The sequence below is a fragment of the Streptomyces sp. NPDC088197 genome (assembly GCF_044741185.1).
In the GTDB taxonomy this organism is placed as follows: domain Bacteria; phylum Actinomycetota; class Actinomycetes; order Streptomycetales; family Streptomycetaceae; genus Actinacidiphila.
On the sequence record NZ_JBIUSD010000001.1, the window covers coordinates 1 to 113,059 of the forward strand.

At 70.4% G+C, this 113,059-nt stretch carries 112 protein-coding genes, 6 tRNA genes, 2 pseudogenes and 1 riboswitch; of the genes and pseudogenes, 87 read left to right on the plus strand and 33 right to left on the minus strand.

All coding sequences use genetic code 11. The features are described 5' to 3' along the window. The 5 genes and pseudogenes from ACIOC1_RS00005 to ACIOC1_RS00025 all read left to right on the plus strand — a co-directional run. Window positions 1–86, plus strand: a pseudogene (locus ACIOC1_RS00005) (IS5/IS1182 family transposase); the annotation flags it as partial. 476 nt (window positions 87–562) lie between these two features. Continuing rightward, on the plus strand, window positions 563–2,647 hold the full coding sequence (locus tag ACIOC1_RS00010; protein ID WP_401850595.1) for a helix-turn-helix transcriptional regulator: 2,085 nt from the start codon (window positions 563–565) through the stop codon (window positions 2,645–2,647). Next, window positions 2,644–3,621, plus strand: a complete 978-nt coding sequence (locus ACIOC1_RS00015) for a hypothetical protein (protein WP_401716832.1) — start codon at window positions 2,644–2,646, stop codon at window positions 3,619–3,621. The genes ACIOC1_RS00010 and ACIOC1_RS00015 overlap by 4 nt, the downstream gene beginning before the upstream one ends. Continuing rightward, a complete protein-coding gene (locus ACIOC1_RS00020; protein ID WP_401850598.1) occupies window positions 3,618–4,478 on the plus strand; it encodes a DUF6339 family protein in 861 nt (286 codons plus the stop codon). Before ACIOC1_RS00015 ends, ACIOC1_RS00020 begins: the two co-directional genes overlap by 4 nt. Before the next feature lie 87 nt (window positions 4,479–4,565). Continuing rightward, on the plus strand, window positions 4,566–5,330 hold the full coding sequence (locus ACIOC1_RS00025) for a hypothetical protein (RefSeq protein ID WP_401850600.1): 765 nt from the start codon (window positions 4,566–4,568) through the stop codon (window positions 5,328–5,330). A 53-nt stretch (window positions 5,331–5,383) separates the two neighbouring features. On the opposite strand, the gene ACIOC1_RS00030 is transcribed toward ACIOC1_RS00025, so the two are convergent. Continuing rightward, the gene (locus ACIOC1_RS00030; RefSeq protein ID WP_401850603.1) at window positions 5,384–6,610 is read right to left on the minus strand and encodes a DNA cytosine methyltransferase; all 1,227 of its coding nucleotides are present in this window, start codon (window positions 6,608–6,610) and stop codon (window positions 5,384–5,386) included. A gap of 1,320 nt (window positions 6,611–7,930) precedes the next feature. On the opposite strand from ACIOC1_RS00030, the gene ACIOC1_RS00035 reads away from it, so the two are divergent. Beyond that, window positions 7,931–8,233 (plus strand): hypothetical protein, encoded by a 303-nt coding sequence (locus ACIOC1_RS00035; protein WP_401850606.1) that lies wholly within the window; start codon window positions 7,931–7,933, stop codon window positions 8,231–8,233. A gap of 808 nt (window positions 8,234–9,041) precedes the next feature. Here ACIOC1_RS00035 and ACIOC1_RS00040 read toward each other — a convergent pair. Then, on the minus strand, window positions 9,042–10,394 hold the full coding sequence (locus tag ACIOC1_RS00040) for a peptidoglycan DD-metalloendopeptidase family protein (RefSeq protein WP_401850609.1): 1,353 nt from the start codon (window positions 10,392–10,394) through the stop codon (window positions 9,042–9,044). Window positions 10,395–10,405: 11 nt separating this feature from the next. Next, window positions 10,406–10,578: riboswitch (cyclic di-AMP (ydaO/yuaA leader) on the minus strand. 662 nt (window positions 10,579–11,240) lie between these two features. On the opposite strand from ACIOC1_RS00040, the gene ACIOC1_RS00045 reads away from it, so the two are divergent. After that, on the plus strand, window positions 11,241–11,876 hold the full coding sequence (locus ACIOC1_RS00045) for an N-acetylmuramoyl-L-alanine amidase (protein ID WP_355336434.1): 636 nt from the start codon (window positions 11,241–11,243) through the stop codon (window positions 11,874–11,876). 59 nt (window positions 11,877–11,935) lie between these two features. Here ACIOC1_RS00045 and ACIOC1_RS00050 read toward each other — a convergent pair whose 3' ends face one another. From ACIOC1_RS00050 to ACIOC1_RS00075, 6 genes are all read right to left on the minus strand, one after another. Further along, a complete protein-coding gene (locus ACIOC1_RS00050) occupies window positions 11,936–12,871 on the minus strand; it encodes a hypothetical protein (protein WP_401850612.1) in 936 nt (311 codons plus the stop codon). 359 nt (window positions 12,872–13,230) lie between these two features. Further along, entirely contained in the window at window positions 13,231–14,511 is a 1,281-nt protein-coding gene (locus ACIOC1_RS00055; RefSeq protein ID WP_401850614.1) for a hypothetical protein, read from the minus strand. A gap of 131 nt (window positions 14,512–14,642) precedes the next feature. Further along, window positions 14,643–14,954, minus strand: coding sequence for a hypothetical protein (locus ACIOC1_RS00060; protein WP_355336251.1), 312 nt, complete (start codon window positions 14,952–14,954; stop codon window positions 14,643–14,645). A 231-nt stretch (window positions 14,955–15,185) separates the two neighbouring features. Further along, a complete protein-coding gene (locus tag ACIOC1_RS00065) occupies window positions 15,186–15,590 on the minus strand; it encodes a nitroreductase/quinone reductase family protein (RefSeq protein ID WP_391042774.1) in 405 nt (134 codons plus the stop codon). 113 nt (window positions 15,591–15,703) lie between these two features. Further along, complete coding sequence (locus ACIOC1_RS00070) at window positions 15,704–15,904, minus strand: hypothetical protein (RefSeq protein WP_355336247.1); 201 nt, start codon at window positions 15,902–15,904, stop codon at window positions 15,704–15,706. Window positions 15,905–15,945: 41 nt separating this feature from the next. Continuing rightward, window positions 15,946–16,749 (minus strand): hypothetical protein, encoded by an 804-nt coding sequence (locus ACIOC1_RS00075; RefSeq protein WP_401850619.1) that lies wholly within the window; start codon window positions 16,747–16,749, stop codon window positions 15,946–15,948. A 364-nt stretch (window positions 16,750–17,113) separates the two neighbouring features. On the opposite strand from ACIOC1_RS00075, the gene ACIOC1_RS00080 reads away from it, so the two are divergent. The 11 genes from ACIOC1_RS00080 (at window position 17,114) to ACIOC1_RS00130 (ending at window position 29,815) form a co-directional block, all read left to right on the plus strand. After that, window positions 17,114–17,248, plus strand: a complete 135-nt coding sequence (locus ACIOC1_RS00080) for a hypothetical protein (protein WP_355336243.1) — start codon at window positions 17,114–17,116, stop codon at window positions 17,246–17,248. Next, window positions 17,245–17,334, plus strand: a complete 90-nt coding sequence (gene kdpF / locus ACIOC1_RS00085) for a K(+)-transporting ATPase subunit F (protein WP_188283652.1) — start codon at window positions 17,245–17,247, stop codon at window positions 17,332–17,334. The genes ACIOC1_RS00080 and kdpF overlap by 4 nt, the downstream gene beginning before the upstream one ends. Beyond that, window positions 17,334–18,998, plus strand: a complete 1,665-nt coding sequence (gene kdpA / locus ACIOC1_RS00090) for a potassium-transporting ATPase subunit KdpA (protein WP_355336241.1) — start codon at window positions 17,334–17,336, stop codon at window positions 18,996–18,998. The genes kdpF and kdpA overlap by 1 nt, the downstream gene beginning before the upstream one ends. Next, a complete protein-coding gene (kdpB, locus tag ACIOC1_RS00095; protein WP_401850623.1) occupies window positions 18,998–21,166 on the plus strand; it encodes a potassium-transporting ATPase subunit KdpB in 2,169 nt (722 codons plus the stop codon). Before kdpA ends, kdpB begins: the two co-directional genes overlap by 1 nt. 51 nt (window positions 21,167–21,217) lie before the next feature. Next, complete coding sequence (gene kdpC, locus ACIOC1_RS00100; protein ID WP_401850625.1) at window positions 21,218–21,847, plus strand: potassium-transporting ATPase subunit KdpC; 630 nt, start codon at window positions 21,218–21,220, stop codon at window positions 21,845–21,847. A gap of 169 nt (window positions 21,848–22,016) precedes the next feature. Further along, window positions 22,017–22,376, plus strand: coding sequence for a CATRA system-associated protein (locus ACIOC1_RS00105; protein ID WP_391159444.1), 360 nt, complete (start codon window positions 22,017–22,019; stop codon window positions 22,374–22,376). Beyond that, on the plus strand, window positions 22,376–23,998 hold the full coding sequence (locus ACIOC1_RS00110; RefSeq protein WP_401850629.1) for a CATRA conflict system CASPASE/TPR repeat-associated protein: 1,623 nt from the start codon (window positions 22,376–22,378) through the stop codon (window positions 23,996–23,998). The genes ACIOC1_RS00105 and ACIOC1_RS00110 overlap by 1 nt, the downstream gene beginning before the upstream one ends. 8 nt (window positions 23,999–24,006) lie before the next feature. Continuing rightward, window positions 24,007–26,736: a CHAT domain-containing protein gene (locus tag ACIOC1_RS00115; protein ID WP_401850632.1), complete on the plus strand. Its 2,730-nt coding sequence runs from the start codon at window positions 24,007–24,009 to the stop codon at window positions 26,734–26,736. 66 nt (window positions 26,737–26,802) lie between these two features. Then, entirely contained in the window at window positions 26,803–27,657 is an 855-nt protein-coding gene (locus tag ACIOC1_RS00120; protein WP_401850635.1) for an NUDIX hydrolase, read from the plus strand. 208 nt (window positions 27,658–27,865) lie between these two features. Further along, window positions 27,866–28,768: a glycoside hydrolase family 25 protein gene (locus ACIOC1_RS00125; protein ID WP_401850637.1), complete on the plus strand. Its 903-nt coding sequence runs from the start codon at window positions 27,866–27,868 to the stop codon at window positions 28,766–28,768. Between the two features lie 144 nt (window positions 28,769–28,912). Further along, complete coding sequence (locus ACIOC1_RS00130) at window positions 28,913–29,815, plus strand: YhjD/YihY/BrkB family envelope integrity protein (protein ID WP_355336225.1); 903 nt, start codon at window positions 28,913–28,915, stop codon at window positions 29,813–29,815. A 109-nt stretch (window positions 29,816–29,924) separates the two neighbouring features. On the opposite strand, the gene ACIOC1_RS00135 is transcribed toward ACIOC1_RS00130, so the two are convergent. Both ACIOC1_RS00135 and ACIOC1_RS00140 read right to left on the minus strand, forming a co-directional pair. After that, a complete protein-coding gene (locus tag ACIOC1_RS00135) occupies window positions 29,925–31,145 on the minus strand; it encodes an ATP-grasp domain-containing protein (RefSeq protein WP_401850640.1) in 1,221 nt (406 codons plus the stop codon). 241 nt (window positions 31,146–31,386) lie between these two features. Further along, window positions 31,387–31,749 (minus strand): DoxX family protein, encoded by a 363-nt coding sequence (locus ACIOC1_RS00140; protein ID WP_391159589.1) that lies wholly within the window; start codon window positions 31,747–31,749, stop codon window positions 31,387–31,389. Between the two features lie 219 nt (window positions 31,750–31,968). Here ACIOC1_RS00140 and ACIOC1_RS00145 point away from each other — a divergent pair, with 219 nt between their 5' ends. The 9 genes from ACIOC1_RS00145 to ACIOC1_RS00185 all read left to right on the plus strand — a co-directional run bounded on the left by ACIOC1_RS00145 (window position 31,969) and on the right by ACIOC1_RS00185 (window position 38,970). Further along, on the plus strand, window positions 31,969–32,352 hold the full coding sequence (locus ACIOC1_RS00145) for a helix-turn-helix domain-containing protein (RefSeq protein WP_355336221.1): 384 nt from the start codon (window positions 31,969–31,971) through the stop codon (window positions 32,350–32,352). Between the two features lie 12 nt (window positions 32,353–32,364). Then, a complete protein-coding gene (locus ACIOC1_RS00150; RefSeq protein WP_401850643.1) occupies window positions 32,365–33,129 on the plus strand; it encodes a class I SAM-dependent methyltransferase in 765 nt (254 codons plus the stop codon). A gap of 53 nt (window positions 33,130–33,182) precedes the next feature. Beyond that, window positions 33,183–33,689, plus strand: coding sequence for an NUDIX hydrolase (locus ACIOC1_RS00155; RefSeq protein ID WP_401850646.1), 507 nt, complete (start codon window positions 33,183–33,185; stop codon window positions 33,687–33,689). A 653-nt stretch (window positions 33,690–34,342) separates the two neighbouring features. Then, window positions 34,343–34,570: a hypothetical protein gene (locus tag ACIOC1_RS00160; RefSeq protein ID WP_391042746.1), complete on the plus strand. Its 228-nt coding sequence runs from the start codon at window positions 34,343–34,345 to the stop codon at window positions 34,568–34,570. 2 nt (window positions 34,571–34,572) lie between these two features. Further along, the gene (locus ACIOC1_RS00165) at window positions 34,573–35,334 is read left to right on the plus strand and encodes a hypothetical protein (RefSeq protein ID WP_401850649.1); all 762 of its coding nucleotides are present in this window, start codon (window positions 34,573–34,575) and stop codon (window positions 35,332–35,334) included. Between the two features lie 161 nt (window positions 35,335–35,495). Continuing rightward, the gene (locus ACIOC1_RS00170; RefSeq protein ID WP_401851933.1) at window positions 35,496–36,311 is read left to right on the plus strand and encodes an SAM-dependent methyltransferase; all 816 of its coding nucleotides are present in this window, start codon (window positions 35,496–35,498) and stop codon (window positions 36,309–36,311) included. A gap of 68 nt (window positions 36,312–36,379) precedes the next feature. Continuing rightward, window positions 36,380–36,598, plus strand: coding sequence for a hypothetical protein (locus ACIOC1_RS00175; protein ID WP_401850652.1), 219 nt, complete (start codon window positions 36,380–36,382; stop codon window positions 36,596–36,598). A 339-nt stretch (window positions 36,599–36,937) separates the two neighbouring features. After that, entirely contained in the window at window positions 36,938–37,546 is a 609-nt protein-coding gene (locus tag ACIOC1_RS00180; protein WP_401850655.1) for a hypothetical protein, read from the plus strand. Next, the gene (locus ACIOC1_RS00185; RefSeq protein WP_401850657.1) at window positions 37,540–38,970 is read left to right on the plus strand and encodes a hypothetical protein; all 1,431 of its coding nucleotides are present in this window, start codon (window positions 37,540–37,542) and stop codon (window positions 38,968–38,970) included. The genes ACIOC1_RS00180 and ACIOC1_RS00185 overlap by 7 nt, the downstream gene beginning before the upstream one ends. 191 nt (window positions 38,971–39,161) lie before the next feature. On the opposite strand, the gene ACIOC1_RS00190 is transcribed toward ACIOC1_RS00185, so the two are convergent. Together ACIOC1_RS00190 and ACIOC1_RS00195 are read right to left on the minus strand one after the other, a co-directional pair. After that, window positions 39,162–39,674 carry an NUDIX domain-containing protein gene (locus ACIOC1_RS00190; RefSeq protein ID WP_401850660.1) on the minus strand — a complete coding sequence of 171 codons (513 nt, stop codon included), beginning with the start codon at window positions 39,672–39,674 and terminating at the stop codon, window positions 39,162–39,164. Further along, the gene (locus ACIOC1_RS00195; RefSeq protein WP_401850662.1) at window positions 39,671–40,402 is read right to left on the minus strand and encodes a helix-turn-helix domain-containing protein; all 732 of its coding nucleotides are present in this window, start codon (window positions 40,400–40,402) and stop codon (window positions 39,671–39,673) included. The genes ACIOC1_RS00190 and ACIOC1_RS00195 overlap by 4 nt, the downstream gene beginning before the upstream one ends. Window positions 40,403–40,646: 244 nt before the next feature. Between ACIOC1_RS00195 and ACIOC1_RS00200 the strand changes: the two genes are divergently transcribed. The 4 genes from ACIOC1_RS00200 to ACIOC1_RS00215 all read left to right on the plus strand — a co-directional run bounded on the left by ACIOC1_RS00200 (window position 40,647) and on the right by ACIOC1_RS00215 (window position 43,520). Continuing rightward, on the plus strand, window positions 40,647–41,570 hold the full coding sequence (locus tag ACIOC1_RS00200; protein ID WP_401850665.1) for an ATP-binding protein: 924 nt from the start codon (window positions 40,647–40,649) through the stop codon (window positions 41,568–41,570). 206 nt (window positions 41,571–41,776) lie between these two features. After that, the gene (locus ACIOC1_RS00205) at window positions 41,777–42,283 is read left to right on the plus strand and encodes a hypothetical protein (RefSeq protein ID WP_401850667.1); all 507 of its coding nucleotides are present in this window, start codon (window positions 41,777–41,779) and stop codon (window positions 42,281–42,283) included. An 81-nt stretch (window positions 42,284–42,364) separates the two neighbouring features. Then, window positions 42,365–43,018 carry a methyltransferase domain-containing protein gene (locus ACIOC1_RS00210; protein ID WP_391159421.1) on the plus strand — a complete coding sequence of 218 codons (654 nt, stop codon included), beginning with the start codon at window positions 42,365–42,367 and terminating at the stop codon, window positions 43,016–43,018. A 163-nt stretch (window positions 43,019–43,181) separates the two neighbouring features. Then, window positions 43,182–43,520: a hypothetical protein gene (locus ACIOC1_RS00215; protein ID WP_401850670.1), complete on the plus strand. Its 339-nt coding sequence runs from the start codon at window positions 43,182–43,184 to the stop codon at window positions 43,518–43,520. A 192-nt stretch (window positions 43,521–43,712) separates the two neighbouring features. Here ACIOC1_RS00215 and ACIOC1_RS00220 read toward each other — a convergent pair. The 3 genes from ACIOC1_RS00220 to ACIOC1_RS00230 all read right to left on the minus strand — a co-directional run bounded on the left by ACIOC1_RS00220 (window position 43,713) and on the right by ACIOC1_RS00230 (window position 46,194). Beyond that, a tRNA-Lys gene (locus tag ACIOC1_RS00220) sits at window positions 43,713–43,785 on the minus strand. 237 nt (window positions 43,786–44,022) lie between these two features. Continuing rightward, on the minus strand, window positions 44,023–45,642 hold the full coding sequence (gene xerC / locus ACIOC1_RS00225; protein WP_401850672.1) for a tyrosine recombinase XerC: 1,620 nt from the start codon (window positions 45,640–45,642) through the stop codon (window positions 44,023–44,025). A gap of 96 nt (window positions 45,643–45,738) precedes the next feature. Next, complete coding sequence (locus tag ACIOC1_RS00230) at window positions 45,739–46,194, minus strand: helix-turn-helix domain-containing protein (protein WP_401850675.1); 456 nt, start codon at window positions 46,192–46,194, stop codon at window positions 45,739–45,741. A gap of 177 nt (window positions 46,195–46,371) precedes the next feature. Here ACIOC1_RS00230 and ACIOC1_RS00235 point away from each other — a divergent pair, with 177 nt between their 5' ends. From ACIOC1_RS00235 to ACIOC1_RS00465, 47 genes are all read left to right on the plus strand, one after another. Further along, window positions 46,372–46,590, plus strand: coding sequence for a helix-turn-helix domain-containing protein (locus ACIOC1_RS00235; RefSeq protein ID WP_401850678.1), 219 nt, complete (start codon window positions 46,372–46,374; stop codon window positions 46,588–46,590). Further along, window positions 46,587–46,883, plus strand: a complete 297-nt coding sequence (locus ACIOC1_RS00240; RefSeq protein WP_401850679.1) for a hypothetical protein — start codon at window positions 46,587–46,589, stop codon at window positions 46,881–46,883. The genes ACIOC1_RS00235 and ACIOC1_RS00240 overlap by 4 nt, the downstream gene beginning before the upstream one ends. A 15-nt stretch (window positions 46,884–46,898) precedes the next feature. Further along, window positions 46,899–47,477, plus strand: a complete 579-nt coding sequence (locus ACIOC1_RS00245) for a hypothetical protein (protein ID WP_401850682.1) — start codon at window positions 46,899–46,901, stop codon at window positions 47,475–47,477. Then, on the plus strand, window positions 47,477–47,683 hold the full coding sequence (locus ACIOC1_RS00250) for a hypothetical protein (RefSeq protein ID WP_401850685.1): 207 nt from the start codon (window positions 47,477–47,479) through the stop codon (window positions 47,681–47,683). The genes ACIOC1_RS00245 and ACIOC1_RS00250 overlap by 1 nt, the downstream gene beginning before the upstream one ends. Beyond that, window positions 47,680–47,997: a hypothetical protein gene (locus tag ACIOC1_RS00255; RefSeq protein ID WP_401850687.1), complete on the plus strand. Its 318-nt coding sequence runs from the start codon at window positions 47,680–47,682 to the stop codon at window positions 47,995–47,997. The genes ACIOC1_RS00250 and ACIOC1_RS00255 overlap by 4 nt, the downstream gene beginning before the upstream one ends. Before the next feature lie 83 nt (window positions 47,998–48,080). Then, window positions 48,081–50,939: a DUF927 domain-containing protein gene (locus ACIOC1_RS00260; protein WP_401850689.1), complete on the plus strand. Its 2,859-nt coding sequence runs from the start codon at window positions 48,081–48,083 to the stop codon at window positions 50,937–50,939. A 339-nt stretch (window positions 50,940–51,278) separates the two neighbouring features. Further along, window positions 51,279–52,892, plus strand: a complete 1,614-nt coding sequence (locus tag ACIOC1_RS00265) for a DEAD/DEAH box helicase (protein ID WP_401850692.1) — start codon at window positions 51,279–51,281, stop codon at window positions 52,890–52,892. Next, window positions 52,889–53,125: a hypothetical protein gene (locus tag ACIOC1_RS00270; RefSeq protein WP_401850695.1), complete on the plus strand. Its 237-nt coding sequence runs from the start codon at window positions 52,889–52,891 to the stop codon at window positions 53,123–53,125. Before ACIOC1_RS00265 ends, ACIOC1_RS00270 begins: the two co-directional genes overlap by 4 nt. After that, entirely contained in the window at window positions 53,122–53,385 is a 264-nt protein-coding gene (locus tag ACIOC1_RS00275; protein WP_401850698.1) for a hypothetical protein, read from the plus strand. Before ACIOC1_RS00270 ends, ACIOC1_RS00275 begins: the two co-directional genes overlap by 4 nt. A 14-nt stretch (window positions 53,386–53,399) precedes the next feature. Then, complete coding sequence (locus ACIOC1_RS00280; protein WP_401850700.1) at window positions 53,400–54,041, plus strand: hypothetical protein; 642 nt, start codon at window positions 53,400–53,402, stop codon at window positions 54,039–54,041. 53 nt (window positions 54,042–54,094) lie between these two features. After that, window positions 54,095–54,307, plus strand: coding sequence for a LysR family transcriptional regulator (locus tag ACIOC1_RS00285; protein WP_401850703.1), 213 nt, complete (start codon window positions 54,095–54,097; stop codon window positions 54,305–54,307). A gap of 92 nt (window positions 54,308–54,399) precedes the next feature. Beyond that, on the plus strand, window positions 54,400–54,927 hold the full coding sequence (locus ACIOC1_RS00290) for an RNA polymerase sigma factor (RefSeq protein ID WP_401850705.1): 528 nt from the start codon (window positions 54,400–54,402) through the stop codon (window positions 54,925–54,927). Next, window positions 54,924–55,289, plus strand: a complete 366-nt coding sequence (locus tag ACIOC1_RS00295) for a hypothetical protein (protein WP_401850707.1) — start codon at window positions 54,924–54,926, stop codon at window positions 55,287–55,289. Before ACIOC1_RS00290 ends, ACIOC1_RS00295 begins: the two co-directional genes overlap by 4 nt. Further along, window positions 55,286–56,269 carry a hypothetical protein gene (locus ACIOC1_RS00300; RefSeq protein WP_401850710.1) on the plus strand — a complete coding sequence of 328 codons (984 nt, stop codon included), beginning with the start codon at window positions 55,286–55,288 and terminating at the stop codon, window positions 56,267–56,269. Before ACIOC1_RS00295 ends, ACIOC1_RS00300 begins: the two co-directional genes overlap by 4 nt. Continuing rightward, window positions 56,266–56,622 carry a DUF6251 family protein gene (locus tag ACIOC1_RS00305; RefSeq protein ID WP_401850712.1) on the plus strand — a complete coding sequence of 119 codons (357 nt, stop codon included), beginning with the start codon at window positions 56,266–56,268 and terminating at the stop codon, window positions 56,620–56,622. Before ACIOC1_RS00300 ends, ACIOC1_RS00305 begins: the two co-directional genes overlap by 4 nt. Before the next feature lie 77 nt (window positions 56,623–56,699). Then, entirely contained in the window at window positions 56,700–56,873 is a 174-nt protein-coding gene (locus tag ACIOC1_RS00310; protein ID WP_401715336.1) for a hypothetical protein, read from the plus strand. Next, a complete protein-coding gene (locus ACIOC1_RS00315; RefSeq protein ID WP_401715334.1) occupies window positions 56,870–57,064 on the plus strand; it encodes a hypothetical protein in 195 nt (64 codons plus the stop codon). Before ACIOC1_RS00310 ends, ACIOC1_RS00315 begins: the two co-directional genes overlap by 4 nt. Window positions 57,065–57,148: 84 nt before the next feature. Further along, window positions 57,149–59,308 (plus strand): cell division protein FtsK, encoded by a 2,160-nt coding sequence (locus ACIOC1_RS00320; RefSeq protein ID WP_401850715.1) that lies wholly within the window; start codon window positions 57,149–57,151, stop codon window positions 59,306–59,308. 138 nt (window positions 59,309–59,446) lie between these two features. After that, window positions 59,447–59,638 (plus strand): hypothetical protein, encoded by a 192-nt coding sequence (locus ACIOC1_RS00325; RefSeq protein WP_401850718.1) that lies wholly within the window; start codon window positions 59,447–59,449, stop codon window positions 59,636–59,638. 123 nt (window positions 59,639–59,761) lie between these two features. Then, a complete protein-coding gene (locus ACIOC1_RS00330; protein WP_401850721.1) occupies window positions 59,762–59,950 on the plus strand; it encodes a hypothetical protein in 189 nt (62 codons plus the stop codon). Between the two features lie 63 nt (window positions 59,951–60,013). Further along, window positions 60,014–60,439, plus strand: a complete 426-nt coding sequence (locus ACIOC1_RS00335; protein ID WP_401850723.1) for a DUF732 domain-containing protein — start codon at window positions 60,014–60,016, stop codon at window positions 60,437–60,439. 82 nt (window positions 60,440–60,521) lie between these two features. Further along, complete coding sequence (locus tag ACIOC1_RS00340) at window positions 60,522–60,926, plus strand: HNH endonuclease (protein WP_401850724.1); 405 nt, start codon at window positions 60,522–60,524, stop codon at window positions 60,924–60,926. 257 nt (window positions 60,927–61,183) lie between these two features. Further along, the gene (locus ACIOC1_RS00345; RefSeq protein ID WP_401850727.1) at window positions 61,184–61,642 is read left to right on the plus strand and encodes a phage terminase small subunit P27 family; all 459 of its coding nucleotides are present in this window, start codon (window positions 61,184–61,186) and stop codon (window positions 61,640–61,642) included. Beyond that, the gene (locus tag ACIOC1_RS00350; protein ID WP_401850729.1) at window positions 61,608–63,395 is read left to right on the plus strand and encodes a terminase large subunit; all 1,788 of its coding nucleotides are present in this window, start codon (window positions 61,608–61,610) and stop codon (window positions 63,393–63,395) included. The genes ACIOC1_RS00345 and ACIOC1_RS00350 overlap by 35 nt, the downstream gene beginning before the upstream one ends. 51 nt (window positions 63,396–63,446) lie before the next feature. Further along, complete coding sequence (locus ACIOC1_RS00355) at window positions 63,447–64,856, plus strand: phage portal protein (protein ID WP_401850732.1); 1,410 nt, start codon at window positions 63,447–63,449, stop codon at window positions 64,854–64,856. A gap of 47 nt (window positions 64,857–64,903) precedes the next feature. Further along, window positions 64,904–65,488 carry a hypothetical protein gene (locus tag ACIOC1_RS00360; RefSeq protein WP_401850733.1) on the plus strand — a complete coding sequence of 195 codons (585 nt, stop codon included), beginning with the start codon at window positions 64,904–64,906 and terminating at the stop codon, window positions 65,486–65,488. A 2-nt stretch (window positions 65,489–65,490) separates the two neighbouring features. Then, the gene (locus ACIOC1_RS00365; protein WP_401850736.1) at window positions 65,491–66,285 is read left to right on the plus strand and encodes an HK97 family phage prohead protease; all 795 of its coding nucleotides are present in this window, start codon (window positions 65,491–65,493) and stop codon (window positions 66,283–66,285) included. Then, the gene (locus ACIOC1_RS00370; RefSeq protein WP_401850739.1) at window positions 66,269–67,564 is read left to right on the plus strand and encodes a phage major capsid protein; all 1,296 of its coding nucleotides are present in this window, start codon (window positions 66,269–66,271) and stop codon (window positions 67,562–67,564) included. Before ACIOC1_RS00365 ends, ACIOC1_RS00370 begins: the two co-directional genes overlap by 17 nt. 12 nt (window positions 67,565–67,576) lie before the next feature. Beyond that, window positions 67,577–67,894 carry a hypothetical protein gene (locus ACIOC1_RS00375; protein WP_401850741.1) on the plus strand — a complete coding sequence of 106 codons (318 nt, stop codon included), beginning with the start codon at window positions 67,577–67,579 and terminating at the stop codon, window positions 67,892–67,894. Continuing rightward, window positions 67,881–68,435, plus strand: a complete 555-nt coding sequence (locus tag ACIOC1_RS00380) for a mobile element protein (protein WP_401850742.1) — start codon at window positions 67,881–67,883, stop codon at window positions 68,433–68,435. Before ACIOC1_RS00375 ends, ACIOC1_RS00380 begins: the two co-directional genes overlap by 14 nt. A gap of 16 nt (window positions 68,436–68,451) precedes the next feature. Then, the gene (locus ACIOC1_RS00385) at window positions 68,452–68,673 is read left to right on the plus strand and encodes a hypothetical protein (protein ID WP_401850744.1); all 222 of its coding nucleotides are present in this window, start codon (window positions 68,452–68,454) and stop codon (window positions 68,671–68,673) included. 16 nt (window positions 68,674–68,689) lie between these two features. Next, window positions 68,690–69,019, plus strand: a complete 330-nt coding sequence (locus tag ACIOC1_RS00390; RefSeq protein WP_401850746.1) for a hypothetical protein — start codon at window positions 68,690–68,692, stop codon at window positions 69,017–69,019. An 11-nt stretch (window positions 69,020–69,030) separates the two neighbouring features. Further along, complete coding sequence (locus tag ACIOC1_RS00395) at window positions 69,031–69,312, plus strand: hypothetical protein (RefSeq protein WP_401850749.1); 282 nt, start codon at window positions 69,031–69,033, stop codon at window positions 69,310–69,312. After that, complete coding sequence (locus tag ACIOC1_RS00400) at window positions 69,303–69,731, plus strand: hypothetical protein (RefSeq protein ID WP_401850751.1); 429 nt, start codon at window positions 69,303–69,305, stop codon at window positions 69,729–69,731. The genes ACIOC1_RS00395 and ACIOC1_RS00400 overlap by 10 nt, the downstream gene beginning before the upstream one ends. A gap of 43 nt (window positions 69,732–69,774) precedes the next feature. Beyond that, complete coding sequence (locus ACIOC1_RS00405; RefSeq protein WP_401850754.1) at window positions 69,775–70,545, plus strand: Ig-like domain-containing protein; 771 nt, start codon at window positions 69,775–69,777, stop codon at window positions 70,543–70,545. A gap of 74 nt (window positions 70,546–70,619) precedes the next feature. Continuing rightward, the gene (locus tag ACIOC1_RS00410; protein ID WP_401850757.1) at window positions 70,620–70,955 is read left to right on the plus strand and encodes a hypothetical protein; all 336 of its coding nucleotides are present in this window, start codon (window positions 70,620–70,622) and stop codon (window positions 70,953–70,955) included. A gap of 23 nt (window positions 70,956–70,978) precedes the next feature. Beyond that, entirely contained in the window at window positions 70,979–71,380 is a 402-nt protein-coding gene (locus ACIOC1_RS00415) for a hypothetical protein (protein ID WP_401850759.1), read from the plus strand. 56 nt (window positions 71,381–71,436) lie between these two features. Then, a complete protein-coding gene (locus ACIOC1_RS00420) occupies window positions 71,437–71,742 on the plus strand; it encodes a hypothetical protein (protein ID WP_401850762.1) in 306 nt (101 codons plus the stop codon). A 36-nt stretch (window positions 71,743–71,778) separates the two neighbouring features. Then, entirely contained in the window at window positions 71,779–75,207 is a 3,429-nt protein-coding gene (locus ACIOC1_RS00425) for a phage tail tape measure protein (RefSeq protein ID WP_401850765.1), read from the plus strand. Between the two features lie 15 nt (window positions 75,208–75,222). Continuing rightward, window positions 75,223–76,080 (plus strand): hypothetical protein, encoded by an 858-nt coding sequence (locus ACIOC1_RS00430; RefSeq protein ID WP_401850766.1) that lies wholly within the window; start codon window positions 75,223–75,225, stop codon window positions 76,078–76,080. A gap of 15 nt (window positions 76,081–76,095) precedes the next feature. Then, window positions 76,096–77,106 (plus strand): hypothetical protein, encoded by a 1,011-nt coding sequence (locus ACIOC1_RS00435; protein WP_401850769.1) that lies wholly within the window; start codon window positions 76,096–76,098, stop codon window positions 77,104–77,106. Beyond that, window positions 77,096–78,229, plus strand: coding sequence for a hypothetical protein (locus ACIOC1_RS00440; protein WP_401850772.1), 1,134 nt, complete (start codon window positions 77,096–77,098; stop codon window positions 78,227–78,229). Before ACIOC1_RS00435 ends, ACIOC1_RS00440 begins: the two co-directional genes overlap by 11 nt. Continuing rightward, the gene (locus ACIOC1_RS00445; RefSeq protein ID WP_401850774.1) at window positions 78,229–79,008 is read left to right on the plus strand and encodes a hypothetical protein; all 780 of its coding nucleotides are present in this window, start codon (window positions 78,229–78,231) and stop codon (window positions 79,006–79,008) included. Before ACIOC1_RS00440 ends, ACIOC1_RS00445 begins: the two co-directional genes overlap by 1 nt. Before the next feature lie 203 nt (window positions 79,009–79,211). Further along, a complete protein-coding gene (locus tag ACIOC1_RS00450) occupies window positions 79,212–80,144 on the plus strand; it encodes an N-acetylmuramoyl-L-alanine amidase (RefSeq protein WP_401850777.1) in 933 nt (310 codons plus the stop codon). Then, complete coding sequence (locus ACIOC1_RS00455) at window positions 80,144–80,401, plus strand: hypothetical protein (RefSeq protein WP_401715281.1); 258 nt, start codon at window positions 80,144–80,146, stop codon at window positions 80,399–80,401. The genes ACIOC1_RS00450 and ACIOC1_RS00455 overlap by 1 nt, the downstream gene beginning before the upstream one ends. After that, the gene (locus ACIOC1_RS00460) at window positions 80,401–80,853 is read left to right on the plus strand and encodes a hypothetical protein (protein ID WP_401850779.1); all 453 of its coding nucleotides are present in this window, start codon (window positions 80,401–80,403) and stop codon (window positions 80,851–80,853) included. Before ACIOC1_RS00455 ends, ACIOC1_RS00460 begins: the two co-directional genes overlap by 1 nt. After that, entirely contained in the window at window positions 80,843–81,106 is a 264-nt protein-coding gene (locus ACIOC1_RS00465; RefSeq protein ID WP_401850782.1) for a hypothetical protein, read from the plus strand. Before ACIOC1_RS00460 ends, ACIOC1_RS00465 begins: the two co-directional genes overlap by 11 nt. 210 nt (window positions 81,107–81,316) lie before the next feature. Here ACIOC1_RS00465 and ACIOC1_RS00470 read toward each other — a convergent pair whose 3' ends face one another. Continuing rightward, entirely contained in the window at window positions 81,317–82,078 is a 762-nt protein-coding gene (locus tag ACIOC1_RS00470) for a GntR family transcriptional regulator (RefSeq protein WP_401850784.1), read from the minus strand. Between the two features lie 142 nt (window positions 82,079–82,220). Here ACIOC1_RS00470 and ACIOC1_RS00475 point away from each other — a divergent pair, with 142 nt between their 5' ends. The 3 genes from ACIOC1_RS00475 to ACIOC1_RS00485 all read left to right on the plus strand — a co-directional run bounded on the left by ACIOC1_RS00475 (window position 82,221) and on the right by ACIOC1_RS00485 (window position 83,259). Then, on the plus strand, window positions 82,221–82,562 hold the full coding sequence (locus tag ACIOC1_RS00475; RefSeq protein ID WP_401850787.1) for a hypothetical protein: 342 nt from the start codon (window positions 82,221–82,223) through the stop codon (window positions 82,560–82,562). Next, window positions 82,559–82,741 carry a hypothetical protein gene (locus tag ACIOC1_RS00480; RefSeq protein WP_401850790.1) on the plus strand — a complete coding sequence of 61 codons (183 nt, stop codon included), beginning with the start codon at window positions 82,559–82,561 and terminating at the stop codon, window positions 82,739–82,741. The genes ACIOC1_RS00475 and ACIOC1_RS00480 overlap by 4 nt, the downstream gene beginning before the upstream one ends. A gap of 377 nt (window positions 82,742–83,118) precedes the next feature. Then, complete coding sequence (locus tag ACIOC1_RS00485; RefSeq protein WP_401850792.1) at window positions 83,119–83,259, plus strand: hypothetical protein; 141 nt, start codon at window positions 83,119–83,121, stop codon at window positions 83,257–83,259. A 69-nt stretch (window positions 83,260–83,328) separates the two neighbouring features. Here ACIOC1_RS00485 and ACIOC1_RS00490 read toward each other — a convergent pair whose 3' ends face one another. The 8 genes from ACIOC1_RS00490 to ACIOC1_RS00525 form a co-directional block, all read right to left on the minus strand. Then, window positions 83,329–83,577, minus strand: coding sequence for a hypothetical protein (locus tag ACIOC1_RS00490; protein WP_401850794.1), 249 nt, complete (start codon window positions 83,575–83,577; stop codon window positions 83,329–83,331). A 612-nt stretch (window positions 83,578–84,189) separates the two neighbouring features. Then, window positions 84,190–84,262, minus strand: a tRNA-Lys gene (locus ACIOC1_RS00495). Window positions 84,263–84,364: 102 nt separating this feature from the next. Continuing rightward, window positions 84,365–85,765, minus strand: a complete 1,401-nt coding sequence (locus tag ACIOC1_RS00500) for an amino acid permease (protein WP_401851936.1) — start codon at window positions 85,763–85,765, stop codon at window positions 84,365–84,367. Between the two features lie 216 nt (window positions 85,766–85,981). Beyond that, window positions 85,982–89,110 carry an FG-GAP-like repeat-containing protein gene (locus tag ACIOC1_RS00505; protein WP_401850796.1) on the minus strand — a complete coding sequence of 1,043 codons (3,129 nt, stop codon included), beginning with the start codon at window positions 89,108–89,110 and terminating at the stop codon, window positions 85,982–85,984. Between the two features lie 122 nt (window positions 89,111–89,232). Next, window positions 89,233–92,325: an FG-GAP repeat domain-containing protein gene (locus ACIOC1_RS00510; protein WP_401850799.1), complete on the minus strand. Its 3,093-nt coding sequence runs from the start codon at window positions 92,323–92,325 to the stop codon at window positions 89,233–89,235. A gap of 136 nt (window positions 92,326–92,461) precedes the next feature. Beyond that, on the minus strand, window positions 92,462–94,771 hold the full coding sequence (locus ACIOC1_RS00515; protein ID WP_401850802.1) for a DEAD/DEAH box helicase: 2,310 nt from the start codon (window positions 94,769–94,771) through the stop codon (window positions 92,462–92,464). Between the two features lie 230 nt (window positions 94,772–95,001). Next, the gene (locus ACIOC1_RS00520; protein WP_355336197.1) at window positions 95,002–95,556 is read right to left on the minus strand and encodes a hypothetical protein; all 555 of its coding nucleotides are present in this window, start codon (window positions 95,554–95,556) and stop codon (window positions 95,002–95,004) included. A 209-nt stretch (window positions 95,557–95,765) separates the two neighbouring features. Further along, window positions 95,766–96,116, minus strand: a complete 351-nt coding sequence (locus ACIOC1_RS00525; protein ID WP_355336196.1) for a metallopeptidase family protein — start codon at window positions 96,114–96,116, stop codon at window positions 95,766–95,768. A 113-nt stretch (window positions 96,117–96,229) separates the two neighbouring features. Between ACIOC1_RS00525 and ACIOC1_RS00530 the strand changes: the two genes are divergently transcribed. Next, window positions 96,230–96,305, plus strand: a tRNA-Glu gene (locus ACIOC1_RS00530). An 87-nt stretch (window positions 96,306–96,392) separates the two neighbouring features. On the opposite strand, the gene ACIOC1_RS00535 is transcribed toward ACIOC1_RS00530, so the two are convergent. The 9 genes and pseudogenes from ACIOC1_RS00535 to ACIOC1_RS00575 form a co-directional block, all read right to left on the minus strand. Then, the gene (locus ACIOC1_RS00535; RefSeq protein WP_401850805.1) at window positions 96,393–97,427 is read right to left on the minus strand and encodes a hypothetical protein; all 1,035 of its coding nucleotides are present in this window, start codon (window positions 97,425–97,427) and stop codon (window positions 96,393–96,395) included. Between the two features lie 118 nt (window positions 97,428–97,545). After that, window positions 97,546–98,838: a transporter gene (locus tag ACIOC1_RS00540; RefSeq protein ID WP_355336186.1), complete on the minus strand. Its 1,293-nt coding sequence runs from the start codon at window positions 98,836–98,838 to the stop codon at window positions 97,546–97,548. A 133-nt stretch (window positions 98,839–98,971) separates the two neighbouring features. Then, window positions 98,972–99,586 (minus strand): annotated as a pseudogene (locus tag ACIOC1_RS00545) (hypothetical protein); the annotation flags it as partial. Next, window positions 99,583–101,820: a hydantoinase/oxoprolinase family protein gene (locus ACIOC1_RS00550; protein ID WP_401850808.1), complete on the minus strand. Its 2,238-nt coding sequence runs from the start codon at window positions 101,818–101,820 to the stop codon at window positions 99,583–99,585. The pseudogene ACIOC1_RS00545 and the gene ACIOC1_RS00550, both read right to left, overlap by 4 nt. 111 nt (window positions 101,821–101,931) lie before the next feature. Then, a complete protein-coding gene (locus ACIOC1_RS00555; protein WP_355336180.1) occupies window positions 101,932–103,542 on the minus strand; it encodes an FAD-dependent oxidoreductase in 1,611 nt (536 codons plus the stop codon). 333 nt (window positions 103,543–103,875) lie between these two features. Next, entirely contained in the window at window positions 103,876–105,000 is a 1,125-nt protein-coding gene (locus ACIOC1_RS00560) for a substrate-binding domain-containing protein (RefSeq protein ID WP_391159396.1), read from the minus strand. A gap of 369 nt (window positions 105,001–105,369) precedes the next feature. Further along, window positions 105,370–106,206, minus strand: a complete 837-nt coding sequence (locus ACIOC1_RS00565; RefSeq protein ID WP_355336177.1) for an SAM-dependent methyltransferase — start codon at window positions 106,204–106,206, stop codon at window positions 105,370–105,372. A 45-nt stretch (window positions 106,207–106,251) separates the two neighbouring features. After that, window positions 106,252–106,482 (minus strand): DUF397 domain-containing protein, encoded by a 231-nt coding sequence (locus ACIOC1_RS00570; RefSeq protein WP_355336175.1) that lies wholly within the window; start codon window positions 106,480–106,482, stop codon window positions 106,252–106,254. A 4-nt stretch (window positions 106,483–106,486) separates the two neighbouring features. Then, window positions 106,487–107,359, minus strand: coding sequence for a helix-turn-helix transcriptional regulator (locus ACIOC1_RS00575; protein ID WP_355336173.1), 873 nt, complete (start codon window positions 107,357–107,359; stop codon window positions 106,487–106,489). A gap of 24 nt (window positions 107,360–107,383) precedes the next feature. On the opposite strand from ACIOC1_RS00575, the gene ACIOC1_RS00580 reads away from it, so the two are divergent. The 5 genes from ACIOC1_RS00580 (at window position 107,384) to ACIOC1_RS00600 (ending at window position 112,637) form a co-directional block, all read left to right on the plus strand. Continuing rightward, window positions 107,384–108,016, plus strand: a complete 633-nt coding sequence (locus ACIOC1_RS00580; protein ID WP_355336171.1) for an ATP-binding protein — start codon at window positions 107,384–107,386, stop codon at window positions 108,014–108,016. Window positions 108,017–108,216: 200 nt separating this feature from the next. After that, window positions 108,217–108,291: transfer RNA gene (locus ACIOC1_RS00585), tRNA-Asp, on the plus strand. Between the two features lie 4 nt (window positions 108,292–108,295). Beyond that, window positions 108,296–108,369, plus strand: a tRNA-Phe gene (locus tag ACIOC1_RS00590). 136 nt (window positions 108,370–108,505) lie between these two features. Next, window positions 108,506–112,459, plus strand: coding sequence for an ATP-dependent RNA helicase HrpA (gene hrpA / locus ACIOC1_RS00595; RefSeq protein ID WP_401850813.1), 3,954 nt, complete (start codon window positions 108,506–108,508; stop codon window positions 112,457–112,459). Between the two features lie 103 nt (window positions 112,460–112,562). Then, a tRNA-Asp gene (locus ACIOC1_RS00600) sits at window positions 112,563–112,637 on the plus strand. Window positions 112,638–113,059: the final 422 nt, after the last annotated feature.

Genomic DNA, 113,059 nt, shown 5'->3' on the forward strand with positions numbered 1-113,059 from the left:
GGCGGATCTTCCGCAGATCTCGGTGCAGCCCCAACCGCATGACGTCAATCGCCAAGGCCGTCCTCACCCTGGAGCGGCAACGCTGAAGAAGCTCAGTGATGATCCTGTCCGCCTCGTACTCGATCCCGCTCACACGGTTCCTCTCTCCAGCCTCGGGGGATGCTCTTGTCAAATGCCCACGTCGCGGTGGGGATCGCTCACGTCGATCCCCACCGCTCCTCGCCAACCATGCATCGGTCATGACCCGCCCGTCGGCTGATGCGCGCAGCGCAAATAGCCCCTGAACAGGGAAAACAAGCCTCGTGGAGCTGACTCGCCATCAGTGCGCGCTTAGTCTCGCAGGTCAACTGCCCGACCACAAGGGGCAGTTCAACGCGAGCGAGACCGGGGGCACACGGTACCCATCTGTCCGATTCTGTAGAGAATTACTACCTTGACCGCTGGCGCCAACGAAGAACATCGATGTCTACCGTCAATTGACACGCACCAGGTTGTCAAACACGATTATGCTGGGACGCCCGCGTGCTCGCGGTCAACACGTGATCAGGACGGGAGCAAACGCATGGAGAGCGGCGAGGAATTTGGGCCTTGGCTGGCCAGACAGCTACGACGCCTGGGAACCAGCCAGACCGACTTCGCCAAGCGCATCGGGGTGACTCGGGCTGCCGTATCAGCCTGGGTCACCGGCCGCGCCAAGCCCCGAGTGGAGCTTTTCCCCAAGATCGCCGATGAACTCGGTGTCGACGTGGCGATACTCCATCACAGGGATACCGATGCTGTCAGCGCTTTCCCGATCCAGTGGCACCACTCCGTCGCCCGAAGCGACGGGGTCCGGGAGTACGGCGACTCCGCGGCCTTCGCTTCCGATGCGGGACTGGCGATACTTGCCCGTCAAGCCGTGCAGAACAGCTTGGACGAGGGACTGGACAACGGGCGGCCCGTCCGCATGCGTTTCACACTGCAAGAGTTGACGGGCGAGCGGCTCAGATCCTTCTTCGCAGCGCTCAAGTGGGATCAGCTCGAACCGCATTACGAGGAAGCGGCGCGGTCCCGGCGCTGGTCGGGACACGATCCGGCGAGAGCTCTGCGAGAGCTTCGGGACGGGTCTCCCCTGGTGTTGCTGCGCGTGGACGATTACAACACCTCGGGCCTCACCGGGCCGGAGTACGAGGACGGGAGGTATTCCGCCTTCGTACGCCGCCGACTCGCCAGTTATAAGACCACCGACCATGCCGGAGGCTCCTACGGGCTGGGGAAGGCCACACTCTGGGCCGCAAGCCGATTCGGCCTCGTGCTGATCAACAGCACGCTCTCCGTGAGTCATGAGGGTCGCACCGCGCGCCGGGCCGTCGGTCGACTCGATCTACCCTGGCGCACTGTCGACGGCATCGCCTACGCCGGGCCGGCTTGGCTCGGGGAACCGGACACCGAGAAGGAACACGAGGGGACCTCCCGCTCGTGGTGGGCCGACGAGAAGACCGTGGCGGACTTGCACCTGGATCGAAAGGGCGACGAGCCGGGCACGTCCTTGCTGATCGTGGGAGCGTACGACCCCTCGGACGGCAGCGCCGGCTTGAGGGAGATGCACGAGAGTCTCGTCTCGGCGCTGGCCGACGATCACTGGGCGGCGATGACCGGTAGCGGCTCGACTCAGGCACTCCTCGAAGCGTCCGTGTGCTCCCCGCTGAACGGCGAGCTCTACGAGGAGCGGGTCAATCCGTCCGATCGACACCCCGCCCTCGTAGCTGCACTGCGGGCACACCTCGACGGCGAGACCGTGGCCGTGCCGACAACCGGCGATCAGGTCGTCGCCGCAGAGGTGACGCTCCACGTTCCCCCCCCTTCATCCGCAACCGCCGTCGGAAGAGCCGGGTGCCTTTCACACAACGCTCTCCTCCTGGTCGCCCCGGCTGCCGCCTCGGATGAGGGCCACAGCCGCATCGTCCATATGCGTGGTACTCGAACGACCGTCATGACTCGACAGCCCCGCGACTTCCGTGTGGGGTCGGAGCCCTTCCATGCCGTACTGCTCGCAGGCTTCGCCACGGGACAGGTGGACGAGGCGGCACACGCCGCGGAAGTGTTCCTCCGTACCGCCGAGCCCCCCGCACACAACCGATGGGGTCCGACCGAACAACTCGCCGCCGCATACTTCGGCGGCCCTCAAAGGCTTGCGGACTTCACAGCGGGTGTGGACGAGGTGCTGCGTGGAATCATGAGCCGCCGCGCCGCTCACCAGGACGTGACGGGCCAGGAATTGCTTCGGAACCTCCTCCGACTCGACCCTCCCGCGTCCCGTATCCAAGAGACCGCGAGGTATCCGGTCATTGAGCGGACACATGCACGGGTCGAACCTTCAGGTGCTTGGGACCTTGAGATAACCCTCGGCGTCCCGCAACGGGAGAACGCGTGGTCGGTCGTGCCTGTCGCCAAACTCGATGTTCGGTCCGGAGGACGCCCGGCACTCGCATGGGCGGAGCTCCTCGCAGGAGAGAATTGCACCGTCGTTGACGACATGATCCTTGTAGCTCCCGATAGCAGGTCCGCGACGTTCCGGGGAAGGACGGCGGTCACCAACGGTTCGGCCGCAAAGGTTCTGGGCCGTGTGTCCGTTGAGGTTCGTCAGGTTTGGGAGGTTTCGGCGTGAGCACCGATCCCCCATATCCAACCCTCCTCGGGCATGTCGAGGTCAGAGTGCTGAGAGCGACTGTCGATCGTAAGCCGCTCCCCCTCTCCCTGATCTCACAGCACGAGCAAGTCCTCTCTTTCCATCAGGCCGGACGGGACAACTGGCGCGAGGGCGTCATCGAACTCGAGGTCACTCTTCCTCAGGACGAGCTCACTGAGAGTCCATGGACCTCGGTCGGATGCGTCGCCATCCTGACGGAGAGGGCGACGCACACCCGTGTCGTCAGCCGACTCGAACGAGGCACCGGCGAGGGTCCCTGGCGCGGCGAAGTGCGAGTCCTTCGCTTCATGCACCTACGACGGGCCACTCTTGAAGTGAACGTCGTGGGTGGTTACGGAGGAGTCGACGGCCGGATCATCGGCGTGGGCGAGATGCCGTGGTTCGTCGACCTCCTTGAGCCGGCCCCGATCCGTCAACCCGAGATCGATGTCGTCAAGGTGGACTTCCGCGCCGAAGGCCAGGAACGGTTGCGACCGTTCAAAGACGCGCCCTGGCTCATCGATACGGACCCCTATATGCCCCGAGTCCTGCTCAACACCTCCTTCGAGGGCGTCGCTGACCTTCTGGGGGCACCTCGCGGACCTTTGGAGAAGGCCCTTGCCGGCGTTGTGGCATCGCAGATCGCAGGAGAGGCGTGGACGGTGATGTTTCACTGTGCACTCGCGGAGCTGGAATTCGACGAGGACGGCACCCCCCGGCTCCCCGGCGGTTGGAAGGAACCTGTACTTCGGACAATGCTGCCCGACATCCTCTCGGGGCGACCACTCGAGGACGCGCTGTTCGAAGTACACAGCCGTAGGACCGAGGGCCGGGGCTGGGCAGAGCTCCAGCCACGAATCCAGTTCGCTGCCGCGCAGCGTGCCGCGAATTCCAGGAACCTCACGAACGCCATTCGCGCTGTCGCCCGTGCCCAGGAAGGTCGGGCCCGTTGAGCAATCCTCATATCGATACAGTCGACAGGCTCGGTCTGCTCTCTGCCGACGCTGCGGCCAATTTTCTGACGGACGGCATCAGGGCCGGGCGGCAACGCCCTCCGACGATGGCGATCCAGCGTGCGAGCCTGCCGTTGGAGGACCGATCCGCCCGGTGGGAAGCCGCCCCCATACGCGAGATTGTGGATGAGGCGGTGCGGAGATTCAACGCGTCACAAACGGCAGCAGACGCGTGGCTGGCGCCCCGACTCCACGCGACATTGCGCATGACGCGGGCCGAAGCCGCACGCCCGGAGATCTGGAACTTCCTCGCCTTGGCTGTAGCTCCGGACTACGTGGTGTGGCGGCATCTCGACGCAGGTAACACCGCGGGCGGCTCCTCGGGAAAAGTCGACTCCACCCGGTTCATCGGCCCCGACCACCGCCAGGCGTTCTCCCGTCTGTGGTGGGCTGCGGAGATGTTCCGTGACGGGCCGGACTATCGACTGGCGGAGGTCGCTTGCGCGGACGAGAAATTGCTCGAGTTGCTGCTTGGTCTGGATGTCGTCGGACACAAACCGACCGCACTTGCGATCGCCCGGATCGTGCACCGGCTGATCGAGTCGAGCGTCTCACGGACCGATGAGCTGGGCCTAGCGCTTACGTCTGCTGTGAATATAGCCGGAAGCACCTTGATGTACGAGGCGCTTGCCCCCGACGACCTCCCGCTCCAGGACGCGCTGATCGAGTGGATCGACCAGGCGCACGCCGCACCGGCCGTTCCCTGGGACCGTCTTCCCGACGGACCTGACGATGGTGCCGCACGTCGAACCTCGATCGACACCTTGACGACGATGTTTGAAAGGTTCATCGCCTGACTACCCGGCCGGGTAACGATATGATCGCCTGATCGAATTAGGGTAGCCACACAAGAGTCACCATGCCGAGGAAGGACGAGGTGCCGAATGACGGTTGAGCGTCTGATGGAACATGCCCAAAACCTGGACGAAGCACAGATTCAGCTCATGTGCGAAATGTCCGATGCCCTGTTGAAGCCTCACGGCGCCTGGGTGAACCATATGTCGGATTTTGTTTCCGATGAATTCAGCAGCTCAATGTCGAATCGCCTCAAACTGCACCACGCAACGTCGGAGGAAAAATTCAAGAAGGCGCCATTTGAGTACGCATTTGTAGCTGCAGCAAGGTACTCCGGGAAAAAAGCCCACAAGACTCGTTCACAAGTTCACCAGGGGGCGGACGTCGTTGTCGATGACACGAAGTGGTCATTGAAAACGGAAGCGGCAGCAAAAATGAACCCGGAAAACATCGTTATCTCAAAATTTTCCGAGGCTCGTTGGATCCGAGATTGCCGCACTCCCGAGGATTTTGCAAGTGAGTTCGTCCCACGCTTCATGAGGCATTTGAGCGAATACGATCGAGTGATAACCCTGAGAGCCTTCAGTGTACCGAACGAGGATAAAGTCCGCTATCACCTGGTAGAAATCCCTAAAGATTTCTTGTCCCTGGCTGCCACCCTTAAAGCAGAAAATTTCTCTGAAAGAACAAAAGGCGGCGGGAGCTCAGCGTTGGTTCAGGACCATTCGGGTATAGCGTTTCGAGTTGTACTCGACGGCAGCGTCGAGAAGGTAACTCTGACGCGAATCAGGCTCGATCGATGCATACAACATGCAATTTGGACGGTACCCACCATCCCGGATTCATCTCAATAGTTACACCTACGCGACACAAATGAGGTGGGCGCCGGAACCCGCACGCCCACTGCTCAGGCCACGGCGAGATCCAACTGGGTGAGCCTGCCGGAGGAAACGATGTCTCCGGGCCGGAGCGTAGTCCCTGGCAGGATCACTGAGTCGATTTCAGGACGTTCGCCCGTGAGAACCCACTCCGCAACTTTCGCCAGTTGATAGGAGACCATCGGGGGTACGGCGTCACCGATGTGTCGGTACATATTGGAAACCGCTCGCGCCTTGAATTGATAGTTCGCCGGAAAACCTGAGAGCAGTGCCAGCTCGCGCACAGTGCACAGCCGATCCTGCTCCGGATGAGAATAGCGGCCGTTTCCGAAATGTGAGCACTCACGCTTGATGGTTGGCGAAGGGCGGTCCCACCACAGGCGTCCATAGATGTCAGGGTAAGAGCCGAATTTACCAGCAGCGATCGTTTTCTTCATCGCAGGTGTAAGAACTACGTCTGCATCGGGGTGCTTGAGCATGTCCACCCACGAACCGCCATCGTGGGGCATTGCCTCCAAACGACGCCTCGTCACTTCGCTCCCAATGGATGGAGAAACGTGCATTGGGTCATCGGGATGACCCTCTCCTGCCGCAACTCTGGGGAGATGAGAAATAGCACGACGAACCGTCAAAGCCTCCGGCCGGACAGAATCCCCATCCCATAGCTCTTCGAGAGTGTGCAACTCGTGGTCTTGGCGTACTGCAATAACCAAAGCGCGTTCACGTTGCTGCGGGAGGCCGAACCTGGAGAGCATGTGAACGCCATGATGTACCTTGTACCCCATCTCGCTGAGATCAGCGTGAAGGGCGTTGAAGTGATGTCGAAAGTTGCCCTGCACCATTTCTCTGGCGTTCTCCATCACCAGAACCGAAGGAGTCAGCGCGGCCACGAATTCGGCTGTCTTTGCGATCAGCGAATTCCGGGCATCGTCTTCCATGTGGTTCTTCGGATTGGCTCTCGAAAGGCCGGTGCAGGGCGGACATGCGCTCAGCACGTCGAGGCGACGACCTTTGAGACGTTCGTCCAGCAGTCCACGCAATTCGATGCCGGAAAGTGTGGCGATGTCTCGGCCGAAGGGCTCAATACCCATGTTTGCCGCATAAGTGGAGTTGCACTCGAGCGTCCCGCGGCCGCTGCTCGGCTTCCCGACCTGCGCGTCCACGGCGCCCACCATTTCGTAGTCGCCATGGGCATGAAATCCGTAGCTCATACCTCCGGCACCACTGAATAGGTCAGCAAAAGTCCATCGTTGCATGTCTGCGCCTCTCTCTGCCCAGCCGGCACGCCCAGAAAGATCCTAGCGCGCATGTCCTACACATCACGTCAGGCCAGGGGTTTCACCGTGTGATGGCTGGCAGTTGCAGGTGGAGTTGACGGTTTCGCCGGGGCTGGCCCCATGGCATCCGAAGGCCGGGCGCAAGCCACGCCCAGTGACGCGGAGCGCGCGCGACTGCCTCCTGAGCAGTATGTGTCACACCACGACCACCACCGTGTAGACGGGCTCAGCGCAACCTGAAAACTTCGGATCGCCAGGACGAGCTTGGGCCGAGTCGTTCCACACCTGCCCAACGGCGTCCGCTCCCTGTTCGTCGCGATCAGGGCGGATGCCGTGCAAGATCACTGGCATCTCGTGCTCAAAGACCGGTGGAAACCTCTACGGACACCAAAAAAATCCCGGTCGTCGAGGGTCTGGTAAAGCCATACGTCACAGACAACGCCGTTTTCGCGGGCTGTGGATATCAGAGGTTCCAAGCAGAAAGAACCGCTCCACCTACCGCTGAACTCTGCGGCCTCCTCGGAAACAGCTGCAACTTGTTCATCCGACATGATCACACGTCACTCACATTTCTCTGACGCTACGCAAGCGGTCGGGGTGGCTCCGATGGTGAACCACTCGCGGCGGGGGCTGTTGAGTTGGCGCCACTGTTTGTCGGCGGCCTCGGTTGGCGCCGACGGCCGCGCGGGACGACCTGGATTCGGATTGTGGCGCCGTTGGCCGAGTCATTCAGGGTATACGTGGAGGCCAGCTTCCGTTTGCGCATGGGTGCGTATGAGTCCGGGGGCATGTGCAGTTGAGCAAAGAAGGAGAAGGTCCAGTCGTCCAGCGCGCAACCGTAGAGTTCGGTACGCGTTCAGATGCTCGGGGAAGTACGGCAGCACGGGTGCAGGCTTTTTCCGTGCTGTTCCCTGAACGGAATGAACGGCGTGGATGAGTGCAGGATCCTTCGTTCACGTCGAGAGCGTGAAGCATGTCCGCCATGAGACTGGGCGCCGTCGAAGAGGCCGAGGTGGTCTTGGTGCCTCTGATCGCGCAGTGGCGAGAGCGCTGGGTCGCGGATTCGGCGCCGTCGCAGGGTATACGCACCAGTGAAGTTGCTGGCGTCGCGGTTGACGCGGAAATTGCTGCCACGGCCGGTGGTTGCCTCCGGACGGGCAGCAAAAGCCTGAGAGGAGTGCGCGGAGTGTGACCGGCGGCGGGCGAAGCGGCCCGAGTGGCCCCATGCCCGTCGCGTGGGCCGGGGCGGTTAGCCTCGGAGGCAAGGCTTCGGGGTTGGTGCGTGAGGAGGAGGACGGGATGGCTGGGGTTCCGGCGAGTGTGGTGGCGGCGGGCGGGCTGATCGGCGGCTACGGGGTGGCCCGGTGGACGCGGAAGCGGGCCCTTGGGGGCGTCGCCCTCGCGGCGGCGGGCACGCTCGCGGCCCGCGAGTGGCACGCGCGCTCGGGACCGGCGGTCGCCACGACGCTGACCACCGTCTACGTGGCCGCTTTCGCGGGTTCGCACCCTCTCGCCCGCAAGCTCGGCGCCTGGGCCGCCGTCTTCACCGTCGCGGGTGGCGTGGCCGCCGCGTCCTGGGCCGTGACAGGCCGACGCGGCTGAGGCGGCGTGCTTGAACGCGGACGCCGACGCGGGCGCCGCGCCCACGCCGTTGAGGCCCCGCGCTTGAACGGCGACGTGGCCGCCACCCCTGAGACCACGCCCCCGCCGTGACGGGCCCGCGCGGCTGAGAGCCGCGTGTTTGAATGCCGCGCATGGACGACGACGATGTCACGACCGGCGGCGGGGCCGCCGGTTCCGGGTCGGCGCGGATATGGATCGGCGCGATCCCGTCGGTGGATCCGGACGGCGTGGAAGTGATTCTGGACCTCGATCTGGACTCGCCCGACCCGGCGGAGCGGATGATCCGTCTGCTGCTGAACCGGGGACACGAGGGCGAGGAGGGTGTCTTCTATCTGCTGCCGGACGACCTCTCGGCGCGTTATGAGCGGATCGGCGAGCGGTTGGCCGTGACCGTGCTGTCGCACCACGCGGTGCTGGACGCCGATCTGGGCGAGACGGACGAGTTGCGGACGCGCCTCGCCGGGCTGGCCCGCGATCCGCTCGACGCCGACCGTCTGGTGCTGCTGCGGGGCGAGATCGTCACCGACTTCGTGCCGGCGGTCCAGGACGACGGCGCGCAGCCGTTGCTCGTCATCGAGCACACCGATGCCGCCGCCACGCTGGCGGATGTCCTGCGCCAGTTCGACGAGGGCGAGACGGGTATCGCCGTGCTGTCGGCGACGCTGGACCGGAAGGGCCGACCGAGCGAGCCGCATGCCAACGGCCCTGGCGTCGGGGGGGGAGCGCCAGGGCCGTCGGGGTTAACCGGAGGAGCGGTCCCGGGTGGAGCGGGACCGTCCCAGATGGTTCAGACGGCGATGTCGTGGGCGCGGAGCCAGACGGCCGGGTCGATGGGGGCGGCCCCGGCGGCGGGGCGGACCTCCAGGTGGAGGTGGGGGCTGGTGACGTTGCCGGTGGCGCCGACGCGCCCGATGGTGTCGCCGGTGATGACCTCGCCGGAGGTGACGACCATGGTGGAGAGGTGGCAGTACCACAGCTCGGTGCCGTCATCGAGGGTGAGGATCACGCGGTAGCCGTACGAGCCCGCCCACCCGGCCGAGGTGACCGTACCGGTGTGGATGGCGTGCACCGGGGTGCCGGTGGGAGCGGCGAAGTCCTGGCCGGAGTGGGTGTTGGCCCACAGGGAACTGGCCTCGCCGAAGCTGTCGGTGAGCGTGTACGAGGCGAGCGGCTTGAGGTACGAGACCGCGAGGTGGGCCAGGCGCTCGGACTCGGCCTTGGCGGCGGCCTCGGCATCGGCCTTGGCCTGTGCTTCCGCCGCGGCCTTCGCGGCGGCGGCCTGCTCGCGTACCTTCTGCGCGGCGGCCTCGCGGGCGGCCTGCTGGGCCGCCGCCTTCTCGGCCGCCTCGCGCTCGGCCCGCGCGGCGGCGTCCCGCTGCCGCGTGGCCTCGTCGATGATGCGGGCGCGCAGGGCCTCACCGGGGTCGGTGGGCACGGGGGCGGCGGACGGCGCGACGTCGACGGAGGAGGCGGCCACGACGGCGGTCGGAGCCGTGATCGAAACCGGCGCCAAGTCCGTGGCCGGAACCAAGTCCGTGGCCGGAGCCAAGTCGGGGTCCGGAGCCAAGTCTGTTGCCGGAGCCAAGTCCGTGGCCGTATCGGCGGCCGTGCTCACGGAGGTGTCGGGGCCCGACACGTCCCGTACCGCCGCGCCGAAGAAGTCACCGGCCGTGGACAGCGCCGAGACGCCGGGGGAACCGGCGGGCGAGACCCCGGTCGAACTCGGGGGCAGGTCAAGGGAGTCGGGAATTTCCGGCAGGTCCGGGACCGCTATGGGCGCGGGTACGGCGTCGGCCGCGACGGCCACGCCCCCGGCCCCTACGGCGGCCATCGCGGCGACGCCGAGGACGGTCGAGCCACGGGCCACGGAGCCGACGGAGCGCTGGCGCGGAAGCCGGTGACGGTTCGCGCCCTGAACGCCGTACGCCCCGTATCCGCCCTGCGCGCCCACGGCACCGGGGTCGCCCTGGGCCGCGACGTACGCGGCGGCTTCGGCAGTGGCAGAGGCAACAGAAGCAGAAGCAGTGGCTTCGGCAGAGGCGGCGGAATCCCCTGGAGAATTCCAGTCGTCCCACTCGCCGGGGGGATCGGCCGCTGGGGCCGCCGGGGCGGGAGCGTAGGCAGGCTGGTTGGACGCCACGCGGGCGCACTCCTTTCCTTCCTTGTCGCCTACCGGGTTAGCTGACGGGTTCGGAGCAGGAAGGTCTCCTACGGGCCTGGATGCTGCCCGATTCACCCCATTGGACCCCTCCCGTACGCCAGGGTGTGGCGAGCAGGAGGGCGGGTCCCCGGTTCCCGCGGACGGGATTCGGCAAGCGCGCGGTGCCGCCTCTGTGGCGGTGGTGACAACCGCGCTGCGTTATCGAACGTTAATAGAGCCGGGGTCGTTTTCCAAGCCGAATCAAAGAGTTGACGTCGGGAACCAAACGGTCACGGAGTGCGTGATACGGGTAAACCCGGCACCGGATGTGGCCGGGTAGTGATGTGAGTGTGTGTCAGTTGTTATGCACAGGGGGACGGTTCGATTACGTACGGTCAGGGCGCGGCGCCGAATCCGTGTGCACGGCCGTGTACGGCGTCGGCCGACGGCCGGGGTCCGGCAGCCAAGCAACGGGCGGCGACGGGGGCCGCTGCGGTCTCGCCACCGGTGTGGACCTCTGCCAATTCGCGAATCGCTTGGCAGGTCACGCACCCGGACCCCACCATGAGCAGGCCCCGTACATCTGTCATGCACTCGTCCTCTCCATGACGCCCAAGGGAGCTTTTCATGGCACGCCCCAGCGACCCCCAAGTACCCGCGCCGTCAAGCCCGTTGAGCCCGGCCGGTGAATCCGGCCAGGTTGGGCGCGAAGTCGACGCCGCGGGCACGCCCGGAGTTACGTCCACGGGTACGTCCGGGGTCGTGTCCGGGGTCCCGGTCCCGTCCGGGGTCCCGGTCCCGTCCGGGGTCGTCTCCGGCGCCGAACCCACCGGCTCACCCGGGCGCATACCCGGCACCCCCGCCGGGGTCCCGCTCGCGGCGGAGACGCCCACCCGGCGCTCGCTGCTGCGCGGCACCCTCGCCTTCGGGGCCGCCGTCACCGTCGGCGTCACGGCGGACCTGACGTCCGGGATCGGCCGCGCGTCGGCCGCCACCGTGGACTACCCGTCGGCCTCCTGGACCCCGGCCAGTTCCGGCAACTACACGGCGTCCAACCGCACTTCGACCTACCCGATCAACCTCGTGGTGATCCACGTCACCCAGGAGTCCTTCACCGACACCATCAGCCTCTTCCAGGACCCCTCCCACGCGGCGGCGGCCCACTACGTCGTCCGCTCGGGCGACGGCGCCATCGCCCAGTGCGTCCGCGAGCGCGATGTCGCCTGGCACGCGGGCAACTGGGACTACAACACCCGCAGCATCGGCATCGAGCACGAGGGCTGGGTCGACCAGCCCGCCTACTTCACCACCGCGATGTACCACTCCTCGGCCGCCCTCACCGCCGAGATCTGCGACAAGTACGGCATCCCCAAGGACCGCGACCACATCATCGGCCACGTCCAGGTCCCCGGCACCGACCACACCGACCCCGGACCCAACTGGGACTGGGTCCGCTACATCCGCCTGGTCAACGGCACCTGACGCCTCCGGCGCGGAATCGGCGCGGATTCGGGGGACGGTGCCCGAGCGCACGGCGGCCTTCACCTCGTGGACGTGGCCGCGTCCAGGGGAGGCAGGAGGTCGCCGTGGTGGAGGCGGAGGAGCCGGTCGTGGGCGGGGGTGAAGAGCGCGCGGCCGGTGTCCGGCGGTACGTCGCCGGGGGCGGCCAGCGGTGGGAGTGCGGTGGCCGGGAGGGACGTGTGGCCCGTCGCGCGCAGGAGGCGGGCGAGTGCCTCTTCGCGCGCGGGGCCCGCGAGTTCCTCGTCGGTGATCACGCAGACCGCCGGGTGGCGGAGGAGCCACTGGCTCCGGCGGGCCTCGTGCATGCCGGGGAAGCCGGGGTCGGTCAGCGCGAGGGTGATGCGGGCGTCCAGGGTCGGCAGGGCGGTGAGGATGCCGCGGTAGACGAGGTGTTCCGGCAGGGAGCCCACCTGGCCCTCGGGCCGGGTGAGGGCGCGGATCTGGCTGATGATCCGGTCGCGGATGTCCCGGTGGTGGAAGACGATCGGCGGCCGTCCGCCGGAGTGCCAGACGCGCAGAAGGTCGGCGTCGGCCCGGCGCAGGTCCAGGCCGGTGACGTACCAACAGCCCCTGCCCGGCAGCAGATCGAGCAGTTCGGCGGCGGGCAGCCGGGCCAGCCGGGCTTCGGCGCCGGGGTCCACGGGTGAGCCGTGCGTGACCGGCTGGCCCAGGCGCGTCCACCACACCCGCCACAGGGCGCTGACCGCCTCGTGAAAAGCGGGCTCCGCATTCGGGTTCGGACTCGGATTCGGGTTCAGCAGGCGGGCGGCCCTCTCGGGACCGTAGGCGGCCGTGAGCAGCGAATACACCTCGCCAGGACCGGGCTGCCGCGGCCCGGCCGACTGATCTCCGCTCATCGTGCCGAGCGAGGCATACCCGAGCGCGCCGGTGATCCCGGCCACCACCGGCGTCCCACTGCCCGGCAAAGACACGACGATCAAGTGGGCAGCGGACATGTAACTCTCCGAAGAAGTCGGGGCGGGCCGGGCTTGATGCCCGGCGATGAGCGCGGCACGGTGGGGGTACGTGGGCGCGTGGCGCTCACGGCCACGGGGCCCGGTCGCGGGTCCGTGACCACGCGTGCGGGGTCCACCGGTACGTCGGGCGCACCGACGTACGTGGCGCGTGGTGCACGCGGGTGCGCGGCCAAACGGTGGGTCGCCACCCTGGGCGTGGCGCACACGCACGCGTAAGGCCACCGGGACACGGCCAGGCGTGCGGGGCACGGGGACGCGCAGGGCGAGGGGCGGTCGGCCGCGGGGGCGGACGGGACGGCCACGGACGGCGCGGGGGTACGCGGTCGGCGGTGTGGCGGTCACGCCGGAGTATGTGGCGGTCGGCGGTCGGCCGCCGGGTCAACGGAGTCGACCGGGCCGCCCGGCGTAAGGAGAAGGTCTTCGTATACGTGGTGGCGGCGGGCCGTGACGCGGTCGTGGAGCAGGGCGGCGGCGCGGGCGGGTTCTCCGGCGTCCGCGAGGGCGCGGGCGAGGGTGTCGTGGATGATCTCGCGCTCCACGCGCACCCCGCCGATCCGGTCCGCCGCCTCGCCCAGGTCGGTGAGGAGGTCGGCCGCTGCCCGGGGGCGGCCCGCGGTGATCTCCGCCAACGCCCGTACCACCGGGGCCAGTACGTCGCGGAACTCTGTGCGCGGGTCGGCGGCGGCGCGGCGGGCCAGGGCGTGCAGGTCGTCGGTCGCGGCCTCCACGGCCAGGGCGAGGGCGAGGTTGAAGGTGTGGAAGACCTCCGCCATGCCGCCCGGTCCGGCCAGCAACTCCCGTACGTGCGCGGGGTCGTTGCGCCCGGCCGGTTCCTGTCCGGCCAGCAGCAGGCGCCAGTTGGTCGCGGCCCGCATGCCGACGTCGGACCTGGACAGGGCCGCGTCCGCGCGGCGACGGGCGTCGGCGAAGTCGCCGCAGGCGATGGAGTGGAGCGCGGCGTGCCAGGTGAGATGGCGCGACTGCACCGCGCGCGGGTCCGCCGCGAGCCACGCGTCGAGGAATTCCGTGCCCGCCCGCCCGGTGCCCAACTCGTGCTCGGCGTGGGCGAGGGCGTGGGCGGCGACGCCCGAGCGCGGGCAGATTTCCAGGGCGCGTACCGCGAGCCGGTGGGCGTCGCGTACCCGCCCCTGCTCGGCGCGGGCGGCGGCCAGCCAGCTCGTCCAGGGCCAGTTGGCGGGGCCCGCGAGGGCGGCCTGTTCCTCGACGAGGGCTTCGCCCCGCGCGCGACCGGCCGGGTCCGCGTCCGCGGCGAAGGCGCCGAGCATGAGCCCGGCGACCTCGTCGGCCGGCCACCGGGCGAAGTGCGCCACCAGGTGGTCCGCGGTGAGCGCGTACTGCCGGTGCGTGAAGAGGAACACGCCGTACACCACGCTCGCCTGGCGCTCGCCGGCCGCCTGCGCGTCGCGGTACGCGACGGCCAACTCCGCCTTCAGCTCCGCGTCGCCGAGACCGTCGCCGGTCGCCAGGGTGAGCAGCGCACGGGCCAGGCCGCAGTCCGGTTCCGAGGCCGCCCACCGGCGGAGCGACGGCAGCGCCTGCCCGCTGAGGGCGAGCAGTTCGGCCACCGCCCGGTCGCCGGGCGCGGCACTCGCGGCCACACCCGTACCGACACCCGGCGCAGCGCACGTACCCGCGCCCGTACCAACGCCCGCCACCGTAACCACCGTTGTGCCCGCCGTTGCCGTCATCCGACCGGCCGCCGCTCGCCGCTCCGCCGCTCCCGCCCGGGTCAGACGGACGACATGAAGACGGCGGTGCAGACGATCCCGCTGCCGCCGCAGTGGTTGCGCGGCAGGCTGAGCGGCAGACCGGTCTGGTTGCCGCCGCCCACCCCGCTGCCCGCGACCGTCGCGCCCGCCGACCGTACGCCGTGGTCCTGGTTGACGCAGGCGTTGCCGAACACCGCGTCGCCGACCCCGAGGACGCTCGCGTGCGCGACACCGGCCGGGAGCAGCGCCGCTCCCGCGACCGCGCCCAGCACGGCGGCCCGCGCGCCCAGCTTGCCCACGCCGCCGACCATGTCCCGCACCTCTGCGCCCATCACGTTCCTCCTTGGTCTGGGACCGAGTCCCGCCGCTGACACCGACCATGCCCACCGCATATTCGCGGGGCCACGCCCTGGTCAACGAGCCACCGCCGGAACTGACACGCAGCGGCGGCGATCACGGAACACCCCGAAGGACGCTCGTCGGGCCCCGGCGGCGCGGGCCCGAAATCCAGCGGGCCAACGGCTCAGCGGCTCAACGGCTCAGCGCCCTAGCGGCTCAGCGGCTCAGCGGCTCAACGTGATGACCGGAATCGTGCGCCCCGCACGCTGCTGGAAGTCCGCGAAGAACGGCGCCGCGCGCAACTGCTGCGCCCAGAGCCGGTCGCGCTCCGCGCCCTCGGTGATGGTGGCCGTGACGTCGAAGGACTCGGTGCCGACCTCGACGTGGGCGGCGGGGTCGGCGCGGAGGTTGTAGAACCAGTTGGGGTGAGTGGGGCGGCCCCCGTTGGCGGCGAAGACGACGAGGTCCGGGCCGTCCGTGGCGTAGGCCATCGGGGAGGTGAGGCGGCGGCCGGTACGGGCGCCGGTGGTGGTGAGGAGCAGCAGAGGGAGACCTCCGCCGCCCAACTGCCCTCCATTGGCGCGGAATTGGTCAATGATTAACTGATTGCGCTCGACTCGCTCTGACACCGGCCCGGTCCTCCAGGATGTCGCCGACGCCCCCGTTGGGCGTTACGCCGGGTCCGAACCTACCCGCACGGACACGTCCGCCGTGGGCCGTACGGCCGACGGCCTCGTATCGGCTACGACCAGGTGTCCGCGTCGCCGCCGACCCACTGGATCAGGTCGGTCTCCTCGACCTCTATGTCGTCCAGACCGGCGCGGCGGAGGAATTCGACGAGGTCGGCTATGCGGTGGGCGCGGCCCACGTCGGTGCCGCGGATGGTGACCCGCCGCCCGCCGCCGGGGCCCGGCGGGTGCACGGTGATCGGCGGAGTGTCCATGACACCAGCCTGCCCCGCCTGCCCCGGGTCCGCACCCCGGATCAGCCGCGACCCGACCGGCCGGACCCGCCGCCCGACCCCGGACCCGGCTCCCGCCCCGATTCCAAGCCCGATTCCAGACCCGATTCCGCGCCCGGTTCCGCGCCCGATTCCGGTCCCGGCTCCCGCCCCGCGCCCCCTGCGGCCTCGGCCGCCAGTCCGTCCAGCACCGGCAGCCCCGCGACCAGCAGCCCCCTGCCGTACGACCGCCGCCCGCCCGCCTCCAGCAGGCGCCACAGGCCGGGGTTGGCCGCGAGCACGCGCGGGTCGAAGGCGGCGCGCCCGCCCCCGGCGTCGATGAGGACGAGCCGGGGGGTGCGGCCGGGGAAGAGGTGGATACGGACCAGGCGGTCGGTACGGACGCGGTGGCCGCGCAGCACGCCCCGCACCCGGAGCCAGCCGTCACCCGCCGTGACCAGGGGCGGACACAGCGCCCCGAAGACGGCGGCGGCCAGCGCGGTCCAGAACGCGGCCCGTACGGGGTCGAGGGTGCCCAGCGCCCAGTCCGCCGCGGTCAGCGCGGCGAGCAGGCCGCCCGCCACCCCGAGGGCGACCCGGAATCCGGCACGCCACCCGTGGTCGTACGCCGTCGCGGGCCGATGGACGCGCACCTGACCGGGCAGCCGCCCGTACGCGGATACGTGCGCTGATACGTGCGCGGCGCCGCGCGGGCGCGGGCGTCCGTACGCCGAACCGGGCCCGTACCCGGCCGCGGGCCCGTACCCGTGCCCGGCCGCGGGCGCGTGCCCGGCCGACACCGGGGAAGCCCCCGACCGTGCCGTCTCGACCGTCTCGCCGTATCCCATGTCTCCGACGCTACGGGCGCCCGGCGGCCCCGTACCGACCGCTGACGTGGCCCTGACGCCCCCGCCCGTGGTCTTGACGCGACCCTGACGCCACGCCGCCGCGCCCCCCGCGGCCCCGACGCCAGCCCGCCGCGCCCACACGACCGCGACCCCGCGACCCCGCGACCCCGACGCCAGCCCGCCGCCGCCGCTCACCCGGCTGCCGTAATCGTCCGCGCGCCGCCCCGCTGACCTGCGGCGCGGCCGTACGCCCCGGCAGAGCCCGGCAGGACACGGCCTGCGCCGTCAAGACGGTGTCAACGTGGCCGTCCGCCGCGCCAGGGAAGCGTTAACAGCGCCGGACGGGGCCCGGTCAGGCCGTCTCATGAGCGATGTCCTTCCGTTCACCTCTCCACACGATCCGGGGTTCTCGCCCATGTCCGATGTTGTCTTCGTCCTCGTGACGGTCGCGGTGTTCGCCGTGCTCGCCCTGGTGGTCAAGGGGGTCGAGAAGCTGTGAGCGCCGAGAACGTCGTCGGCCTCGTCGTGGCTGCCTGCCTGCTCGTCTACCTCGTGCTGGCCCTGATCTTCCCGGAGAAGTTCTAGTGAACGACACTCTCGCGGGCTGGCTCCAGATCACCGTCCTGATCGCGGCACTGGCGCTGTCCTACCGCCCGCTGGGCGACTACATCGCCCGCATCCTCACCACCGCCAAGCACCTGCGCGTCGAGCGCGGCATCTACCGGCTCGGCGGCGTCGACGGCGACGCGGACCAGAAGTGGTCGGCGTATCTGCGGGGCGTGCTGGCGTTCTCCGTGGTGTCCGTGCTCTTCCTCTACGCCTTCCAGCGGCTTCAGAACCACCTGTTGCTGTCGCTGGGCTTCGCGCCGGTCAAGGCCGACCAGGCGTTCAACACGGCCGCCTCGTTCGTGACGAACACCAACTGGCAGTCGTACTCGGGCGAGGTGACGATGGGTCACCTGGTCCAGATGACGGGTCTGGCGGTGCAGAACTTCGTGTCGGCCGCCGTCGGCATCGCCGTGGTCGCCGCCCTCATCCGCGGCTTCACGCGCCGCAGGACTGACCGGGTCGGCAACTTCTGGGTGGACCTGACGCGGATCGTCGTACGGCTGCTGGTGCCGATGGCGTTCGTCTTCGCGATCGTGCTGGTCGCGGCGGGCGCGGTGCAGAATCTGCACGGCGTCCACGAGATCACCACACTGATCGGCGACAAGCAGTCGATCACCGGCGGTCCTGTGGCCTCGCAGGAGGTCATCAAGGAACTGGGCACCAACGGCGGCGGGTTCTACAACGCCAACTCCGCCCACCCCTTCGAGAACCCCAACGGGATCTCCAACATCCTGGAGATCTACCTGCTGTTGGTGATCTCCTTCTCGCTGCCGCGCACCTTCGGCAAGATGGTCGGCGACCACCGCCAGGGGTACGCGATCCTCGCCGTGATGGGTCTGATCTGGGCCGCGTCGGTGGCGCTCATCACCGTCAACGAGCTGCACAGCGTGAGCAGTTCGGCCGGTCACGCGGCGGGCGGGATGATGGAGGGCAAGGAACAGCGGTTCGGGATCTGGGCGTCGACGCTCTTCGCGGCCTCGACCACGCTGACCTCGACCGGCGCCGTCAACTCCTTCCACGACTCGTTCTCGCCGGGCGGCGGCGGCATGACGATCTTCAACATGATGCTCGGCGAGATCGCGCCCGGCGGTACCGGCTCCGGTCTCTACGGCATCCTGATCCTCGCGGTCATCGCGGTGTTCGTGGCCGGGCTGATGGTCGGCCGCACACCGGAGTACCTGGGCAAGAAGCTCGGCGCGCGCGAGATGAAATTCGCGTCGCTGTACATCCTGGCCACGCCCGCGGTCGTCCTGATCGGCACCGGTACGGCGATGGCGCTGCCCGGCGAGCGCGCCGCGATGCTCAACTCCGGTCCGCACGGCTTCTCCGAGGTGCTGTACGCCTTCACCTCGGCCGCCAACAACAACGGCTCGGCGTTCGCGGGCCTCAGCGTCAACACCGAGTGGTACAACACCGCGCTCGGTCTGGCGATGCTCTTCGGCCGCTTCCTGCCGATGATCTTCGTGCTGGCGCTGGCCGGTTCGCTCGCCGGACAGCAACCGGTGCCCGTCACCGCGGGCACGCTGCCCACCCATCGGCCGCAGTTCGTCGGCCTGCTCACGGCCGTGATCATCGTGGTCGTCGGCCTCACCTACTTCCCCGCACTCTCGCTGGGCCCGCTCGCGGAAGGTCTGCACTGATGTCCGTCACCACTGACAGGCCGCCGTCCCCCTCGGGGGGCCACGGCGCCGCGGCGGCGCAGCCGTCGCACCGGATCTCCGGCGGGCTGCTCGATCCCAAGCAGTTGCTGATCTCGCTGCCCGACGCGTGCCGCAAGCTCGACCCGCGCGTCATGGCCAGGAACCCGGTCATGTTCGTGGTCGAGGCGGGCGCGGTGCTGACCACGCTCTCCGCGATCAAGGACCCGAGCATCTTCGCCTGGGTGATCACCGCGTGGCTCTGGCTGACCGCCGTCTTCGCCAATCTGGCGGAGGCCGTCGCCGAGGGCCGCGGCAAGGCGCAGGCGGAGACGCTGCGGCGTACGAAGACCGAGACGGTGGCGCGTCGGCTGGCCAACTGGAGTCACGGGCAGTCCACTTCCGCCGCGGGGTCCGCGGGGGCGGTCGCCGAGGAGCCCGTGCCCGCCGCCGAACTCCGGCTCGGCGACCACGTGGTGGTCGAGGCCGGGCAGATCATCCCCGGCGACGGTGACGTCGTCGAGGGCATCGCGTCGGTGGACGAGTCCGCGATCACCGGTGAATCGGCGCCCGTCATCCGGGAGTCGGGCGGTGACCGGTCGGCGGTGACGGGCGGCACCCGCGTGCTGTCCGACCGTATCGTCGTCAAGATCACCTCCAAGCCGGGCGAGACGTTCATCGACCGGATGATCGCCCTGGTCGAGGGCGCGTCACGGCAGAAGACGCCGAACGAGATCGCGCTGAACATCCTGCTGGCCTCACTGACCGTCGTGTTCCTGCTGGCCGTCGTCACGCTCCAGCCGATGGCGATCTACGCGGGCGCCGAGCAGTCCATCGTGATCCTCGTCGCGCTGGTCGTGGCGCTCATCCCGACCACCATCGGGGCGCTGCTGTCGGCGATCGGCATCGCGGGCATGGACCGGCTGGTGCAGCGCAATGTGCTGGCCATGTCGGGCAGGGCCGTCGAGGCGGCGGGCGACGTCAACACCCTGCTGCTCGACAAGACCGGCACCATCACCCTCGGCAACCGGCAGGCCGCCGAGTTCCTGCCGCTGGGCGGCGCCGACATCGGCCGGCTGGCCGACGCGGCGCAGCTCTCGTCGCTGTCGGACGAGACGCCCGAGGGACGGTCCGTCGTGGTGCTCGCCAAGGAGCGGTACGCGCTGCGCGCGCGGGCCGAAGGGGAGCTGCCGCACGCGGAGTTCGTGCCGTTCACGGCGCAGACCCGGATGAGCGGCGTCGACCTCGTCGAGGACGGCGGCCAGCGGTCGCTGCGCAAGGGCGCGGCCTCCGCCGTCATCCGGTGGATCCGCGACGCGGGCGGACAGCCGAGCCCCGAGGTCGGCGAGATCGTGGACGGCATCTCGGCGAGCGGCGGCACACCGCTGGTCGTCGGCGAGATCGTGCGCCGCGACGGCGGGACGACCGCGACCGTGCTCGGCGTGATCCACCTCAAGGACGTCGTCAAGGCCGGGATGCGCGAACGCTTCGCGGAGCTGCGGACGATGGGCATCCGCACGGTGATGATCACCGGCGACAACCCGATGACGGCCAAGGCCATCGCGGAGGAGGCGGGCGTGGACGACTTCCTCGCCGAGGCCACCCCCGAGGACAAGATGGCGCTCATCAAGCGGGAGCAGGCGGGCGGCAAGCTCGTCGCGATGACCGGCGACGGTACGAACGACGCGCCCGCGCTCGCGCAGGCCGACGTCGGCGTGGCCATGAACACCGGCACCTCGGCCGCCAAGGAGGCCGGGAACATGGTGGACCTGGACTCCAACCCGACCAAGCTGATCGAGATCGTCGAGATCGGCAAGCAACTGCTCATCACCCGTGGCGCGTTGACGACCTTCTCGATCGCCAACGACGTGGCGAAGTACTTCGCGATCATCCCCGCGATGTTCACCGTCGCCTATCCGGGCCTGGACAAGCTCAACGTCATGGGCCTGCACAGCCCGCAGTCGGCCATCGCCTCCGCGATCATCTTCAACGCGCTGATCATCGTCGCGCTGATCCCGCTCGCGCTGCGCGGTGTCCGCTACCGGCCGTCGTCCGCCGCCGCCCTGCTCAACCGCAACATCTGGGTCTACGGACTCGGCGGCCTCGCCCTGCCGTTCATCGGCATCAAACTCATCGACCTGATCATCCAGTTCATCCCCGGACTGCGCTGACCGCCGCCTCCGGGCGAGCGACACCTCTTCACGAAAGGAAGGTGCGACACGATGTTCACGTTCCACTCCAGCGCGGTCCGCAGGCACCTCTCGGCGCTCCGCGTCCTGCTGCTGATGACCGTGATCGCGGGGATCGTCTACCCGCTGGCCGTCACGGGCGTCGCCCAAGTCGCCTTCAGCGACCGGGCGAACGGCTCCGAGGTCACGCAGAACGGCCAGGTCGTCGGGGCCCGGCAGATCGGGCAGAGCTTCGACCTGCCGAAGAAGAACCCCGACGACGCCGACGAGGCGGCCCGTCCGGACCCCAAGTGGTTCCAGCCGCGCCCGTCGGCCGGCGGCTACGACCCGCTGGCCTCGGGCGCGTCGAACCTCGGCCCCAACGACCCGGGCCTGGTCAAGACGATCGAGCAGCGCCGCAAGGACGTCGCCGCCTTCGACGGTGTCGACCCGGCCTCGGTGCCGGTCGACGCGGTGACCGCCTCCGGCTCCGGCCTGGACCCGGACATCTCGCCCGCGTACGCGTACGAGCAGGTGAACCGGGTCGCCAAGGCCCGCGGGCTCTCCGCGGACGCGGTACGCGAGCTGGTGGCCGACCATGTGTCGGGGCGCGAGCTGGGCTTTCTCGGCCAGAAGCACGTCAATGTCCTCGACCTCAATCGCGCGTTGGCGTCGCGGCACTGAACCCGTGGCGATCGGCGTACAGAGATCCGTACCGAGATCCGTACCGAGATCCGCGGAGAGATCCTTCCGGGTATTTCCCGGGTGCGCCGTCAGCCCTCCGGTATACGCTTCCGCCGAAACGGATGCGCGTGCCGGGGGGCTTTCGCATTCTCGGGGCAGGGGGAGGGCCATGACGGACCGGCTCAGTGTGCGGAGCGTTCTCGGGCGGGTCGAGGCCATTGAGGACTGGCTGCTGACCTCGGAGGAATGGGGTGCGGTGGGGGCCGCGCTGGACGCGTTGAGTACGGCGCTGGCGGACGGGAGCGAGGAGGGCGTGCGCGACGCGCTCGGCGCGCTCCAGAGGCTGGAGGAGTCGCGGCGCGCGCTGGCGCGTCCCGGCCCGGTGAAGTCCTTCATCCCGCAGCGGCAGCGCGAGCAGCGCAACATCCTCGTGCGGCGGCTCACGTTGGACCTGAGCAGCGAGGACCGGGGCCCGGCGGCCGGGCCTTCGACGGGCGGCGGCCCCTCGTCGACCGGCCCCGCCGCCTGATGCGCGGCATCGTCAAACCGGCCCTGCTCATCGCCTGCTTCGCCCCGACCGCCTCCGCCGACGACGAATCCGCACATGCCTATCTCAACGATCTCTGGCAGGCGTGCCGGGCGCTCGGCATGACATCGCCGATTACCGGACTTCCGTTTCACGCGGCCCGCTTACCGGCCATTCCCGGCCATACGAAGGACCTGGAAATCCTCGCGGCGGCCGAACGCGGCGGCGCGACCTCCGTTCACTCCGCCTTCGTCTTCGCGGAACACGACACCGTTGGCCTGATCGCGCTGCTCGCCCCGAATGACACCCATTCCGGCCTCGAACAGTGGAATGACCTGCTGACCGAATGGAACACGGCGGTCGCGAGCACCGGACGGCCGGGCGCCGGGCCCCCGCCGGACGGAATCCTCGGCGAATTCCGCGTCTTCGAGGCATTGCGCCGGCGCACTGTCGGCGTGAACGACCACACGGTGTGCGAGGAGATACGCCGGTACGGCCCGCCGGTGCCGGGACCGGGTTCCGTCAGCGGTACGGGGTCGGTCAGCGGTACGGGCTCCGGCGGTACGGGTTCGGGCAGCACGGCCCCGGGCTCGGGCCGCGACGGCGCCTGGTGGCGCGGCTTCGACCGTACCGACCACGGCTTCGACGTGTGGCGGCCCGAGGAGGACCCGGCGCACGACGCCGTCTCCCACCTCTACGTGCTCGCCCCGGCCGCGCTGGAGGCCGAGTTGGACGCCTGGGCGTGGGCCGTGGACGGCGAGAGCGGACTGCGGCCGCTGACCCGCTATCTGCTGCACACCTCGAAACTGCGGTACGAGGCACGGCAGTACGCGGCCGACGAGCCGGTGCACGTACGGGTGGAAGTGAGTGAGCGTCATACGCGCGAGCTGTTGCGGGAGTTGGAGCCCGCGGCTTCCGGGCAGCCGATCGCGCTCGGCCGGGTGCTGCGCGCGGCGGCGCTGCTGGACGGGACGCAGCTCGGCGCGCAGGGCATGACGTGGACGATCACCGGGCTGCGGCAGTTGAGCCGTACGGTCGCCATCGCCGCCGCCAACATGCGCATCCACGCGCCCGTCGTCCACCGCCGGGGCCCGGGCGCGTCCTGGCCCGAGGCCGACCTCGCGGCGGCCGAGGCGCTGATCGCGCAGGCCGAGAGCGACCAGGTGTATCTGGAGACGACGCGCGAACGCGCCGAGGCGGCACGGGCGTTGGCGACCACCATCGTGGACCGCGCCTTCGACGACCGGCGCGGGAAGCTGACGCTCATCCAGGGCTCGGTGCTGGGCGCGGCGGCCACCGCGCTCGCCGCCGTCCAGTCGTTCTCGTACCACGTACCGCTCTCCCGCTTCCTCCAGTCCCCCACCATCGCCGTGCTCACCGCGCTCGCCCTGGCGCTGCCGCTGACCGTGCTGCGCTGGGCGGGGGTCAGGGCGACCACCTCCTACGCGTGGCTGGTCAGTTGGGCGGCCGGGCTGGTCGGCGCGTCCCTGTGCTGGCTGGTGACCGTCCTGGTCCGCCGCCACCTCGATCTCGGACCGCTCCCCGTCGCCGTGACACTGCCCTGCGCCGTGGTGTCGGGGCTGATCGCGTACGGCGCATCCCGCTGGCTCACCCGACGGCACTGAGGTTTCCCATGACATCCGCGTCACCCTCCCCAGAAGGCGCCTTAGGCCCGGCGTCCCGCCCCGCCCCCGCCCCCGGCGGCCGATCCGCCTCCTCCGCCATCCGCGCCTTCGTCGAGACGCTGGACGTCGAGGACCTGATCACCCGCTTCGACGTCGACTTCGACATCCCCATGCGCCAGTCCGACGCCGTCGGCATGCTGCGGCTCGCGGACGCGCACAGCCCGGCCCCCGGCGGCGGCACACGGACGACCGCGCGGCGCGTCGGCGCGTACTGGTGCGAGATCGTCCGGGCGGACATGGCGTACGAGCCGCTGACCGGCCTCCAGCTCATCGACGCGTCCAGGGCCGACGCGGAGGGCCTCCTGGCGCGCCTGGCGCAGGCGCCCGACGAGTTCGCCTCCTACGCGGTGGCCCGCTGGTACGACGGCGTCGGCCGTATCCGGTACCGGCTGGGCGACTTCACCCCGGCCAGGATCGCCTTCGGTACGGCCGTGCGCACGGCTGTGACCGCCGGGCTGTGGTGGGTGCTGCCCGACCTGCGGAGCAATCAGGCGCGCGCCGCCTTCGAGGAGCGCAGCCAGACCGCGCGCGACCGCCCGGAAGGCACCGACGCGCACGGTCTCGTACCGGAGCTGGAGGCGCTGTGCGCCGATGTCCGCGCCGGTCTGGCGGAGTTCGGGATCGCGCTGCCCACCTCGCCCGACGCGCCGCCCCGGCACCGGGAGTTCCTGCGCGGCTACGCGAACGCCCTGCACAATCTGGCGACGGCGGTACGGCAGGACGGCGACGCGGGCCGGGCGCTGGAGGTCATCGGCGAGTCGCTGGTCGTCAGTCGGGCCCTCGGCGACTCCTACCGGGTCGCCCAGTCGGCGAATCTGAGCGCGCAGTGCGACCCCGCGAACGCCGTCGCGTACTACGAGGACCTGCTCGACCAGCCCTGGGCGCGCGGTGCCCGGATCGCCCGGCAGAATCTCGCGATCAGGAGGGGCGGCCCCGAGGGGCTGGCCGAACTGGCGGCGCTGCTGGACGAGTTGGAGCAGGACGACAGCGGTATCGGCCGGCAGACCGGGATGGACGTCGACTTCTACGCGTACACGGTGCGCGGCTACGCGCGGGTGGCGGGGCAGCTCCCCGAGGACAGCCGTCCCGCCGACGTCCTTGACCGCCGTCTGACGATGGCCAGGACCGTACGCGGCGCGGTCGCGCTGCCGGTCTACAAGCGGGCCTACGCGCGGCACATGCGGCCCGCGTACCTCCAGGCCATCGCGGCGCGGGTCGAGACGGGCGACGGGTCGCGGGAGAATCTGGAGCAGATCCTGTCGCTGGTCGAGGAGTCCTCGGGGCGTGAACTGCTCGACCTGCTCGGCTCCTCGCGGCCGCCGCTGCTCGCGCCGCCGACGGCCCGTCAGGCGGGCGCCGAGGCAGGCGGGTCCGGGGCGGAGCCGCCGCCTGGCACGGGGCGGCGCGCCGCTCCCGGCACCCTGGCGGACGAGGAGGCGGAGCGGCTGCGGACGCTGATCGTGCGGCGCGAGCAGGAGTACGAGGAGTGGTTCCTCCAGCACCCGCTCACCTCGGTCACGCACGACGAGGACATCGCCCACCAGCTCGTGCAGTACACCCTCAACCACCAAGGGTCCTGTGTGGTGCGGTACTTCAGCTACGTGGCGCCGGACGGGGTGCGCCGCGACGGCGGGGCGGGTGCCGCCGTCGCGGACCGGCTCGGGGTCATGGTGTGCCGCGACGGCCTGCTGACGCTGCTGCCCGCCGTCCCGTACGACGACGTGACCGCGCTGGCGCGGGAGGTGACCGCCGACCTGGAGGCGGGCGCGCCCGGCACCGAGACCTGCCACCGGATCTGGGACCTGCTGATCGCGCCGGTCTGGGAACACGCCACGCGCGGCGGCCCGTTGACGCATCTCACGATCGTCCCGACCGACGACCTCTTCGCGATGCCGCTGCATGTCGCGACCGAGCGCGGCGACGCCCGGCCGCTGGCGGCGCGCGTACCGCTGTCGCACTCGGTGAGCGTCGCGGCCTTCGTGACCCGTGGACGGCATCTGCTCAAGCGGCAGTTGGCGGAGCGGGACGACGACCTGGCGGCGCTGCTGGTGACCGACGCGCACGCGACGGGCCGCGAGGTCGTCGGCACCGGCTGGCCGCCGGACCACATCGTGCTGGCCGGTGACGTCTTCGGCGGCTTCCCCGACCCCACGACGGCCCCCGGTGCCGCGCAGCGGCACCCGGCCGACTGGTCGGGGGTGGCGGCGCTCGTGGAGTGCAAGCCCGAGTTCTTCGTCTACGCCGGGCACGGCACGTACGTGGACACCGCCGAGGGCGCGGGGCCGCTGCTCAACCTCGGCCAGGAGGACGTCCTCACGCAGTTCGACCTCGCCCTGCACCTGAGCCTGCCGCGCAACAAGCTGACCGTGCTCGGCGCGTGCCTCGCGGGCCAGGGCATGCGCTCGGACGGCGGCGACGTCCTGGGCTTCATGCGGTCGCTGATGGTCAGCGGCGCGGGCGCGATCGGCGTCCCGCTGTGGAAGGTCCTCGACACCACGATGGTCGCCACCGTGCGCGCCCTGCTGCGCGAGAGCCGCCGCGTGCTGGGCCCCGGTCCGGCCGGCACCGGCGTCTTCGACGTGGTCGAGGCCCTGCACCGGCACTACCGGCAGGACATCGAGACGTACGACGGGCTCGCCGCGCGCGTCGAACGCCTGCCGCTGGCGCTGTACTTGTGAATCTATGATCGGGCCAGGCGACGGCCGGCAGGCCGCCGATCACCGACGACGGGGCAGGAGACGGGGATGGGCATCGCCGAGGACGAGACGTCGGAGAGCGGTTCCAGCGGCGCGGAGGGGTCCGCCTCCGCCGCCGACAGGGCCGACGCCGCTCGGGAGGCCGACTGGGGCCCTGAGGCCGACCGGGTCCGTGAGCGGCGCCGCGCCCGGCTGGCGGCGTACGACGAACTGCGTTCCCTGCGGCCCGAGTTGTTCGAGAATCCGCCCGGTGCGGCCGTCGAGATCCTGCTCGACAGCGCGGACCAGGACGAAGTGATGCGGCAGACGGCCGAGTCGGCGGTCGCCTGCGGCCTGTCGGAGGACGTCGGGGACATCGGCGTGGTCTACCGGGACCCGTATCTGCGGCTGGTGCGCGACGCGGTCCGGTTCAGGAGCGGGCGGCTCGGTACGTACATCCGCGCGGTGGGCGACACCGCGATCGGCGGGGCCGCCGCGCTGCCGGTGCTCAGCGACGGGCGGATCGTCCTGCTGCGCCACTTCCGGCACGCCACCCGCGCCTGGCACTGGGAGATCCCGCGCGGCTTCGGCGACGCGGGCGAGGGCGGCGAGGCGACCGCGCGGCGCGAGGCCCGCGAGGAGCTGGGCTGCGAGGTGCGCGAGGTCGTGCACCTCGGCGCCTTCGTCTCCGACTCCGGACTCAGCTCGATCGCCGACCAGTTGTACCTCGCGCGCGTCGACGCGGACGACTTCAGCGAGGAGCCGGACGAGGGCGCGCTGGAGGAGGGCATCGCCCGGAGGCTGGCGCTGACCCCCGAGGCGTTCCACACCATGCTGGTGGACGGCGCGATCTCGGACGGTTACACGCTGTCGGCGTACGGACTCGCCACGGCGCGAGGGCTGTTGGAGCGGCCGGGCGGCTGACGCGTGCGTCCCCGTGACGCATGAGGCCGGGAGTGACCTGAGGCATCCGGTGTGACGGGCGGTGAGCGATGTCACCGGCGGAGTGCGCCCGGCGCGAGCCCTTGCGCGTACGCCCTCTGGTGGAGCGGCATTTCCCGTTCCGCTTGCGCGGACACCGCGAGTGACGGTGGACTGTACGCCTGCCCCGCCACGACCACCCGGAGGGCTCATGCCGACGTCTCGCGGTCTCGACGTCTCGTCGTACCAGGGCAATCAGGACTGGAAGTCCCTGGCCAGGAGCGGCATCACCTTCGCCTTCGCCAAAGCGAGCGAGGGCGAGCACACCAAGGACAGCGCTTTCGCCACGCACATCGCGGGCATCATCGGCGCCGGACTCGTGCCGGGCGCCTACCACTTCGGCTGGCCGAACCAGAACGCGGCCACGGAGGCCGCCAATTACGTCGCCGCCGTGAAGTCCCATGCCAGAAAAGGCTTCCTGCACGTCCTGGACCTGGAGCGCCGTTCGGACGGCGCCAACTACTCGGGCCGTACCGCCGCCCAGATCCGCGCCTACGCGCAGACCTGGATCACCGCCGTACAGAAGGCGTTCCCCGGACAGCGCGTCGGCGTCTACACCTCCGCCGACGACATCGCGGCCAAGCACCTGCCCGCCAATTCGGCCTTCCTCTGGTACCCGGCGTATCCGGCCGGGGCCATGTCGTACGCCGACGCGGAGAAGCGCGCGCAGCCGTCGCCGTCCGGACTGCGCCCGCTGTTCTGGCAGTTCACCAGCACTCCCACCGACCGTAATCTCGCCTATCTCTCCCCCGCCGCCCTGCGCGCGTGGGCGAGCGGCACCCCGGAGGACGACATGCCCGATCCCAAGGACCTGTGGGCCTACAAGGGCCAGATCAACGGCAAGGCCGACCCGCACGACGCGTACAGCTATCTGCGCGGCACCAACGCCGACGTGAAGACGCTGATCACGCGCGTGACCGCGCTGACCGCCACCGTCAACACCCTCGCGCAGGCGCTGGCCACCGCGAATCCGGCGCTGGACACGGACACCCTGGTGTCGAAGGTGCACCAGGCCATCGACGACGCGGTGGCGGCGGACGCGGTCCCGGAGTAGCCCCCGGCGGCCCCGCCCCTCGGGCCGCCGCTGCCACTTGTCCCGATTCGGTGTCCCGTAACGGCGCTTTGTGGGGCCCGAGTTGCGCGCGGGGTCCTCCGCCAGGTATCCACAAGCGGTGATGCTGCGGGGGAAGGTGACACCATGGCCATGGCTGGACTGACGGCTGCCTGGAAGCGGTCCGCGCCGGGACGGCTGTGGAAGCAGGCCACCCACATAGAGTTGATGCACCGTTCGATGGGCTTCGCCGCGCTCGGCTTCGTCACGCTGATGCCGCTGCTGGTCGTGGTCGCCGCCGCGACGCCGTGGGAGAACCGGCCCGGCTTCGCGCAGTGGGTCGTCGACGGCATGGGTCTGAACGCGGACGGTTCGCACAGCGTCCGCAGCCTGTTCGCGGCGCCGCGCAACATCCTGAGCGCCACCAGCGCGTGGAGCCTGGCCTCGCTCGCCTACTTCGGCCTCACCTTCGTGGCGAGCGTCGAGACCGGCTACCGCAAGATCTGGGACCTGCCGTCCGGGCCCTGGCACCGCGACGTGCGGCGCGCGGTGTGGCTCGCGGTGCTCACCGCCTATCTGTTCTGCGAGTCGCAGAGCGCCGCGCTCATGGGCAGCGGGCTGCTGCGCGGCGGCGTACGCATCGTCCTCACCTTCGTCCTCGGCGTCGTCTTCTTCGCCTGGGGCCAGCGCTTCCTGCTCGGCGGCGGCGTGGACGTCCGCACCGCCCTGCCCGGCGCCGTGTTCACCATGCTCGGCCTCGCGGGCCTCCGGCTCTTCTCGCACCTCTTCTTCGCCCCGATGATCGTCTCCAACGCCGTCACGTACGGCCCCGTCGGGACCGTGCTCACCGTCGTCACCTGGCTGGTCGGCGTCGGCTTCGTCGTCTTCGGCGGCGCCCTGCTCGGGCGCCATGTGCGGGACGGGCGGATGCTGCGGCAGGGCGGCGAGATTCCCCGGCCGCAGCGGCCGGAAGGGTGGTACGAGGAGCCGAAGGAGACGGCGCCCGGTGTGCTGTGGCGGTCGGACGGGTCGGGCGGGACGATCGACTGACGCGGGGTCGGGGGCCGGGGGGCCTTGGGGGGTCTTGGGCGGGCCCCTTTCACGGGGCCTTGGGGCGGGACCTTTTACGCGGGGCCTCGCGCGCGCCCCTGGAGGGGGCTCAGCTCGCCGCTGTGGCCGTCTCTCCGAGGAGCGGTGCCGGCGGGACGGCGTCCCGTGCGGCGGTGCGCAGGGCGGCGCTGCGGGCGCCGTCGATGCCGGTGAGGACGCGTACGGGCTCGGGGAGCGGCGCCGCGGGTTCCAGAAGCGCCGCCGGTTCCAAAAGCGCCGCGGGCTCCAGAAGCACCGCGGGCTCCAGAGGCGGTGCGGGCTCCGGGAGTTGGATGGCCGCCGCCATCTCCGTCGCGCTCTCCGTGATCGCGATCCGCCCGCCGAGCCGTGGCGCCGGAAGCGCGCCCGCGTCACCGCGCAGCAGCAGCCGTACCGCCGACCACGGCAGGTTCACCCCGGTGAAGGCGGTCTGGAAGATGCCCGCGGAGGCACGGGGGTTGGCCTCAAGGAGCACCGGTCGCCCCATGTGGTACCGGAGTTGGACGTTGGACAGATACGCGAGCCGGAAGTGCCCGACCAGCCGCCGCGCGATGGCGACCAGCGCGGGATCGTCCAGCAGCAGCCGGTAACGCCCCTGCTTGGAGCGGGCGATGCCGGTGAGCATGGCGCCGCCCGGAGCCGACAGGCAGTCCACGCTGACCTCGGGCCCGTCCAGATACGGCATCACCAGGAATTCCGGTACGGCCTCGCCCTCGTCCGCCGCCCGCTTCAGCGCGCCCGCCACCGAGGCCACCGACGCCAGCGGTACGGGCGCGGCCAGCAGGTCCTTGAGCCGCAGCGGCCGGTCCTCCAGGATGCGGAAGCCGAACGCCGAGAACTCACCGGCGGGTTTGACGCAAATCCGTTCCCCGGTCTCCCCCAACTCCCCGACCGCCGCCCGGAACCCCTCGGCGTCCGACACCACGCGCCACGGCGGCACCGGCACCCCGGCCGCCCGCGCGGCCTCGTACGTACGGCCCTTGCTCGTCAGCACGTCGACCGCCTCGGGCGGTGAACACATCAGGCGCGTGCCGACCGCCGCGAATTCCTCCGCCCGCCCGGCGAGCGCCGCCAGCCGTCTGGGCGGGATGAGCACGTCGATCGCGTGCCGCCGGCAGAATTCGACCGCGAAGGCGGCGTATTCGTCGTCGCCCACGTACCGCGGCTCCGACTCCCCCACATCGCACGCCGCGAGCGCCGGCGCGTCCCGCAGCACATTGGTCCCGTAGATCCGTACGTCCACCGCGTCCGGGTTGTCGCGCAGCATCCCCATCACCTGGGTCGTGGCCACCCCCGCGCTGCTGAGCCATATCCGAAGTGCTATCGCGATACTCCTTCGCCCTCCGTGCGAACCCCCCAGAGCCCGCCGTCCGACCATGCGGGCGCGAGCCGCCGACGGCCCTGGAACCCCGAGGCCGCGCGCCTTTCCCCGATCATGTGTGAGCGCACCTTAACCCCGGACTGTGACGCCCACATTTCCCACCCGCTTCAACTCGCCAACATCACCGGCCGGGACGGCGGCGCGCCGTCGCTCACCAGGCCGTGGCGAGCCAGGCGGTGACGGCCGCGAGGGCGATGAGGGCGATGTTGAGGCCGGTGACCCTGGCCTCGCCGCGGGAGAGGTGGAGGGCGGTGGCCAGCACCTGGAGGACGAGGAAGCCGAGCGCGGCGACCAGCGCGAGGACGGGGGCGACGCCGGTGAGCGGCGGGAGCAGCAGCCCTGCGGCGCCCAGGATCTCGACGGCGCCGACGGCGCGGACCGCGGGCATCGGGACGGTGTCGACCCAGCCCATCATGGGCGCGAGCCGCTCCTTGCTCTGCGCGGTCTTCTTGCCGCCCGCGTAGAGGTAGAAGACCGCGAGCAGCCCGGCCAGGATCCAGTAGGCGGTCTCCATGGGTGCGTCCTCCGTCATGGTTACGACTTGTAAGTAAGCACATGATCGGTGACTATGGAGGCGCTTACAAAAGGCACATGGGTGTGCCTTACGCACACGGACCGGCCGCGCTGCCGGCTGTTGTACGACGGTCTGTGTGCTCCGGGCTTGTGCTGTGGGCTTGTGCTGTGGGCTTGTGCTGTGGGCTTGTGCTGTGTGACCACGCGACGGGGGGCGCCGATGTCGAAGTACCGCCACTCCTGCCTCATCCGCGGCGACGGCGGCCGTGCGATCCGGGGCATCCTCGACCGTGTCGGCGACAAGTGGACGCTGCTGGTCGTCGCCACCCTCGACGGCGAGCGCCTGCGCTTCACCGAGCTCCAGCAGCGCGTCCCCGGCATCTCCCAGCGCATGCTCACCCGCACCCTGCGCCACCTCGAACGCGACGGGCTGGTCTCCCGCACCGTCTACGCCGAGGTCCCGCCCCGCGTCGAGTACGAGCTGACCCCGCGGGGCCGCACGCTCATCGCCCCCGCCGTGGCCCTGGCCGAGTGGGCGGTCGACAACAATCCGGCGATCGAACAGAGCCAGGCCACGTACGACGCCGCTGCCCGCCAACCCTGAGGACGGTTCCGCATGAAGCGTGCTTACGACGACGAACGGCTCGCCCGCTCCTACGAGTCGGGCAACGAGATGCCCGACGACGCCCTGCGCGCGTGGGTCGGCCTGATCGGCTCCTACGTCGACCGCCCGGCGCCCGACGTGCTCGAAGTCGGTTCGGGGACCGGGATGTTCGCGGCGGCGATGGCCCGGTGGATCGACGGCGCGAGCGTCCTGGGCGTGGACGCCTCCGAGGCCATGCTGTCCGAGGCCCGGCGGCACCACCCGCACCCGTCGGTGCGGTACGCGCACGGCACCGCCGAAGCGCTGCCCGCCGCCGACGACGCCTTCGACCTCGCCCTGCTCTCCCGGGTGATCCACCACTTCCCCGACCGCACCGCCGCCGCCCGCGAACTCGCCCGCGTCCTGCGCCCCGGCGGCTCGGTCGTCGTCCGCACCACGTTCAAGGAGCGCCTGGACGCCGTCGTCTACGACTACTGGCCTCCCCTGCGCGCCACCGACGCCCTCCGCTTTCCGGCCGAGGACGACGTCACGGCCGAATTCACCGCCGCCGGCTTCGACTTGCGCGAGATCCGCTCCTTCGTCCAGCCCGTGACCCGCAGCCTGCGCGACTACCACGCCCGTATGACGACCCAACCCCAGTCGAAATTCGCCCACTTGACGCCGACTCAGTTCTCCTCCGGCCTCGACCGGCTCGCAGCGGCGGCGGACCGCGAGCCGTACGACGCGCCGGCCCCGGTCGACGAGCGCTACGACGTGGCCGTCTTCACGCTCCGGTGAGCGCGGGCCGGGTGGGGGACGTCGCATGCGTGACCGCGTAGGCGTGACGTCGCATGAGTGAACTGGTCGACCGGGTCGACGAGCAGGACCGCGTCCTGGCGGTCGTCGACCGGGCGGAGGCGATCCGTGAGGGCTGGCTGCACCGCGTCGCCACCATCGTGTGCCGCGACCCGGCCGGGCGCTTCCTCGTGCACCGCCGCCCGCGGGACTCCTCGCGCTTCCCCGGCCAGTACAACTGGCTCCTCGGCGGCGCCGCCGACGTCGGCGAGTCGTACGAACAGGCCGCGGCCCGCGAGCTGTTGGAGGAGCTGGGCGTGCGGGCCGCGCCCCGCTTCGTCCTCAAGTTCCTCTGTGCCGGGGCCATCAGCCCCTACTGGCTCGGCATCCACGAGACCGTCGTCACCACGGCGATCCGGCCCGACCCGTACGAAGTCCCCTGGCACACCTGGCTGACCGCTTCCGAGCTCGAATCCCTCGCCGAGGGCCCGGAGTTCGTGCCCGACGGACGCGAGGCGTTCATCCGCTACCGCGCCGTGGGCGGCGGAACGCCTGGCATGTGACGCCTCCCGTACGACGACGGTTTCCCCCCAATTCCCGCCAACGCCCCCTGCCCCCGCCCCGTCCCGAAGCGGGCCCGGGGCACCCTTCCCCCGTCGACTCCACGGTCCTGTTCGACGCGATACGCGCCTCCGGCCGCCAGGTGACCCCGGCCCCGACGTGGCCCCTGGACGCCTCCCTCCTCGACCCGGACCGCTGCTGCGTCCGCCTCATGCGCATCACCCCGGGCGCCTCCACCGCCGACCCGGGCGACGAGGACGACTACCTCCCCATGACCACCGCCGCCCTGCGCGCCGTCTCCCAGGTCACCGACCGCGCCCTGTCCCGCCTCCGCACCCTCCCCCCACCGCCCCCTCCCGCCCCCTCCCGCCCCTGGGGCGACGTCCCCCACACCCCCCACACCGCGGCCCCATCCCCTTCTCCCTCTTCCGCCCCTAATCCCCTGCGGCCCGGCCCTGTGGCGGCGTCCGAGGTCGTCCTGGGGGCGATCGGCGGATGCCGGCATGTCCGCTCTCGCATCGTCGCGCGAGGCGCCTGCCCGATCGCAGGTATAGGAGTACCATCTGGTACCTAAGGAGGCTGACACGTGGGGATCAAAGAGGAAACACGAGGTCGGGCGGCTCGTACCACAGCGCCTTTGAAGGTGGATCCGGCGGTGGACGAGCTGATCGCGGACGGCGCCCACTTTCTCGGCATGACCAAGAAGGACCTGGTCGCTGCGGCAGTGCGGACCTATCTGGAGATCCGCCGTGAGGAAGTTCGGGCCAGCATGGTGGAGAAGATGCGCAAGCTCGACGGATCGGTCGAGTCGAGCGTTTCACTCGTGACCGGACTGTCGCCCGAGCGGATCAGGGAACTCGGCGGCGTGGGCGAGGACGACTGACCATGCAACCGGCACGCCCCACGCTTCGTGCGCTCCGCGACGATCTGAGGTTACCCCTGCCCTCGGCGCGACAGCCTCTCGACGAACTGGATCACCCCCTTCTCGTGAAGGCCCGGGAGCTCTTCGCCGAGGACAAGACCGGACACGAGCGCATCCGCGCCATTGACGACGAGATCCTTTTCAAGGTCAAGATCCAGCGGTGGCGCGGAGCGGTCTGGGCCGACAAAGACCTGAACCTGCCCTGGCTCGTCGCCGCCGGGCAGCGCGAAGACGGCTCGATGGACGACTTCTACTCGGCGTTGGAGGCCAACGCCAAAGCGGCCCGCGCTCGTTACAACACCGACCACCGCCAGCCTCTCCCGGGCGGTACCTACGTAGGCCATCTTCTGCCAGGCAGGGACGATCACGACCGCTATCAGCTCGAAGCGGGCACACGTCTCGTACGACAACTCTCCTCAGCGATCCGCGAACTCACCCGCGGGTCCCTGCACGACGGACATGAACACGCCGCTGACTTCGCCACGTTCCGCCTCGGCATCCTGGTACGCGCCGAGGACGGCCACGAGACCTACGTGGCGGTACGCATCACCGGCTCCGTCCCCGAGGATCTCACCGCCGTGGTCCTCCGCCACGTCCCTGGGTGCGAACCCGCTGACTGGTACCCCGAATACGCTCTTCCCAGCCGTTCCCTGCTCCCGGCGGAACAAGCCTGGTCGACGCTGATGGATCCCAAGGCGGCAGCGGAACTCCTGAACGAGGGATGACCTGATGGGCTGCCTCTGCGGCAGTCCCTGGCCCCGGAACATCCCGTTCGGCAAGAAGTCGGGGCATCTGACCGAGAACAGCCCCGAGTCCCGCACCGCCCAGGTGTCGACCCCTTGAGAGATCGCATTCGTGAGGGTCGCCCACCGTTTGAAGAGGCGCCATCGTGCCCGAGATCGATACAACCGTCCCGCACAGCGCGAGGATCTGGAACTACTGGCTGGGCGGGAAGGACAACTATCCGGCCGACCAGCAGGCTGGCGACGCGTACGAGAACGTGTTCCCGGACATCAAGCCGTTCGCCCGCGCCTCGAGGGAGTTCCTGATCCGCAGCGTCCGCTACCTCGCCGCCGAGGTGGGCATCCGGCAGTTTTTGGACGTCGGCGCCGGGTTACCGACAGCGCACAACACACACGAGGCAGCGCAGCGAATCGCGCCCGACACGCGAGTGGTGTACGTCGACCACGACCCGCTGGCTGTGCGCTATTACGCGTCGATGATCAGCAGCTCGCCGGAAGGGGCCTGCGCCTACGTCGAGGCTGACATGCGCGACACGGACACCGTGATCGAGCGCGCTGCCCGGACCATCGACCTGGGCAGGAGGCGGACCGTGTCGTCAGCGCGGGCGACGGGGCAGCCCACGGGCCTGATCATCTCAGATGCCATGGGCCACATCGCCGACTACGGCGAAGCCCTCGCCGTGGTCCGGCGCCTCGTAGACGCGATGCCGTCCGGAAGCTACCTCATGCTCTCCCACGGCTCCGACAACGACCCCGTACAAGTCACCGCCCAGAACGCGTACAACAGCAGCGGGGCCGTACCGTACATTCTGCGGACCCCGAAACAGATCGCCGCCTTCTTCGACGGCCTCGACCTGGTCGAACCTGGCCTGGTCAAGTGGCCGGACTGGCATCCCGACGCGGCCACGACGCCCGGACCGCTCTCCGCCGGATACGGCGCCGTCGCCCGGCTCCCGTAGCTCACCGACAGGGGCCCGCTCCCCGCCCCAGCCCTACCTGACCGGGGCGGTATCGCCATTCCCCCCCAGTGACCGAGAAACCGCACATCGTGTCCATGTCCCTCATCCCCTTCCACCGGCTTCCCGTCGAGTCCGAGCAGGACGCCAGGCCGTGGAAAAGGGCGATGGCGCAGCACGCGACGACACTGGCAGGCAGGCTCGCACGCGACGGTGCCCCGGCCGCTTCGAGCGGCCGGGGCACCGTGAATTCGCAGGTCAGCGCCTCGTCACGAGACCTGACCCCGTAGGCCGTGTGGGACGTGAACCCACAACCAATGCATTAAAAGTCCTCGCCAGGAGGTGCCGGACGGTGGTGGACGGTGAGCCGCCATCCGAAACCCGCAGGTCAGACGGGCCGAGGTCGTCGCCCTGTCCGCACCGCACCGCCCGGTGCCAGCACATCCGCTCACGCATCGCTCACGCAGCCCCAACCGATCAGCGACCACGCTCGGCATAGCGGGGGACAGTCGGTTCCAGCTGGTCCGGGCGCGGCCATGGCAAGTACGAGGCGACAAGATCATGTACCGGCACTTGCACAAAATCGCATTTTTGGCCCCCAAATCATCGATCGGGGCTACGATTTGGGTGTGCCAGGCGAAGAGGCGCACCTAGTCGGTGCCGAGGCTGTCCAAAGAGTCAAGCGGTGGCTTGAAGGGACGATGCGGGTGTCGCAGTCCTACACCAACACCGACGGGGCGTGGGCCAAGAAACTTACGCGCCATTGGCCCCACGGCAACAAGAAACAGTTCTCGTTCGACCTGGGCGGCGTTATGCGCGGCGGAGAATGGGATGGTCAAATGTTCTGCGCTGAGGTCAAGTGGCGCAAGAACGCAAGCGACCAGGGGACCGAGTACAGGAGCTTCCTAGCTAAGTGCTACGTGGCACTCAGCGAGGAGTACATGCTTGGTGATCACTATATGTGGATCACCTGGGCACCCTTCCGCGCCAACGACTGGGACAAACTTACTACGCCGGAGTCCATCAAAGAGGCCGTCCTCCTGGAGGCGCCGAGAGTTCTGGGTGTCGACGACCCGCTCCAGGCTGCCGATATGATATCGGACGACCTGTTGCGGGAATTGGCGCGCCGCCTGTGGTTGGTGGTCATGTCCGAGAAGCAAGAGAAACTAGTCCCACTTGATGACTGGCGCGGCGTGGTCGCCAACTTCTACAGCAGCCAGCGGGGGGCATCGTGGTAACGCCGGTCGCGCCGGAAATCGATAGTGCCCTCGACCATCCAGATCCACGTCAGGCGGTTGAGCGCGTTAAGGATGTAGTGCAGCGTCGACTCACAAGCGTCTACCCGCAAGCACGGATCGTTCGTACTGAGTTTTTCAACCACACCTACGTCCCTGATCTACTCATGACCTGGGGCTCGGGTACACGGAAGTTCGAGCGTCGGGTATATCTGCGCACCACGTCAGATGCGGCATTGCTCGCGTCAGATGTATCTCTTTTTCAGCGCGAGGAGCAGCCTCTTCTGGTGCCCCTCGGCGAGGTTTCCGCCGGCCCTTCACTTAACCGATTGGAGAGTGTGGCAGATGAGCACCACACTCTGATCCTCGGACCATCCGGCCTTGGGGCTTTACCTCCTCACAGCGTCACCAGATCTGCTAAGGCTCTGGCCTCTGACGCGATTGTCGAAGGAGGCCGCGGAATCATGCGAGATGAGCAGATCGAAAACTTCCTCACCCGCATCAGCTCGGGAGTCGAAGCCGCGCGAGAAGGCCTGGCCAACCCAACTCGCCTAGCGCTGGGAGAAGTCGAGCGCTGGACAGTCCCTACCGTTTCTCGGCGTATGTCTACGTTTATGGCCGCCATGTGGCAGGGCAGTGGGCGCTCGATGACGGAGTTTCCTGGAGACGCTCCAGTTCTGTCGACCCTGGATGAGACGTCACTCGGGTTGCTGCTCGAATCGGAGGAGATCGTCAGCACAGGGTTCTGGAACAGAATTTGCCCTCTAATTGACGCCAAGACACTAGTACGAACCGGCGTTCGAGATACTCAGAACCTACAACGCTTGATGCGCAGTGCAGCCAGGCAGTGGAAGGGCCACGTGTGCATGATCGTGGATGAAACAAGCACCCCAACTACTACTAGCGAGACCTGGCGCTGGATCGTAGACCAGGGTCGAATTGGCCTAAGGGGACCTGGGTATGTCGCTTACGTAGCCGCAAGTCGCAAAGATCTTGAATTTCCGGATGAATATCCCGCACCATTGCTGGCAACGGTGCGCGAGCGCGCATCTCGATTTTCGATCCCAGTTACCTCCATCCGCATATTGATGACGAACCGCAGTATCGGTTACGACTCTTCCGGCGAAGATGTGACCCATGATCCGCAACTTGACGGCATCAGCGCGGCTCTGGGCCAAGAAGAAGGTGTAGTCGAAGCTCAAGCACTCACTCCAACCGGCGTATCTCTTCGTTGCGGTTTTACATCCCGAACCGCAAGTCCGCCAGGGGCAAGATCCCTAATTCCTTACTCCGAGTTGCTGAGCACTTCGCTGCGCCTTCTACTCGAACTAGACGATCACGACGCAGCAGCTATCGAAGACATTATTTCCACAACTGAACTCCCTAGGTCGGACCATTGGGAACAGCATGGCCTATTCACCGAGTGATCCCTTGGGCCCACGTACATAAATGACATCTCACCCTAGAAGTACGAAGTCACCCGGCCCATCGTCGGCGCCACGTCTCAAAAGTCTTCCAGAACGACTTCCATCGGGTGGGCCCGATCACCGATTCTGTCATTCGTGGTGCGGACGCGAAGTAGCAGACGAGGTCTATGTTGACGGTGATACCTGTCTACTCAACTCTTAAGTTCCCCATTGTGCAGAAATACGGGGGTATTGCGACCCCATGACTGCATCGCAGCGTGGAATCGGCGGCGGAGACGATCTCGGAGGGCCTGTGCGGCGAGATCGGGTGAGAGGAAGGTGACTTCAGACAGCTCCTGGTCACGGGGCTGGAGGGAGCTGACTTTCTCGCGGCTGAGCAACCCGCCGTTGAAGATGAAGGCGAGTTGGTCGTCCCAGGGGCCGTGGGGTGGGACCCAGTCGATGACGAGGAGGCCGCGGAGGGTGACGTCGAGGCCGAGTTCTTCCTTGAGTTCGCGGCGGGCTGCGTCGTCGGGGGATTCGTTGGCCTCGGCCATGCCGCCAGGGAGGTCCCAGCCGGGTTTGTAGGTGGGCTTCACCAGGAGGACGCGGCCCTGCTCGTCGCGGAGGAGGACGTCCGCGGAAACGCGTTTGCGGGCCTGGGTGGCGTTGCCTTCGGCGAGGTAGGCGTTCCAGGCTTCGGGGTCGGCGGGGGTGGGCCTCATGGGGTGGCGCCTTTGCTGGGCGGGGGAACAATGTCGGCGAGTAAGAGCATTCTCGCCCGACGCGTTTCGTCAAAACGCTGCAGCAGAGCGCGGACTGGCGGATGACTGCGGTGGACGGCGAGCGCCGTGTGGAGACCGTCGAGTTGGCAGAGCACGCGGATCGAGCCGAGGTTGGGGTCCGCTGTGAGGACGTCGTGGCTGACCGCCACGGCAGCTTCGACGTCGTCGCACCGTAGATGCAGCTCCGTCAGAGTGATACGGCTCAGGGCCAGCGACCGCGCGCGGTTCGACTCCCGTAGGTGAATGGCGTGTTCGGCACGCGTGCGGGCCTCATCGTGGCGTCGGAGGTCGCTCAGTACGAGGGCGGATTCGAGCGCCAGCGCTGCGGCATCGAAGGGGCTGAGCCAGGGTCGCTCCGCTTCCGAAGCACTGTCGAGAACTTCCTCGGCGCGCTTCGCCAGGCCGAGCAGGTGACCGGGAATCTGGAAGGCGTCGGCGATCTGCTCGAAGATGGCCAGCTTTTCAACCCTGCTCTTGCCGTTCATGTAGTCGTAGAGTCGGCCTTGGGTGATGTCGACGGCCGCGGCGATGCGTCGAGTGCTGATGCCACGGTGGTTGAGCAGTCGGAACAGCGTGCCCATGTCCCGCTCCGCGCAGGCGGCGAGCAGCCGCCGGTCGGCGAGAAGTCCCGCGACGATCTCGCGCGGTTCGCGCTCCGCAACGGTCACGAGCACCTTCTTCCGTACCGGTCTGGTCCGAGGCTACGGCCCGTATCCGCCCCCTGACTCCAACTTGGGGTCACGCGCTGGAGTCTCTTGCGTGCGGCACGCAGTCGTGTACTGAGGGTGCTCCGTTGCTCCAGGTGACGCAACGGCGCCTCCGCTCCGACCGCACTCCCGAGAGGTCAAGCGCCATGCCCAGCACCGTACTTCCGCGTCATCGCGGCCGACTTCACGTGCAGGGCCGCACATGATGGCCGGCCATCGCGCGAGCCCATTCGGATTCCGGGTCGAAGCCGAGTCCGAGGCGGTGCCCGAAGCCCGGCGGAAAATCGTCGCGTTGGTGCGGAGCTGGGACATACCTCTGGCGGACGGGGCGTACGAGGACCTGGAACTGCTGTCGACGGAACTGATCACGAACGCCATTCACTACAGCCGAGCCCCGTGTGCGGTGGTCGTGCGCTGGACCGGCGTGCGGGTCCGGGTCGAGGTCACGGACTCGGATCCGGTCCGCCCGCGACCACGCCACGGTTCGGTGGACGCCGAGGATGGGCGGGGCCTGCTCCTGGTGGAGGCTCTGTCCGCTGTGTGGGGCAGCAGTCCTGATCCGGCGGGCAAGGTCGTCTGGTTCGAGGTCGGGCCGGATGACCACCACAGCCTCGCGGCGGCGTCACGGGATCAGGCGCCACCGTGGAGCACGCCGGGGCTGTGGAGGATCACCACCACCGACGGCTCTGCGACCTCCGGTTACCTGCCCGCGTGGGCCGAGGACGACCCGTCGGAGGTTGGGGTGCCTTCCGATCAACTCCCGTCCCGCCTCGCACACATCAACCACCGGAATTTCTTCGAGGGCCTGATGATGCCGATCGTCGCGCCGGACCACTGGGACGGAGCCGAGGAGGACGCCGTCCTGGAGGGAAGCATCGACTGCGACCCGTACGACGAGGACCCGCACCTCCGAGTGCCAGTCGTCAACCTCCAGGTCTGCGTGGGGCGCTGGATCCTCGGCCTGGACCCGCCGGGAGTCGCCGAGGCCGCCGCGAAGCTCCGCGCCCACGCCAACTTCCTCGACGAGAAGGTACGCCCCGCGCTCATCGCCGCCCGCGAGGACTGGGCCGCCCACCAACCGTCAGCCCAGCATCGCTCGCCAGCCTCAGGCCCGGCGGGCCGCACATAACCCGCACACTCGGCGCCCCGGCCCTTCCCCCTCCCTGTTGGCGCGGCTGTGCGAGCGCCCATGGAGAGCCCCGGCGCCCAGTGGACGTCATCGGTTACCGGACCCCGGACTGCACGACGTCACGCCTTCAGGGTGCCGAGGAGGTCCCCAGCAGTCACGGGCGAACCAGAAGCCTTATCGATTCCCCAGATCAGGAGGACAGCATCATGACCACAGCCACGCAGATCGACAGTGGTGTCGAGTCACGCACTCGGGACCCGAAGGAACTCCTCAACGCCGTCCAGCCGCACATCGCGCACCTGACCGTCAATATCCGCGACAGCGGCATGACGCTCTGGGACCGCGAGATCGCCCTCCTGCTGCGTGACCACACCATGGTCCGCGACATGGCCGAACGGATCCTCGGCAACGCCGTCATGTACACCCTCGCCTGCATCGAGCACCCCGAGGTGCACCTCGGGGTCGGCAAACTCGTCGACATCGGCGTCCACCAACTCATCCTCGACACGCCTGTCTGGTTCGCCCTCTGCGATCTCTACAACGGCGGGCGGTACAAGCACCACGCTCCGTTCATCGAGCGCCGCAGCGACGGACTGTGCCTGCGCACCGCCGACTTCCTCACCTCGATCGGCTTCAAGATCGACACCGAGCTGTGGGCGATCGACGGCACGGACTGCTCGCCGTGCGACAACAAGGTCCCCGACAGCCACTGAACCGAACGGTGCCTCGCCCGTCCGGTGCCTACGGGCATCATGGGGCGGGGCGCCGCCTTCTTCCGCAAGCAGAGGACAGATATGCCTGCGCAACACGACATCGTCGCCGAGACCGAACTGTGGGACACCTACGCCCGCACCGCCTTCAAGGACGAAGCCGAGCCGGTCTTCCGCTGGACGCAGTACGCCGGTCACGGACCCGGCCCTGAGCTCCTGGGGGACCCGGGCAGCGTCCTGGAGATCGGCTGCGGCACCGGACGCGCGCTCGCGCACCTGGCGCAGAGCGGCGTGAAGGCCACAGGCGTGGACCTGTCTCCGGTGATGGTCGAGAAGATCTCTGAGCGCTGGGCCCCGTCGGGAGCGCAGTTCCACTGCGCCGAAGTGCTGGATTACCTCGGCTCCACCGCGGAGACCTACGACGCGGTGTACTCGATCTTCGGCGCGGCCTGGTTCGCCGACCCGTCGAAGCTCTTCCCGCTCGTCCGCCGCCGGCTCAATCCCGGCGGGACCTTCGTCTTCTCCCAGCCACCCGCGATCCCGGGCGCCTACGGCCCACAGGGCATGTACAAGGGTGGCTTCGCGGGGAAGGCCATGTTCACCTACCGCTACAGCTACCGCCCGCCCGTATGGGAACGCCTGCTGGCCCGGGCCGGTTTCACCGATGCCCAAGCCCGCATCCTCGACGCCCCCGAACCCGACCACATCGGTACGCTCCTGGTCCGCGCCCAGGCGTGACGCCGGGCCCAGCCCACGTCGCCCCCGCCGAACGGCCGGAGCCTTTCGCTGTGCGCGGCCGGATTGCCCTTTGTGGACGTCCCCGATCTCATCGTCGGCTCCAGGGACAGCGCAGACGGGGCATTCGTCGCGCGCATCCGGACAGAGCAAGTTCAACGCCCCGTTGATCGAGCATGGAGGAGGTTTGCGAAGGAAAGGGGAGGCTCCGGAACGGTACCCCTGGACGCAGGTCGGTATCAGCGAACGTCGCTACTACAAGCTATTGCCGCTGTTCGCTCAGAAGGTCAACGGCCGCTACGAGTACGAACTCGACGACGTGGTGACACGCATCAAGGCCCGCCTTAACCGGGCAGACGACGCGCGGGCCGTGCGAGCAGCCGCCCTCGATGTCCTCCGGTCCCAGGGATTCAACGAAGAGGCCGCGCGCAAATGGCTGCAGCGACACCGACCTGAGCAGGCTGTAGACGCCTGGCCGCGCAGTCGGCGGCCAAAGGAGCTGTAGGTACCCGTCGCGGTGCGGTACACCCGTCACCTGTCCTCACCGCGGCAGTGCCCCGCGTGGCTGCGGCCACGACAACCTCGCAGTCGCGCTCCCGCTCACGCACGGCCCTCGGCACGGCTGTGCCCCGGCCGTCTTCCGACGGCCGGGGCACCATAACCGCAGGTCAGCGCCTCGTCACGAGACCTGACCCTGTAGGCCCTGTGGGACTTGAACCCACAACCAATGGATTAAAAGTCCACTGCTCTGCCAATTGAGCTAACGGCCCGCACTATCTTGCGAACTTGCACATTCTATCAGTTGCTCTCGACGGCCCTCATTTCCCCAGGTCAGAACGGCCGTTGAGGTGAGCATGAGGGCTTCACGCCCTCATGGAATCTCAGTCACTCTCAGTTACTCTCACTAGCTCGTGCGAGCGCCGTGCGAGCACAAGGGCCCCCGACCCGCAGGTCGGAGGCCCTTTTGCAGCGTCCCTCAAGCCCGTCCAGCGTACCGCTGACCGCCATCACGTGGCCGGTTCTTTCGGCTCCCTGCCGTCGGTCTGAGCGTCGGCAGCAACCGTCGTTTTCCTCGCCCGAGGTACGGCTGCCGCCGACCGCTCGGCCAGCTCCGCGGACCACTCGGTGAACAGTGGCATGTACGTGTCGGCGGTCAGCGTGATGGTGCTGTGCCGCAGTTTGCGCTTCGCGTCCTCCAGGTCGCCGCCGCCCGCCTTTACGAGACCGGCGGCGCCGTGCCGGGTGTCCCGCAAGTTGACGGGCGGCAGTCCGGCGGCGTCACGGATGCGTACGAACTCGCGACTCACTTCGTCGGGGTGGAGCAGTGACCCGTCGAGCGCGGTCCAGATCTTTCCGGTGTCGATCCAGTCGTGACATGGTCGCCCCGCTGACCGTTCGGCACTGGCGTAGGCGTTCCAAGCGTCGCGCTCGGCGAGCTGCTGCACGCGGCGTGCACGGAGGACGGCCACGGTCTCGCGGTCGATCTTGACGATGTCCTGCGATCCGGCGGTCTTCGGCTTCGTCTCGGTCGGCACCCCGTCTTCGACGACGATTTCCTTCTCCACCGAGATCGTCTCGCCCCCCCAGTCCACGCCGGTCCACTCCTGACCTACGCCCTCACCTCGGCGCAGGCCGTGGTGAGTCGCGACGTGGTAGATGCTGTAGAGCCTGTGCGGCTCGGCCGCGTCCAGGAAATGGCCGAGCTGCGTGGGGGTCCAGACCATGACGGGGCTGGGAATCTCGCCCGTGGCCCGCCAGCGCTCGACGCGGGCCGCCGTCCAGAGCAGGCCCTGCGGCCTCCTGTGCGGCGTCAACTCGACGAATTTCGCGGGGTTGAAGGTGATCAGCTTCTGCCCGATGGCGGCGTTCAGCGCGGTCCGGAGCGTCCGGCGGATCGCGTGGAGCGACCCAAGTCCGGTCACCTTCCGGTACGGCTTCATCTCGTCGAGCTTGGCGCGTTCCTTCGCCAGCCGCTCGCGGGCAGCGGCGGGCGGCCGGCCCGGCTTGTCCCAGCGGCAGCGTGCTTCCTGCTCGCGGCGGGCGGCGTTCTCTGCGGCGACGACCTCGGCGGCCTCGGCGATGTCGGCGAAGAGCGCTTCGAGGTGCGCGACGCCGAGCCGGTCCAGGCGGATATGGCCGATGCGTGGGATCAGGTGGTAGGTGACGTGGCTGCGGTAGGACGCGGTGGTGGTGCCGCGGGTCTTCTTGTTGGCGAGCCACTTCGTCAGCCACTGGGCGACGGTCATCTTGCCGTCGAGCGGGACGCCGACGCCGAGCTTCTGGGCTACGTCGGCGGGCGGCGGGATGTCGGCGCGCTCGCGGGCGATGGTGGCGAGGTAGTCGCCGATGCGCCGGAGGTCTTCTTCGTCTTCCTCGCCGAGTTCGAGGACGGACTGCACGCGGGCCAAGTCGTTGTTAGCGTCCTTGACCTTCGCGTAGCCGGTGCGGCGGAACTGCCTCCGGTGTCCCTCTTCGTTCGGCGGCAGCTCAATGGCGATCTGGTACGTCCCGTGTGACGGCTTCGCGAGCTGGGGGCAGTTGTCGCCGAGTCGCTTGCCGCTGCGCCCGCCGCCCTCGCGGCACTCGCAGCGCTTCGTCACACCGCCTGCGCGCCGAGATCCGGGCATCCGGTCCCTCCTTCAGCTCGCTTCTTCGTCTGAGCTTTCACCAATATTCGCTCGCTTATCTCAGTTGGGGCGTTCCGGTTTGCAGTCTCCCATCAGTCATGCGACACCCCTATCTTCGCCAGAATCTCTGGGCGGCTCCTGTTCGATGATGCTTTGCGTCATCGCCGTAAACATCTTGAGGCCCCGTTCGCTGTGAATGCCCAGCTCCTTGGCCGCTCGCCTGATCGTGAGTTTCGGCCTCAGCGGAGCCTTGGGCACCGCACCACCGAGCGCCTTCTTGGAAGCGAGCCCGCTCTCAACCAGGAGAGTCGCCAGCTTGATCCCGAGGGCGTTTGCCAGAGATTCGAAAACCTTCGGGTCGGGGATCGTCTTGCCCGCAAGCATGCGGCTGACGCTCGGCTCGGACATGCCGGCGGCAGCGGCAAGGTCGCGCTTCCCTCCACCTCGGGGCGAGTCGATGTCGTAGCCCGCTGATCGGGCGGCCTCGGAAGTGACCCGGCCGAACCTCTCGGCCCGGTCTGCCCGAGTGGGGCCGGGGTCGTCGTCAGTCATCCTTCCACGGTAGCAAGCATGCAAGTACGTGCGCGAGAGCATGCACGCTACGCAGGGCGGTTTTCAGTCGTGCGCCGGGCGCACTCGCGAGTCTTAGCTTCCTTGCAAGCACGTTGCGTCGATGTTAGTTTCTTGCTCGCAGGCACGATCAAGATGCTTGCAAGCAAGGAGACACCCATGACCATGTACAGACTCCGCAGCTCACGGCTGCGCGAGGCGGCGAGCGCCCACGGCGACGCCACCAGCTACGCCATCGCCAAGCGGACCGGCCTGGCTCAGTCGACGCTGTCGCGGCTCCACAACGGGAAATCCAAGCCTTCGGTGAAATCGCTGCTGACGCTCGCGGACACCTACGGGGTGCCCTTCGCCGAGCTGATCGAGCAGGAGTCGGCATGACGGCCACGACCGAGGAACGGCAGACCCTCACCCTCGACGAGATCCGGGCACTGCCCGCCGTCTGCCCCGCCCAGGACACCGTCTGCGCCGTCTGGGGCATCTCGACCGCGACTTTTTTTCGGCTCCTCGGCGAGGACGGTCTGCCCGTACCGACCTTCACGATCGGCCGCTCCCGCCGGGTCTACCGCGCGGACATCCTGCGCGCTATCGGCGAGGACACCAACGACGGCGCCGGGGCTGCCACCCCGACGCCGCCTGCCGAGACGCACACCACCACCAGCTCTGACCAGTAGAAGGAAGCACGTCCCATGAGCAATTCCACCACGACCCTGCCCGCGCCTAGCGCAGACCGGCAGCCGGTGTTCACCGACGACGGCCAGATTCGCCTCGGCCCGTTCGTCGACCGCTACCTCTGCGACGCCGACGCCCGTGCTGAGAGCACCGACCTCACCAAGATGGCCGGACTCGCCAACGCCACAAGCTTGACCGCCCAGGCCCGCGCCGCCTTCCCCCGCGTCGTGGTCCAGGAGGTCGAGCTGCCGGGCGGCACCGTGGTTCTGTACCGCGAGGCGTCGAAGGGGAAGCCGCACTACATCGCGTGGGACCCGGCGCAGACGACCCGCGCCAAAGTCGAAATCCTGATCACCATCTACGTCGCGGGTTCCGGCGCGTACGTCGAGTACACCCCCGAGGTCTACCGGGCACTCCGCAGTCTCGCGACCTTCCGCAAGGCCGACCACGACCCGAAGGTCATCGCCTTCTGGGACGAGGTCGAGCAGCAGGTCATCGCCTCCACCGACCCGGCCGCCGCGATCGAGTGCATCAGCCGGACCATCACCCGCGAACACGCCGCGATCCTCGCCGAGCAGGCTGGCGGTGCGGCGTGATGGCCGCGCTGTGGGTGGCAGGCGCCGTCGTGCTGCTGTTCTTCGCCATGGGTCTCGACGACCGACGCCAGCGACGCGAGCAGGCCCGCGCCGAGCTGGAGCGCGCGCGCCGTAGGCACCCGTCCGTGGCGGCCGGTGCTGTCGACGAGGCCCATCGGCACCTGCTCAGCAGCATCCCGCGCCCGCGGTCCGGGGAGAACCGGTGACCGGCGCGAGCCCGGCCCAAGTGGCCGCATACGACCAGGCCCTTGCCACCGCCCGAGACCTCGCGGCCAGAGGCAAAACTGTCATCCTCGCCGACGCGCCCACCGGCGCCCAGTGCTCCTGGTGCGACTGCCCGGACAGCGAGCACGTCGACGAGACGTACCGGTGCGGCGGCTGCCCGGCCATGGCCGACGCGATCCTCCGCGTCCTGCCCGAGCGCCCCGAGCGCAAGGCGTTGCCGGTCTGTGCCCCGCACTTCACCGACGCCATGCGGCTGCTCACCACCGTCCTCCTGGGCTCCCTGCCGCCCGAATAACAGGCCCGCGCGGGCCCGGCGTGACTCGACTCCGCCGGGCCCGCGCGTCACGGACCACCGCCAGCACGACCCCAAGGACATCCGTGAACCCCACTGACGCGTCGCCCAACCTGCGGGCCGCCGCCGCCGAGCTTGATGCGGCCGGTCTCTGCGTCCTTCCCATCAAGGCGGACGGCAGCAAAGCCCCTGCCGTGTCCTGGATGCAGTACAAGGTCACCCGCACCACTCCTGAACAGCACGACTCGTGGTTCAACGACGACCGTCCACGCGGTATCGCGGTCGTCTACGGCGCCGTCTCGGGCGCCGTAGAGCTGATCGAGTTCGAGGGCCTCGCCATCCGCGAAGGGCTCCTCGACGAGGTCACCGAGATCATGACCGCCTCCGGCCTCGCCGAGCCGTGGACCGCCATCCAGAACGGCTGGGTGACCGAATCGCCCAGCGGTGGCCGGCACTACCGGGTGCGGCTCGACGGCGCCGCCGTGCCGCCGAACCGCAAGCTGGCGTCACGGCTGGCGGCCGAGGACGAGTACAGCGACGAGGAGCGCCAGCGCGTCGCAGAGAAGCCCGGCTCCAAGATCGTGCGCGTCCTCATCGAGACGCGCGGTGAGGGCGGCTACGGACTCGTCGAGCCGTCCGGCGGCAGCGTCCACGCCTCCGGCCGCCCGTACGTCCGGCTCGCCGGATCTCCGGCCACCATCCCCGTCCTCGACGGCGACGTCATGGACGCCATCCGGAGCGTGTGCCGGATGGTCTGCAAGCTGCCCGCAGTGGAGACGGCACGGACCGCGCCGCGGCAAGCTTCCCCGAGGCCCGACGGCGCACTGCGTCCCGGCGACGACTTCGATACCCGCGCCAGTTGGGCGGAGATTCTCCGCGGCACCTTCCGACCAGTTGGCACACGTGGCGGCGAAACGTACTGGGGCTGGGCGGACGGCGTTGGAGGCGTCAAGGCCACCACCGGCCGCGACGAACACGACCGCTTGTTCGTGTTCGCAACCGGGTCCGACTTCACTCCCGAGGTGCCGTACACCAAGTTTGGCGCCTACTCCCTGCTCGAACACGGCGGGGACCACAGGGCAGCAGCGCGGGCACTGGCCCACCTCGGGTACGGAAGTCGACGGCTGTCCTCCGTAAGTACAGGCCCGCGGGCGGAACCGGCCACGCGGCAGCCGGACGCTGAGCCGGAGATCGACGCGTCTGCGGAAGTAACGCCGTCACCCGACGACGAGGACGACGAGCAGGGGTTCAGCTACTCCCGCGCGTTCGACCTGCCCCGCTCGGTCTGCACTCCGTACGGGTACCGCGTCACCGGCATGGGCGTCGAGGTGCTCAGCCAGAGCGGCGAGAGCTGGAACCGGGTGACGTTCGCTCCTCTCGCTGTGACCGCGACGTTCGAGGACCCCGAGGGCGACCAGTACGTCGAGCTGTCGTGGATCGACAGGAGTCTCGGCCACCCCCGCCGCATCTCGCGGATCGTCAGCCGCGAGACTGCCAAGCGCGGCCGAAAGTTGATCGAGACTCTCGGCTCTGCCGGGCTGCCCGCCGTCGAGGGCGACGCAAGGGCTGTCGAGAAGTGGCTCGCCGAGTTCGAGGCGGCGAACGTCCACCGCATCCCGTCCGAGCAACTGGCCCGCTGGCTGGGCTGGCAGGACGACGGCACGTTCGTCTCGTCCCCCGAGGATGGCATCAAGGTCGACGTGGCGTTCGAGGAGCAGCGCGGCCCGGCCCGCGCGCACGCCCCGAAGGGCAGCCTCGACGCCTGGAAAGAGACCATCGCCCAGCTCGCCGAGTTCCCGGTCCCGCGCGTCGCGGTGGCCGCCGCTCTTGCCGCCCCGCTGCTGCGGCCTCTGGGCCTCAACTCGTTCACGCTGGATATCTCCAGCCGGTCTACCAAGGGCAAGACGACTGCCCTTCAGTGCGCGCTCAGCGTGTGGGCAGACCCGTCCGAGCACGCGAGCGCGCTGTCCAACTGGCGCACCACGCTGTACGCCATCGAGAAGCGGCTCAATCTGGTTCGAGGCATCGTCACGATCTTCGACGAGACCATGGCCGTCCAGGACGACAGCCTCATTGATGAGGTGCTGTACCAGCTGCCGATGAACCACGGGAAGGGGCGCAGCGGGGGCGCGTTCGGCAACATGCTGCCCTGGGAGACGATCCTGCTCTCCTCCGGCGAGCGGCCTGCCCTCTCCTTCACCACCAGCCAGGGCGCGGCGGCCCGCATCCTCGGCACCACGATCGCCCCCTTCGGAGAAAACGGCGGCAGCGCGGCAGCAGCAGCCCGCGAAGGCGTCCTCGCGAACCACGGGCACGCCGGGCCCGAGTTCATCCGCTACATCCTCAGCGGTCTCGCCCAGCCCAACGGGCAGGACGCCCTCCGCCAGCGACACCGCCAGCTCGTCGAAGAGGTCCGCGGCGGCGGCGACATGACCAACCGCCGAGCGCCGATGGTCGCCGCCCTGGTCCTCGCGGAGACCCTCGCGTGCGGCATCGGCCTGCTGCCCTACGAACCGCTCGCCTTCGATGTATGGCGCGGCCTGTTCACCGCCCACAACCCCACTGACAACCGGCCGGAGATGGCCCTCGACGTCCTGCGCGAGTACGTGGCGGGCCACGCGCACGAGCTGTACTCGACCTCGCGGACGTACATGGCTCCCGAGCAGCGTCCGCCGTACGCCGGGTGGCTCGGCGTGATGGCCAGCGACGGCGGCGTCATCAAGGTGTCGCTACTGCCTGAGCGCGTCCGCAAGATCCTCGCCGAGGCCGGCTACTCCCTGGACGCGGTAGTCGGCAGCTGGGTCGACGCGGGCTATCTGGAGACGCTCAAGAGCCAGCGGCCCGCCCATCTGGTTCCCCGCCGATTCGACGGCGCTCGCGCCAAGTGCCTCGCCTTCACCCCGGCGGGCATCAACTTCGGCGGCGACCAGGACGAGGCGGCATGAGCGCCGCCAGCACGGTGGTACGCAGCGATTGCGTACCACCCAAGACGGCCAGTAACCCCAGCTCAGAGGGGTTCTTCCGGTCTCAGCGGGGCCGGTACGCACCTGCCTGGAATTGGCACCGATCGGGTGTGGGTGCGCGTGCGTGCGCACCCGAGCGCGAGCGCGCCTGTGCGCGCACATGCACACCCCTGTCTTTCTGCGTACCTGCGTACCACTCCCTTCTTAGAGAGAGATAACCGCAGGTCATCTGCCCTTTCACCCCGGTACGCAGCCGGTACGCAGCCGGTACGCACTGCGTACCTCCCTCTCTCCTCCTTCGTCCTCAAGCGAGGTGACCTCTTGTCCGATATCGAGACCTTCGCGCCCCGGCCGTACCAGGCCGAGGCCATCCAATCCGTACTCACGGGCTGGGCCGAGCAGAAGAACCGGCTCGCCGTCGTACTGCCGACCGGCGCCGGGAAGACTGTCGTCTTCGCCAACCTGATCGCCGCCCGCGACGCCGCCGGGGAGCTGCCCGGCCGCGTCCTGGTCATCGCCCACCGCGAGGAACTGATCCAGCAGGCTGCCGACAAGATCCGGGCCGTCGTGCCCGGCCGTACGGTCGGCATCGTCAAGGCCGGCCGCGACGAGACGTACGCCGACGTCATCGTGGCCAGCGTGCAGACCCTCGCGGTCGAGCGACGGCGCCGCCGCATCGACAGCGTCGGCATGATCATCGTGGACGAGTGCCACCACGCTGCCGCACAGACCTACCGCGACGTGCTGCGGCACTTCGGTGCCTGGGACGGCGTACCCACCGTGGGCTTCACTGCGACCCTCACCCGCACAGACGGCGGCCTGGCCGACATCTGGACCGAGGTCGTCTACCGCATGGACACCCTCGACCTGATCGAGGCCGGGCACCTGGTCGACGTCGTCGGGAAGCGGGTCGTGGTCGACGGCCTCGACCTCGACCGCGTCAAGACGGCCGCGGGCGACCTCGTCGGCGGGCAGCTCGGCCAGGCCCTGGAGGACTCCAACGCGGCCGCCGTCGTCGCCGAGGCGTACCGCACGCTCGCCGCCGACCGCCCCGGCGTCGTCTTCACCCCGACCGTCAACTCCGCCCGCGTCATGGCAGAGGTGATGACGCAGGCCGGGATCGCCACCGGGGTCGTGTACGGCGACATGCCCGTCGAGGACCGCCGCGCCGCCCTCGCCCGGTACAAGGCGGGCGACCTCCAGGTGCTCGCCAACTGCATGCTGCTGACCGAGGGGTTCGACGCGCCGCACACGTCGTGCGCCGTGATCGCCCGGCCGACCAAGTCGCCGGGCCTGTACGTCCAGATGGCCGGCCGCGCGCTGCGCCTGCACCCCGGTAAGACCGACGCGCTGATCCTCGACGTCGTCGGTGCGAGCACGCGCCACAAGCTCGCCTCGCTCGTCGACCTGTCCGAGCGGTCCATCCCGGCCCCGCGCGACGGCCAGTCGCTGACAGCTGCGGCGCGCGGGCCCGTCGAGGTGGTCGCGCCCACCGTTCAGCCGGTGCTCCGCGTGGAGGACATCGAGATGTTCACCGCGTCGAGGGTGCGCTGGCTGCGCACCCGCAGGGGCACGTGGTTCATTCCTGCGGGCGACGTGCTGCTGTACCTGGTCGCCGACCACGTTGCGGGCGGCTACCGGCTCCGGAAGTGGGAGGGCGGTGCCGAGCAGGCGCCGCCCCGCGACGAGGCGTTCCACCTCGAAGAGGCGATGCACTGGATGGAGATGCACGCCCGGCGCGTTGCCCGCGGCACGCTGCTGCTCACCCGCACCGCCGGTTGGCGGAACGCCCAGCCGAGCAGTCGGCAGCTCGGCTACTGCCGTCGCTATCGCATCCCGATCCTGCCTGGCGCAACGGCGGGCGACGTCTCCGACGCAATGGACGTCCACCGCGCCTCGGCGACCCTCGATCGCGTCCTGGTCGGTGCCGCGTGACCGCCCGGAACGCGCGCCCGCGCGCCCTGGCGGCCGTGCTGCACGTCGACTTCGGGCAGTGCACCCGCGACGGCCGGTGGCTCTCCCAGCCGTCCGCGAGGTACGAGTGCTACCGGTGCGGCGGCACCGAGGGACCAGTCACCGGCCCCCACCCGGTCGCGTCGTTCGTCGAGCACGTCAAACGCGTGCACGCCACCCGCTGCGCCACCCCGCCCGCCGCGGACGCGGCGTGATCACCACCCTGGCCGCCGTCCTCGTCACCTGGACGGCCGCCTCGATCCCCGCAGGCGTGCTCATCGGCCGCCGACTCCGACACCTCACCCAGGAGACGACCATGTTCGTGATCCCCGCCGACCTCGACCGCTGGCACCCGAACGACATCAACCGCTGGCTCCGCGACATCGAGGACGACGAGAACATCAGCGACGCCGAGTTCGAGAGCGCGATGGCCGCGGTCGACGCCGCACTGCTCGGCACCACCGGCCAGGCGTGAGGAAGGAGCTGGTCATGTCGGAATCGGATTGCGAGCTGTGCGAGCGCCCCGCCGGATACGCCTACCTGTGCGAGGCGTGCGCGCAGGCCCTCGGGCAGGAACTCGCCGCGATGCCCCACCTGTACCGCGACCTCGCGGAGGAACTGGTGCCGCTCGGGTCGAACTGGCCCCGCAGCAACGGCGGGCACGGCACGCAGACAGACGCGCCGATGCCGCTCGTCGAGCGCCCCCTCGTCCTGCGCGGCCCCGGCGGGATCGTCGGTGTCCTGGAGGACTGGCGGGCGGCACTGCACTCGGACCGCGGCTGGGTGCCGCCGCGACTCGCGCCCGGCGTCGAGCCGCGCGTACACGCCGCAGTGAAGGCGCTGATCGTCGAACTGCCGTGGATCGTCGCGTGCTGGCCGCAGGCCGGTGAGTTCGCCGCCGAGATCCGCAGCCTGTACCGCGACGCCAGCTCTGTGACGGCGCCGGCCGAACGGCCGGGGGTACGCATGGGGTACTGCCCGGCGATCCGTGACGGGGCGCTGTGCGGTGCGGTGCTGCGCCTGCCGCCGGGCGTCGATGCCATCACGTGCGCCTGGTGCCAAGCGGAGTACCCGCAACGGCTGTGGCCGTGGCTCCGGACGGTGCAGGACGAGCTTGGCAGGGCGTCGTGACCATACTCAACGGGGTGTTGTGTATTAACCCCACGTTGGGTACTGTAGTGGGGATGACGAATCCGACTTGGCGCGAGCGAGTCGAGACCGAAGAGCAGCTGCTCCAGCAGCTGAACACCCAAGTCTCCGAAGCCGCGAAACGACGAGCCGCCGCCCTCGCTGAGGGCGTCGCGGAACTCGGCAGCGTCTACGCCGTCGCCAAGGAGCTGGGCCGAAGCCAGACCGCCATCGCCAACGCCATCAAGCGACACGCCCCCGAGGCGTAGCTACACCCCACAACTGAAGACGGCCCGAGGCCGGGATTGCCGTCCCAGCCAAGGGCCTGACCGAACTCCCTGACCAAACCAAGGAGACGGCTATGGCTAACTCTGCCATGCCCACGCGCAGCCCTGCGCAGCAGCTCAACGACCGCTTCACCACGATCTACGCCAAGCACAGCGAGCGCATCACCGCGCTGGTGCGCCGCGAGGTCCGGGTGGCCGACCGAGACATCGCCGAGGACCTGGCCGCCGACGCGTTCTTCCGCGCCTGGCTTGACCTCCACAAGTGCAACGCCACCACCGACGCCCAGATGTTCGCCTGGCTCGCGGTCGTTGCTCGCCGTACCGTCGGCCAGCACTACCGGATCAAGAAGAACACCATGGAACGCCCCGTCGACACCGGTCACTGGTCGTTCGCGAACCGCGACCTGGCCCCGGCCGGCGGCTGCTACACCCCATCGCGGAACGGGTTCCGCACCGCGACGGGGGACGACGGTCCGGCCATCCCGAAACTGCCGATCCCCGGCCCCCGCGGCCCCGTCGACCACGACGGCGACTCCGACCCCGACGTCGACGAGCTGCTGCGCCGCGTCCGCGAGCACCGCGCCCTGGTCGGTGCGCGATGACCGACGAGCCGATCGTGCTGCCTGCCGACCCCGACCAGCCCGTGCCCTACACGGTCGACGACACCGCCGCGAAGGACAGCCACCCGGCCGAGTCCACGTTGTCCAGCGATGTCGTCGACCTGCTCGCCGCGATCCGTGACGCCCTCGACGTGCCCCTGCCCGGTGTCGACGCCCGCGACGAACGCCGCTTCTGCTGCCTCATGGACGACCGGCGCAGCGCCGTATACGCCACGCTCAAGGCTCTCCTCGACGAGCGCGACCCGCGGATCATCGCCCGCGACGCCGAGTACATCCGCCGCCGCACCGCTGACACGCCCATCACGTACACCGTGTGGCAGCCTGCCGGGGGTGAGCAGGCGTGAAGCACCTCCGCGCGCTTCCGCGCCACCTGGCCCGCGCCGTGATCTACCTGGCCGCCGCCTCGATGGCGTCCTGGTCGCTGTACGTGGTAGCCCACGACATGTACGGCGTCCCCCGACCGCTGGCCGTCATCGTCGCCGCAGTCTTCGACGGCGCCGCCCTGGCCTGCCTGAACCTCGCCTCCGACGCCGTCGACGAGTCCCGCTCCGCCGCCGGGCCCCGCACCGCGACGCTCGCCCTCGCGACGGTCTCGATCTACCTCAACGTGAGCCACGCCCGGTACATCGGCGGCGGCTTCGGCGCCGCCCTGCTCTTCGCCTCCCCCACCGTGGCGCTGCTGCTCATCTCCGACCTGTCGTGGGCAGCGACCCGCGCCCGAGTGCGGGCTGCCCGCGGCGAGCGTCCGATGACGCTGCCCGTGTTCGGCACCTGGGGGTGGCTCCTGGCCCACCGTCAGGCGTGGCAGGCCACCGTCGACAAGGCCGCCGCCCACGTCACCGGACAGACCTCCACGCCGAAGGAGCCCGGCCCCGGCCGTACGGCGACCGCCGCACTCCGCGAGCACTTCGCCGCCCTCGACCCCGCTGATGCGGTCCGCATCGCCCATGATGCGCAACCCGCGCTGCCGCCCGCCGAACTGGCCTCGCTGCTCGTCACCTACGGCGTCACGGTCGACGCCGTCCAGGTCGCCCTCGTCCTCCACCAGCGCCGCCCCGTGGTCGAGATCGACCGTGACACGGATGATGCGGACCCTGATGCGCCGCAGGTCGGCGGCCGTCCGGAGCTGACGAAGGCCGAGGCGATTCTCGACGCCGCCTCCGCGCTCGGCCCCGGCGCGAAGGCCGCCGACGTCGTCGCCCGCGTCGCCCGCATCCACCGCATCACCACCGACGACGCCTACGTCCGCACCGTCCTGTCACGGGCCAAGAAAAACACCCGCCCGCATGACGGCATCGGCCAGGGCGGAGGCGGATACGCGTGAGCGAGATCGAGAAGGCCACCGCCGACGCGGTGCTCGCGGCCCGGCAGTCCGAGGACTACGCCGCGCTGCTCGCCACCATCCGCGCCGAGATGGAGCAGCGGCAGCAGGGCCCGCAGATCGTCCACGTCCACCAGGCGCAGCCCGACCGCACGATCCAGCGCCTCGCCCTGGGCGCAGGTCTCGGCGCCGGAGCGGTAGCGGGCGCGGTGTACTTCGGGCCGCTGCTCATCGCCTCCCTGACCACCATGGCGGTCATCGTGCTCGCCGGAGCGCTCGCCATCGCCGTGCTCGCCTGGGCGATCGTCCACGTCGTGACCGGCGTCCGCCCCGAGCCCAAGGGCAAACGGCGCTGACCTGCCCTTCCGTCCGGCCGCGCACTGTCGCGGCCGGAGCGGTGGGACCGGACAGCCCGGACCCAGGAGAGGACACCGTGCCCGTAGACCGACTCAGCGGCCTCAGCCCGCTCGACCTCGCCCGCGTCCTGCGCATCGCCGGAATGGCCGCGATCCGCAAAGACGTCCTCACCACCCGCCAGGAGAAGGCCATCGACCGCATCGCCGAGCGGGCCCGCCAGCGCCGCGAGCAGAAGGAGAACACCAAATGAGCAGCTACGTCTTCTCGCAGTTCGCGACCCTCGGCGGCGCCGTCGTGCGGGTCACGACGGCCGCCGAGGGCGACCAGGAGTGGAAGTGCCTCGGGTGCCGTGACCGCTCGCTCTTCCCCAAGCCCGAGCACCTGATCCGCGCCGAGGCCAACGACCACGCCGCGATCTGCCGGGCACTGCCGACGGACTGACCAACCCCGCGGCGGCCGTGCATCCGCCAAGACAACCGGCCGCCGCGGGCCCCCGCACCTCCGCAGAGAGCAGGAACCACCAGCATGACCGACACCGTCCTCCGCCTCGTCAAAGACCCCGACAGTCCCGACCAGGTGCCGCCCGCCGTGGAGGCCGCAGTCGTCGAGGCCGTGACCGAGACCTTCGCCGAGCCCGCCCCGGCCGCCGTCGTCGACACCCCCGCGGTGAACGCCGACACCACCACCTGGATCAGCCAGCGCCGCGCCTACCTCGCCGCCGCCCCGCCCGTCATCCCCGCCTGGCTCCGCAGCACCAAAAGCGCCGCCGACCACACCCGCTGGACCCTCAACTACGCCGCCCACCTCACCTCGTTCCACACCATCCGCACCCCCTACTACCTGGTCAAGCTCCTCGGCCGGTCCCCCCGCGGCGCCTGGCGCTTCGCCGTCCGCTGGGCCCGCTGGGTCACTGACGCCGAAGCCCGCCCCGTCGAGACCAAGGCCGCCGTCGGAGGCGACATCGAGGCGTGGCTGTCCCTGTCGCGCGAGCACTCCCGCCGGATCAGGCCGCGCCGCATCACCACCATCGCCGTCGCCACGCCCACCGCGCTCGCCGCGACGGTCGCCGGATTCGTCCTGCCGCTGTGGGAAACCGGCGGCGCCCTCGCCCTGGTCATGGCCGCCCTCGGCCTTGCCGGAGCGCCCCACGACAAGCCGCTGCTCACCCGCTACGTCTCGGTCCATCTCCAACGCCCCCTGAACAGCAGCGAGATCGCCGACGCCCTGGAGGCCATCGGCGTCCGGGGCGAACCGTCCTTCGTCAACCCCATCCAGGTCGACGGGCCCGGCTGGCTCGCCGAGCTTGACCTTCCGCGCGGCGTCCTCGCCGAGAAGCTGCTCGACAAGCGGAAAGAGCTGGCCGGGGCCATGCGGCGCCCGCTCCAGTGCGTGTGGCCCTCGGTCGGCACCGAGCACCCCAGCCGGGCGAACCTGTGGGTCGCCAAGACCGACCCGCGCACCATCAAACGGGCCTGGCCGCTGGCCGCCGACGGGCAGGCCGACATGTACGGCGAATTCCCCTTCGGCGTCACCCCCCGCGGCGAGACCGTCCCCCTCGCCCTGATCGGCACCAACGTCCTGATGGGCGGCGTCATGGGCTCCGGGAAAACCTCCGCCGTGCTGGTCATCGCCCTGGCCGGGGCCCTCGACCCCACCTGCGAGATGTGGGTATACGAACTGAAGGGCTCCGGCGACTGCGACAGCGTCGAGCCGGTCTGCCACCGGTACGTCAGCGGTGACGACGACGAGCACTGCAAAGCCGCCCTCGACGGCCTCAAGGGCCTGGAGAAGGAGATGAAGCGCCGGAAGAAGGCCGTCGCTGACCTGCCCGTCGAGGACGTCCCCAACGGCCGCAAGGTCACCCGCAAGCTCGCCGACAAGTACCCCGAGCTGCGGCTCCACCCGCTGCTCGCCATCTTCGACGAGGTCCACACCCTCTTCGAGCACCCCGAGTACGGCAAAGAAGCCGCCGAGATCGCCGGGCGCCTGATCCGCAAGGCCCGCGCCTACGGCATCATCCTGGTCTTCACCACCCAGAAGCCCGACGCCGACAGCATCCCGAAGATGGTCTCCGACAACGCGATCGTGCGGTTCTGCCTGGCCATCACCGGCCACATCCCCAACGACCTGATCCTCGGCACCGGCATGTACAAGCGCGGCATCCGCGCGAACATCTTCGAGCCCGCCGAAGGCAACGACCCCAAGGACAGCGGTACCGGGTGGCTGGCCCGCTCCGCGATGAACGCCCGCATCGTCCGCGCCTACTACATCGCCCAGGAACTGGCCCGCGAGATCGGCAAGCGCGGCCTCGCGCTCCGCATCGCCGCAGGTACCCTCACGGGCGAAGCCGCGGGCGAGACCGTCGAGCCCACCGACACCGAAACGCTCGTCGACCACCTGCGCGCCATCTGGCCCGACGGCGCCCCGGCCGTCCACTCCCACCGCCTGGTCGACGCCCTCGCCGCCTACCGGCCCGACCTGTACGCCCCATGGATCAGCACCGACCCCGCCCTGACCCCGCGCGAGATCCAGGCCGCCAGCTCCGCGACCCTGTCCGCCGCCCTCAAGCCGTACAAGGTGACCACCACCCAGATCACCATCCGCGACTGCTGCGGCGGCGCCAAGGGCGTCCGCTTCACCGACCTCCCCGAGACCCCGGACGGCCCGGAGGACGACACCGAATAGGCCCCGCCCGGTTTCCCCCGACCCGAAACCGGTTTCGGGGGTGACATCGGCCCCACGGGGCTGTGAGCTGCGGTGATTTCAGGTTTCGGGGTCCAGCAGCGGACCCCGAAAACCACCTCGGAGCGGCATCATGGACCCATGGAACCGCTGTCCGTGCCCCCAGGCCATATGTCCGCCCACCAGGCCGCCACCACCCTCGGCATCACCCTCGGCGGCGTCCGCCAGCTCGTCGCCCGCGGCCGACTCGTCCGCGCAGGCGGCTCGCCACGGCAACCCTGGTACGACACCGACGACGTCCTCGCCATCCTCGCCACCCGCGTTGCCGCTTGACACCAGGTCAGAGCGGTGTGACGATCTTTCCGCAGACGTATGTCCGCACGACGGACAACCCGAAGGCCCCGAGACCATCACCGGTCCGGGGCCTTCGTCGTACCCCGAACCATGGGAGCCGCCATGCAGCCCAGTGTCGGCCGCATCGTCCACTACAACCACGACGGCACGTGCCGCGCCGCGATCATCACGCAGGCCGACGGCGCCACCACGCTCCTCACTGTGTTCCAGCCATTCGGCCCCCAGGCGATGCTCGACGCCAAGCAGGAAGGCAACGCGCCCGGCACCTGGCACTGGCCCGAGCGGACCTAGACGGTCTGTCACAGACCAGTCACAACGGGCACACAGCAGACGGTCCTCCGGCACGCTGGCCCGATGCGTACCCGACTCACCGCCGCGGCCCTCGCCGCCGCCGCGCTCCTGGCCCTGACCGCCTGCTCGTCGAGCGACAGCAACGACGACAAGGGCCAGGCGTCGCCGACCACACCCGTTCCTACCACTACGGTCGGCGCCGCACCCACCACGACCACCAAGCACATCCCCGGCTTCCCCGATGCGCCGACCGGCGCCAAGCGGACCGCGTACCTCGCAGCTCTGAGGGTCGTCGATCCCGCCATCGTCGCCGACCCCGACAAGGCCATCACCGCAGGCCGCAACCAGTGCACGAGTCTCGACGGCGGCGCGAGGAACCCGGACCACAGTGCAGCCGAGCGGTTCGGCAACGACGCGCGCCCCCTCAGCGACGCCCAGGGCAAGCTGATCAACGCCGCCCTACGGCAGACGATCTGCCCCAAGAAGTGACCCCCGGCAGCGCCCCCGAGCCCACTCCGGCCGGGGGTGCTGCCATGCCCCCTGGACTGCCCCCCGGAGGTGATCCCCCCCGGTGCCGACACGTCCCCCCACCCGGTGCGGTGAACCGGGGTGCCACACGCTCACCACCACGGGCAGATGCCCCGGCCACCAGCGCGTGCCGTGGGCAGGCCGGGACGACAAGGCGGCCCGCTACGACGGCATCAGCTCGGGCGAGTGGCGCAAGCTCAAGCGCAGGGTCAGCCTGCGCGATCACGGCTGCTGCTACGCGTGCGGCGCCGACTCGGACGACGTCGACCCCGACGACGAGGCCGCCAAGCCGTTCGTCCTCGACCACAAGGTCCCCGTCAGCGAGGGCGGCTCGCCGCGCGACCTCGACAACCTGGGGCTGCTCTGCCCGTCCTGCGACTGGATCAAGAGCCGCGCCGAGGCACTGCGGGCGAACCTGCGGCGCCGCAACAAGCTTCCAAGGCTCTGACCTGCGGTTTTGTTACTCTCGCCTGGTCGGCGATCGAGCGGCAAGCCTCTGACCTGCGGGTTTGTGGCCTCAAGGCTCGAAATCCCAGAAGTCTTCCGGCTTTTCCGGGGGTAAGGGAGTCCAGATTTCCAGGATTTTTTTCTGGGGACCCGGCGCGGTCAACTCGGAAGACGTGTGCACAGAATCCCATAGGGGGGTCTAGCGACCCGCAAGCCCCTGACCTGCGGTTTTGTGATGGTGACTGGGGGTGACCGGCAATGGGTCGTACCGCCCAGCCCGCGGCGCTGAAGCTGATCAAGGGCCGTGCGCCCGGCAAGGACAGCGCGGGGCGGCCGGTGAACAGCGGGCCCGCCTTCAAGCGGCTGCCCCCTGACGCGCCGGAGTGGCTGACGCCCGAGGCCCGCGCGGAGTGGGACCGCGTCCTTCCCGGCCTGGCCCGCCTCGATCTGCTCAAGCCGGAGGACGCCGCGGCGCTGGCCGCGTACTGCGAGGCGTGGGCGACCTTCCGCGAGGCGACCGAGACCGTGCAGCGCGACGGCCTGACGATCGAGGCGAAGCAGGGGACGCTCCCGCACCCGGCGGTCGGCATCGCCCGCGCGGCCGGGCGCGAGCTGCGCGCGTGGGCGGCGCACTTCGGCCTGACCCCGAGCACGGAGCAGGCCCTTTCTCGGGGGGCGGACGATGGCGACGACGAGGAAGAGAACCCCTTCGCGTAAGGCGGGGGCGGGCCCGGCGCGGCCGACAACGTTCCTCGACGAGGCGGAGCTTGAGCGGCTGAAGTTGTCGCCCGAGGTGGCCTGGTACCTGGCGGAGCGGGGCATCCCGCTGCCGGACTGCGTGCCGCTGGTCAAGACACCGGAGCCCCGTGACGTGCCGGGGGCGGTGTTCGATCCTGAGCGCGTCGACCGCGTGCTGAAGGCGTTCGGGCTGCTGCGGCACACCCAGGGCCAGTGGGCGGGTCAGCCGCTGCGGCCGGACCCGTGGCAGGTGGCGTACATCCTCGCGCCGGTCTTCGGGTGGGTGCGGTGGGATCAGGACGCTGACGCCTACGTGCGGATCGTCCGCGAGCTGTACGTGGACGTGCCCCGCAAGAACGGCAAGAGCACCCTCGCGGGCGGCATCGCGATCTACCTCACGTGCGGGGACGGTGAGCCGTCCGCGCAGGTCATCACGGCGGCGACCACGAAGGAGCAGGCGGGGTTCGTTTTCGAGCCGGTCAAGCGGCTGGCCGAGCGGGCGCCCGCGCTGAAGCGGCACGTCAAGCCGATGGCCGCGGTCATCCTGCACCCGAAGTCCGGCTCGTACTTCAAGCCGATCTCGTCGGTGGCCGGTGCGCAGCACGGTGCAAATTTGCACGGCGCGATCATCGACGAGCTGCACGAGCACAAGACGCCCGAGCTGGTCGAGACGATCGAGACCGGCACAGGGTCGCGCCGTCAGCCGCTGGTGGTCATCATCACCACCGCCGACGACGGGAAGCCGGAGACGATCTACGCCCGCAAGCGCGACCGGATCGAGCAGCTCGCCCGCGGCGTTTTCACCGCACCGAGCGTGTACGGGGTGGTGTTCGCCGCCCCGAAGGACGCCGACCCGTTCGCCGAGGCCACGCAGCGGGCCGCGAATCCCGGTTTCGGGATCTCCCCGACGCGCGCGTACCTGGCCGCGAGGGTCGACGAGGCCCGGCAGTCGCCCGCGGAGCTGGCGAAGTACCTGCGCCTGCACCTCGGGATCAGGACGAAGCAGAAGACGAAGTTCCTGACGCTGGAGTCGTGGCGGGCCAACGGGGCGCTGGTCGTGGAGGAACAGCTCGCCGGGCGCGAGGCGTACGGCGGCCTGGACCTGGCCAACGTCTCGGACATCAACGCGCTGTGCTGGCTGTTCCCCGACGACGAGGACAACAGCCTTGATGTGCTGCTGCGGTTCTGGACGCCGGAGGACAACCTGCGGGCGCTGGACAAGCGGACCGCGGGCGCGGCCTCGCGGTGGGTGCGTGAGGGCTGGCTGAAGACCACGCCCGGCAACGTCACCGACTACAACGCGATCGGCGCGGTCATCCGGGCCGACCTCGACACCTTCGACGTCAAGAGCCTCGGCTTCGACCGGTGGAACTCCACGTCGCTGACGAACGATCTGGCCGGGGAGCGGGCGCCGCTGGTCGGCGTCGGCCAGGGCTACAAGACCATGAGCCCGGCTCTGAAGGCGGTGAAGCGGTACCTGCTCGCGGGCGAGCGGGCGGTCGCCGCCGGGGGCCGGCCGATGATCCGGCACGACGGCAACCCGGTGATGGTGTGGATGGTCGACAACCTCGCCGTGGAGCTGGACTCGGCCGGGAACGTCAAGCCGGACAAGGCCCACAGCGGCGACAAGATCGACGGGGTCAGCGCGCTGTGTGACGCGATGTCCGAGGTTCTGACCCGGCCGCCCAAGCGCCGGTCCGCCTACGAGGACGGCGAGTTCGAGGTCATCTGAGAGGGGGCTGCTGTGGCGTGGTGGCGTAGGAAGGGCAGTCTGCCGCGAGGCATGGTGATCACCCCCGAGGGTCTGCCGGTGACCGCGAAGTCCGCGCCGGTCCCGAGCGGCGTGCTGGCCACGTTCGAGGGCCTGGACAAGCCGTGGACGTACAACGGCCGACTGATCGTGCCCGACCCCGGAGTGCCGCTCGCGGCCTACTCCGGGGTGACGGCGTACGACGTGTGGCGCACCCAGCCGAGCGTGCGCAAGGTCGTCGACTACATCGCCAGGGCGCTGTGCACGATCCCGTGGCACGTCTACGAGCGCGTCTCGGACACCGACCGGCGGCGGGTGACGGATCATCCGCTGGCGCAACTGCTGTCCGCGCCGGGGCCGGGGCGGGCACCGTCGCGGTTGTGGCACAGCATCATCGTGGACTGGCTGATCCACGACCGGTGGGCGGCAACGCTGCTGCCGTCCGCGGACACCGCCAGCGGCTGGGAGCTGCGCAGGAAGCCCGCGCGGCGCTTTCACGTCCTGGCCGACGACGACGATCAGCCCGTGGCGCTGTATGTGGCGTACAGCGGCGGCCAGTCTGCGGCCGTTCCGGTCGGCGGCACCGGGCCCGCAGGTGAGCGGTACCTGTGGGACTCCGGCTATGCGGCCTGGGGCGCGGACGGCACCAGCCCGATGGAGACGCTGCGGCAGCTGCTCGACGAGCAGCGCGAAGCGGTGGAGTACCGGCGGCAGGTGTGGAAGAACAGCGCGAGGACACCAGTCGTCATCGAGCGGCCGGCCGACGCACCGTCCTGGTCGGACGGGGCGAAGGCCCGGTTCCTGGAGGCGTTCAAGCGCTTCGTCGGCCGCGGCGCCGAGGCGGGCGGTACGCCGATCCTGGAGGACGGCATGCGGCTGGTGCCGGTCGCCGCGTTCGCCCCGAAGGACACCGCCGACATCGAGGGCCGACAGCTAACGGACGCTGAGGTCGCCAGCCACTACCACATCCCCCCGGAGCTGGTCGGCGCGAGGGAGGGCACCTTCAGCAATTTGGACGCGTTCCGGCAAATGCTCTACACGCACAGCATCGGGCCGGACATCACGATCCTGGAGGACGTCCTCAACGCCCAGCTCGTACCTCTGCTCGCGCCCGGCTCGGCCCTGTATGTCGAGGCGAACGTCGCGGCCAAACTGCGCGGCAGTTTCGAGGAGCAGGCGTCGCTGTTGCAGACCGCGGTCGGCGCCCCGTACATGCTGCGCGCCGAGGCGCGCGCGAGGCAGAACCTGCCGTACATCGACGGCACCGACGAGCTGGTGACGCCGCTGAACGTCGTCACGGGCGGCCTCGCGTCGCCGACGGACACCGCCCCGAAGGCGAGCGGGCCGGTCCCAAAAGCGCCCGGCCGTCCGGAGGAAAGGCCGGACGGCCTGACGACCTGGCCACGTTCGCGGCCGAGCGGGACGCCCTCACCAACGCCCTGACCACGTGGGCGCAGGCCCAGGCGGACCGGCTGCTCGACCGGGCCGGGGTGAAGGCGGACGGGGAGGGGCCGCCGGACTTCTACGAGCTGTGGGCCGCGCAGTCACCTGAGCGGCAGGCGCAGCTCGCCGCGGTCCTCCAGGCGCACGGCTACCGGCTCGCGCAGATCGGCGCCTGGTCCGTGCTGGACATGTGGAACCCCGGCGCCGACGGCTGGTCACCGGAGGTGATGGAGGCGTGGCTTGCACGCGCGGCCGAGTCGCATGCCGAGCAGTACGAGCAGGCCGGGCACGCCGCGATCGTGGCGGCCGTCGCCGACGAGGGCGCCTGGCAGGACAACCTCCGCACCGGCATGGCCGCCTGGGTGTCCGCCTCGGCCACACGCGCGGTCACGGCCGCCACCGAGGCCCGCAGCTTCGGCGGCCACGACGCCGCCGGAGCGTCCGGGCTGACCCGCAAGATCTGGCGGACCGGCGGCCGGAACCCGCGGCCGTCCCACAAGGCCCTCAACGGCGAGACGGCCGGCCTGGACGACGTCTTCGGCAACGGCCTGCGCTGGCCCGGCGACGGGCTCGGCGAGGCCAAAGAGACCGCCCACTGCAACTGCGAACTCGACTACGCGAGGGAGGGCTGACCGTGCCCCGTACCAAGGAAGCGCCCGCCCGGATCAAGGCCGCCGGCCCCGCCGACGGCCTGGCGGAAGGCGAGTTCATCGCCATCGTGTCGGTGTTCGGCAACATTGACTCCGTCGGCGACAAGGTCGTGCCGGGGGCCTTCACCGACACGCTCGCCGACTGGTCGGCTACGGGTGACCCCATCCCCACCATCTGGTCGCACGCCTGGTCCGATCCGTTCTCGCACATCGGTGTCGTCAAGGAGGCCGAGCAGGTCGAGGTCGGCTTGCAGGTGCGCGGGCAGATCGAGGATCTGGACACCAACCCGACCGCCGCGCAGGTCTGGCGCTTGCTCAAGGGGCGTCGCGTCAAGCAGTTCAGCTTCGCGTACGACGTGGTCGAGGGCGCGTGGGTGGAGCCGGAGGACGGGCCGCCGTACTACGAACTGCGCAAGCTCAAGCTCTACGAGGTCGGCCCCTGCCTTGTGGGCGCCAACCAGGAGACCGAACTTCTCGCGGCCAAGGCCATGAGCCTGGTGCGCGGGGTAAAGGAAGGCCGCGTCCTCGCGCAGGCGCACGTGGACCGGCTCAAGGAAGCACACCAGGCCCTCGGCGACGTGATCGCCGCGGCCGACAGCACCACCGAGCCGAAGGGTTCGGACCCCACCGCACAGGAGACCGGCCAGCCGCCGGCCGTGACGCCCGCCAGCACCGAGCAGGTGCCCGCGAAGACGTCCGGCCCGTCGCCCGCCCAGGTGCTCGCGCGGGCACTCATCCGCAAGCACACCGAAGGAGGGCGTCATGGCGACGCTGCGTGAGAAGCACAAGAAGGCGCTCGACCGCCTGGCCGAGATCGGGGCGGCGGCCAAGGCCGACGGCCGGGACTTCACCACCGAGGAGCTGGCTGAGGTCGACCAGCTCTCGGCCGAGGCCGACGACCTCGACACCCAGATCAAGGCCGCCGACGCCGCCCAGGCGAACATCGCCCGGCTGACCACCGGGCAGCCCGCTGGCGGCAAGGGCGCCGGCCGCCCCGCCCCCGTGCTGGAGGGCGTGACCGACGTGCAGGAGCAGGTCGACGCCGCCACCTTCGGCGACGCGTACGTCAAGTCCGAGGCGTACAAGGCGTTCCGGCAGCGTTCCGGCAGCGGGTTCGGCAACGGAACGCCGATCGCCATCGACGACGTGAAGGCGGGCAGCCTGAAGTCGTTCGTGCGCGGGTTCCGCGAGGGCCGATCGGTCAAGGCGGACCCAGGGCCGTTGCAGGTCGGGCTCGGGCACGTCCCGGCCGTCCGGATGCCCACCGTCGATCTGACCACGCCGCCGCAGCTCACGCTGCTGGACCTGATCGACACCTCGGGCCACATCGACGGCCCCAGCTTCGAGTACCTCCAGATCACGTCCGTGACCCGCGGGGCGGCCGTCGTTCCGGACGAGATCCTCCCTGGCGACACCACCGTTAAGCCCCTGTCCACGTTGTCCACCAACTTGGCCACGGCGAAGGTCTACACCTACGCGGACGGCTACACGGTGACCAACCAGATGCTGGCGGACGCGGGCGCCCTGGCCACGTACCTCAACTCGCAGCTCGGCACGAACATCAACGCCGTCATCGAGAACATGATCTTCAACGGCACCGGCGCGTCCGGCCAGCCGGCGGGCATCATGCACACCACTGGTGTGCAGCAGCAGGCGTTCGACACCGACATGGTGGCCACCCTGCGGAAGGCGATCACGAAGCTCACCAAGATCAAGAGCCCGATCACCGCGGTGGCCGTCAGCCCGGAGGACGACGAGACATTCGACCTCATGAAGGACGCAGACGGCCGGTACCTCGGTCAGGGCCCGTGGTCATCCGGACCGGGCACCATCTGGGGCCGGACGCGAGTCGTGTCCGACGTGATCCCGCAGGGGACCGCGATCCTCGGCAACTGGAAGACGGTAAGCCTGATGGACCGCGAGGGCCTGTCGATCATGGCTTTCAACCAGCACGCCGACTACGCCCGCCGCAACCTCGTGTACGTGCGCGGCGAGCTGCGTGCGGCGCAAGCGATCTGGCAGCCGGCGCAGTTGTGCGTCGCCACCCTCGCGGCCTGACCGGAGGACACCATGCCCGAGCACAAGATGCTGATCATTGGCGGCGTGCGGGTCCGCCCCGAGGACGCCGACCGCTACCACGCGAAGGCACCCGCACCCGAGCGCGCAAGCACGCCCGCGCCCGCAGGGCCGCTCGACCCGTCCGCTGCCAAGGCCGAGGACGTGCTGACCTACCTCGGCACGGTCGGTGCCGCCGAGGCCGCGCGCGTCCTGGACGCCGAGGCCGCGGGCAAGGCCCGGTCGGGAATCCTCGGCAAGCGCGACGTGCTGCTCGCCGCGGCGGCCGAGCGCGACGCCGCCGAGGACGGGGGCGGCGGTGCCGCTGCCTGATGGACTGCTCGCCGACCCGGCCCGCCTCGCGGTCTGGCTGCCCGTCGGCCCGGACGACCCGAAACTGCTGGAGGCCCTGCGCGCGGCGAGCAGTCGCTTCGCCGGGGCCGTCCGGCACCCGGTCCGCCTGGTCACCAACGTCGAGGTGACGCTGTACGGGGACTGCACCGACCGGCTGCTGCTTCCCGTGGCACCGGTCGTACGGGTCGTGTCCGTCACGGTCGACGGCACCGCGCTCGCGGCCGGCACCCAGTACAAGGTGCGCCGCGACGCCGGGGTCCTGCGGCGGATCGGCGACGTGTGGCCGGACTGGGCGGAGATCGTCATCGTCCTCGACCACGGGTACGACCCGATCCCCGACGACGTCCAAGAGGTCGTCATCGACCAGGCGCGCACCATTTTCCGCGTGCAGCCCGGAGTGCAGACGATCCAGGCCGGGGGCGAGGCCATCACGTACGGCGCGACCGCGGCCGTCGGTGTCACCTCCCAGTGGACCGCCGCCGTCGAGAAGTACCGGCTCAACCGAGGCGACTCACCCTGACCCGGAAGGACACCCCATGCCCAGATACGTCAAGCTCACCAAGGGGACGCAGGCCAACCCCAATCAGAGGGTCGGCGACGAGATCGTGGTCGCCGACCCCGGCAACGTCCTGATGACCGGCACCAAGCCCGCCATCAACAACCAGGCGGCCACCTTCGCGGACCTCGCCGCGGTCACGGCCGCGTACAACGCGCTGCTCGCCGGGCTCCGCACCCGCGGCGTCATCGGCGGCACGTGAGGTGTTCGACCAGTCCGTGACCCGCCTCCGTGCGGGCACCAAGACCGACCGCGCAGGGAACACCGTCCCGGACTGGTCCGACGGCGCTGTCACACGCCTGGTGATCGGCGACGTGTCGGTGCAGCCGACCGTCCAGGACGAGGCCGCCGACGCGACCCGCACTGCGGTGGTCACCGGCTGGCACGTGCTGTCCGCGCCCGGCACCAGCCCCGATGTCCGGTCGTCGGACCGCGTCGAGTTCGGCGGCCTGATGTGCGAGGTGATCGGTGAGGTCGCCGCATGGCCCGACCCGCTCGACGGCGGCACGCACCACGTGGAGTGGAGCATGCGGCGCACGACCGGATAGGAGGTGACTGCGTGAGCGGTGTCGACTTCCGGCTCGACTACGCCGGCGTCCGTCAGATCCTGCGCGGGGCCGAGGTGCGGCAGATGGTCGACGGCGTCGCCGACGAGATCGCTACGCACGTGCGCGGACGCCTGCCTGCGGGCGTGCCCGTGCAGGTGCGCGCCTACACCACCGACCGCGGCGCCGCCACCGTCGTCATCGCCGACGTGCGCGGCATGGCGTACCAGGCGCGGGACGGCGTGCTGACCCGTGCGGCGGGCGCGGCCGGGGTGGAGGTGAGGGCGTGGCGGTAACCCGACTGGTGGTGTTCGGCGACGCGCAGGCCGCCGCGGTCATCGTGCTGCGGGAGGCGCTGGCCGGGCGGTCGGAGGACTGTACGGACGGCGTCACCGTCGGCAGCCTCGTGCCGGGCGACCGCAGCCCGGAGACCCCGCACCTGCCCTACGTCCTGGTCCGGAAGGACACCGACAGCCCGCACCTGTCTATGGGCACCTCGGTGGTGACGATCCGAGTGACGGTCTGGCACGAGGACGCCGACGCCGCGCACGACCTCGCGCAGCTCTGCCAGGCCCTGCTGGTCGTCCACAACGGGCCGGTGATCCGCAGCGTGCGCCCCGGCACCGGGCCGATCCCGGCGGTCGACGCCACGCCCGAGAAGACGGACCTGAGCACCCTGACCGTGCTCGCGAACATCCGCCCGCGCGCCATCTGACCGCGCCGCACAGCACCAGCAACCGACATCGAGGGAGGACGCCGTGGGCGACCCGACGAAGACCAATCTGTGGACCAACGCGGACGTGTACGTATCGCCGCTGGGCACTGCCAACCCCGCCACCGTGACCGCCCCGTGGCCTGTCGGATGGGGGCAGACCGGCCTGCTCGCCGGCGACGACGGCATGCCCGAGTCCCGAGACGAGGACGTCTCGGACATGTACGCCTGGGGCGGCATCCTGGTGAGGACGTCGCGTAAGAACTTCAAGTTGACCAAAAAGTTCAGCGCCTTGGAGGACAACGTCACCACCAGGGCGCTGATCTGGCCCGGCTCGACCGAGACGCAGATCGTGGTGCCGCGGCCGAGCCCGGTGAAGATCGGGTTCGAAACGCGTGACCCGTCGACGGGGAAGATCGAGCGCCTGATCACCCGGAACTACGGGCTCATCACGCTCGACGGCGACCGGGACATCAACGAGACCGACCTGACGAAGGCGGTCCTGGCGGCCGTGATCTACCCCGACGCCAACGGCGTGCTCTTCGACAGGCAGGCCGCGCCGACGCTGACCGCGCTCGCGGTCGCCCCCGGCACCCTGGCCCTGTCGGTCGGGGCCGCGAAGAAGCTCGTCGCGACCGCAACCTACTCGGACTCCTCGACGTCGGACGTGACCGGCCTGGCGTCCTGGTCCTCCTCGGCCCCGGCCAAGGCGACCGTCGAATACGGGTACGTGACCGCCGTCGCCGCGGGAACCTCCAACGTGACCGCGACCTACGGCGGCATCACGTCGTCGGCGTCCGCCGTCACCGTCTCCTGAGCCGCCGGGGCGCGCCCCGTGGCGCGGTGGCCGCGCCCCGGCACCAACCTGACCGCGCCGAAGGAGACCGCGCCATGCTGTCCTTCCCCGATGCCGAGATCCACGCCGAGGCGTTGCGCCTCGGCCTGATCAGCGACGGTGACGAACTGCCCCGCCACCTGCGCTCGCAGGCCGTCGCCTCCCTCGCCGCCGAAGAGCCCGTCGACACCGGGCCCGACGACGAGCCGCCCGTCCCTGTGCCGGGCGGTGACCTGATCATCGCCGGGGACAGGGTTCTGCTCGACGGCCAGCCGTTCTCACTCCCCGTGACCACCGAGCCGGTCGAGATCACCGCCCGGCACGGCGGCCCGACGACAGTGCGGCTGACCGTCGTCGTCGGCGCCTGCCACGTCCTCGCCACCGACACCTGAGCCATTGCAAGGAGAACCGCGCCATGACCACTCCGCCGCCTTCCACCTTCCAGGCCGTGTCCGCACCGTTGCCGCCGCAGGCCGAGCAGCCGCCCCCGGCGACGGTCGCCGCGGTGGCGTCCGCTGCGCTGGAGGCCGAGGCCAACCCGCCCGCCCTGGGCGAGGACTTCGCGGTCGTCGCCGTCCCGTACGGCGGCCAGACGTACACCGTGCCCGCTTCCGCCGAGGACTGGCCGCTGGAAGTGCTGGAGTCCATCGACGACGACAAGATCGTGATCGCGCTGCGGGTGCTGCTCGGCCCCAAGCAGTGGAAGCGCTTCAAGTCCACCAAGCCCCGCACCCGCGCCCTGGGCGAGCTGTTCGAGGCCGTCGGCAAGGCCGCGGGCTTCGAGGGCGTGGGGGAATCCGGGGCCTCCGGCGGCTGATCCGGGATCACCCGGACGCGCTGGAGGCCGACCTGTCGGCCTTTCACCACCTGGACGTGCGGGACTACTGGCGACGAGACCGGGGTGGGCGGCGGCTGCTGACGTTGCGGCAGATCGCCGTCCGCGTCCGTCACCTGCCGCCCGCGTCGGCCGTCGCCCGAGCGCTCGGAGGATCGGGTTGGAGCACCACCGACTACCTGCTGTCCGATGTCTTTCACGCGCACGCGGGCACCGCGCACCCGGCCCGGCCCACGCCGGATGCCGAGCACGCCGAGGCGCCCGACAGGCGGCGCGCCCGTACGGCCGCGCTCGCCCGCAAACGGCAGCGCGAGCAGGACATCGCAGCGGGCCGCATCACCTGACAGCAGACGGCTAGTCGCGAAGGGGGGTGGGCCCTCGTGACAGCGAACGTCGGCTACGCCAGCCTCCAGATCATCCCTAGCGTGCGCGGCATCGCGGAGGAGATCCGCCGCCAGCTCGCCCCCGCCGCGGGCGCGGGCGAGCACGCGGGCGGCGAGGCCGGGCGCGGCTTCGGCGCGGGTTTCCGGCACCTGCTCGAAGCCGCCGGGGTGATGACCGCCGTCGAGAAGATCACCGAGGGCGTGTCCGAGGCGTTCAGCTCCGCAATCGAGCAGTCTGGGATGCCCGGCAAGCTCAAGGCCCAGCTCGGCACGACCGCCCCGGTCGCCGCGCAGTACGGCAAGATCGCGGGCGGTCTCTACGCCGGGGCGATCACTGACAGCGTCGAGACCGCCGCGGAGAACGTCCGCCTGGTCGCCGGTGCCGGGCTGCTGCCGCCCGGCGCGACACAGGCCCAGATCAAATCGATCACCACTCAGTTCAGCGACTTTACCTCGACGTTCGAGCAGGACTCCGGGCTGACCGCACAGGCCGTCAGCGCCATGATCAAAAACGGTCTGGCCAAGGACGGCACCGAGGCCATCGACCTGCTCACACGTGGGTTCCAGAAGTTCGGTCCGCAGGCCGATGACTTGGTCGAGACGTTCCAGGAGTACCCGGTCCAGCTGCGGAAGCTGGGGCTTTCCGGGCAGACCGCGCTCGGTCTGATCAGCCAGGGCCTCAAGGGCGGCGCCCGCGACACCGACATCATCACCGACGCCCTGAAGGAATTCTCCATCCGGGCGATCGACGGCAGTACGTCGTCGGCCGAGGGGTACAAGCTGCTCGGGCTGTCCGCGACGAAGACGACCGCGCAGATCGCCAAGGGCGGCACGAACGCCAGCAAGGGCCTTCAGACCGTCCTCGACCGGCTCCGGGCCATGAAGGACCCGGTCAAACAGGCCGCCGCCGCGACCGCCCTGTTCGGCACGCAGTCCGAGGACGCCGGGCGAGCACTGCTGGCCCTGGACCCCTCCAAGGCCACCAAGGGTTTCGACGACTTCCGGGGCGCGGCCAACCAGATGGGCACCGACCTGCGCGACAACGCCGGCGCCCGGCTCACCGCCTTCACCCGCAGCCTCAAGCAGGGCCTCGTCAACGTCATCGGCGGGCAGGTGCTGCCGCGGCTGTTCGCGCTCGGCACGACGGTCAGCACCAAGGTCGGCCCGCCGCTCACCCGGCTCGGCGGCGTCCTGTCACGCAACGTCGGCCCGGCCATGGACCGCACCGGGCACTTCATCACCGGCACGCTCGTGCCGGGCCTGGTTGCCTCGGCCGGGTGGGTGCACCGCAATGCGACCGCTCTGGGGATCGCGGGCGGTGTCATCACCGCGGTGATGCTGCCCGTCCTGGTCACGCTGGCCGTGTCCTACGCCACGGCCGCCGCCGCGGCGGTCGCTTCCGGGGCCGCGCAGGTCGCGTCGTGGGTCAGCACCGGCACTACTGCGGTCGGCGTGGCCGCCCTGGAGGTCGCCGCGTCGTATCGCACGGTCGGCGGGTGGATCGCCTCCGGCGCCGCCGCCCTGGCCGGCGGGGCGCGGGTCGTTGCCGGGTGGGTGCTCAGTGCCGCTGCCGCGGCCGCGGGTGCCGCCGGCACGGCCATCGCGGTCGCCGGGGTCGTGGCGGGCTGGGTGATCATGGGCGTGCAGTCCCTGTTCCGGGCGGCGCAGATGGCCGCGGCCTGGCTGATCGCCCTCGGCCCGATCGGCTGGGTCACGATCGCCGTCGTCGCGATCGTCGCCCTGATCATCGCCAACTGGTCCAAGGTCAGCTCCTGGACGGTCCGGATCTGGCACGACATCACCGCATGGGTGACCGGCGCCGTCTCGGCCGTGATCGGGTTCGTACGGTCCAACTGGCCGCTGCTGTTGGGCATCCTGACCGGCCCGATCGGGCTCGCGGTGTACGCGATCGTCCACTACTGGTCCCAGATCTCCGGGGCCTTCAGTGCGGCGTACCGGGGCACGGTCGCCACGGGCCGCGCGCTCGTCACCTGGGTGACCGGGCTGCCCGGCCGGATCGCTTCCGGGCTCGCGAGCCTGGGCGCCCGCGTCTACTCCGCGGCCGTCAGCGGCTTCGGGCGGCTGAAGTCCGGGGCGTCGGCGAAGGCTGCCGAGCTTCTGGGCTACGTCAGCGGGCTGCCGGGGCAGATCAAGTCCCGGCTGGGCTCCTTGGGCGGCCTGCTGACGAGCGAGGGCCGGAACATCATCACCGGCTTGTGGTCGGGCATCTCCTCGATGGGCGGCTGGCTCGCCTCGAAGGTCTCCGGCCTGGTCAAGTCCTCGATCCCTGGCCCGATCCGCAAGGTGCTCGACATGCACTCCCCGTCCAAGGTGACGGAGGCGCTGGGCCGCTTCGCAGGCATGGGCCTGGTGCAGGGCCTGACGGGCACCTCGGCACAGGTCGCCGCGGCGGCCAAGAAGATCGCCGACCTGGTACGGCAGGGCATCGAGGCGGCGAACGCGCAGATCGCCAAGGACCGCAAGGCCCTGCCGGACGCGAGTAAGAAGCAGGCGCGGGCGCTGCGCCAGGACATCGCCTCGCAGACCCGAATCGCCCAGGCCGGGACGGCGCTCGCGAAGATCGTGGCCAAGGACAACGCGAAGCTGGCGTCTCTGGCGAAGCAGCGCGACGGCGTCGCCGCGAAGCTGAAGTCGGCGCAGGACAAGCTCTCGGGTCTCCAGAAGGACTGGACGGATCTGAGGGACCAGATCGCGTCCGGCATCACCTCGGCTGCCTCGATCACGCGGGAGATGCCGGACGGCACCGAGGTCACCGCGGCCACGATCCTCGCCCGCCTCAAGGGCGACGTGGCGGCTGCGCGGGCCTTCGCCGCGCAGCTCGCCACGCTGCGGAAGCGCGGCCTGTCCGCGGACCTGATCAACGAGATCGGGGCGGCCGGGGTCGAGGGCGGGGGCGCCACGGCCGCGGCCCTCGCGCGGGCTTCCGACTCCGACCTGCGGGCCATCGCCACCCAGCAGAAGGCCCTCACCCAGGCCGCGACCGCAGCCGGGACCGCGGTGGCCGACGCGATGTACCGGGCGGGTATTCAGGCCGCACAGGGCCTGGTGGCCGGGCTGAAAGCGCAGCAGGCCGCGATCGAGCGGCAGATGCTCGCCATCGCCAAGAGCATGCAGACCGCGATCCGGAAGGCGCTCGGCATCAGGTCGCCGTCAACGGTGATGGCACGGCTGATGTCGTACGTCGGGCAGGGCGCGGTTGTGGGCCTGGACCGCGAGCGGGGCCGGGTGGACGCGGCGATGCGGCGACTGGTCGCCGTACCGCCCGCCCCCCAGCTCGGCGCTGCGGGCGCGCGCGGGGGCACGGGCGCGGGCGCGCCCCAGGTGAACATCGTCATGAACGCCGCAGACCAGTCCTTCGCGGAGCAGAGCGCGGACCTTGCCCGACGTCTGGCATTCGCGGGATGAGGGGGGTGAGGTCCGGTGGCCACTGATCTGGCGGGGATTCGCGTCGACCTCGGCGGGATCTCTTTCAACCGGGTGGACGACGACGGCACGTGGTGGGTCGGGGAGAATTTGGAGGGCTGGGACGGCAGCGACGTGCGCACGCAGGTCGGCGCCCGTGAGGGCGACCACGGGTCGTGGCTCGGGACGGTGTATCTCGCCGAGCGGGTGCTGACGCTGACCGGGTCGATCGGCGCAGCCAGCCCGGCCGCGCTGGACGACGCGGTCGAGCGCCTGCTCGCCGAGGTCACCCTGACCGACACGACCCTGACGGTCTGGGAGACGGTCGCGAAGCAGGTCACCGTACGCCGCTCGGGCAAACCGCTCGTCCAGCGACAGGGCCCGGTCGACGCGGACGTGAGCCTGCTCATGACCGCTGGCGACCCGCGCCGGTACGCCGTCGACGCGCAGGCCGGATCGACACCGCTGGCCTCGACCACCGGCGGCCTGACCGTGCCCTACACCGTTCCGTACACGCTGGCTGCTGTGACCGTGTCCGGGCAGGTCGACTGCCTGAACAGCGGCAGCATCGAGACCCGCCCGGTGCTCGTGATCGACGGCCCCGTGTCGCAGCCGACCGTCCTGGCGCAGATGCCGGACGGAACGGTGATCCCGATGATCTACTCCCAGGATCTCGGGACCGGCGACCGGCTGCTGATCGACATCGGCGCTAAGACCGTGACGCTCAACGGCACCGTCTCCCGCCGGCGATTCCTGGCCCTGCCGCTGGGCTGGCCGACGATCCCGCCTGCGGCGGTCGTGTCCTTCCGCTTCACCGCGGTCACCTATAACGCTGACGCGCTGCTCACCGTGCGCTGGCGTTCCGCCTGGATCTGAAAAGGGGGCCGCTCAATGGCCGCGAACCTGATCACCCCGTTCGACATCGACACGCTGACGTACGACGGCGGCAAGTTGCGGCGGGCCGCGTTGATGACGGTCATGCACAACGGCGGCACCCTGACCGGCCGGTCCGGCGTGCGGCCGGGTGACAGCGGCCTGACAGTGACGCTGTCCGGCACCACCATCAACGTCTCTGCGGGTGTGGCGTCTGTCTTCTGGCCCGCGCGGGGGGTCTACCGTGCCGGTCTGGAGTCCTCGGCGACCTCCACCCCGTCGACTCTGACGGCCGCCCACGCCACGCTGACCAGGGTGGATCTTGTCTACCTGCGGATCTTCGACAGCGCGGTGGACAGCTCCGGGCTCTACGGCGGCGACATCATCTACCTGGCGGGCACGCCCGGCGCCGGTGTCGCCCCGGCGCCACCAGCGCCGCAGATCTGGATGCCGTTGGCCACGGTCACCGTGCCGCCGGTCGGAGGCGGCGCCGCGTCCGTGTCCACGACGGTCCGGCCGGTCACCGTCGCACCGGGCGGAATCCTGCCCGCGCAGACTTCCACCCCGCCCAGCCCGTATTCCGGGCAGGCGTGGCACGACGGCACCGACCTGAAGCTGTGGAATGGCACGTCGGTCGACACTTACGCGAAGGTCAAGTCCGTCCCGTGGATTGATCTGAACACCGCGTCCGGCCTGGCCTCCGGGTACACCACCCCACAGGGCAACCTCCAGAAGTGCCAGTTCCGGATGATCACGGTGGACGGGACGCAGCGCGTGGAGTGGCGCGGCTCGATCTCCTGCACCGCCGACGTCGTCGGACAGTCCACGTTCGCCACGCTCCCGACGCCCTACGCCGCGTACCGGCCCAGCGTGCTGCGCACCATCGGCGCGACCCGCAACTTCACCGCCGCGAGCAGCGGAGCGACGCGCATCGAGATCACCACGACCGGCGCGATGAGCGTGTTCGGCGCCCCCGCGCCCGCCCAGACGTCCTGGTTCTGCCTGGACAACCAGCACTATGACATCTGATGTGGCCAGGGCCGACCTGGCCGTCGACACCGGCACCGGCCCGGCGCAGCAGCCCTACAACCTCGCCTGGTACGGGGCCGATCTGACAACCGGCGGGATCATCGAGGAGCTGGCCGGGGTCACCCTCACGCAGCCGCTCGGCCTGAAGGTGGGCGCGGCCACCACCTCGGCGGTGAGCCTGAACCTGGCCGGTGCCCCGCGCGGGTGGCAGGAGGCCACGACTCCTGGGCGCTGCATGCTCGTCGCGGTCGACACCGTCACCGACACCCCGCTGTGGGCGGGCAGCATCCTGCCGACCACGGGCGGCAGCGCCTCCACCCTCGACATCTCGCTCGCCACGCTGGAGGCGTATTTCGACAGGCGTTTTCCGGGCGACGTGGCGATGGTGCAGCAGGACCAGGCGGTGATCGCCACCGCGGTCATGGGGAATTTGTTCGTCGACGGGCCGTGCTTCGTCCTGGACGCGCCGCCGACCGGCGTCCTCGCGGACTACGCCGTCGCGGACTCCGACGACAAGTCGATCCTGTCGTGTATGCAGGAGCTGATGGGCCAGGGCGGCCCGGAGTTCACCGTCGACGTCGAATGGGCACCGGGGCACACCGGGTTCGTGCTGCCCATCCGCGTCCGCCCGTCGATCGGCGTCCAGACCGACCAGCCCGAGGGCACCTTTGACTTCCCCGGCTCCGTGACCGACTACACGCTCACGCACACCTACGAGGCCGGGCAGGGCGCCACCGTCGTCGTCGCCCGCGGCGAGGGCGAGGGCGCCGCCCGCCTGACGTCGGCCGTGCACGTCGCGGCCGACCTGATCGCCGCAGGGTGGCCGCGGTACGTCTACCGCTACACCCCCGCGTCCGGGGTCACGTCCGTCGACCAGCTCGACGCACACGCCGCGGCGGCGCTGGCGATGATGCGCCTGGGCGGGCAGGCGTGGACGGTCCAGGCCACCGCGAGCCGCGCTCCCCGGATCGGCGCCGACTGGCGACTCGGCGACAGCGTGCGCCTGGCCGTCGAGACGTCCCCGAGGCATCCGGACGGCACGGACGTCGTGGCACGGGCGTGGGCGTGGCAGCTCGACCCCGGCGCCGACACCATTACCCCGATCCTGATCGAGGAGGGCTGATGGCCGCCAAGACCCCCGCCGACCAGGTCCCGCCCGACCTCGCCACCCTCGCCCGCAGAATCCAGGCCCTGGAGCGCGAAGTCACCGAGCTACGGGCCGCGAAACGCCTGGAGTCCGCGTCGGTCGGCGCGGGCGGCCTGCGGATCGTCGCGGGCGGGCGGCTGGCGATGGACCGCCCGGACGGCACCCGCATGTTGGACATCGGCGCGATGACCAACCCGATCTACAACCGCGGCGACGGCTCGCCGCAGCAGGCGGCTTTCCTGCGCCGCGACGACGGCTCCACCGCCCTGAGTCTGTACGCCTATCCGCAGGGCTCCGGCAGTACGCAGTTCCTCGTGATCCGGGACGCGTCCTCGAACATCATCGTGGGCGACGACGCGGGCAGCGGCCAGGGTCTGGCCCGCCCGTACCTGCCCCTGGCCCTGTCGCCCGCGATCGGGACCGGCTGGGACTACTGGCCGCGTACGACCTCGGCGACGATGGCCGATCTGTGGGTGGGCCAGATCTACAAGCAGCAGCCCAGGGTCGTCGTGGTCGCGGTCGCGGCCTGCGACACCGCGGGGACGACCGGCCAGATCCAGTTGTCCGTCAACGGCACGGCGGCCGGGGCCGCGCAGGCTGTCACCACGGCCGGGCAGGTCTACACCTTCGGCCCGTTCTCCCTGGCCGCCTACGACCACATGCAGCAGGTCACGCTCGCCGTGACCGGCCGCCGCACCGCGGGCACCGGGACGGTCCGGGCCGGTTTCTACTCCGGCTACACGATCCAGAGCTGAGGCACCGTGAGCACACCACCGCCCGAGCTGATCTGGCCCGACGGGCCGCTGATGCCGGTACCGCCGTCTGACCCGGCGGACCCGCCGCCGGAACCCCCGCCGCCCCCGCGCGGGCCCGCACCGGGTTCGGACCCCGGCACCTGACCACCACCCCTTGAGCCCTCGCCGACCGGCGGGGGCTCCGTCATGCCCTGGGAGGGCGAATGGCCGTACCACTGACCGCTGATCAGATGCTGGCCGCTCTGCGCGCGGAGGGCGTGCGCGTGGTGGAGCATCCGGGCTGGCGCACGCATGACCGGGCCGGGCACGGGGCGTGGGGCCCGGTGCACGGCTTGATCATCCACCACACGGGCGGCACCGCGCCGTCGGACGGGGACATCGTCTGGGCGGGACGGGCGGATCTGCCGGGCCCGTGCGCGCACGCCTACCTCGCCAAGGGCGGCACGCTCACCCTGACCTCGGCGGGGCGCGCGAATCACGCCGGAGGCGGCGACGGGAACGTACTCCAGGCCGTCATCGACGAGTCGTACGGCGACCGGCCCCCTGCCCCGTACCAGCACGAAGGCAGCACGGGCGCGGTCGACGGCAACGCCCGCTTCTACGGCCTGGAGTGCTCCAACCGGGGTGACGGCGCGGACCCCTGGCCGGCCACGCAGCGGGACCAGGCGGTCCGCTGGGCGGCCGGGATCTGCCGCGCCCACGGCTGGTCCGAGAAGTCCGTGATCGGCCACAAGGAATGGTCGGACTGGAAGCCGGACCCGGTTATCGGCATGGCCGAATTCCGGGCCGCTGTCGCCACCCGGCTCGCCCACCCGGCGAGCTGGAATCCCACCACCCCGGAGGACAACGAGATGACCTTCAGCGCCACCGACGCACGCACGAACTGGGCCTTCAAGGGGTCGACCGACAAGGTCGACATGCGGCAGTACCTCGTCAGCACATACGAGACCGTGCAGCGGCTCGTGGCGACCGAGACCGCGCAGACCGCCGCGATCAGCGCCCTGGCCAAGGCCCTCAGCGACGCCCACCCCGGCGTCGACACCGCCCAGGTCGTGGCCGCCGTCCAGAAGGCCATCGCCGACGCCGTCATCCACGTCGACGTCACCGTCGGCGACACCACCACCAAGGAGAGCTGATGAGCGACATCAACCTGCCCCCGCTCGGCACCATCGAGAAGAACGCGAAGACCTTCGCCCGCGACCTCACCGAGCGCGTCCTGTCGTCCGCGCTCGGCGGGTTCGTCGGCGGCCTGGTCGTCACCCAGCCGCTGAACGGCTCCATGTGGTACACCGCCGCGACGGCGGGCGCCGCGGCCGGAGTGTCCGTCGTGAAGGGCCTGATCGCCCTGCTCGTCGGCGACCGGTCCAGCGCGAGCCTGGCCAAGGGGGTGTGATGCGGGCCGCGGTGCGCCTGGTCGGCGGGCTGCGCCCTGCGGCCCTGGCCGTCCTCGGTATCGGATGGATCGTGTACGGCCACGGGATCGCCACCGACCCCGGCTACGCCCGCTCGCGCGGTCTGGCGGGCATCACACGGTATGTGCCGATGACCGCGCTCGGCTGGGTGTGGATTGCCGCTGGTGCCGTCGCGGTCGCGGCGAGCCTGACCCGGTCCGGCATCCGCGCGCAGGCGGCCGGTTTCGCAGCGCTCGCCGCTCCGGCGGTCCTGTGGGGGGTGACCTACGCGCGGTCGGCGTGGTCCGGCGGGCTGCCATCCGCGTCCGCGTCGGCGGCGGCCTGGCTCGCCTTCGCCGCTTTCGTGGTGCTGACCGCGGGCATGGCCGAGCCGGGCTGGGTGATCGACGCCCTGTACGACGAGAACGAGAAGGGGGGCGGCGATGGCCGTTGACTTCGCCACGATCGGCACGGCTGTCGCCACAGTCCTCGGCGGCGCCGCGGCGTGGCGGCAGTCGAGGCGCAGCAGCTTCACCACGATCACCAACCGGCTGGACCGCGAGCTGCGGCAGGAGCGGATGCAGCGGAAGATGCTCACCAGCTACGTGCTGGAGCTGACCCGCTGGGCCCGCCGCGTCGACCCCGGCGGTCCCGCCGGACCGCCCCCGACGCCACCCGACGACCTCGACCTGTCCCCCTGGCAGTGACCTGCGCCCCCGTTCGGCTTCGGCCGGCGGGGGCCCTTTTTTGTGCGGGAGCGGATCCCACTGACCTCCTTGAGGGAGGTCAGTCCTCGAGGTCGGTGTCACTGTGACGAGAACTCCCCGTGCTGTCGTACCCGAGCCGTAGGCTGGCCGCATCCCATCCTTCGCTGACTGCGCGGCTGGGCGGCCCCTGCTGGTTGAGCAGCAGGGGCCTCAGTCGCCCAGGTCGATGGCGAACTCGACCACGGTGGCGTCGCCCCTTCTGACGATCGGGTGGGCGACCTCGACGATCCGGCCGTCGTCGGCGACGTGGCGCCTGGTGAAGCGGAGGACCGGCACGGCCGCGCCGAGCTGGAGGGTTGTGGCCTCTTCTTCCGTGGGCATGCCGGTGGTGAAGGACTCCAGGATGCGGGTGACGCGGATGCCGAGCGTGGCGAGCTGGGCGCGGGTGCCGCCGGGCCACGGCTCGTTGATCGGGTCGGAGACGGGTGTGCCCGCGACGTCGGACCAGCGGACGTAGCTGGTGGACATCTGCGTCGGGGCGTCGTTGTCGTAGAACACGAAGTGCCGGGCGAGCAGCGGCTCGCCGACCTCGCACTCGAAGAGCGAGGCCAAGTTGGCGCCGGCGCGGACCTTCTCGAACCGCTTGTCGAGCCGGTACTCCGACCAGCCGATGCCCTGGTCTCGGGTGAAGGCGGTCGACGGCTTCTCAGGGGTGGTGCGGTAGCGGTCGGCAGCGAGGCGGTGCACGGGCGGCCGGTTGCGGACAGTCGTGCCCGCGCGGGTGCGCGTCTCGATCAGGCCCTCGGAGCGCAGGACCGCGAGCGCGTTGCGGATCGTCGTCTCCGACACGCCGTAGACGTCGCCGAGTTCGGGCAGGGTGGGGAGCTTGTCGCCGGGCCCGTAGGTGCCGCCGCTGATCTGCTCGCGGATCTCGGCCGCGATACGGAGGTACTCGGGTCGCTCGGCGGTCACGTGCACCACCCTCCGGGGTGATCGTTTCTTTTCTGTACACACATATTGCTGGCTCGCCTTGACCTATGCCAACTCGCGCGTGATTCTGAGTACAGAACGCAGCTTTCCGTACTCAGAACGCTAGCGACGTTGGGATAAATCCATGCCTGAAACAGGCCAGAGCTGGCAGCGCGCCTTCCTCGCCGAAGCGGAGCAGGCTCGCGTCGCGCGGAGGTGGATTAGCGCCCGCACATCGCACCCCGACGCTCACCAGATCGCCGGTGAGTTGTTCATCGCGGTCCTGGCCACGCGCCCCGGAAAGGTCTTGATGACGTTGTCGACGGCCGGAGCACGGGCGCGGATCACCGCCTCCGGCGACCGACCCCTGCCGCTCCACAGCCTCCACGGACCAGGCCGGTCGATCATCCGCGGCCTCGCTGAGCATCACGGCACCGCGCCCGACGACTGCGGTCTGTGGGCCGAACTCCCCTGGGAGAAACCATGAGCACAACGACCGTCCCGATCTCCGTCGACTGCGTCGCCGCCCTGGAACTGGACTGGCCCGAGGTCCACAAGCGGTGCCGCGGTAATGGGGCCCTGTACCTGCCCGGCACCTGCGCGCCAGTCTTGCCGCAGGTTCCGTGCGGCTGCGCCTGCCACAAGCCCGCCGAACCCGCGTCATGACGAGCTGCGAGTGGTGCGGCGAGGACGTGCCGGAAGAGACGACCGTTCTGGTCTCGGTCGCCACGGTGAGCAGCGGCGGCCGGACAGCGCGCGCGTGCTTGGCGTGCGCACACAGATTCAGGATCACGCCGGTTGGTGAGCCCCCCGTGCTGGCCGCCCGAAGGACTGACCGTGGGTGACCTGCTGGAGGCGTACTTCGCACATGTCGAGGAGTGCGGGTGGTGTCATCTGCGCCTCACCAACTGCCCGCGTGGCAAGGAGTTGTGGGCGTTGTACATCTCCACGCGCAGTCTCCCGTGCCCGGTCATCGGCGAGAACCCCCGGTCTAGCTGACCGGACCGCCGCCAGCGTTCCCTACTTCACTTCGGAGCACATCAATGTCGACCCACCCCGAAATCCGGCACGGTTCGTGCGCTACCTGCGGTGCTCTGATCGCGTGGACCGCTCAGGTCGATGACGAGACCGGCATGGAGATGGTGGCCGAGGTGGTCTATTGCCGCAACGGGCACCCGAACTGACCACCGTTTGAGCTGGGTTATCGGCGCTCCGGCAAGAGCATCGCCGACGACCCGAGGGGAGCACGGTCCTTAGCGGCCGTGCTCCTCTGCGTGCTGACCCCGCACAGGGCGCGGCACGCGGCTTGACGGGGACGCCTGGGGACCGGTGTCGGCGGCCATCTCCATGTGCTCCATGGCCTGCTGGTAGCCCGCGAGGTGGGCGTCGGCGACCTGGTCCTGGCTGAGCTGCCCCGCTCGCCGTGTCGCCACAACGATCCACGGCGGCAGGGAGGTCAGGGCGACCACCACACCGATTCGGGTGACCGTGGGGCTGTTCACCGACGGATGGAAGCCAGCGACGCCGACCGCCAAGCCGGCGCCGAACAGGCTGAGGGCCAGTCCTTCGAGAATTCGGGTTTGCAATGGTCCTCCAGGTGTCTTGCCGGAGACGGCTATGCCGTCGCTGCGGAGGTGGGGGGTTGCACGCCACCAGCACCGTCGAGCGGCCTGTGTGCGTGGCGTTGGGGCCTGAGCGGGCCGCCCGTGGGGGACGGCAGCCGCGCGGGTCAGGGGCCGCGCCGTGCGATCGTTCCGCTAGCAGCTGGCGCAGCACTGCGGACAGAAGCGGCGGGCGCGCCGCTCAGCGCTCGGGTAACTCGTCGCGTGTCGGCATCAAACACCCCCGGAACTCGAACACAGAATCGAATTGTGTTCGGCGTGACACTGATTGAACGCCCTGTGTGATCGTTTGTCCACCGTGAAGCACTCAGATTCACCCAAGCGGGCGATAGCACGGTGGACACGCTGAGGCTCGATGAGACCTCGACGCAGCGACAGCGACCGGGCGAGAGCCTGATTCTCGTGCGAGCGCCGTGCGAGCGCCGCCCTCAAAGCCCCCCCAAAATACCAACAGCCCTGGCCAGCTACCTCGCTGACCAGGGCCATCTACGGTAGGCCCTGTGGGACTTGAACCCACAACCAATGGATTAAAAGTCCACTGCTCTGCCAATTGAGCTAAGGGCCCGCTCCCCGCAGCATAGCTGGGACCTGCGGGGGAGGCCGAACCGGTTAGGGCCTGTCCGGCGGATCATGGGCGGTCCAGGCGGCGCCTGGCGCCGGACAGGCCCTAGGGCTGGGGGGTGTCCGTGGGGCGGCGGAGGAACCAGTGGCGGGCGGAGACGAGCCACCAGGTGGTGGCGAAGCCGAGGACGACGAGGACGGCGATGGGGGCGTAGTTGAAGGTCTTCCAGGTGATGGGAGAGAGCTGGGGGAGCATGAAGAGGACGGTGATGAGGGCGACCCAGGCGACGGCGACGACGCCGATGGGGCGGGACCAGCGGCCGAGGTGCCAGGGGCCGGGCTCGAAGGCGGGGCCTTTGCGGAGGCGGAGCAAGGTGGGGATGACGTAGGCGATGTAGAGGCCGATCACGGCGATCGAGGTGACGGCGGCGTAGGCGGTGGCGTTGATGAGGTACGGCAGGCCGAGGCAGAGCGCGCCGGCCGCGGCGAGCCAGACGGCGGCGACGGGGGTACGGGTGCGCGGGCTGACGGTGCGCCAGACGCGCGAGTAGGGCAGCGCGCCGTCGCGTGAAAAGGCGTAGATCATACGGCTGTTGGCGGTCACGGACGCCATGCCGCAGAAGAGCTGGGCGCCGATGACGACGAGCAGCAGGAGTTTGCCGCTGGTCGCGCCGAGCAGGATCTGCGCGGGCGGCGCGCCGGTCGGTGAGCCCAACTCGGCGTCGTACGACTGGATCGCGAAGGTGAAGCCGAGCAACAGCACGAAGCCCGCGATCCAGGACGTCCAGATGGAACGGACGATGCCGCGCGGACCGGCGGTGGCGGCGTCGTGCGTCTCCTCGGTCATGTGCGCGGAGGCGTCGTACCCGGTGAATGTGTACTGCGCCATCAGCAAGCCGATCAGCACCACGTAAATGCCGCTGCCGAAGCCGGTGTTGTTCACGTAGTGCGTGAACACGAAGCTCGCCGAGCGGTGGTGGTCGGGCACGAAGGCGAGCGCGCCGACGATCAGGCCGACGCCGAGCACGTGCCACCACACGCTGACGTTGTTCAGGACGGCGACGATCCGTACGCCGAAGGTGTTGAGCAGGCCGTGCAGGAGCAGGATCGCTGCGTAGAGCAGGATCGTCCGGCCGGGGCTGACGCGGAAGTCGAACTGGAGGTTCAGATACGCGCCCAGGAACGACGCCGCGCCGAAGTCGATGCCCGCGGTGACGGCGACCTGGCCGAGGACGTTGAACCAGCCGGTGAACCACGCCCACGCGGCGGCGCTGCGCTCCGGGGCCAGCCGGTGCGCCCAGAAGTACAGGCCCGCGGACGTCGGGTACGCCGAACAGATCTCAGCCATCGCCAGCCCGACGACCAGCGTCATCAGGCCGACCCCGACCCAGCCCCAGGTGATCAGGGCCGGGCCGCCGGTGTTCATCCCGAACAGGTACAGCGTCAGACAGCCGGACAGCACCGAGATGATCGTGAACGAGACCGCGTAGTTCGAGAACGCCGACATCCGGCGCGCCAGATTCTGCGTGTAGCCGAGCTGCGCGAGCCGCTCCTCGTCCGACACGGACGAGGAAACGGACGAGGAGACGGGAGAGGAGATGGGAGCGGAGACGGGAGAGGAGACGGGAGCGGAATCCGGGGGTACGGAAGAGGCGGAGAGAGGGACGTCCTCAGGTGTCATGCCCCAGGCTTCCCGCACCCAGGGCATGACATGCACACGCCCTCAGAAGAGCCGCCCGTACCCGTTCCACCCCGTCCCGACCCGCACCCGCGCGCCGAACTGCCCGTTCGCCGTCGCCGCGTACCGCCACAGGCCGCCCGCCGCGTCCCGCGCCAGCAGATCCGCGCGACCGTCCCGGTTCAGGTCACCGGGGCCGACGAGCACGTTGTACGTGTTCCAGCCCGAGCCGATCCGCACCCGCGCCATCAGACCGCCCGTGCCGTCGCCGTCGTACCGCCACAGCACGCCGGACGTGTCCCGCGCGACGATGTCGCCGACGCCGTCGCCCGTCAGGTCGCCCGTCCCGACGATCGCCGAGAAGATCCCGAATCCGTGCCCGATCTTGACCCGGGTCCTGAAGGAGCCCGCGCCGTTGTCCGCGTAGAGGTAGAGATCGCCGCCGGGCGTACGCGCGAGCAGGTCGGAGCGGCCGTCGCCGGTCAGATCACCGGGCGAGAGAAGGGAGTTGTAGATGTTCCAGCCGGATCCGATCAGCTTGGACGGCTGGGACCGCAGGAAGGAGCCCTCGCAACCACCGGGGTAGGAACGCAGTTGGCCGTCGCTGGTGCGCACCAGCAGATTGCCGCAGCCGTTGTCGTCCAGGTCGTCGAAGGCGAGATACGTGGCGGTGGTCGGCCAGCCGTGGTCGGCGGTCCGGGGCGGCAACAGGCCGCCGGAACCGTTGCCCACGTACAGCCGCAGAACGCCGCCCGGGGTGAGGCCGACGACTCCGCCGTCGGCTCCGGAGGTGAGGGCGTGGTGGTTGGGGCTGGAACGGGCGACCCCGACCATGCCGGAGGCCGTGGTGCCGGGGCTCAGGCCGTTGGCCGGGGTGGCGGTCAGCGTCCAGCGGTAGGTGCCGTCCGGGGCGTACGCGCCCTTGGCGTCCTTGCCGTCCCAGTTCGCGAAGACCTCCGCGCGGGCCGCCCCGCCGGTGACGGTCGCGAAGAGCGCGCCGGTCGCCGCGTTGCGGAAGTCGATCTTCCACCCGGAGGTGGCACCGCTGAGCACCCACCAGCCCTGCCATCGGCTGTTCGCCTGCCGCGGCCTGACCGGCAGATCGACCTGCGACCAGAGGGCGTTGAGCGCCGACGGGGCGATCCCCGCGGAAATCAGGTGAATTGACGCGTCGGGGGCCGTATACGCGATCCCGCTGCGGTACTTGTCCACCGTCCACGAGAGTCCGCGGTCACCGCCGGGCGCCTTCGGGTCGGCGGGCAGCTCGGCCACGACACGCGTCTTCCCCGCGCCCGACGTGCCCGACCGCACGTCGGTGAGCGTGAGTTGGTCACCGGAGTGGCGTACGACGAAGCCGTCGCCGAGCAGGGCGGGTCCCGCGGGTACGGCGACGGACTTCTTCGCCGTACGGTCGTACACACCGGCCGGACCGTTCGCGCCGCAGGACCAGTACAACAGGCGTCCCAGCGCCTGCACTTCCTTGATCGCGCAGGGCGCGTCGGTGGTGAGCGAGGACGGCGCGGCCGGCCCCGTCGAGTCGTTGCTCCGCAGATCCGTCGAGGTGAGCTGCCCCTTGGCGGCGGTCGCACTCCACAGGATGTCGCCCCACAGCGCCGCCGGGACGGTCGGCCGGGAGATGACCACCTTCCGGTATCCGGGCGAGATGACGTACTGACGGCCGTTGGAGCCACCGTTGTAGAGCGTGAATCTCTCCGACGCGTCCACGATCCGGCCGCCGGTCGCGGCGACCTGGACGCCGTAGAACCCGCCGCCGCTCATGACGTCGACCACGTCACCGCCGACACCGCCGACACCGTCGGCACCGTCGCGGATGTAGGCGGTGCCCTGCCCTTCGCTGCCCGCGACCAGGCTGACCGCGCAGTGGCCCGGCGCGCCGCAGGTGGAGACCGGGCTCGGTTCCACGACGGTGTGCGGGGGCCCGGTGACGGGCTGCGGGACCGCTCCCGTCCCCTCGTCCTGTGCGTAGAAACGCGCTCCGGGGACGGCACCCGTCCAGTCCGGCATGCCCTCCATGAAGCTCAGACGGCCTCGGGCCAGCGCGAGCCCGTACCGTACCGGCTTCTCGACCTCGTGGTGGAACAGCGTGACGGGGGCAGCCCCGGACGGCGCGAAACGGTAGGAGTTCCAGTGGTCCGAGTCGGCGCCGCCGCTCACGACCGTGCCGCCGTCCTGCGACGCGGTCGGGGCCGCGGCGTCCGGCAGCGGCTGGGTGACCGGGCCGCCGTCCAGCGGCACCGAGTACAGCGGGTCGGCCCGGCCGTCGTTCCAGACCGAGCCCTTGCGGACGGCGAGCAGCGCGGTGTCGGACAGGGTGACGGCGTACGTGGTGGTGTCGGCGTGCGCCTCGGGCGGCAGGGCGACCGTACGGGGCGCGGCCTGCGGGTCGTCCAGGGAGTAGTACGTCAGAACACCGGCGCTGTACCAGCCGAAGGAACGCGTGTTGCTGAATTTGGGGACGCCCGCGGGTGGCTCCATCGTGCGGACGACGGCGCCGGTCGTGAGGTCCAGGACGCTGAGGCTCATCTGGCCCGCGACCGTGGTGGCGACCACGACGCGCGTCGCGCGCTCGCCGCGCAGCAGCGTGGCGGTGTACGTGGCGCCCGTGGGCAGCCCGGTCAGCGGGCGCTCGGTGAAGGCGGTCGCGTCCCCGGCAACGGTCAGCAGGTGGACGGTCTGGCCGGTGACGGTGGTGCCGTCGGTGTCGTCCGTCGTCGTGATCACGGCCCACCCGTCGGGCGTGCCGATCGCGCTGCGGTAGGTGTGGCCGGGCGGCAGCGCGAAGTCGACGGCGGTGCCGGCCGCCGGGTCGAGCAGCCGCACGCCCTTACGGAGGTTCGTGCTGGCGTACCGTTCCGCGCCGCCGGGCAGGAGCACGAGATTCGTGCCCCCGCTGCCGAGCGTCCGCGGCGCCCCGGTCCCGTACGGCACCCACTGGTCGACGCCGCCGAACACCCTCAGGTAGCCGGTGGCGCCGGACGAGACGACCCATTCCTCGGCGAGCACGGGCTTGTTCACCGGCGGCACGACCACGTCGTACGGCGCCGGTTCCGCCGCGGCGGCCGGCCCCACGCCCGTGAACGGTGCCGCGCCCACCGCGAGGGCGAGCGATATCGCGACGGCGACGCCGCCGCGGACAAGGGTGCGCTTGGCCACCCGTTCCTCCTGCTGATCCCTGAGGAAGGCGTCCGCAGCGGACGCCTGATGAAGCCCGGAGCACGGGCGAAGAAGCCCGTACTCCGGGCGAAGAAGCGCGGCTCCGCGCCGCGGGCCGGGTCTCAGAACAGGGACTTGTACGTCTGCCACCCCGTGCCGATCTTCACCCGCGCGCCGAACTGCCCGGTGCCCGTACCGGAGTAGCGCCACAACACGCCCGCCGCGTCACGGGCGACGAGGTCGGCGCGGCCGTCTCCGGTGATGTCGCCGACGCCGACGAGGGCGTTGTAGACGTTCCAGCCGGAGCCGATTTTGACGCGCGGCTTGAACGTGCCCGCGCCCGTGGCGTCGTAGCGCCACAGCACACCCGCCGCGTCACGGGCGAGCAGATCGGCGAGGCCGTCACCGGTCACATCCTGGGCGCCGACCAGCAGGTTGTACGTGTTCCAGCCGGACCCGATCTTCACCCGCGCCGTAAACACGCCGGCGGCCGTGCCGTCGTACCGCCACAGGACGCCCGCGGCGTCCCGCCCGAGCAGGTCGGGGCGGCCGTCGCCGGTCAGATCGCCGGGCGAGACAAGGAAGTTGTACGTGTTCCAGCCCGACCCGATCACCCTGCGCGACAGCGCGGGTGTGAGCGCCGCGCCGCACTTGCCGTCGTAACGCGTGAGCTGACCGGCGGAGTTGCGCACCAGCAGGTCGTTGCACCGGTTGCCGGTCAGGTCGTTGACCGCGACGAGCGTGGACGACATCGGCCAGCCCGCCCCCTGCGGGCCGGAACCCCCGCTGACGGAACCGGTGCCCGTACCCGTCCTGATGTCGAGCCGGCCGGCCGAGGTCACCGCGAGCAGGTCGCCGACGCCGTCGCGCGTGTAGTCCCGCGGCTCGGCGCTCCCGCCGTGGACGGCCACGGTGCCGGTGCTCGTGGTGACCGGCACGAGCGCGTCCCGGGTCCACAGGCTCAGTGTCCAGATGTAGTCGCCGGTCACGGGCACGGCGCCGCTGTCCCTGGCACCGTCCCAGGTCAGGGAGACGGTGTCCCGGGCGGTGCCGCGGAACGTACGGACGACCGCGGACACCCCCTTCTTCCTCAGCTCCACCGTCCAGTGGGTGACCGGCCCCGTGAGGTCCCACCGCGGTGTCCACGGGGCGTAGTACACCTCCATGAGCGGCTCGTTCCTGGTCGTCAGCACCGTGGTCGCGGTCCTCGGCAGACCGGACGGGACGACGTGGGTCGTGCCGTCGGCGTCCGTGTAGGCGAGGAAGCCGCGGAATTTGTCGAGCGTCCAGACGACGCCGCGGTCGTCCGGGTAGGCGTTCGCGGGGAGGTCCGCGATCGTGCGGTCGACGGCGGTGCCGCCGCGGACGTCGGTCAGGGTGAGCCGGCCGTCGGTGTGCCGCAGGACGTAACCGTCGCCGAGCAGGGCGTTGCCCGCTGGTACGCGGACGGACTTCTTCGTGTCGAGGTCGTGGACACCCGCGGGGCCGTTCGTGCCGCAGGACCAGTAGAGCCAGCGGCCCAGTACCTGGATCTCCCGCGGTACGCACGGCACGTCCGTCGTCACCGTTCCGGTCACGCCGCCGGTGAGGAGGTCGGTCGTGGTGAACCGCCCCGCCGTCGCCGTGGCCGACCACATCGTGTCCCCCCACAGCGTGGCGGTGGTGATCGGGCCCGAGGAGGTGACCTGGCCCTCCGCGAGATTCACGACGTACTGCTTGCCGTTGGAGCCGCTCTCGTACAGCACGTACTGGTTGCCGGCCGCGACGATCCGGCCGCCGCTGGAGTCGAGAAGGACTCCCGACGGGGCGTCCACCGCCTTCACGTAGTCGTGCCCCGTGGTGTAGTCCACTTCGATAGCACCGGTGCCGGTCGTGCCCCCGCCGTCAGCGAGCGGCACGCAGCGGGCCTGACCGCCGCAGCGCGGGATGGCGTCGTCCATCGGCGTGCCCGAATCGAGCGGCTGCGGCTCGCTGAACAGACCGGGAGTCAGATTGTCGCCCACGTCGGCGGTGTACGTGCGCGAGGTGACGGACGTGCCGGGCGCGGTCTGGACGAAGGTGAGCCGGCCGCGGGCGAGCGAGAGGCCGATCCGCTCGGGGGTGTACGTCGTGAACCGGCCCAGGACGGTGAGGGGACCGTCGACCGCAGGTATCCGGTAGGTGGCCCAGCCGCCGGAACCGTCGCTCCCCTCGGCATAGGAGCCGCCGTCCGAGGCCACACCGGGCTGGCCCGCGTCGTCGAGCAGTACGCGCGCGGGTCCGCCGTCGAGCGGCACGGAGTACAGCGGGTCCCGCCTGCTGTCCTGGATGGTGGCATCCACGTGCACGGCGAGCAGGGCGTCGCCGGTGAGCTTGGTGACGAATTCGGTCGTGTCGCCGCCGGGCACCGCAAGGCGCCGCGGTGCGGCCTGCGGGTCCGCGATCGGCCGCAGTTCGGCCGTGCCGTGGGCGTACCAGCCGAAGGACACGTCGTTGATCAGCGGCAGCCGGGAAATGGAAGCGGCCTCGGGCAGCGGTTGCGAGGACACCAAGGTGCCGGTGGCGAAGTCGATCAGGCCGAGCCGGTGGTCGTCTCCGAGGGAGTAACCCACCGCCAGGCGCGACTGGTTGTTGCGCCAGCCGTCCAGCCCGGTGACGCCCGTCGTGGGCCAGCCGGCCACCGGGCGTTCGGAGAGTTGGCCGTCGGCGGCCGGGGCGAGCAGATGGAGGACTTGCGAGGTGACGTGGCCGCCCGAATCCGTGGCGAGTGTCCGGCTGAGGATCGTCCATCCGGTGCCGTTGGGGAAGAAGGCGAGCGGCGAGTACGCGGGCGGGACCGGGTACTGCGTCCACTTCCCCGAGGCCAGGTCGTAGATCCGCACGAGGTGGTCCAGCGCGGGCAGCACGCCCAGCACTTCGGTGCCGTCGGGGCCAGGCAGCGGCCGGGGGGCGTTGCGCAGCACGCCGAGGTCGCGGGTCACGACGCCGTCGAAGGAGTGCCAGGTGTAGCTGAACGACACAGCGCTGTGGTCGGTGCGTTGGACGTACCCGGTGGCGCCGACGCCGGTCACCGGTCCTCCGGCGGGACCCGTGGTGCCGATCGGCGCGATGGCCGGGTTCTGCGCCGTGTCGGCCGCCGCGGTGCCCGGCAGCGGTCCGAGTCCGAGACCGGCGGTCAGGACGGCGGCGACCACCGCGAGCACCCCGCGCCGCGGCCATCCCAGACGGCGTGACATCCGGTTCCCTCCCCAGGGCATACGCTCCGCCTCCCGGCAGAGTCGGCAGAGCTTAGCAACCGGCTACGCGGACGGGCCCGCCCGGCGTGAAGTGATCACACCGGGCGGGCCCGTTCTGCGGCTGAGCGGTCAGCGGTCAGCCGTTGCGCTTCCAGCGGGGCTTGCGGTCGTAGGAGGAGCCGGCGGCCGGGGCGGCGCCGGGGGCGCGGCGGTCGTCACGGTTGCCGTACGAGGGACGCGAGTCGCGGTCGCCGTAGGAGGGGCGGCTGTCGCGGCGGTCGTACGAGGACGACGTGGACGGACGGCTGCTGTCGCGGCGGTCGCGGTTGAAGGGGCGGTCGCGGTCGTCGCGGCTGTTGTACGCGGGACGGCGGTCGTCACGGTTGCCGTACGAGGGGCGCGAGTCGCGGCTGTCGCGGCTGGTGTACGGGGTGGACGGACGGCCGCTGCGCTCGCCGTACGAGGGGCGGGAGTCACGACGGTCGTCGCCGCGGCGGTCGTCACGGTTGCCGTACGACGGACGGCTGTCACGGCGGTCGTCACGGTTGCCGTCACGGTTGCCGTACGACGGACGGGAGTCGCGGTTGCCGTCACGGTTGCCGTACGACGGGCGGCTGTCACGGCGCTCGTCACGGTTGCCGTACGAGGGACGGTCGTCACGGTTGCCGTACGACGGGCGGCTGTCGCGACGGTCGTCACGGTTGCCGTACGAGGGACGGGAGTCGCGGTTGCCGTAGGACGAACGGTCGTTGCGGCGGTCGAAGTTGCCGCGGTCGTCGCGGCGGTCCTCGCGCTGCTCCGGCACGGGGGCCGGGGCGGCGGCGGCCAACGCGGCGGCCTCGGCGGCGAGTTCGGCGGCCTTGGCGGCCACCGCCTCCTCCGGGTCCTCGCCGCGCTCACGGGCCGAACGGGCGGTGAGGCGGTCGGCCTCCTCGCGCAGTTCGGTCGCGCGGCGCTGGAGCCGCTCCAACTGACGCGTGACGTCGGCGACTTCGCGCTCCGCCTGGAGAGCGGCGTTCTGTACGGCGTCGGCCTGGACGTCGGTCAGCGAGCGCGCGCCGGTGATCTTGGCGACGTCCTCGTCGAAGACGCCCGCGCCGCCGATGATGTGGCGCGAGGCGTCGACGCCCGCGTCCTCCATCAGCCGGAAGATCTGCTTGCGCTGGTGCGGCAGGGCGAGCGAGACGACCGTGCCGGACTCGCCCGCGCGGGCGGTACGGCCCGAGCGGTGCAGGTAGTCCTTGTGGTCGGCGGCCGGGTCGACGTTGAGCACCAGGCCGATGCCGTCGACGTGGATGCCGCGGGCGGCGACGTCGGTGGCGACCAGGACGTTGACCTGACCGGCCTTGAAGTCCTCAAGGGTGCGGGTACGGGCGCCCTGGGTCATGCCGCCGTGCAGCGCGTCGGCGCGGACACCGGCCTCGATGAGCTGCTCGGCGACGCGGTCGGCGCCCATCTGGGTGCGGACGAAGATGATCGTGCGGCCCTTGCGGGCGGCGATGGCGGCGGTGACCGGCGCCTTGTCCTTCGGCTTCACGACGAGCACGTGGTGGCTCATGGTGGTGACGGCGCCCTGGGCGGCGTCCACCTCGTGGGTGACCGGGTCGACCAGGTAGCGGCGGACGAGGCTGTCGATCTCGTTCTCCAGCGTCGCGGAGAACAGCAGGCGCTGGCCGCCCGCCGGGATGAGGTCGAGGATCTCGGTGACCTCGGGCAGGAAGCCCATGTCGGCCATCTGGTCGGCCTCGTCGAGGACCGCGATCTGCACCTGGTCGAGCACGGCGGAGCCGCGGTTGATCAGGTCGCGCAGCCGGCCGGGGGTGGCGACGAGGACGTCGACGCCGCGGTCCAGCGCGTAGATCTGGTTCTGCATGGACGTGCCGCCGCAGACGACCTTCATCTTCAGGCCGAGGACGTCGCCGTACGGCTGGAGCGCGTCGGCCACCTGCATGGCCAGCTCGCGGGTCGGGGTGAGGATGACGCCGCGCGGGCGCTTGCGCTCGGTGTGGCCGCCGGACAGCAGGGTCAGCAGCGGCAGGCCGAAGGAGAGCGTCTTGCCGGAGCCGGTACGGCCGCGGCCCAGGATGTCCCGGCCCGCCAGCGCGTCCGGGATGGTCGCGGCCTGGATCGGGAAGGGGGTGGTGACGCCGTTCTGCGCGAGCTTGCGGACGATGCCGTCGGCGAGGCCGAGGTCGGCGAAGGTCACGGTGGGCTCGGCGTCGGTGTCGGCGTCGGTGTCGTCCTCGGCGTCGGCCTCGGTGTCCGCGTCGATGACGTCGGTGATGTCGGTGGTGATGCCGGTGTCGAGGACGTCGGTCGCGTCGTCGGCGCCGGTGATGTCGGTGTTCTCTGCGGTGTCGGCGGTGGTGATGTCCACCACGTCCGCTACGGCGAGGATCTCGTCGTTCTCGGGCATGACGGAACGGTCGGCACTGTCAATGGACATGCTGAAGCTAAACCTCTCGGAGACTTACGGCACGCGCCAGCTCCGTAGGTTGCTTACAACCGCCTCGATGCGGTCAGCCACAGGAGAAAAGGAACGCGCCACGCGGCGCACATCGGATCAGGCGCCAGGCAGTGGGATCAAACGATCTACCAGCATACGCATCTGTCGGCGCCTTTGCCAATCGCCTTTCGGACCGGGCGCTGACCAGCGGCGATACCGCCACGATGCGGTCAGCGGTCGCGGCGGTCCCCGCGCCGTTCGGCGCTCGGGTCGGGCGACCCGCTGGGGTCGGAGCTGGGGCTGGCGGTCGGCGGGTCGGTGGTCGGCGGCGCGGTCGGCGCGTCCGTCGTCGGCTGGCCGGTCGGCTGGGAGGCCGTCGGCGAGGGCTGGGCGGTCGGCTGCGGCGCCGAGGTGCCGTCGGAGGCGGTCGGTACGCCGCCGGGTCCTGCCGGGCCGCCGCCCGCGCCGCCCGCCCGGGCCGTCGCGGGGGCCCGCGTGTCGCCGGGCGAGGCCGTACCGGTGACGGACGGGGACGGGGACATCGGGCCGCCGCCGCGGTGCGGGTCGCCCGCGCCCTGCGGGACCCGCGAACCGTCCGCGACGGTCCCCGCGCTCACGCCGGGCGCGTGCTTCGGCGCCTTGGGGTCGGACTCGCTCCCCGCGCTCACGCACGCCGCGACCCCGGCGGCCACCAGCGTGACGAGGACGGCGGACCGCAGCCCCGTACGGACGGCTCGGGCCCGGTCGCGGCGGGGGTCGCGGGGGCGGTCTGGGGCAGGGAGCACGTGTACGCACCTCGGGCTCGGTACAGGCGGACGCGTACGGTCGTACGGTCGTCGTACCGCCGCACGTCCGTACGCACCGGTCGGCGGTCGGATCGCCGTGTCCAACGCCGCGCCTCCCGCCAGGACACGCCCCGCGTCCCTGGCGTCACCCGTGGCGCGCAGCCGGGCCGCCGCCCGCGGCCGTCAGCGCGAAAGGGCCCCCGAAACCGTCACCCGTACCCCAGGGCGTGCAGCCGCTCGTCGTCGATGCCGAAGTGGTGGGCGATCTCGTGCACGACGGTCACCTCCGTCTCGGCGACGACCTCCTCGCGCGTGGCGCACATCCGCAGCGTCGGGCCCCGGTAGACGGTGATCCGGTCCGGCAGCACCCCGGCGTACCACTCGCCGCGCTCGGTCAGCGGCGTCCCCTCGTACAGCCCGAGCAGGTCCGGCTCCCCCGGCGCGGGCTCGTCCTCCACGAAGACCGCCACGTTGTCCATCAGCCGGGTCAGCTCGCCGGGAATCCGGTCGAGCGCCTCCCCGACCAGCTCCTCGAACTCCTCACGCGTCATCTCCAGCACGCTGCCCATTGTCCGCCACCCCGCCGCGAAAAGCGTTTTGGCGAACCCCCGGCCCATCCCATATGCTGCACCCGTCCCCGACGTGCGCCTCGGCGCCCACGGTCGGCCATCCAGCCCTCATCGTCTAGTGGCCCAGGACGCCGCCCTTTCAAGGCGGTAGCACGGGTTCGAATCCCGTTGGGGGCACCACAGATCTCGGTCCGACGAGTCCGGCCCCGGCGCGATGTGCGTCGGGGCCGGGCTTGGTTCGGGGTGGGGGCGGGTGAGGGGCGGGGGTCAGCCGCGGGCTACGGCGATTTTGCCGGCCAGGCGTTCGCCGGACTCGTAGACCATGTAGGGGACGCCGTTCTCGGTGCCGAAGCTGGGGGCGGCGCTGCGGCCGTTGTCGGGGGCTCCGTCGGAGGAGTTGAAGAAGACGCCGAGGTGCTTGCGGAGGCTGAAGTCGTTGCCGACCTCGGTGATCATCAGGTCGCCGCCGTGCGCCTTGTCCTTGTTGTAGGTGACGTACGCGCTGCCGTCGCGGGTGAGCAGGTGGGGGCCGCCGACGTCGCCCGCGCCGACGTCGGTGTGGCGGATGAGGGGCGTCTGGGAGAAGGTCCAGTTGCGGGCGTCCGCCGACCAGCCCCAGCCGATGTCACGGTGGTTGGTGGTGTTGTTCAGCATGAACAGCATGACGAAGTGGGCGTTCTTCGCGGGGAGTTCGTGGGCGAAGACCCGGGCGTAGGAGGTCTCGGTGGTGCCGGACGGCAGCATCGAGGTCGACAGGACCACCTTGTCGTACGTGAAGTGGATGCCGTCCTTGGACCGGGCGAGCCGGGTCGTGGTGTTCTCGCCGTGGAAGTAGAGCCACATCTCCTTGGCGCCCTCGACCCATATGACGTGCGGCGACGAGACATGGCTGACCGAGTAGTGGGGCGACCACGTGCGGGAGACGACCGGGTTGCCCGCGTACTCCGTGAACGGGCCCTCGATGTGGTCGCCGTAGGCGAGGCAGACGCCGCCGGGGGCGTCGTGCGGCGCGTAGTAGAGGTAGTAGCGGCCGAGCGGCGCGGTGAGGCGGCCGACCGTGCCGCGTATGCACGGGAAGATGATCTCGCCGGTCGGGTTGTACGCGAGCTGAGACGGCGTCAGAAGGGTCTTGACGTAACGGTAGTCGGGGAATCCGCCGGGGGTGGCGGCCGAGGCCGTCGCCGTGCCCGCCGTCGTGCCCACGGCGAGGGCGGCGGAGGTGGCGACGGCCCCGCGCAGGATGACGCGACGGCTCGGGCTCTGCGGGTTCTGCGGACTCTGCGGGTTCTGCTGCTCTGACATGGGGAACTCCGTCCCGGAGGGATGTCGGAAAGGGCAGAAGTACGGGAAGTGCGGGAAGCGGGAAGTGCGGGAAGCGGGAGGGAAGTACGGGACGTACGAAGGAACGCGGACGAGCCGCTCAGAGGTACTGCACGGCCGTGACGCAGAAGCCGCCGAGCGCGACGCACCAGACGTACGGCAGCGTGCGGACCATCACCGTCTGCGGGGTGACGCCCGCGTACTGAGCGGCCCAGACCGTCTGCGTACTGGTCGGGTCGGCGACGCCGAAGACCTGGTTGTACGAGGTGGTCAGGCCGAGGACGGCGATCGCCGGGTACACGCCCGCGGCGATCAGGACCCCGGCGATGCCCGCGCCGAGACCGAACACGTTCAGCGGCCCGCGGTAGAGGCACAGCGGCACGAGCACGGTGAAGACCAGGACGAACAGCACGGCGTTCTGCGGGCTGACGGCCTTCACGAGCGGTTCGAGCGCGTCGACCGCGCCGGGCAGTTTCACCGCCGCCAGCAGGATGCCGATGGAGATGAAGAGCGTGATCGGCGGCGCCGCGACCTCGAATCCGGCGTAGAGCGTACGCAGCAGCCGCTTGTTCATCTCGCGCGGCCGGGTGGTGGTGACCAGGGCGTAGAGCACGCCCGCCAGCAGCGACGGGATGATCGCGATGTCGAAGCCGAGCGCGAGGATCAGCGGCACGGCGGGGGTGAACAGCGCGTACCAGGGCGCGTCGCCGAGCTGCTTGCGGCGCGTGCCGGAGTTCGGCCCGGGTCGCTCGGCCACCGACTTGAGGGACCAGGAGTGCTCGACGCCCTTGCGGCGGTTCTCGATCAGGACGAAGAGGACCGCGGCGACCAGCGCGAACGGGAACAGCTTGATCATGAAGCCGCGCACGGTGTGCACGGGCAGTTCGAGCGCCGTGGAGAAGAACTGCCAGACGGGCAGTTCGAACGGCATGCCGGCGGCGATGCCCATCAGGATCGTGCCCGCGGCGGTGGCCTTGGGGATGCCGACGGCGATCATCGCGGGGATGCCGATGATGCCCGCGAGCATCGCGGCGGGCGCCGAGCCGGTGACCGTGCCGACCAGCGTGGAGACGGCCAGCACGCCGAGCGCGACCACCACGGGCCGGTCGCCGCCGAATTCGACGATCTTGCGGACGAGGGTGCCCGCGATGCCCGTCTCGTCCAGCAGCTTGCCGAGCCACGACCCGAGCAGGATCGCGATCATGGTGGCGGCCAGCGCCGGGGCGCCCTCCTGGAGCACCGTGTCCAGCACGCTGTTCTTGCCGGTCAGCGGCGCCCCGGAGACCAGGGCGATGGCGACGGCCAGCAGGATGAGCGCGAAGGCCGTGGGGAGCTTGCGGGTGAGCATCGCGGCGACACCCGCCGCCATGATCAGCAGAATGACGACACCCATGGCGTCACTTCTCTCTTCCGTGCGGTGTGCGTCTCCGCGGGGTCCGTGTTTGCGGGGTGGTCGCCACAGGGGCGCGTGTCGGCGAGGTACGTGCCTGCCCGGCGGTCGCCACAGGGGCGCCTGCCCGCGAGGTACGCGACTCCGGCGCAGTCCCCGGCGACGCGGTCACCCACTCGGCGAGCGCCGCCGTCAGCAGCAGCGGACTGCGGCCGAGACCGCAGACCGTACGGGCGTACGCGTGCGCCGCGATCTCGTCGGCGCCGGCGACGTGCCCGTACCAGCGGCGGCTGCCGAGCCGCAGCACGACATGGCCGAGCGTGCGCCTCAACTCGGCCTTGGCCGGCCCGTGGTGGAGCCGCGCGTGCGCGGCCTCGTGGGCGACGGCCGCGGCGCGGACGGAACCGGCCGGGTACCAGTCGCGCCAGCCGAGCCGCTCCGCGAGGCCGTCGGCCGCCGCGATCGTGTCGGTGAACAGCTCGATGGCGTCGGGCCGCGAGGTGTAGCGCGCCAACAGGCCCATTTCCAGGCCGCCGTCGCTCTCCACGACGTCCGCCGCGCAGGCGACGGGTGCGAGCGCGGCACCGAACTCGGCCGCCGCGCGGGCCCATTGACGCAGCAGCGCGGGGTCGCGGCCCTCGTGGGTCGGGGTGCCCGCGAGCAGCCGCACGCCGAACTCGACGTCGTCCAGGTCGGCGAGGCGGCGCAGCGCGGCCAGGTCGGGCGTACGGGTCAGGACGGATGCCGTCATGTCCGTGCCTCCACAACGGCCACCACCGGCTCGTCGGCGGCGCGGCTGCTCAGTTCGCTGCGGGCGAGCGCGAGCAGCGACTGCGGTTCCACGACGCCCGACAGGTCGGAGATCCGGGACCCGATGAGCAGCCGCAGCGCGGGCGCGCGGACCCCGCCGTCGCCGTACGAGGTGACCTCGTCCACGAGCGTGGCGAGGACTTGGGGCGCGGCGCCCGCCGTGGTGGTCTCGACGCGGGCGTCGGGCGAGTGCAGCCGGACGACTCCGTCGGCGTCCACGACCCGCACGGGGTGGCGGGTGGCGCGGTACCGGCGGCGCAGCTCCGTGCCGTACACGGTGTGCGAGGGCGTGCCCGCGAGCACCCGCACCTCGGCGGGGTCGGCCTTGAGGCTAACGGCGGCGGCGCGCAGCCGTTCCCCGTCGTCGGCGCGGTGGGCCCGGTCCTGGGTACGCAGTTCGGTGGCGCCGGTGGCGACCGCGCGTACGGTGCTGGTCTGCGGGTCGACGGTGACCTCGACCTCGACGCCGTCGGCGGCGGCGCCCTGGGCGACGACCGCGCGTTCCGCCTCGGCCCGTACGGCCAGGATCTGTTCCTGTCCGGCGCCCGGGATGATCCGCTCGATCTGCTCGCGGACCAGCGCGAGGGCGACGCCGATGGGGCTGATGACCTCGCTGTGGGCGGCGATCCTGCCGTCGCGTTCGCAGACGACGGCCAGGTGCGGTGTCACGGACGCGGCGCCGCCGCCCCCGCCGACCAGGACGGCGTTGTCCTTGTCCAGGCGGTACTCGGAGATCAGGGTGTCGACCACGGCCTTCACCTGGGCCGTACCGGCGTCGAGCACCTGGGTCGCGGCGGTGGCGACGTCCACGCCGAGCGCGGCGGCCAGCGGCGCCAGCGCGGCCTTGGCCGTTTCCTGGTCCGAGCGGGCGAAGTCGCCCTCGGGGACCCGGCCGAGCGCGTTGGCCGCGCAGGTCATGGTGATCGCGAACCGGCCGCCCGCGGCGTCGAGGACCGCGTAGTCGGCGGGGTCGTCGGCGAGCGGGCTGACCGTGGCGAGCGCGGCGTCGCGCAGGTCGTCGGGGTCGGCGAAGCAGGCGTACGGCAGGCCCGCGATGTGGGCGCTGCGCGGTCCGACCGCGGTGACCTTCCGGCCGGAGCCGCCGGAGCCGCCGGTCCCGCCGGAGCCGCCAGAGCCGCCGGTCCCGCCCGTCCCGCCCGTACCGCCGGTCCTGCCCGTCCCGCCCGTGCCGCCCGTCCCGCCGCTGATCCTGACCATGGACCCGCCGCCGACGCCGACCGTCCGCACGTCGAGCGCGGACAGATAGGACGTCTTGCCGAGGATCGTGGCGTGCCGGACGGCGACCTTGCCGCGCCGTACGACGCTGATGTCGGTCGAGGTGCCGCCGGTCTCCAGGAACAGGCCCTCGCTGATCCGCTCCTGCATCAGGGCGCCCGCGACGCCGGCCGCGGGTCCCGACAGGACGGTCAGCAGCGGCCTGCGCCGCATCTCGTCCAGCGACATCACGCCGCCGTCGCAGCGCATCACCATGAGCGGGGACGTGACGCCCGCCTTGGTGATGGCCGCGTCGACCAGGTCGGCGGTGGCGAGCATGCGCGGCAGGATCGCGGCGTTGACCACGGCGGTACGGGTCCGCTTCTGGAGCCCGTACAGCGAGGTGATCCCGTGGGCCGCCGTCATCGGCAGGCCCTTGCCGCGGGCCGCTTCGAGCACGGCCTCCTCGCCCTCGGGGCGGTCGACGCTGAACGGCTGGCTGGCGACGAGGACTTCGGCGCCTTCCCGTACGACCTCGTCGACGGCCCTGCGCACATCGGCCGCGTCGTCGGGGTCGGCGACATGGGCGTAGTGCAGCGGGAGCCGCTTGCCGGGGGTGAGTTCGAGGTTGCGGAAGGACGCGAGCCGACGGGTGAACGCGGCCCCCGGACCCGTACCGATGCCGATCAGGCCGACGGTGGCGACGTCACCCTCCAGGAGGGCGTTGGTAGCCTGGGTCGTACCGTGGGCCAGGAAGGCGACGTCCTCAGGGGCGTTCCCGGTCTGCTCCAGCAGGCGGTCGAGCGCTTCGACGATGCCGTGGGCTACGCCGTCCTCGTGGTGGTGGCTGGTGGGCACTTTCACCTGCCCCCGGAGTTCGAGGGTCGCGGCGTCTACGGCCACGGCGTCGGTGAAGGTCCCGCCCACGTCGATGCCGACGCGGATACGGTGGGTGGTCATGGTCTGGGCACCTCCTTGTGCAGTGTTGGCGAATACGCGGGCGGTGGGCCGGGCGGGGCAGGTGGAGCTGCTTCCGTCCGGCCGTTCTCCCTTGGGGGCGGCAGGTCCCGCTCAGTAGCCGCGCACGTCGGGCCAGTGGCGCTGGATCCCGGCGCGGTCGAGCACGGCGGCGAACGCGTCGAACCGCTTGTCCTCGGCCTGGACCCGGTGCGGTTCCACGCCTTCGGCGAGGCAGTGGGCGGCGAGGGCACCGGCGACCTCGCCGATGTTCCACTCCACCGGGTGCAGCCGGTAGCAGCCGTTGGTGATGTGGGTGGTGCCGATGTTCTTGCCCGCGGGCAGCAGATTGCGGACCCTGCGCGGGATGAGCGCGCCGAGCGGGATCTCGAACGGCACGGAGCCGATGTCGATGTAGTTGTCACCTCCGGTGGACGGGTGCAGGTCGATGCGGTAGCCGCCGACGCCGACCGAGTCGCGGTACGTGGTGCCGCCGTGCGGGCCGACGAGGTCGATCGCGAGGTCCTGCTCGGTGATGGTGGTGACGGCCTTGATCCGGCGGGACTCGCGGACGTACGGCGCCTTGGCCAGGCCGTCCGCGGTGCCGGTGATGTCGGGGCGGAGCCTGAGGCCGGGGAAGCCCTTGCCGCCGTCGGCGCGCGGCGCCTCGGTCTGGAGCCAGTACAGGACGGACAGCGACAGCTGCCGCGCCTCGGCCACGGCCTGGGCCGAGGTCTCGGGGCCCGCGCCGATCAGCGGCTTGAGCCAGTAGTCGTTGAGCGGCCAGTTGACGAGCGTGATGTCGGAGTCGAAGGCGCCGGGCCGGTGCAACCGGCGGGCCAGAATGCGGCGGAAGCCCCACAGCTCCTTGTCGCCCGCGTCCTCCGACTGGTCGGCGTTGACGTCGAGCGGGTCGAGGTCGGGGTTGGGGACGAAGGTGCGCGGCACCGCTTCGAGCGTGCGTGGGTCGGGGGCGAGGAAGCCGAGCAGCGGGCCCGGCCAGAAGTCGGGGCGGTAGTCCCGCCAGAACTCGTAGTCGGCGGGCTTGTCGATGGTGTGGTCCTCGCCCTCGTGGTGCGAGAGCGCGAAGCACACCGTGATGCCCTGCTGGTTGAGCGGGTCGGCGGTCTCCGGGGCGTGCGGCTCGCCGAATTCGTCGCGCGACTCGGCGCCGACGGCGTGTTCGACACCGGCCAGCTCCAGCAGTTCGCCGGTCTCGGTCGCGTCGATCACGTACCGCGCCGCGATGGTGCGGCGGCTGCCGTCGCGCAGGCTCTCCACCGTGACGGACCGTACGGTGTCGTCCTCGGCCGCCGCCGCGACCGGGCGGTGCTCGGTCAGCAGCGTGAGGCGGCCGGACGCGAGGTGCGGCGCGAGCATCGACTCCAGCACGGCGAGGCCGACGCGCGGCTCGTGGCAGAGCTTGCTGACCCGTCCGGCGCCGGGGTTCAGCTCGGTGAGGGCCAGCGCCTCCGAGCGCATCGGGTACCACTGGCGGTAGTACGACCTGATGGATTCCCGCAGGTGGCGGTACGAGGCGGTGGTGCCGAACTGTTCCACCCACGGGTGCTCGTCCGGCGGGACGGCCTGCGAGGTGAGCTGGCCGCCGATCCAGTCGGTCTCCTCGGTCAGTACGACGCCGCGCCCGGCGCGGCACGCGGCGAGTGCCGCCGCCACGCCGCCGAGGCCGCCGCCGACGATGAGAATGTCCGGTCCGGGTTTCACGAGTCTCCTTGAGGTGGTGCGTACCGCCTGCGGCGGTGCTGTCGAAAGATTGCGCGGTGCGTCGGATGACGGCTCTGCCCGGTACCCCGGACCCTCCGGCGTCCGGTTCGCCGAGGACGCCCTACGGCCACGTGCCCTGGCGCCGACCGGCCGCGGGGCCCTCGCCCGTTAAGGGCTCCGCCCCCAAAGGCCCCGGCCCCCCGGGGCGAGGGCCCACGGCGAGCGGGCCGCCGAGCACCGGGCCGCCGGGGCGAGGGCCCACGGCGAGCGGGCCGCCGAGCACCGGCCCCCCGGCGCGTGGGCTCGCGGGCGGCGGGCAGGGCGGGTGGGGGGTCATGGGCGTGGGTCCCGGGGCCGCGCCGGAGGCGGTCCCGCGCTGGCGCCCGGCCGGAAGGGGCAGGCCACCAGCGGCTCGGTGGCCGCCGCGATGTCCTCGCCCGCCACGAGGGCGGCCAGCATGCGGACGGCCGCGGCGCCCAACTCCGGCCGGGGGATGTCGAATCCGGTGGGCACCGGCTCGCCCGCGAGGTCGGGCGGCGGGCTGCCGAGCAGGGCGAGCGAGGCGTCGCGCGGGGCCTCGATCCCGGCGGCGCGGGCGGCGCCGCGCAGGGCCCGCCACGCGCTGCCGGTGTCGGTCTCCTCGGCGACGAACGCGGTGACGCCCTCGGCGAGCCAGCCGCGCAGCCGCTCGGGCGTCAGCTCGCGCTCGGGCGCCGCCGAGCGGAAGACGGCCGCGGGGCCGCCGGGCAGCCCGGCCGCCTCCAGGCCCTTGAGGAAGCCGTGTTCACGGTCGGTCGACGCGGGCGCCTCGTCGTCCTCGCGTACGAGCACGATCCGGCGGTGGCCGAGCTCCGCGAGCCGGGCCACGACCTCACGAGTGGCGTTGACGTAGTCCGCGCCGACCCAGGGCAGACCCTCCAGCTCGTCCCTGCGGCCGATGTGGACCACGGGGAAGCCGTCGCCGACCAGGCGGCTCAGCTCCTGCGCGGGCGCGTGACGGCCGAGGAAGAGACAGCCGTCCGCCAGCCGGACCCGGCTCAGCGCCTCGGGTCCGGCGGCCCCCGCGCCGCCGGAACTGGAGCCGGTGAAGAGCACCAGGTCGTAGCCGCGCGCGGCGGCCTCCTGCTCGACGCCCACCAGGAACGGGTAGTACGAGTGCTGCACGTCGGTGGGGAAGGTCGCGGTGAAGCTGAAGACGCCCAGCAGGTCGTTGCGGGCGGCGGCCAGCCTGCGGGCGGCCGGGTCGGGGACGTATCCGAGGCTGCGAGCGGCGTCGAGCACCTTGCGCCGGGTCTCCTCCGAGATCGCGACACCCTCCCGCTTGCCGCCGAGCACCAGCGAGACAGTGGCCTGCGAGACGCCCGCGAGCCGCGCGACCTCCGCCTGGCGCGGCCGTGACGTACGCCCGGTCGGCGAGGGCGCCCGGCCCGGCCGGGATCGCTTCCTGGGTTCGTCCACCTGTGCTCCTCCTTCGTTAATGCGCATTAGTAATGCGCATTAACGAGCACTGTGGACCTTGCCACGCGTCACGTCAAGAGGATGGACCGCATTTTCCGGCCACGCCCGCGCGCCCCGCCGACCTGTGGTTATCGTCGGAAGCGCCGTCTTGGGTGGCGGGAAACCTTGTCCCGCTGGGGCCGCGGCACCTCATCGGCGGCCGTCGGCGTCACCGTCCCGCCCGGCCGCTCAGGGAGCGGCCGGGCGGGACACATCCGCGCGGAACGTATCGGCGCGGGAACGTATCGGCGCGGGAACCTGCACCGGCCGAGGACGTACGAGCCAAGGACGTACGAGTCGAGGACGTACGAGCCGAGGACGCACGAGCCGTTACGGCTTGTACGCCACTCCCCCGTACATCGCGACCTGCGAGTCGTCGACCGTGCCCTCGGCGGCCGGGTCCGGGCGCCAGTTGTGGACGAGGGTGACACCGGGCTCGACCAGGTCGAGGCCCGCGAAGAAGGGCAGCACCTCGGCGTGGGTCCGGTTGCGGGCGGGCATGCCGCGCTTGGTGTACTCGGCGACGACACCCCCGATCGGCTTCGGGCTGGAGTCGGTGGTGACCGTGGAGATCGCCAGGTAGCTGCCGGACGGCAGGATGTCCACGTACTGCTTGACCAGGTCGTACGCCTTCTGGTCGTCCGTGACGAACTGGAGCACGGCGATGATCGACAGGGCGACCGGCCGGGACAGGTCCAGGGTCTCGGCCAGCTCGGCCGAGCCCAGGATCGCCGCCGGGTCCTTCATGTCCGCGTGGATGTAGGCGGTACGGCCCTCGGGCGTGCTGGTCAGCCGGGCGCCCGCGTGGGCCAGCACGATCGGGTCGTTGTCCATGTAGACCACGCGCGCGCTCGGGGTGACGCCCTGCGCGACCTCGTGGAGATTCGGCGAGGTCGGAATGCCGGTGCCGATGTCAAGGAACTGGTCGATGCCCTGCTCGGCCATGAAGCGGACGGCCCGGTGCATGAATTTACGGTTCTCACGCATCGATATCCGCAGACTGGGCCAGCCGCTCAGCATCTGCTCGGCGGCCTCGCGGTCCAGCGGGTAGTTGTCCTTGCCGCCGAGAATGTAGTCGTACACGCGTGCCGAGTGCGCGACGCTCGTGTCGATCTCGGGCGGCTCGTAGTTCGCAGGCCGCCGCGTCCAGGCCATGTCGTCGGGCATCCGCTGTTCCTCCTGAGTACGCCTGCGTTAAGTAAGTGATGAGCGTCAGGAAACCGGGAGGCTGGCCTGTCCAGCCTCCCAGCCCTGGGAGAAGACGTCGAGTTCGATCTGCGTGAAGATCAGCGCGGGACCTTCCGGATCAGTGGACTGGCGGACCGCGTAACGGCCGTCGGGAAGCCTGCGGACCTCCACGCAACTGCCGCCGTTGCTCCCGCTCCACGGCTTGTGCCAGCCTTCCGCTCCCAGCGTGAGAACAGCGTTGTGTATGCGATTCACTGGCCTAGAGCTCCTTGCGAATGGCACCGAGGAATTCTCCGGTGCGTTGTACTGGCAGGGCGTGGGCGCACATACGGTCCAGGGCTTCCTGGAACGTCGTGACATCGTCGTACTCGTCGAGATAGACGGCACCGACGAGATTCTCGACATAGACGATGTCGGAGATCTCCTCGTGCGGGAATCGGAAGATGTGGAACGACCCGTACATGCCCTCGTGCGCGCAGATGCCGAAAGGCATCACCTGAAGCTTGATGTTCGGCTGTTCGGCCGCTTCGATGAGGCGGTCGATCTGGGCCCGCATGATCTCGGCGGGCACCATGGGACGGCGGAACACGGTCTCGTCCATGACCACCCACAATTCGGGCGGATTCGCGGAGGTGAGCAGTTGCTGCCGCTGTTTGCGGACGGCGACCCGGCGCTCGACCTCCTGGGCGGCCTTCTCCTCCGCGTCGTGGAGGCCGGCCCGCAGCACGGTCAGCGCGTATTCCTCGGTCTGGAGCAGGCCGGGGATGTAGTGGGGTTCGTAGGCCCGGATGAGGCTGGCCTCTTCCTCCAGGCTGACGTAGCCGCTGAACCAGGTGGGCAGCGCGTCCCGGTAACGGTGCCACCAGCCGGGCTGATTGGCCTCGCGGACGAGGGCGAGGAAGGTCCTGGCCTCGTCGCCCGGGACGCCGTACTCCTCCAGCAGCGTCTTGACGTAGGGGAGCTTCCACTTGCCCTTGGCCAGCTCCATGCGTCGGATCGTCAGAGGAGCCACGTCGAGGACGACGGCGGCGTCCTCGAACGACTTCCCGGCGGCGACCCGCAGGTCGCGCAATCGTCTGCCGAGCACCATCAGCCGAACGGTCGAGCCGCCCGACGACTGCGCAGCGGTCACGCCCCGGCTCCTCTCACCGAGTCCATGGGAGAAGTGTGCCACCCCCTCAGTGATATCCACACCTCGATTGCCTTCTCGGTGAAATTATCAAGATTAACCTTGCCCACTGAGCGCGTCGGGGCGCATAGTGGCCAGGTGACCACGTTCACGCACACGCGATGGAGAGGAATCTCCGCTGTGGGTTCACCTACCACCGATACCGTGAGTTCCCGTCTGACTACTCCCGGCATTGGCTCCGCTTCCCGTACGCCCCGCCCCCGTGCCGACGGCTGCACTTTCGAACTGCTGGCATGCGGCGCGTCGGTTTCCGAGGCCCGGCGCCGTGCGCGCGCATATCTGACCGCGCGCGGATGCGGGCTGGACGCCTGCGATACGGCCGCTCTGTTGGTGAGTGAACTCGTCACCAATGCCGTGCGTCATACGACGAGCCCGACCGTCATCTGTTCCGTCCGGCGGGACGGCGTACGAGTCCGTATCGAGGTCGAGGACCACGGAAACGTCGGCGAGGGCCCGGTGATGCGCGACAGCGGCACCCATGAGGTCAACGGCCGCGGGCTGCTGCTGGTGGACGCGGTGTGCGACGAGTGGGAAGTGGCCCCGGGCCGCGACGGCATCGGCCGGATCGTGCGCGCGGTGTTCCGCGACGAGACGGTCTGACGGCCTCGCCCTCGCCTGCTCACCGGCACCCCGCTCCGCCCGCTCACCGAAAAGGACCACCTCGGGGGTCTGCTACGCTGATCCAGCGACGTGCCCCTGTCCCAGCGTGATCCTGCGGTCACTTTCTGGTCCCAGATCAGCGGCGGACAAGCGGTACGGAGCACCCGAGATCCTGTGCGAGAATTATCCCGCACAAGCTTGGTCCTGTGGAGCAGTTTGGAGTGCTCGCCACCCTGTCAAGGTGGAGGCCGCGGGTTCAAATCCCGTCAGGACCGCTGCGGCTGGGTAGCTCAGTTGGTACGAGCGACCGCCTGAAAAGCGGTAGGTCGCCGGTTCGACCCCGGCCCCAGCCACCGCACGACGTAGGCCCCGTCTCCGGACGGGGCCTCCGTCGTTCCCGTGCGCCATGCGCCCCACCGTCACCGTGCGTACCGCCGCGGGGAAATGCGTTCGCCGCGCGCCCGCCGCAGATGCGATCCTGGACCGCGTATGTCTACCCAACCCACCTCCGCTGATCTCGCCGAACGGCTGCCGTCGCTGACTTTGCGCGACGAGCAGCGGCTCGGCCGCCGACTCGACGGCGCCCGCCGTATCCGCAAGCCGGAGGCGCGGGCCGCGGTGCTGGCCGAGATCGCCGCCGAGATGGACAAGGGCGAGGCGCGGCTGGCGGCCCGCCGCGCCGCCGTGCCGAGGATCAGCTATCCCGAGGCGCTGCCGGTCAGCCAGAAGAAGGACGACATCCTGGCGGCGATCCGCGACCACCAGGTGGTGATCGTCGCGGGCGAGACCGGCTCGGGCAAGACGACGCAGATCCCGAAGATCTGCCTGGAGCTGGGCCGCGGGGTGCGCGGCCTGATCGGCCACACCCAGCCGCGCCGGATCGCGGCCCGTACCGTCGCCGAGCGCGTGGCGGAGGAGCTGGCGACACCGCTCGGGGAGGCGGTCGGCTGGAAGGTCCGCTTCACCGACCAGGTCGGCGACTCCACGCTGGTCAAGCTGATGACCGACGGCATCATGCTCGCCGAGATCCAGACCGACCGCGAGCTGCGCGCGTACGACACGATCATCATCGACGAGGCGCACGAGCGCAGCCTCAACATCGACTTCATCCTCGGCTACCTGGCCCAACTCCTGCCGCGCCGCCCGGACCTGAAGGTGATCATCACCTCGGCGACGATCGACCCGCAGCGCTTCTCCCGGCACTTCGGGGACGCGCCGGTGGTCGAGGTCAGCGGCCGGACGTATCCGGTGGAGGTCCGCTACCGGCCGCTGGCCGACGAGGGCGCGGACGGTGACGAGGGGGCCGACGACCGCGACCAGATCACCGCGATCTGCGACGCGGTCGACGAACTCCAGGCCGAGGGGCCGGGCGACATCCTGGTCTTCCTCTCCGGCGAGCGCGAGATCCGCGACACCGCGGACGCGCTGACCAAGAAGAACCTGCGCTCGACCGAGGTGCTGCCGCTGTACGCGCGGCTGTCGTCGGCCGAGCAGCACCGCGTGTTCCAGCAGCACAGCGGGCGCCGCGTCGTGCTGGCCACGAACGTCGCCGAGACGTCGCTGACCGTCCCCGGCATCCGGTACGTGATCGACCCCGGCACCGCCCGGATCTCCCGCTACAGCCACCGCACCAAGGTGCAGCGGCTGCCGATCGAGCGGATCAGCCAGGCCAGCGCCAACCAGCGCAAGGGCCGCTGCGGCCGTACGTCGGACGGCGTCTGCATCCGGCTGTACGACGAGGACGACTTCCTGTCCCGGCCGGAGTTCACCGACGCCGAGATCCTGCGCACCAACCTGGCCTCGGTCATCCTCCAGATGACGGCGGCCGGGCTCGGCGACATCGCGCGCTTCCCCTTCATCGACCCGCCGGACAGCCGGAACATCAAGGACGGTGTCCAACTCCTCGAAGAGCTGGGCGCGTTGGACCCCAAGGAGAAGGACCCGCGCAAGCGGCTGACCCCGCTGGGCCGCAAGCTCTCGCAGCTCCCGGTGGACCCGCGGCTCGCCCGTATGGTGCTGGAGGCCGACCGCAACGGGTGCGCGCGCGAGGTCATGGTGATCGCGGCGGCGCTGTCCATCCAGGACCCGCGCGAACGCCCCGCGGACAAGCAGACGCAGGCCGACCAGCAGCACGCCCGCTTCCGCGACGAGACCAGCGACTTCCTGTCCTTCCTCAGCCTGTGGGGCTATGTCCGCGACCGGCAGAAGGACCTGTCCTCGTCGGCCTTCCGCCGCATGTGCCGCTCGGAGTTCCTGAACTACCTGCGCATCCGCGAGTGGCAGGACATCTACAGCCAGCTCCGTACGGTCGCCAAGTCCCTGGGCATCACGGTCACCGAGCCCAGGTCCGAGGACGACGCGGCCGATCCGGTACGGGTCCACCAGTCGTTGCTGGCGGGGCTGTTGTCGCACCTGGGGCTCAAGGACACCGACAAGAACGAGTACTTGGGCGCCCGCAGCGCGAAATTCGCCGTCTTCCCCGGCTCGGCGCTGTTCAAGAAGCCGCCGCGCTGGATCATGTCGGCCGAGCTGGTGGAGACCTCCCGGCTGTGGGCGCGGGTCAACGCGCGGATCGAGCCGGAGTGGGTGGAGCCGCTGGCCCAGCACCTGGTCAAGCGCACCTACAGCGAGCCGCACTGGGAGAAGGACCAGGCGGCCGTGATGGCGTACGAGCGCGTCACCCTCTACGGCGTCCCGCTGGTCGCCCAGCGCAAGGTCACCTACGGCCGGATCGACCCCGAGGTCTCCCGCGAGCTGTTCATCCGCAACGCGCTGGTCGAGGGCGACTGGCGCACCCACCACCAGTTCTTCCACGACAACCGCAAACTCCTCGGCGAGGTCGAGGAGTTGGAGCACCGCGCCCGGCGCCGCGACATCCTCGTGGACGACGAGACGCTCTTCGACTTCTACGACGCGCGGCTGCCCGAGGACGTCGTCTCCGGCGCCCACTTCGACTCCTGGTGGAAGCAGAAGCGGCGCGAAGAGCCGGAGTTGCTGAACTTCGAGCACTCCATGCTGATCAACGAGAACGCGGAGGCCGTCACCAAGGACGACTACCCGGACTCCTGGCGGCAGGGCGCGCTCAAATTCCGCGTCACGTACCAGTTCGAACCGGGCGCCGACGCCGACGGCGTCACCGTCCACATCCCGCTCCAGGTCCTCAACCAGGTCTCGGCCGACGGCTTCGACTGGCAGATCCCGGGCCTGCGCGAGGAGGTCGTCACCGAGCTGATCCGCTCGCTGCCCAAGGCGATCCGCCGGCATTACGTCCCCGCGCCGAACTACGCCAAGAAGTTCCTGGAGCGCGCGGTCGCCGGGCCCGACCCCCTGCCGTCCGTGCTGGCGCGGGAGTTGCAGAAGATGGTGGGGGTGCCGGTCACCGGGGAGGACTTCGACCTCGGCAAGGTGCCCGAGCATCTGAAGATCACCTTCCGAGTGGTGGACGAGCGGCGCCGCAAGCTCGCCGAGGACAAGGACCTGGACGCGCTGCGGCTGCGGCTGAAGCCGAAGACGCGGGAGGCGATCACGAGGGCCTTCGAGTCGGCCTCCGACCCCGCGCTGGCCTCGGTCCAGCAGCGCACCGGGCTCACCGACTGGACGATCGGCGCGCTGCCGCGCACCTTCGAGGCGCGGCGCGCGGGCCAGCCCGTCAAGGCGTTCCCGGCGCTCGTCGACGAGGGCGCCACCGTGGCCGTACGGCTCTTCGACACCGAGCCGGAGCAGGCAGCGGCGATGTGGCGGGGCACACGGCGGCTGATCCTGCTCAACGTGCCGGTGAATCCGGCGAAGTTCGCCGCGGACAAGCTGTCCAACCAGCAGAAGCTGGCGCTCTCGCGCAATCCGCACGGCAGCGTGCAGGCGCTCTTCGAGGACTGCGCGACCGCCGCGGCCGACCGGCTGATCGCCGACCACGGCGGGCCCGCGTGGGACGAGGAGTCCTTCCGCAAGCTGTACGACGCGGTCCGCGCCGATCTGGTCGAGCTGACCTCGCGCAGCGTCCAGCGGGTCCAGCAGGTGCTGGCCGCCTGGCAGTCCTGTGAGCGGCGCCTGAAGGACACCACGAGCCTCGCGCTGGTCGCCAACCTCCAGGACGTACGGGAGCAGCTCGCGGGCCTGGTGCACGCCGGTTTCGTGACCGAGGCGGGGCTCAAGCGGCTGCCCGACCTGATGCGGTATCTGGTCGGCGTCGACCGCCGCCTCCAGCAGATGCCGACGGGGGTCCAGCGGGACACCACGCGGATGGAGAAGATCCGGGAGATCCAGGCCGAGTACGGCGAGCTGCTGGCCGCCCAGCCGGCCGGACGGCCGGTGCCGGCCGCGGTGCGGGACATCCGCTGGATGATCGAGGAGCTGCGCGTCAGCTACTTCGCGCACGCGCTGGGCACGGCGTTCCCGGTCTCCGACAAACGCGTCTTCAAGGCCCTCGACGACGCCTGGGCCTGACCGCCCCGCACCGCCCGGCCGCCCCCCGGCAACGAGTTCGACCCCACCCCCTGACCTGCTGTACAGTCTGTCTCGCAGCCGAGCCCAACAGGCTGTGACACCAGGTCCTGTGGAGCAGTTTGGAGTGCTCGCCACCCTGTCAAGGTGGAGGCCGCGGGTTCAAATCCCGTCAGGACCGCCGTACCGTCTGCCACTAGGCCCGCACCTGCTCAGGTGCGGGTCTTTTCGCTGTCCCCGCAGACCGCACCACAGTACGTCGTAAGGCCCGTGCCTCCTCAAGGTGCGGGCCCTTTCGCTGTTCCCCGAAGCCGCGCCCGCTACGGCCTCCTCGTACCGCCGCGGGCGGGGCATCGGCGTCGGCGCGGAGAGCGCTCTCGGCCTACTCCCTCCGCACCGGGGGGAGTTCATTAGCGCACGGGGATCAAGATCCACAAGAGCCCGGCGTGTGACGGGAGTCACGGAAACCCGTTTCGGGAGTGGGGAACTTGACGCCCTCCGGAAGGCTCTCGATTTAATATGTGCAATTGCACCTCCCTGGGGACGACTCCGGCGCTAGCACGCAACCGCCCCCAGGACCCCACAGACCACGCCCCCGGCGCG

Excerpts from the sequence above, each read along its gene's own strand:
- ACIOC1_RS00075 (WP_401850619.1), bottom strand. The coding sequence starts at position 16,749 with ATGGGATACGGCGAGACGGTCGAGACGGCACGGTCGGGGGCTTCCCCG.
- ACIOC1_RS00190 (WP_401850660.1), bottom strand. The coding sequence starts at position 39,674 with ATGAGGCCCACCCCCGCCGACCCCGAAGCCTGGAACGCCTACCTCGCC.
- hrpA (WP_401850813.1), top strand. The coding sequence starts at position 108,506 with ATGTCTACCCAACCCACCTCCGCTGATCTCGCCGAACGGCTGCCGTCG.
- ACIOC1_RS00105 (WP_391159444.1), top strand. The coding sequence starts at position 22,017 with ATGACGGACCGGCTCAGTGTGCGGAGCGTTCTCGGGCGGGTCGAGGCC.
- ACIOC1_RS00460 (WP_401850779.1), top strand. The coding sequence starts at position 80,401 with ATGCGGGCCGCGGTGCGCCTGGTCGGCGGGCTGCGCCCTGCGGCCCTG.
- ACIOC1_RS00125 (WP_401850637.1), top strand. The coding sequence starts at position 27,866 with ATGCCGACGTCTCGCGGTCTCGACGTCTCGTCGTACCAGGGCAATCAG.
- ACIOC1_RS00285 (WP_401850703.1), top strand. The coding sequence starts at position 54,095 with ATGACGAATCCGACTTGGCGCGAGCGAGTCGAGACCGAAGAGCAGCTG.
- ACIOC1_RS00315 (WP_401715334.1), top strand. The coding sequence starts at position 56,870 with ATGAGCAGCTACGTCTTCTCGCAGTTCGCGACCCTCGGCGGCGCCGTC.
- ACIOC1_RS00080 (WP_355336243.1), top strand. The coding sequence starts at position 17,114 with ATGAGCGATGTCCTTCCGTTCACCTCTCCACACGATCCGGGGTTCTCG.
- ACIOC1_RS00465 (WP_401850782.1), top strand. The coding sequence starts at position 80,843 with ATGGCCGTTGACTTCGCCACGATCGGCACGGCTGTCGCCACAGTCCTC.
- ACIOC1_RS00415 (WP_401850759.1), top strand. The coding sequence starts at position 70,979 with ATGACCACTCCGCCGCCTTCCACCTTCCAGGCCGTGTCCGCACCGTTG.
- ACIOC1_RS00145 (WP_355336221.1), top strand. The coding sequence starts at position 31,969 with ATGTCGAAGTACCGCCACTCCTGCCTCATCCGCGGCGACGGCGGCCGT.
- ACIOC1_RS00030 (WP_401850603.1), bottom strand. The coding sequence starts at position 6,610 with ATGCAACGATGGACTTTTGCTGACCTATTCAGTGGTGCCGGAGGTATG.
- ACIOC1_RS00140 (WP_391159589.1), bottom strand. The coding sequence starts at position 31,749 with ATGGAGACCGCCTACTGGATCCTGGCCGGGCTGCTCGCGGTCTTCTAC.
- ACIOC1_RS00515 (WP_401850802.1), bottom strand. The coding sequence starts at position 94,771 with ATGTCCATTGACAGTGCCGACCGTTCCGTCATGCCCGAGAACGACGAG.
- ACIOC1_RS00535 (WP_401850805.1), bottom strand. The coding sequence starts at position 97,427 with ATGTCAGAGCAGCAGAACCCGCAGAGTCCGCAGAACCCGCAGAGCCCG.
- ACIOC1_RS00510 (WP_401850799.1), bottom strand. The coding sequence starts at position 92,325 with ATGTCACGCCGTCTGGGATGGCCGCGGCGCGGGGTGCTCGCGGTGGTC.
- ACIOC1_RS00245 (WP_401850682.1), top strand. The coding sequence starts at position 46,899 with ATGAGCAATTCCACCACGACCCTGCCCGCGCCTAGCGCAGACCGGCAG.
- ACIOC1_RS00550 (WP_401850808.1), bottom strand. The coding sequence starts at position 101,820 with ATGACCACCCACCGTATCCGCGTCGGCATCGACGTGGGCGGGACCTTC.
- kdpC (WP_401850625.1), top strand. The coding sequence starts at position 21,218 with ATGTTCACGTTCCACTCCAGCGCGGTCCGCAGGCACCTCTCGGCGCTC.
- ACIOC1_RS00500 (WP_401851936.1), bottom strand. The coding sequence starts at position 85,765 with ATGTCGGCGTTCTCGAACTACGCGGTCTCGTTCACGATCATCTCGGTG.
- ACIOC1_RS00370 (WP_401850739.1), top strand. The coding sequence starts at position 66,269 with ATGGCGACGCTGCGTGAGAAGCACAAGAAGGCGCTCGACCGCCTGGCC.
- ACIOC1_RS00385 (WP_401850744.1), top strand. The coding sequence starts at position 68,452 with ATGCCCAGATACGTCAAGCTCACCAAGGGGACGCAGGCCAACCCCAAT.
- ACIOC1_RS00025 (WP_401850600.1), top strand. The coding sequence starts at position 4,566 with ATGACGGTTGAGCGTCTGATGGAACATGCCCAAAACCTGGACGAAGCA.
- ACIOC1_RS00120 (WP_401850635.1), top strand. The coding sequence starts at position 26,803 with ATGGGCATCGCCGAGGACGAGACGTCGGAGAGCGGTTCCAGCGGCGCG.
- ACIOC1_RS00070 (WP_355336247.1), bottom strand. The coding sequence starts at position 15,904 with ATGGACACTCCGCCGATCACCGTGCACCCGCCGGGCCCCGGCGGCGGG.
- ACIOC1_RS00165 (WP_401850649.1), top strand. The coding sequence starts at position 34,573 with ATGCAACCGGCACGCCCCACGCTTCGTGCGCTCCGCGACGATCTGAGG.
- ACIOC1_RS00130 (WP_355336225.1), top strand. The coding sequence starts at position 28,913 with ATGGCCATGGCTGGACTGACGGCTGCCTGGAAGCGGTCCGCGCCGGGA.
- ACIOC1_RS00450 (WP_401850777.1), top strand. The coding sequence starts at position 79,212 with ATGGCCGTACCACTGACCGCTGATCAGATGCTGGCCGCTCTGCGCGCG.
- ACIOC1_RS00350 (WP_401850729.1), top strand. The coding sequence starts at position 61,608 with ATGGCGACGACGAGGAAGAGAACCCCTTCGCGTAAGGCGGGGGCGGGC.
- ACIOC1_RS00110 (WP_401850629.1), top strand. The coding sequence starts at position 22,376 with ATGCGCGGCATCGTCAAACCGGCCCTGCTCATCGCCTGCTTCGCCCCG.
- ACIOC1_RS00580 (WP_355336171.1), top strand. The coding sequence starts at position 107,384 with ATGGGAGAAGTGTGCCACCCCCTCAGTGATATCCACACCTCGATTGCC.
- ACIOC1_RS00035 (WP_401850606.1), top strand. The coding sequence starts at position 7,931 with ATGGCTGGGGTTCCGGCGAGTGTGGTGGCGGCGGGCGGGCTGATCGGC.
- ACIOC1_RS00290 (WP_401850705.1), top strand. The coding sequence starts at position 54,400 with ATGGCTAACTCTGCCATGCCCACGCGCAGCCCTGCGCAGCAGCTCAAC.
- ACIOC1_RS00345 (WP_401850727.1), top strand. The coding sequence starts at position 61,184 with ATGGGTCGTACCGCCCAGCCCGCGGCGCTGAAGCTGATCAAGGGCCGT.
- ACIOC1_RS00485 (WP_401850792.1), top strand. The coding sequence starts at position 83,119 with ATGTCGACCCACCCCGAAATCCGGCACGGTTCGTGCGCTACCTGCGGT.
- xerC (WP_401850672.1), bottom strand. The coding sequence starts at position 45,642 with ATGCCCGGATCTCGGCGCGCAGGCGGTGTGACGAAGCGCTGCGAGTGC.
- ACIOC1_RS00475 (WP_401850787.1), top strand. The coding sequence starts at position 82,221 with ATGCCTGAAACAGGCCAGAGCTGGCAGCGCGCCTTCCTCGCCGAAGCG.
- ACIOC1_RS00435 (WP_401850769.1), top strand. The coding sequence starts at position 76,096 with ATGGCCGCGAACCTGATCACCCCGTTCGACATCGACACGCTGACGTAC.
- ACIOC1_RS00150 (WP_401850643.1), top strand. The coding sequence starts at position 32,365 with ATGAAGCGTGCTTACGACGACGAACGGCTCGCCCGCTCCTACGAGTCG.
- ACIOC1_RS00480 (WP_401850790.1), top strand. The coding sequence starts at position 82,559 with ATGAGCACAACGACCGTCCCGATCTCCGTCGACTGCGTCGCCGCCCTG.
- kdpB (WP_401850623.1), top strand. The coding sequence starts at position 18,998 with ATGTCCGTCACCACTGACAGGCCGCCGTCCCCCTCGGGGGGCCACGGC.
- ACIOC1_RS00565 (WP_355336177.1), bottom strand. The coding sequence starts at position 106,206 with ATGCCCGACGACATGGCCTGGACGCGGCGGCCTGCGAACTACGAGCCG.
- ACIOC1_RS00240 (WP_401850679.1), top strand. The coding sequence starts at position 46,587 with ATGACGGCCACGACCGAGGAACGGCAGACCCTCACCCTCGACGAGATC.
- ACIOC1_RS00330 (WP_401850721.1), top strand. The coding sequence starts at position 59,762 with ATGCAGCCCAGTGTCGGCCGCATCGTCCACTACAACCACGACGGCACG.
- ACIOC1_RS00060 (WP_355336251.1), bottom strand. The coding sequence starts at position 14,954 with ATGGGCGCAGAGGTGCGGGACATGGTCGGCGGCGTGGGCAAGCTGGGC.
- ACIOC1_RS00455 (WP_401715281.1), top strand. The coding sequence starts at position 80,144 with ATGAGCGACATCAACCTGCCCCCGCTCGGCACCATCGAGAAGAACGCG.
- ACIOC1_RS00050 (WP_401850612.1), bottom strand. The coding sequence starts at position 12,871 with ATGTCCGCTGCCCACTTGATCGTCGTGTCTTTGCCGGGCAGTGGGACG.
- ACIOC1_RS00325 (WP_401850718.1), top strand. The coding sequence starts at position 59,447 with ATGGAACCGCTGTCCGTGCCCCCAGGCCATATGTCCGCCCACCAGGCC.
- ACIOC1_RS00010 (WP_401850595.1), top strand. The coding sequence starts at position 563 with ATGGAGAGCGGCGAGGAATTTGGGCCTTGGCTGGCCAGACAGCTACGA.
- ACIOC1_RS00335 (WP_401850723.1), top strand. The coding sequence starts at position 60,014 with ATGCGTACCCGACTCACCGCCGCGGCCCTCGCCGCCGCCGCGCTCCTG.
- ACIOC1_RS00280 (WP_401850700.1), top strand. The coding sequence starts at position 53,400 with ATGTCGGAATCGGATTGCGAGCTGTGCGAGCGCCCCGCCGGATACGCC.
- ACIOC1_RS00295 (WP_401850707.1), top strand. The coding sequence starts at position 54,924 with ATGACCGACGAGCCGATCGTGCTGCCTGCCGACCCCGACCAGCCCGTG.
- ACIOC1_RS00445 (WP_401850774.1), top strand. The coding sequence starts at position 78,229 with ATGGCCGCCAAGACCCCCGCCGACCAGGTCCCGCCCGACCTCGCCACC.
- ACIOC1_RS00205 (WP_401850667.1), top strand. The coding sequence starts at position 41,777 with ATGACCACAGCCACGCAGATCGACAGTGGTGTCGAGTCACGCACTCGG.
- ACIOC1_RS00540 (WP_355336186.1), bottom strand. The coding sequence starts at position 98,838 with ATGGGTGTCGTCATTCTGCTGATCATGGCGGCGGGTGTCGCCGCGATG.
- ACIOC1_RS00410 (WP_401850757.1), top strand. The coding sequence starts at position 70,620 with ATGCTGTCCTTCCCCGATGCCGAGATCCACGCCGAGGCGTTGCGCCTC.
- ACIOC1_RS00375 (WP_401850741.1), top strand. The coding sequence starts at position 67,577 with ATGCCCGAGCACAAGATGCTGATCATTGGCGGCGTGCGGGTCCGCCCC.
- ACIOC1_RS00115 (WP_401850632.1), top strand. The coding sequence starts at position 24,007 with ATGACATCCGCGTCACCCTCCCCAGAAGGCGCCTTAGGCCCGGCGTCC.
- ACIOC1_RS00440 (WP_401850772.1), top strand. The coding sequence starts at position 77,096 with ATGACATCTGATGTGGCCAGGGCCGACCTGGCCGTCGACACCGGCACC.
- ACIOC1_RS00235 (WP_401850678.1), top strand. The coding sequence starts at position 46,372 with ATGACCATGTACAGACTCCGCAGCTCACGGCTGCGCGAGGCGGCGAGC.
- ACIOC1_RS00200 (WP_401850665.1), top strand. The coding sequence starts at position 40,647 with ATGGCCGGCCATCGCGCGAGCCCATTCGGATTCCGGGTCGAAGCCGAG.
- ACIOC1_RS00155 (WP_401850646.1), top strand. The coding sequence starts at position 33,183 with ATGAGTGAACTGGTCGACCGGGTCGACGAGCAGGACCGCGTCCTGGCG.
- ACIOC1_RS00320 (WP_401850715.1), top strand. The coding sequence starts at position 57,149 with ATGACCGACACCGTCCTCCGCCTCGTCAAAGACCCCGACAGTCCCGAC.
- ACIOC1_RS00210 (WP_391159421.1), top strand. The coding sequence starts at position 42,365 with ATGCCTGCGCAACACGACATCGTCGCCGAGACCGAACTGTGGGACACC.
- ACIOC1_RS00250 (WP_401850685.1), top strand. The coding sequence starts at position 47,477 with ATGGCCGCGCTGTGGGTGGCAGGCGCCGTCGTGCTGCTGTTCTTCGCC.
- ACIOC1_RS00230 (WP_401850675.1), bottom strand. The coding sequence starts at position 46,194 with ATGACTGACGACGACCCCGGCCCCACTCGGGCAGACCGGGCCGAGAGG.
- ACIOC1_RS00355 (WP_401850732.1), top strand. The coding sequence starts at position 63,447 with ATGGTGATCACCCCCGAGGGTCTGCCGGTGACCGCGAAGTCCGCGCCG.